This window comes from Pseudomonas sp. FA117 (genome assembly GCF_057370475.1).
The window spans coordinates 3110658-3226000 of the sequence record NZ_CM170675.1 but is presented as its reverse complement, the minus strand read 5'-3'; the positions used below and the strand labels follow the sequence as shown (position 1 = coordinate 3226000).

Sequence of the window (115343 nt, the reverse complement as noted above, 5' to 3'; positions counted from 1 at the left end):
AGGCCCAGTAGCTGGCGAACGGATTTGGGCAGTGTGACCTGCCCCTTCGAGGTCAACGTGGCGATTTCGTGGATGGCAGGCATGAGTGTTCTCCCGGATGAATTGATTTGATGGTAAGGAATTATCCTTACTTGGTCAATTTTGGGGTTACTGCTGGCTAAGCGTACATAGGGGGCTGTATGGACTGGAGACATGGCGCTGATGCCTTCAAGCAGCTTGCACACGTAGAGTCGACGGCTTCTAGCGCTGCTTGATTGAGGTCTTCACTGCCCCTGGTGTGCGGTTGTTCAGGAGGTTAACGAGGTTTCGGATACCAAGGGCGATTCAGGGTCATCGAATTCTGGATGCCTCACCTCGATGGAGATATCGAACACGACGTGGTCTTCCCGCTCTCGAGAGAAGTATTTAGGCTTGCGGTGTGTAGTGGTCAACTCATCCCGGACACGGTTTTGAGTTTTTCTTCAGCTTTTGCCGGAGCCAGTCCATTGTTGAACTGATGAGGTCGAATCCAGTTGTAGTGGCTCATCAGGTATTGGCCAATGTCTCGTTGAGCTTGCTGCCCGGTCGGGTAACCCGTGGTCGGTATCCACTCTGATTTCAAGCTGCGAAATACTCGCTCCATCGGTGCATTGACGCTCCTATGTCAACCAGCGCTCCTCGACTCGCTCAAGTCGGCCAAAATCAGTGGATATAGGCCTCGGATGATGTAGCGCTTCAGACATCTTTGTATTTCCTTGCACGACATCCCTTCGGCCGTTCTGCGCGCCACATACGCCTTGGTTCTCGGGTCACTGCGCATTCTTACCATCGCGATAGTCCATAGCGCATTGTTGGCGGATCGATCCCCCCCACGATTCAAGCGATGACGCACCGTTTTACCAGATGATGCGGGGAGCGGGTTAACACCACAGAGCGCAGCAAGAGCGGACTCACTTTTCAGTCGCTCAGGGTTATCCCCTGCAACGGAGATTAAAGTGGCCGCTGTCTGAGGGCCAACACCGAATTGACTACGAAGGCGATGTGCATACTGCTGCGTTAGCGAGTCCAGCGTGTCATCTAGCTCCTGCAACTCTGCCGCAAGGGCCTGCCAGCGTTTAGCCAGAAGTCTAAGCGATGTAGTCAGGGCGCTCAGGAATGGGGCGTGCCCCAGTGAGCCAATGTGTGCACAGTTGTCGACGCAAATCGCAGGTTTGACGTCCCAGAGCCGCTCTCTGATTTCTTGAGGAGCACTGACCAGCAGTGATCTGATCTGGTTGATAGCTTGTGTTTTAGCTTTCACCGCACTTCGGCGGACGACAGAAATCTCCCTCATTGCCTCGGCAGCGCCTGAATGGGTTTTAGCGATGGCAGTGGCGCTCCCCGCCAGCACCGAACGAGCTGCGCTTTCCGCATCGGTAGGGTCTGACTTTCCCTCCAATCTGCGCTTGCATCGATCAGGGCGGTTCACTTCAAAAACAGCAATGCCGTGTTCGCGAAGTACAAGTGCAAGCCCAGCGCCGTACGTACCAGTGCCTTCGACGCCAGCCCGCTGGAGCCACCCGAATGACCTTGCCCAAGTCAGCAACTTAAGGTAGCCGCGAGTCTGTGTATCTACAGCAAGAGTACCTAACAGCTGCCCATTCACGTTGATCAGGGCGCCAACATAGACATCCAGATGCGTATCCACACCTAGGATGACCTCAGTGAGTTTTGCAGTGTTCATGCGTAATACCTCTGAGTTTACGCACTACCGACCTTGGACGCAGGACAGGACTCTCGCGGTGCAGCACAAAGCTCCTATTAAGTCACAGACGCCAAGCCTGGCAGTGCCAGGGAACGTCAGCGATCAATCGACAGGTCAACACCAAGGCATCTAGCTAGCCAATCCCAGCACGAGTCAGATTGAGCTGACGCTCTTGAGCATAGTGAACTGAGAATCCCAGCAGTTGCCTCGGCGACTCATGCTCTGGCGCATGCGATAACGCCACAGTCTCTGGCGGAACAGACGGCTGCCATATTGCGAACCCTGGTCGGAGTGGAACAATAGTCCTTGAGGCTTTCCGCGCTGTTCGTAAGCCACCTCCAGCGCTTTGACTACAAGGTCTGCATCCGGCTTTTCTGATAAGGCCCAACCCACCACTCTGCGTGCATAGAGATCCAGGACAACTGCCAGATAGTGCCATTTGTCCTGTGCCCAGACATAGGTGATGTCGCCACACCAGACCTGATTTGGCGCGTCGACATCAAACGCCCGGTTCAAGATATTCGGAATATCTGGCCGCTCCACTGTTGCCTTTTTGTACGCAAGCGACCCTGGCTGCTTGCTGACCAACGCCAGCTCACGCATCAGCCTACGCACCTTGAACCGCCCGATTTTCTCACCCTCTTCTTGCATCATCATCTTGATACTACGGCTGCCGGGCGCACTTCGTCCGTGTGTGAACAGCTCATTCACTCGACTACGTAACCTCAGTCGCTCAACGTCCGGAGTTCGCTTTCTATGACGATGTGCGTAGTAACTAGAGCGAGTGACTTCAAACACTTCGCACAAGCAATCAACGGGCTCATGGTCGCTGAGCTGGCGGATCAGCGCGTACGCTCGAGATCTTCCGACATCAAGAGCGCGGTAGCCTTTTTTAGTATCGATTTCTCGCGTTCAAGTCGCGTGATTCGGGCTTCCAACTCTTGGATTTTTTGCTGCTCTGGCGTCAGCGCTTTGCTGGCCGGCGTGATGCCACCGCGCTCCTGTTGAAGCTGATTAACCCACCGACGCAGGGCCGATTCCACCAAGCCGAGCGAACGGGCCGCTTCGGCATGGCGGTAGCCTTGATCGAGAACCAGGCAGGCGGCTTCGCGCTTGAACTCAGGAGTAAAGGTACGACGTTGCTTGGTCATCAGACACCTCTCTATGGCGAGCATTCTCGCCTAAATGGGTGTCCGGGGTTAGCAGACCACTACACACATCATGACGAATTAGATCATGATGTCACGTCTGATTGGAGTGACTTGATTTAATTTACTAGCCTGAAAGCGGCCGGTTGAGTCAAGCAGGCATGTCCCTGATTGCCTTCAAGCGTGCTTCTACTGCCTCGAGGGTGTCGCCGCGCTTTTTAGCATCCGGAGCTTCTACTTCCGTGATCAGCCAGTCCACGGCCGCGCTCGGTTTCATCACGCCCAAATCCTTCCCGTCTCGGCTGCGAATAGCGATGGTGCCTTCTTCCTGCTCTTTGGTGCCAGCTATCAGGAGGAAAGGAATGCGCTGCAGTGTCTGTTCGCGAATCTTGTAGCCAATTTTTTCGTTGCGGGTGTCGGTCTCAACCCGCAGGCCTTTGCAGCGTAGTAGTGTGGCTATGTCTCGAACATAGTCAGCATGCTGTTGCGAAATAGAGCAGACGACCACCTGAATGGGGGAAAGCCAAGCTGGAAGTTTTCCAGCGTGATGTTCGAGCATGATGCCCGTGAAACGCTCAAGGGAGCCGAAGAGCGCGCGGTGCAGCATGACTGGACGCTTGTAAAGGCCATCTTCGTCAACGTATTCGATGCCGAATCGTTCAGGGAGGTTCATATCGACTTGAAGTGTGCCGCACTGCCAGTCCCGGCCAATCGCGTCGTGCAAAACGAACTCAAGTTTCGGCCCGTAGAACGCTCCTTCACCTGGATTGACATGGTAGTCGAGGCCCATTTCTTCTAAGGAACGGATCAGCGCTCCCTCGAGTTGATCCCAGGTTGCGTCACTGCCGATTCGGTTGGCGGGCCGAGTAGACAGCTTGATGCGCACCTCCTCGAAGCCAAGTTGGCGATAGATGTCCAGTACTAGACCCACGACGGATCGGCACTCTTCGTTCATCTGTTCAGGAGTGCAGAAAATATGCGCGTCGTCTTGGGTAAAGTGACGAACCCGCAGCAAACCGTGGAGAGAACCGGAGGGTTCATACCGATGGACTTTTCCGAATTCGCCCATGCGAATCGGCAAGTCGCGATAGCTCTTGAGACCGTGTCGATAGAGGAGTGTGCCACCTGGGCAGTTCATGGGTTTGAGCGCCAGGGCGTGACCATCCTCGGTTTCGGTGGTGAACATGTGATCGCGATAATTATGCCAGTGGCCCGATGTTTCCCAGAGGGCGCGATCCATGACATCTGGCGTGTTCACCTCGACATAGCCCGCATCATTCTGTCGACGACGCATGTAGGCGATGAGGGACTGAAAGACGGCCCATCCCCGCGGGTGCCAGAAAACCGACCCTGGCGCGTCATTCTCAAAATGGAAGAGATCGAGTTCCCTGCCAATCTTGCGATGGTCACGTTTCTCAGCCTCATCGAGACGAACAAGGTGCGCTGATAGCTGTTTTGCATCGGCCCAGGCAGTGCCGTAGATGCGCTGCAACTGCTCGTTTTTTGCGTCGCCGCGCCAGTAGGCGCCCGCCAGCTTTGTCAGCTTGAAGGCTTTCAAGAAGCGAATATTAGGTACATGTGGGCCGCGGCACATGTCCACGTATTCTTCGTGGAAATAGAGCCCTATTTCCTGGGTATCTGGCATGTCCTCGATCAGTCGAAGTTTGTAGTCCTCGTGACGTGACTTGAAGATCTGGATGGCCTCGTCGCGCGGCGCCATGCGCTTTATGACATCGTACTCTTTGACGACCAGTTCGCGCATGCGAGCTTCGATGGCTTCGAGGTCTGTCGGGGTGAACGGCCTTTCAAACGCTACATCGTAGTAAAAGCCCTCATTGATCACCGGGCCGATGACCATCTTGGCAGTGGGGTAAAGCTGCTTGAGCGCATGGCCCACCAGGTGCGCGCATGAGTGACGGATGATGCTCAAGCCGTCATCATCTCGAGCGGTAATTACCTGCAATTGAGCATCGTGATCAATCACGTCGCAGGCGTCTACCAAGCGGCCATCAACCCTCCCTGCCACTGTGCTGCGGGCCAAGCCGGCACCGATGGATGCTGCCACGTCGTGGATATTCACGGGATGATCGTAGGTAAGAATTGATCCATCTGGCAGCGTGATGGAAACAGGGGAGGGGTGGGCGTTATCTGACATTGTCACGGGCTTCTCGATCAAAAATACATGTGGACCGTCCGCTAAGGGCGCTCGGGTCATCCATTGGGTTGGCTGGTAGTTCTAGCTGCGAGCACGGCTACTCGCGCCGGGCATCGTGGGGGTTCACAACATCCCCGCAGAAGCACAGCGCATAACCCGCTTCGGATTCGTGCGCGATCACAGAGTGGAGCTGAACACCGGATTCACCGTTTTTCATCTCGGTGTTCTCCAGGGCGACTTCCAACAGGCCGAAGATCAGTCTCGTGAACTGCTCAGCACTGAGTTACACGGGGATGAGTGCCCACTGCCCTGAATGCTTGCGAACGGAGGCAATGTAATCAGGACCATCCTGTGACCAGATCGCGACGGCGTGATCGCAAGCGTCGATCAAGTCCAGAACATCATTTTTGAGCAGCCCGAAGTCGTGCACCATCTGGCCATGTTCAAGGGGATCGGGGTGCAGGAGCAGCTCGACCTTGTACGAGTGCCCATGAATCGAATGAGAGCAACGACGGGTGCTACAGCCTCGAAGGATGCGGGTGTTTTCAAACTTGAACAGCTTACGGATCAGCATGAGCCACCTTCTTCCTCGTTGCCTTTCGACGGTACGGGGTCAACTCCGCCGGCATGCAGTGGGTGGCAACGCAGGAGGCGGCGCAGCGTAAGCCAGCTGCCCATCAGCGCGCCATGAATCCGCAGAGCTTCTATTGAGTACTGGGAGCATGAAGGGTGAAATCGGCATCGATTCCCTAAGGCTGCGCTGATGAAGAGTTGGTAGCCGCGTACCAACGCAATCAAAATCGTGTTCGGCCCTGGTTTCATGTCACGCTCCTCTCGACTGGGCGCAGCTTGGAGCCTTCCGGGCTGTCTTCGATGCTGAAGCCAGCCTCTAGCAACTCGTCACGCAGAGCGTCTGCCCTGGCGAAGTCTCGCTCTTTACGTGCTTTGTTTCTTGCTTCGAGTAATGTCTCGAAATTCTGTCGATGACTCAGTTGTTGTTCCAAACGCGCTACTGGAGGGCTCAAGGCAGCGAGGGCGGCGTGGGGCTCTTGCTGTAGTAGACCAAGCAGTCCGGCGGATCTGATCAGCCTTGCTTTGGCAAGTGCCCGCATTTCATCTGTCACTGCCTGATCCAGCTGTGATCTAAGTACATGCAGCCGGGCCAGTGCTTTGGTCACACCCAAGTCATTCTTAAGGGAGTCCAGCACTTGGTCGTCTGGTGCCACATCGACAGGGGCGTTCAACGAGCTGACCTTCGACAGGGAGATATAGAACCGAATGAGCGTTTGAACGGCAGACTGCAGGCGCTGCGCATTCCAGTCCATCGGGCGACGGTAGTGGGTGAAAAGCAGTGCAAATCGTATTGCTTCACCAGGAGCCTGAGCTAGCAAGTCTCGTACTAGCAAAACGTTGCCCAATGATTTGGACATCTTCAGTCCATCCACGGTAACGAAGCTGTTGTGTACCCACATGCGGCAGTAGAGAGCGCCATTGGCGCAAGTACCCTGGGCAATCTCATTTTCGTGGTGAGGAAAAATAAGGTCTTGGCCTCCACCATGGATGTCGATTGTATGCCCCAGGTGTCGACCGATCATGGCGGAGCACTCAACATGCCATCCTGGTCTACCTCGTCCCCAAGGGCTGGTCCAGCCGGGCATTTCAGCGGTCGAAGGTTTCCAGAGAACGAAGTCCAGAGGGCTGCGCTTATAGGGGGCGACTTCGACCCGCGCTCCGGCCAGCATGTCCTTGGGTAAGCGCCCTGACAGTTGCCCATAGGCTGGGTAGGAGGGAACATGGAACAGCACATGCTGCTGCTCGACGTAGGCATGTCCGCGGTCGATGAGTCGTTTGATCAGCGCGATTATTTCTGGAACATGATCTGTAACGCGTGGTTGCAGATCGGGCGAGGCGATCCCAAGGGCCGCCATGTCTTCATGGTAGGCATCGATGAAGCGGCTGGTGATGTCCGCGATGGGAGAGCCTGACGCAGTTGCTGCTGCGTTGATCTTGTCGTCTACGTCCGTAAAGTTTCGCGCGTAAACGACTTCGTTGAATTCATGGCGCAGCACTCTGGCGAGGATGTCGAAGACAACTGCAGGTCTAGCATTGCCGATGTGTGCGTAGCTGTAGACGGTAGGGCCGCATACATACATGGTCACCCGGTCAGGCTGCTCGGTACGCAGTGCTTCTTTCTTTCGAGTGAGCGTGTTGTGCAGTTGGATAGTCGACGTCATGCGTTGGTGCCTTCGATATGCTCCGCTCGGAGAATGTAGATTCCCGGCAAGGTCATCAACACCTCTAGCCAGCACTCCAGAGCAAGCTCACTGATGGGGTTGTCGAAGCTGAAGCAGAATGTACGAATGCGGTCGCTGTGACCGTTCACGTCCTGTTGAGGTGCTCGCAAGCCTGCAGAGAGCAACCCTCGACTCATACTGTTTTCGGGTTGGAGTGCGACCCGGAATTTAGATACAGAGGTGGCCTTGTATGCGTGCTTGTTTAACCAGCCCAGCGCGCCAAGCGTCGGAGCGATGCCGGAAACGGAAACATCGGGAAGTACTGCACTCATGTTCTTTATCCGCAGGTTACTGGCTCTTCCAATCACGGGGCTCTTACAATTCAATTCCAGCCAGGAAGCGGGTTCTTAAGCTTCATCCAGCCTTTCGGGCCTTGAGCCATCTCATCGTCTGTGAGGAGACATGCATCAAAGCTGGCCCGCAGTGCAGGTTCATCCATGTCCATGCCGATCAGTACGAGCTCTTGTCGTGCGTCGCCCACGTCCTTGTCCCATTTAGCGCGAATGTCCTCGACGGCCTCGGTGTCCGTCGGCCAACGATCTTGCGGGATGGCGGCCCACCAATAGCCCGCTGGGCCATGTCTGACCATTGCGCCTGCTTGCGACCAGTTGCCGGCCATTGCCGGCTCGCTGGCGAGCCAGAAGTAGCCTTTGGAGCGCACGACGCCTGGCCATTCACGTCCAACCAATGTATGGAAACGCTCAGGGTGGAAAGGCCGGCGGGCGCGGTACACGAAGCTGTGAATCCCATACTCTTCCGTTTCAGCTGTATGGGACCCGCGTATTTCCTGCAGCCAGCCCGGGGCTCGTGAGGCCTCGTCGAAATCGAACAAGCCAGTATTGAGCACACGATCCAATGGGACCTTGCCAAACGTCGAGATCTCGATCTTCGCCCGAGGGTTCAGGCCATTAAGAATCGCGATGAGTTGCCGCCGATCGTCTTCACTCACCAGATCAATCTTGTTGAGAACGATCACATCGCAGAACTCGATCTGCTCAATCAGCAGATCTACCACGGTGCGTCCATCCTCCTCTCCCAGCGACTCACCCCGCGCCTGCAAGCTATCGCGCGAGCTGTAGTCCCGGAGGAAGTTGAACGAATCCACGACGGTAACCATGGTGTCGAGACGAGCTACCTCACCAAGGCTGCGCCCATCTTCACCTTCGAAGGTAAATGTCTCCGCCACTGGTAACGGTTCAGAAATACCGGTGGACTCAATGACCAACTGATCGAATCGCCCTTCCTTGGCGAGGCGATCCACCTCGACCAGGAGATCCTCCCGCAGCGTGCAGCAGATGCAGCCGTTGCTCATCTCAACTAACTTTTCATCCGTGCGTGACAGCTCGGCGCCTCCGTCTCGCACCAAGGAGGCATCGATGTTCACGTCACTCATGTCATTAACGATGACGGCGACGCGCCGGCCTTCGCGGTTGTTCAGAATGTGGTTGAGTAGCGTGGTTTTGCCTGCGCCTAAAAATCCGGACAAGACAGTGACGGGAAGCTTTTGGCCTTCACTCAGGTTCGATTTTGGGATGATCATCAGGGGCCTCACGGTATGATGTGGTGCAGGTTTACTACTCGTATTCGCTAGCCGTTAGATGTGTGTTCCAGCATGTAGCAGGCGGCACATTTTCCGTGCAGCTCCATGGTTGAGCTGCCCGGCGCAAACACGCTTTGCTTCGTCCAGGTACCCCGAACGCGAAGATTCCAGGCGATGAACCAGGCCGCGCTTGGCAAGTTTTCTAGGTGCCCGGTAAATCTGTGTGTGGGCCCCGCGTCGAACGTGAAGCTTCAGTCATTTCATGAATAATTGTTATGTTATAACGTAGCACAGTCGGTTGCGCCACAAAAAATGTCGCAAAGCATGCGCGAGCCCTGGACGGGCGCTGCCAGCTTCGCTGCCGCTGCAGGCATCCTGCGCCGGGTGAGTGTCAGTCAATCAGGAGGGGATCCCGGCTTTCCTCGGCAAGATTTTGCACGCTGAGTACCTGACGCCACTCAGGGGCACGCTGAGCGTGTTGCTAAAGCTGAATTTAGGAGAAAGCAAATTTGAAGATCATGAATGAGCCTTCACGGTGGCTTCTCGTACATAGCGTGCAGGGGAATTGCCGAGCGTCTTGCGGAACATGCTGATAAATGAGCTTACAGATTCGTACCCCAACGCCTCCGCAGTAGCCTGCACGGATGCACCTTCAGCCAACTCCTGAAGCGCGACAATAATTTGCCATTGCTTACGCCAGTGCCCAAAGGTGAGGCCGGTCTCTTTCTTGATCAGTCTGGCGAGCGAACGCTCGCTCATTGCAATTTTCTGCGCCCACTGGGCCATGGTGAGACGATTCGCGGGGTCTTCAGCCAACGCTTTGGCGATCAATCGAAGCTGTGGGCTTTTCGGCAGCGGGAGATAGAGCTCTTCGGCGGGTGCCTGCTCCAGAAGCTCCAACAAGACGCCTGCGATGCGGGCTTGTTGACCATCGGGAGGGTAGTCATTCGTGCGCTCCGAAAGGAAGAGGACCAATTCAAGAACCAAAGGATTGAGTGCCAAGGTGCAGCAGTGATCCGGCAGATTGGCTGCCCCGCGCTCGACGAACACCATGCAGATTTTGCCGTTAGCGGTGACCCTGTTGCTATGGGCCATGCCGCTTGGAATCCATACACCCAGCCCTGGCGGAACCATCCACAAACCATCCTCGACGGTGCAGACATTCGCGCCTTTGAACGCGATAACCAGTTGGCCTTTACGATGTGAATGAACGGGCACTTCGATATCGTGCTGCTGCGACTCCATCATGAGCACGACAGCCGGTTGAAGCATTGCATCGGGGTCTTCCGGACCCAGCAGGTAGGGCTCACGTTCGTGCTCAGCCATCACGCTTCCTGATTGTCCGAATTTGATTACTTATTGGCAGAATAGTTTATATCGGAAATTCAAGGCGAGATCTTATCATTGATCCCGTCGGAGCTAAACGCCCGGCTTTCGCATTCTCTCGTTATCAGGTGGCCATGATGCTCAGCGAGATCTCGATCGCCCACATCTACTTTCCTCCTTTTTTCATCTACCTGCTGGTTGCTGTGGTGCTTTACCTCGGAATTGAAAAGCTGACGCGCCGTTGGCTTGACCTGACCTGGCATCCCAGTCTCACGCGGTTCTTCGTTTCAATCGCTTTGATCTCCCTGCTGATACTCAAGCTTTGATGAGGCAACAATGAAACAGGCTGTACAACTTCTCAAACTCGCGACAACGCTGATCATTGGCCTGGCGGCGTTGTACTTCTGTTCAGCCCTTTGGAAAACCTACGTCCTCGCGCCTTGGACACGCGACGGGCGGGTCAGCGCTCAGGTCATTCGGATCGCACCAGAGGTTTCCGGGAACGTTGAACAGGTTCTTGTAAAAGACAACCAGCAAGTCAAAAAGGGCGAGCTGATCTACCGCATCGATGACCGAAACTATTCGCTTATCGTAGATCAGCGTTCAGCCGAGTTGACTGAAGCGCATGAGGTATTCCGTCAGCGTAGTGACGAACTGATCCGCCGGAGTCAGTTGATCGGCGCTGTCCCGAAGGAAGAAATTGAGAATGCGCAGCGCGCGCTTGCGATCGCAAAGGCGCGCTTGAGTAGTGCTCAGACCCAGTTTGCTCAGGCGCGGTTGAACCTTCAGCGCACGCAGTTGCGCGCTCCCGTCGATGGCTACATCACACAACTGCGACTGCAGCCAGGGGACTTTGCTGCAGAGGGCAGCACAAACTTGTTCATCGTCGACAGCGATAGCTTCTGGGTGACCGGCTATTTCGAGGAGACCAAGCTCGCCAACGTAGGTACAGGGGCCGCGGCCAAGATCCAGTTGATGGGATTCAAGCCGCTGCTGACCGGCCATGTCGCCAGTATTGGTCGAGGAATTTCGGACGAAAACGAGGTGCGCTCCGAGAATGGTCTACCTCAGGTCAGTCCAACGTTTAGCTGGATTCGATTGGCCCAACGGATTCCGGTTCGTATCGAAATCGATCAGGTACCCAGCGGCGTTGAGCTTGCGGCCGGTATGACGGCGAGCGTCGAGATCGACCAGCCTGGCACCGAACACTCCTGGCGTCTTATCAACTGGTTGAAGGATTACCTCTGATGCGTATTCGGGTACTGCGTGACGGGTTGGGCGCGCTTCCGGCACCGTTTACCGTGGCAACCTGCGCTTACGTCATGCGTAGTTGTGCTGCCGCGAGCCTAGCGCTAACAATGGGGTTCTTTCTGCAACTCGACGCTCCATTCTCAGCGGCCTCTACCACTTTGCTGCTGCTTAACCCGGTCCAAGGAGCTGTTTTGGGCAAAGGCCTGCACCGGATTGCTGGCACGCTGCTGGGGGCGATCGCGTCGTTTATCCTGATGGCACTCTTTTCACAGCAGATGATCCTACTGATTCTCGGAATTGGGGTATGGCTAGGTTTGTGCGTGGGGGCGATGACGTTGCTCAGGCACTATTTCGCTACTACCGCAGTGGTCGCCGGCTACACGGTGTGCCTGGCGTTGGGGCCGGCCATTGTCGAGCCGCAGCTCAGTTTCCAGCACATCGTCACCCGAGCCAGTGCGGTGGTGATAGGGGCAATGAGTCTGAGTCTGGTCACCGTGCTGTTCAGCCGTAAAACCGTGGAGCAGCGTGTCCGGGATGCGTTGCGTGCTCTGAGCGGCAGAGCACTGGATTTGATTGCGGACCAGTACTCGTGCGCTGGCGATGCACAGTTGCATCGTCAGCGCACAGCGCTAGCAGCCGAGGTCAGCCGAGTTGATGACCTGCTCGGGCTGGGCCGTGGGGAGTCGTGGGTCATCAGCGATAATTTGAGAGAGATCCGCTCAGGCTCCATCTATTTGCAGGCAGCATTGCTTGAGCATGAACTCCCTGGCGACGGCCAGGCACTAAAGTCCTCCGCTCGTATGGGGGCGGTTGCTGAACGGCTCCGAACCATCGCAACTGCGTTGCGCGAACAGCAGATATCGCTGAAGCTCGCGAGTGCGCAAGTGCGCGGCATCCGTGAGCAGATGATCGCATGCATCGATACATCCGAGTCCTTGGATGACCGCACGCTTCTTGCGCTGACACGGCAGCAAGAACGGTTAGGCGAAATGGGCCATGCTCTAGAAGGGTACTCTTTTCTGGAGCAGAAGGCTCAGCACAAGCATCGCCCATACCGCGTTCATCGCCACTACGGCGATGCCCTGCGCAACGGTCTGCGGGCGCTGTTGGCCACACTCATTGCTGGCGTCGTTTGGTTCTTCAGTGGTTGGGATCAAGGGCCGGTAATGCTTGGAGTGCTTGGTCCTTACGCGACATTGATCGCGGCAACGGCAACGCCTGTCAAAGGTACCGTCCACTTCTTGCGCGGAACCCTGTATGCCATCCCTGCGGCATTTGTATGCAAGTTTCTGATCATGCCCCAGATCAACGGTTTGCCTTTGCTTCTGGTCACTCTCGCGGTGTTCTGGTCGTTCGGCGTCCATGCGAGCACCATTGCCACCCGCGCATTCCAGGCCATCGCATACCTGATTGCGTTTAACACCCTCGTCAGTACTACGCTGGTCGCCCATTACGACTTTGCTGACTTCGCAAACCAATCCGTTGCATGGGTCGTAGCGCTCGCTATTTGCCTTCTTGCCTTTCAGCTTTTGCCTAAACGTCACGAGAAGAACGCCGAGGCCCTGGTGAGTGCGCTGCATAAAGAAACAGCGCTCCTGCTCGGCAAGCGCGATGGCGTCGACTATGGCCTCTGGGAGGCCCGTCAGCAGCATCGCATTGTCTCACTTGCCGCTTTGCCAGCAGAAATGCTGGCATCTCAGGGCTACGTTGAAGATGTCGGGAGGATCGCGCTTCAACTGGGTAGGGAGTTGAAACGAATCCAGCGAAGCCTGGCCGCTCTGGATCGGAAGTCCCGGCTCGCGCAGGCCATCGACACGGGATTGGCTCGTCTGGCTCATCATCACCGCAGCCCCGGCCACATGTCCCTACAGGCGCGTCGCACGGCGAATGCGCTGCGACGCATGGGCTTCCTCAAGGACGCATTGGTGTTCAATGATTTGTCCTGGCTGTTTGATCAGTACGCAAAGAGCGCCTCGCAGTCGTGAGGAGAGCAGCGACTCTGAGTGGCGTTCGCGCCTCTACGCCAAGGAGATGTGATGTGCCGAGCACAGGTCAGCGGCTGATGATCAACCCGTTATCGAGTTGGCAGAAAATCGCTATTTATAGTCATGATCTGAAATTTACACATCGTGTGTTTGGGATGAAACTAAGAGGGTCATACGTTATCCGCAACGCGCGCTAACGTTACAACCGCCATGGAGTCGACATGTATATCGAGATTCGTACGTATCGCTTGAAGGCGGGTGCCGTGCCTGCCTATTTAAAAATTATTGAAGAAGAATGTATTGAACTTCAGAAATCCTATCTTGGCGATTTGCTGGGTTACTACGCGTCAGAAATCGGGCCCATAAATCAGGTGGTCCATATCTGGCGTTATCCTTCACTGGATGATCGTCAGTGTAGGCGGGCGGCACTTGCCCAGGATCCGAAATGGCAAGCGCTTACACCCAGAGTGATGGCGTTGATTGAGGACATGGATACCAAGATCATGCGGCCGGCAAGGTTTTCGCCGGCGCTGAAAATACCCTGAGCAGGTCGTGCATGAGGTGGCGGTACCAGGCTGCTCATCATGAAGCTGCCATGGCCGTACAGCACCAGTTTGGATTTTCGATCGCAATAATTCCCTTGTTGATGAGTGACGGCCCAGCATTTCCGGACCGCCATGCGTCAAGAGAATCTCATGGGCGGTGGGGTGAACCCACCCGTCTCACGACTAATCAGTTCTGCTACGGCGATCGTCGTTTTGTCGTGACCATAGGGGCCGATAATCTGTACGCCGACGGGCAGACCTGCTGGCGTCAACCCTGCCGGCGCTACAGTTGCAGGCAGATAAGGAAGAGTCGCGAGGCCCGCCCAAAACAATTGATCGTTGTAATTCTGTGCCGAGCCGTCGACCTGGACAATTCGATCTACACGTGGGGTCTGTTGGTCATGGGGGAAGGCTGCAGTAGACGCCACGGGGCTAAGCACTACGTCGAACCGTTCAAAGAAATGCATCCACTTCCGGCTCAGAATCACGCGCTCCCGGTGAGCGTCGTACCAGTGCCGGTGGGACTGGGTCGCAAATCCGGCGTTCCACGCAGCGTAACTGTTGTCATTTCCGGAGAAGGTGGCCGCGAGATTCGCTGCAGTTGCCCAGTCGGCATCCGAAAGCAGTGCGCCGGTAGCCCCACGCAGCAGCTTCATGTAAAGAGTGTGGGCGCTTTTCGAGTCAGGGAATGGGCGGGCAGTCCAGTCCACGATGGCGCCGCGCTCTTCCAGGTTTCGAGCAACTGCAGCAACTCGATTGCGGACCTGCGAATCGACAGCGCACATCGGATCATCCAGCCAAACGGCTACCCGCAGACCCTCGGGACCCCTGCATCGCGCTGGCGGCAATGCAATGGACTGGTGAGGGGCAGTAGGTTCTGCCGCAGCCAGAATATCCATGGCCATCGCCAGATCCTGCGCTGAGCGTGCCATCGGACCACATACCAGCAGGTCGAGCGGAACATCGGCACGGCCCACGCCGTGGCCAGTCTGAGAAATGACTCCGTAGGTAGGCTTGTGTCCAAATACGCCGCAGTAATGAGCCGGATTGCGGATTGAGGCACCGATGTCGCTACCGAGTTCGAGTGGGGTCAGGCCGGCCGCCAGAGCGGCTGCCGCGCCTCCCGACGAGCCGCCCGGAGCGCATCGTAAGTCCCAAGGATTGCAGGTAGTCCCGTAGATCGGATTGAACGTCTGCCAGTCAGCCAGCATCGTGGGGACGTTGGTCTTTCCGAAGATAATGGCGCCGTGTTTCTTGAGCCTGGCCACGGCCACCGAGTCTTGCTCGGCGCCCTGGGTGATGAACGCAGGATCACCCCACGTGGTCATCATGCCCTTCACATCGAAACTCTCTTTGACGGTCATTGGCAAACCGTGAAGCGGGCCGATCACCTCACCCCGAGCCAGCGCGTTGTCCGCAGCGCGTGCTGCAGCGAACGCGCTCTCAGTACAGAGCGCAATCACTGCGTTAATCGTCGGGTTCAACGCTTCAACGCGATCGAGGTGGAAGTGTAAGGCCTCCACGCACGAGATCTTGCCCTCTCGTATCTCTTTGAGCCACCAATGAGCGGACTGGAAGGCGTTCTCATAAGGAACAGTTTCGTTACGCATAGATGCTCCACCTCGATGCACCACTTAGACGTTGCTCTTGATCATGCCGCCATCGACCTGGAAGCAAGCCCCGGTGATGTACGACGCTTGCTCAGAGGCGAGAAACGCAACCATGTTGCCCAGCTCTTCCGGACGACCAAGACGACCGATCGCGGTGTTGCGGGCCAATCCCTCAAGGCACTCTTCCAGCGTGCGGCCGCTCCTGTCGGCGATCTCCTGCTGCTTCTCACGGATGCGATCAGTCAAGTAGATCCCTGGTAGTACCAGGTTGGCGTTGACCCCATGCTTGGCCCACTCTTCCATCATGCTCTTGAAGTAGCCGGCGACGGCGGGGCGAATGCCGTTCGACAGATGCAGCATTGGAACCGGCTGCTTGATCGAACTCGACTGAATACTGATGATTCGGCCCCAGCCTTTGGAGTACATATGAGGCAGGCAGGCACGTACCAGGCGAATGGTGGAGAGGTGCAACAGCTTGAACGCGTCGAGCCATCGTTCGTCGTCGAGCTGATCGATCGGCAAGACGGGCGGGCCGCCGGTGTTGCATACCAGGATGTCGATAGGGCCAAGTTTGCCTACGGTGTGCTCGATCGCGCCGACGATGGCTTCTGTTTCGCCCAGGTCTGCGGAGACTGCGATCACGTCACTGCCGGATTCTGCGCTGAGTTCCCTCGCGGCTTTTTCAAGTAATTCAGTGTTGCGCGCACAGAGGGCAACTCTTACCCCTTCATGTGCCAACCGCGTAGCAGCGGCCAGACCAAGGCCCTTGCTCGCCCCGCCAATAAATGCAACTTTGCCCTTGATTCCCAGATCCATAAATCCTCCTAGATCATAGCGTGTTATTAGCAATCATTAACTTGGGTTTAAGCTTCTTCGCGATACAGCCCAAGCTTGCGAAGTGTCGGATCATCCGAGAGACAGAACAGGTAGGCATTGCTATCGGAAGTGCTCTCGTGGTGATGCTCACTCCACGACGGCACAACAAAGAAATCGCCCTTTTTCCAGTTGAATTGCTTGCGGTCAATCACAGTGAGGCCGCTACCTTCCACAACATGGAAAACCTTGTGACAGGTTTGGCGACGGGACTTGGTGCTCACATTGGGTCGAATCAGGTGGGCGCGGCAGGACAGCGTGGCGAACACTGATTGACCGTTGTAGGGGTTGATGTATTCCACACACACATCGTCGTAGGGATTGGTGTCACCTGCTTCAGCCATTGCATTGAGCAACGCGTAGGTGTCAGCCCAGCGGAAATGGATCATCGAACTTTTGTTCAGATCACGATCCAGATCAGTCGCTGGGCGAAGACCAGCGGTACCGTAGCGACGCTTGGTAGCGCCGGTGCGAGCGGTAGGCCTCATGTCGCCGGTATCGCTTTTGTATACCGCATCCAGGTAGCGCACGAGCCCCAGATCCAAACCGTCAAACCAGAATGCTGGCTCGTCTGAATCGTTGCCGTGACTATGCCAGTGCATGGCCGGCGTCAAAACCAGGTCGCCCGGGGACATGTCCACCCGATCGCCGTTGTCGTTGGTGTAGGCCTTGCCGGAAATGAAGAAGCGCAGCGCGATAATGGTGTGACGATGAGGTCGAGCCTTTTCACCTGGCATCAAGAGCTGTACCGAGACCGACATGGTGTTGGTAACGGTCTCATCCGGGATGCCCGGATTTTTCAGGCGTAGAAAGCGCCGTTCGGCACCCGCCAATCCATCAGGCAATTTCTCCTGAAAGTCGAGGGCCTTCCAAACCATGTCTTTGACTTCATTGAACTCCCAGTGGTACGGAACCACGTTGTCTTTCTTGGGAAGGACAATCGGCAAGTCGTCGATGGCCGCGAACGTTAGGCTCTTTTCAGTCAAGGCTGCACGGTAATCTTCAATGCTCTTAATATGCTCCGTCATTTCAAATAACCCTCAATAAACATATGGGTGGGACGGCAAACTTCGTGCACGTGAATGCACGCGCAAAAGCGTGTTCGCCGTTGAAAGCCGAGCGTTTAAATATCGAGAATCAGATGTGGGCCCGAGGCCCGGGAGCAGCAAATCATCATGGTCCTTTCGCGATCGTGCTGGTCCGCTGACTTCACGCTATCTCGGTGTATCACGTCACCGCTAAGTACCTTGCATTCACAAGCCCCGCAGATACCCTCCTCACAGGAGTAGTCGACGTCGAGGTCGTTCTGGATACAGAGGTCGAGAATGGTCTCGTCAGGCATAACGGTGAAGGTCTTACCGCTTCGCTTGAGCGTCACTTCAAACGATTTGGCCTCGCCCTCGGCGAGCGGTGCTACTGGTGCTGCCTGGAATCGTTCGATATGCACCAACCCCGGCTCGCGATCGGCTGTTGCTTCAAGAAACTCAGCCAGGAAGCCAGCAGGGCCACAGCAGTACAAATGAGCATCCATCGGGGCATTGTTTATGATGTCAGTAACGGTGAACTCGTTTTGACCTTTCTCATCAGCGATGTGAAGGGTTACATCATCATGGCAATACGGGGCACCGTACTGAACTACGTGCTCCAGCGCTCGTGACCAGTAGTCAAGATGGACGGGGGCACCCAGTCTCTTGCGCTCGTAGTACATGGACAGCAAGGGGGTGATCCCGATGCCGCCGGCCAGTAAGTAGATGAGATGTTCCGAATCGGTCATGGCGAAGTTATTTCGCGGTACCGAGGTTCGGTAGGTCTGCCCCACCACGCTTGCTGTGTGCCATTCGCGCGACGCTGCCGTCTCGATCGCCCGATTCTGAACGCCGATGCAGTACTCGTAAGGTTCCGCTCCTGAGTTGAGAAGCGAGTACTGCCGAGTGCCATGGCCTTCGATGTACAGATCGATGTGGCTGCCTGGCGTAACCGCCGGCAGGCATTCGCCCGTCGGTGACGCGAACGTGTAAAGGTTCACCGAGGGCGTTGCGTATTCGATACGCGTCAGCAACAGCGTGAGTTCCTTGGCAGCCATCAGATGACACCGTATTGAATGTTCATCGAACGCAGCCAACTGCGATATTTTTGTCCCATCAGATCGGTGCGATGATGCAGCTCATGGCGAAGTTCGGCGGGAATACGTTCTGGTCGCTGAGTTTCGACGATAAAAATATCTTGCGCGTACACCACGTCAGCACGTTTGACGACGGCTTCGGGGTCCGGCATCGGTTTAACGTTGAGTGCTGCGCACACCCGAACAATGCAATTCACCTCATCGATGGGTTGAGCCGTCAGCAGAGTGGCGAAGCGAGACGTTTGCCCTTCGATCTCGTGGCTGTCTGCGTCGAGGTCGACGATGCGTTTTGAGAAGTGCGCGATGAGCGGGCGTTTGATGGTCCAGGTGTAGTAGGACGCGACCGGGATACCCCGTACGTCCCCAGCAGGCTGTACGGAGCGGATCTCGGAAGTGCGCAGTCCGTCAGGACCTACCTCGACCGTATAGGGTGCGATAACGTCGGGTTTGGCTGCGATTGCATTAAGGTCTCCGTGTACGAACGGAAAGTGCGTGATGTCGCAAAAATTCTCGACTGCCCGATAACCGTTTGCCTTGAACACGTATGGACCGGACGGTACTTTCAGATAGTCGTCTTCATGCCACTCTGGAAATGAAGGAAGGTCATGAGGTGGATTGCCAAGCGTCACCCAGACCATCCCGTATTGCTCGCGCACTCTGTGCTTGATGGCCTGTGCCTTGCGCATTGGAGGATCGTTGGGGGCTGCCGGAATCAGCGTACAGGCACCTTCGGTGTTGTAATGCCAACCATGGTAGGGACAGACGACTTCATTGTTGCAGATGTGTCCTTTGGACAGGCGTGCGCCGCGGTGGATACATAGGTCTTCCCATACATGCGCGACACCGCCAGCGTCGCGCCAAGCCACCAGGTCACGACCCAGTAGCTTGACGGGGTGGAGTGTGCCTTGGGCGAAGTCGGAAGCGAAGCCGACAACGTGCCAATCATCTAGAAGAACTGGATCGGTGCACCCCTGATCAAGTGTCAGGGGAATCAAGGTCCTTGTTTGCTCTGTTGTGCTCATTATTGAACCTCAGGACGTTAAGTTGCGAGGCCAGTATATGAGCGGATCTGGGAAAATCGTTTAGAGAACCTGCCAATCAGGTGTCCTCATTCGCCATTTTTCTGAGATGGTCAGGAGGCGAGTATTTCTTTTAGGGAAAATCCGAGCAAGCCAGCCGTTCAGGGCCAAATCGCGTGAAAACGCCCAGCCGCACTGTTTTCTATGCGGACAGTGCCGTTTTTATTGATTTGGCCGGTCTTTTCGGCCCGTTTTGCCTTGCTACGGGCGCACCTACCCCAGACCCATCAGCCGCTTTCGCGTGATCCACAGGTTTGACAGCGCAAACAACGTGGTCAACTGAGCCGCATTTTTCATCAGACCGCGAAACCGGGTCTTCACATACCCGAACTGGCGCTTGATCACCCGAAATGGATGTTCGACCTTGGCTCGGGTCTGTGCTTTTACCCGCTCGATTTCGCGTTTGGTCTTGTAGATCAGGCTACGCTTGCCCCACTTCGTGCAGGTACTGCGCCGGACTGCGATCTGCCAAATCACCTTACGCCCGTCATGTTCTGATCCATCTCAGTCAGAAAGCGCTCACGATGTGTTTGCTTGCGTTTGCCGGCGTACTCAGCATCGGAAAAGCTCATCTGGCTCATGGGGCTGCCGTCCTGGGGAGGAGATGGGGTATTTCAGTACAGGTTGCCAAACCATGGAGTAGCTTGATTGGAGAATCCCTAGAAAACGCCCTCAACCGAGGCCGTTTCTGAGGAGGGGCGGCTACGCCGCAGCTCCCGCTTGCCGTTCGCTTTCAATTTCGCGAACGAGCGGCAACACATGCTTGCCGAAGTACTCGACTTCCTCCTGGAAATGCAGGAAGCCCGACAAGATCAAATCCACACCTACTGCCTTCAGTGCCACGATACGCTCGGCAATCTGTCGCGGCGTACCGATCAGGTTCGTCTTGAAGCCGTCGTTGTACTGCACGAGATCTTCAAACTTCGATTTGGCCCAGTTGCCCTCGCCTTCGGGGCTCGCCGATCCCGCGTTTTTAGCTTGCGCACCAAAGGCATTTACCGCCTCAGGATTGGCTTTATCGATAATTTCCTGCAGCACCGCACGCGCTTCCTCCTCTGTCTCCCGAGCAATTACGAAGGCGTTCACCCCAACCTTCACCGAATGGCCGTTAGCCGCCGCTTTGGCACGTATGTCATCGACCTGCGCCTTGATCCCTTCCACAGTGTTGCCATTGGTGAAATACCAGTCTGATACCCTGGATGCCATGTTGCGAGCAGCCCGTGAACTGCCACCCTGGAATATTTCGGGGTGCGGTTGCTGTAGCGGTTTCGGCTTGAGGGTGTAGTCGTGAAAGCGATAGAAGTCGCCATTGAACGAGAAGTTATCCTGCGTCCAGATTCCCTTGAGGGCTTGAATGAACTCTTCGGATCGGCGGTAGCGTTCATCGTGGTCGAGCCACGGCTCGCCGATCGCGTGGAACTCACCCTTGAACCAGCCCGAAACGACGTTGATGGCGATACGGCCATTGGTGAACTGGTCGATTGTTGCCAGTTGCTTTGCAGCAAGAGCAGGATTCCATGGCCCGGGGAGAATTGCAGCGATGACCTTGAGCTTGTCTGTCGCTGCCAACAGCGCATGGCTGATCGTCACCGAGTCGTGCTGGTACTCGGCTCCGTAGCCGGCAGTGAAGCGGATTTGCGACAGCGCGTAATCGAAACCGGCCTTCTCTGCCAGTTGCGCGAGCTTCCGGTTGTAATCGATATCCCAACTGGTGCGCTGCTCGATGTTGCTGACAACCAGGCCCCCGCTGACGTTAGGTACCCAATACGCAAACTTGATTGATTCAGTCATTGTCGTGCTCCTGATTTTCTGGTGTTCATGCCGCGCGGATAGCCGCGAGGCGGAAGAAGGGATTCAATGGAATTAGTGCGCGCTCGATACGCTCGACTTGCGCGTCGTCGGTCAATTGGTAGTCATCAAAAGACTCGAGGCTGGCGTATACGCCGAAAGGCAGCGTGTGGGCCTGGAAAAAACCGAACAGAGGACGGAGTTGGTGGTCGATGACCAGCGCGTGGCGATCACTGCCGCCGGTGGCTGCCAGCAATACCGGCACACCCTTGAGCGCCTCGTGATTCACCAAGTCAAAGAAGTGCTTGAACAGGCCCGTGTATGACGCGCGGTAGACCGGACTGCCAGCGATGATTAAGTCTGCGTTTTCGATGGCATGCAGGTGGATGGACAGCTCCGGGGCTGCCGAATCGCGCTCGAGGGTGCCCGTCAAAATGGAGGCAAGCTCAGCGATGCGCACCCAATGCACCTGGACCCTGTATGCCTGCATCAGTCGCTGAACTGTGATCTCCAACAAACTGTGCGTTCGAGAGGGAATCCGCAAACTGCCCGAGACAACCACAACGTTTATTTCAGCACTCATCACACCCTCACGTACTCGGCAAAAATCACATCGAGGGGGTGAAAGCAGCAAGCATGCCAACTTAGAGGTGCAATAAAATCAGATATTTAGTATGTTCATCAAGCACCGACGGTGTAGGAAGGGCAACAAGCTGCTGAACAACTGTTTCCCACGCAACAGCTACCAGACCAACCCCCAGCTCGACCCACGGGTTCCCAACCAACAGCTCCTCAACAAATTGATCTCGAGAAGACAACCGTTGACCCGTCATGAATGAATAAACCGCTGATTTTATTGAGAACTTAAAATCGGCATAAACTTTGCGAGGGGTGGTAACTTTTACCCGCTCGATTTCGCGTTTGGTCTTGTAGATCAGCTACGCTTGCCCAACTTCGTGTAGGTACTGCGCCGGGCTGAGATCTGCAAAATCACCTTACGCCAGTCATGTTCTTGATTCATCTCAGTCAGAAAGCGCTCACGACGTGTTTGCCTGCGTTTGCCGGCGTACTCAACATCGGAAAAACTCATCTGGCTCATGGGGCTGCCGTCGCTGCGGAGGAGATGGGTTATTTCAGCTCAGGCTGCCACACCATGGAGTGGCTTGATCGGAGAAACCTTAACGGATAGCTATCCAGTCGCCATCACGGAAATCTGCGGCTTTGGAGCAAGCGAAATGCGCGTCGACGTACTGGGAGGAAGAACCTTTGAACGGTAAGGGTGGGCATCGGCCCTTCCATCCGGACTGCAGCTGAGTGGTAAAAGCCTGGAGGCGAGCACCCGCCTTCAATCCGCTTCGGTCGCCTGCTTGGCTGACATGTATCGCCCCGGCGCCTGGCCCATATGTTTTCGAAACATTGTGATGAACGCGCTGGTTGACTCATAGCCCAGCGTCAGGGAAACAGACTGGACCGATTGGTTTTCAGCTAACAGGCGTAATGCGATGCTGATTTGCAATTGTTGCCGCCAACGGCTGAATGACATCCCGGTTTCACTTGCGACAAGCCGTTCAAAGCTGCGGACGGACATCAGAATTGACTCGGCCCACTGTCCGATGCTCTTTCTCTCTGCTGGCTGATGGAGTATGGCTTGGGCGACGCGACGCAGTTTGGGGTTGCTTGGCAAGATGAATGACACGTCGCTCGACGGAAGTTGGCGTAGCTGAGACAGCAGGAGCGTCACTGCATGTGGGTATGCGTCTTCCATCAGGTGCTCCTGCTTCGCGGCTGCCAGGAACTTGATCAGTTCCTCCACAAGCGGTGTCAGGGGCATCACACGACAGGTATCAGACAACCCTGCAGCAAGCTCAGGCTCTAGATACAGGTAATAGACATCGCTCAGATCCGAGAGGCGGCTGCCATGCAAGTGCTGACTGGGAACCCATAGCGCGTAATGAGCAGGAATGATCCACAAGCGGTCCTCCACATGGCAGCACGCCTCCCCACGGGTCGGAACGATGAGTTGAACCTGCCGGTGTCTGTGACGGCGCAGGGCCGGTGCGTTGATTTGGACATCCACATGCAGTACAGAGACTGGACTTTGGAAGGAGTCGGGGTTGAACGATTCCAGGCTCTTTGCCAAGTCGGTGTGTAGGGTGCTGGTCGAATGACCAGCGCAAAAAGGGGGCGTCAAGTTCTCCATCGAACAGGCACGAGAAGGCATGCTTACCTCGGCTACAGACGATTAAAGTTTTTATTCCTACATCTGGCTGCCATTGAGGTTATAGCAATGGTCTGGTGCACCGCAACGTTTGGGCCGGCTCAAGGCTTGATACAGCTTAAAGGTTTAAGCAGGCGCTCAGCGATAAGTGCCAGCTCGAGAGCCAGGTTGTATTTCGTCATGGAGCAACCTCCGGCGGATGAGGTGCCCAACTTTCGGGGGGCAGTTCACAGGCGCGTTGGAAATGATTGGAATGCCATGGACGGCTTTGGACTGGCTGGCGAATTAAGATTCTGAGTCTATAGGTGATTGCGGACCTTGATGGAAGTCAGTCACAAGCTATCCGGATCCCCAAAGAACATTTGGACAGGGCTCTAGGGCGGCGTTTCAATATCGAAAAATCATAAATGTACCCCCAAAAATACCCGCGATACCCCCAGCAGGATGCGCGATCGAGAACAGCGATTTCTGACAGCTGACGAGGTGGTGCATCCTGGACTTCAGTGTAGCGCCATGGCCGCGTGGTGCCCATGGCACTCACTCCGGATGAATGAGGGCACTCAGCCTTCAACCACCCGAGCCACCGCCACCTGTAGTGGTCAACTCATTCCGGACACAGTTTTGAGTTTTTCTTCAGCTTTTGCCGGAGCCAGCCCATCGTTGAATTGATGCGGGCGGATCCAGTTGTAATGGCTCATCAGGTATTGGCTGATGTCTCGTTGAGCTTGCTGCCCAGTCAGGTACCCGGTGGTCGGTATCCACTCCGATTTCAAGCTACGAAATACTCGCTCCATCGGCGCATTGACGCTCCTATGTCAACCAGCGCTCCTCGACTCGCTCAAGTCGGCCAAAATCAGTGGATATAGGCCTCGGATGATGTAGCGCTTCAGACATCTTTGTATTTCCTTGCACGACATCCCTTCGGCCGTTCTGCGCGCCACATACGCCTTGGTTCTCGGGTCACTGCGCATTCTTACCATCGCGATAGTCCATAGCGCATTGTTGGCGGATCGATCCCCCCCACGATTCAAGCGATGACGCACCGTTTTACCAGATGATGCGGGGAGCGGGTTAACACCACAGAGCGCAGCAAGAGCGGACTCACTTTTCAGTCGCTCAGGGTTATCCCCTGCAACGGAGATTAAAGTGGCCGCTGTCTGAGGGCCAACACCGAATTGACTACGAAGGCGATGTGCATACTGCTGCGTTAGCGAGTCCAGCGTGTCATCTAGCTCCTGCAACTCTGCCGCAAGGGCCTGCCAGCGTTTAGCCAGAAGTCTAAGCGATGTAGTCAGGGCGCTCAGGAATGGGGCGTGCCCCAGTGAGCCAATGTGTGCACAGTTGTCGACGCAAATCGCAGGTTTGACGTCCCAGAGCCGCTCTCTGATTTCTTGAGGAGCACTGACCAGCAGTGATCTGATCTGGTTGATAGCTTGTGTTTTAGCTTTCACCGCACTTCGGCGGACGACAGAAATCTCCCTCATTGCCTCGGCAGCGCCTGAATGGGTTTTAGCGATGGCAGTGGCGCTCCCCGCCAGCACCGAACGAGCTGCGCTTTCCGCATCGGTAGGGTCTGACTTTCCCTCCAATCTGCGCTTGCATCGATCAGGGCGGTTCACTTCAAAAACAGCAATGCCGTGTTCGCGAAGTACAAGTGCAAGCCCAGCGCCGTACGTACCAGTGCCTTCGACGCCAGCCCGCTGGAGCCACCCGAATGACCTTGCCCAAGTCAGCAACTTAAGGTAGCCGCGAGTCTGTGTATCTACAGCAAGAGTACCTAACAGCTGCCCATTCACGTTGATCAGGGCGCCAACATGGACATCCAGATGCGTATCCACACCTAGGATGACCTCAGTGAGTTTTGCAGTGTTCATGCGTAATACCTCTGAGTTTACGCACTACCGACCTTGGACGCAGGACAGGACTCTCGCGGTGCAGCACAAAGCTCCTATTAAGTCACAGACGCCAAGCCTGGCAGTGCCAGGGAACGTCAGCGATCAATCGACAGGTCAACACCAAGGCATCTAGCTAGCCAATCCCAGCACGAGTCAGATTGAGCTGACGCTCTTGAGCATAGTGAACTGAGAATCCCAGCAGTTGCCTCGCCGGCTCATGCTCTGGCGCATGCGGTAGCGCCACAGTCTCTGGCGGAACTGACGGCTGCCATATTGCGCCCCCTGGTCGGAGTGGAACAGTAGCCCTTGAGGTTTGCCACGTTGTTCGTAAGCCACGACCAGCGCCTTGACCACGAGGTCTGCTTCCGGCTTTTCTGATAGGGCCCAGCCCACCACTCAGCGAGTACGCTCGAGATCTTCCGACATCAAGAGCGCGGTAGCCTTTTTTAGTATTGATTTCTCGCGTTCAAGGCGCGTTATCCGAGCTTCGAGTTCTTGGATCTTTTGCTGCTCTGGCGTCAACGCTTTGCTGGCGGGCGTGATGCCTCCACGTTCCTGCTGAAGCTGGTTAACCCAACAGCGCAGGGCTGACTCGACCAAACCGAGCGAGCGGGCTGCTTCGGCATGACTGTAGCCTTGATCGAGCACCAGGCAGGCAGCTTCGCGTTTGAACTCAGGGGTAAAGGTACGACGTTGCTTGGTCATCAGACACCTCTCTGTGGCGAGCATTCTCGCCTAAATGGGTGTCCGGTTTCATTAGACCACTACACCAGCAACTGAACCTCCTTATCTCGACGCGCCTACGCCGACACTTGATTTAAGGCGCGCAAAAAACCACCCATCACTGGATGGGCGGGTTTGTAAGTTCACCTTAGGACTTAGCCCAACAGTTCATTGGCCACTTGATCAACGGCACCCTTGGTGATGTTCACAATCAAGTCCGCCTCAGCCTCGGTGAGAATCAATGGCGGGGCGAAGCCGAGGATGTCGCCATGGGGCATAGCCCGGGCGATCATGCCGTGCTCAAGGCAGGCCGCCGAGACTTTCGGGCCGACCTTCAAGGCCGCATCGAAGGGCGTGCGCTGTTCACGGTCGGCCATGAATTCGACGGCCACGAGCATGCCGTCGCCGCGCACTTCACCCACCAACGGATGACCCTCAAGGGTTTCGCGCATCCGGCGGTTGAGATAGGCACCCACCTTGTCGGCGTTGGCCGTGAGGTTTTCCCGCTCCAGGATGTCGAGGTTGGCCAGGGCCGCCGCCGCACAAATCGGATGCCCGGAGTAGGTCCAGCCATGCCCCATCGGCCCGTGGAACTCGGAGGCTTTCTCGATCACATCCCAGACTTTTTCGCCGACGATCACCGCCGAAAGCGGCGCATAGGCGCTGGTCAGGCCTTTGGCCGTGGTGATCAGGTCCGGACGCATGCCATAACGCTGGCTGCCCATCTTCGCCCCCAGGCGACCGAAGGCGCAGACCACTTCGTCGGCGATCAGCAGCACGTCGTATTTGTTCAGCACCGCCTGAATGGCCGCCCAATAGCCAGCCGGAGGAACGATGATGCCACCGGTGCCCATCAATGGCTCGCCGATGAACGCGGCCACAGTGTCCGGGCCTTCGGCCAGAATCATCTTTTCCAGCTCGTCGGCGCAATAACGCACGAAGGCCGCTTCATCCATGCCTGTGGGTGCCTTGCGATACCAGTGTGGGCACACGGTGTGCTTTATGCCCTCGGCCGGCAGGTCGAAATGCTGATGAAAGCTAGGCAGGCCGGTCAGGCTGCCGGTCATGATGCCCGAGCCGTGATAACCACGGTCACGAGAGATGATTTTCTTCTTCTGCGGCCGACCTCGCACGTTGTTGTAGTAACGCACCAGTTTGATCTGGGTTTCGTTGGCGTCGGAACCGGAGAGGCCGTAATAGACCTTTTTCATCCCTTCCGGCGCCCAGTCGATGATGCGGCTCGACAGTTCGATGATCGCCTCGGTCGAGTGGCCGACATAGGTGTGGTAGTACGCCAACTCCTTGGCCTGCTTGTAGATGGCGTCCGCCACTTCGCTGCGGCCGTAGCCGATGTTGACGCAATACAGGCCGGCAAAGGCGTCGATCAATTCGCGACCTTCGTGATCGCGGATGCGGATGCCCGAAGCGCCCGTGATGATGCGCCCCTTGAGCGCACCGCTGGCATGGTCGTGGGCGTGGGTGGAGGGGTGCATGAAGTGGGCACGGTCTTGTTCGAACAGCGGGTCGAATTCTTGGTTCATGGCTATCTCCTGGGAACGGGCTTTAGAACTGGCCTTGATGGTGCAAGCAAAAGTATTTGGTTTCGACAAAGGCTTCGAAGCCCTCGGTGCCGCCCTCACGGCCCAGCCCCGAGGCTTTCATGCCACCGAACGGGATCGGATGGCCGGTGAACTTGACGCCGTTGACCGCGACCATGGCGTGGTCGAGTCGACGGATCAGCGGATAGATCAGATCCAGGCGATTGGAGCAAATGTAGGCCGCCAGACCGTACTCGGTGTCGTTGGCCATCTCGATGGCCTGGTCGAGGGTGTCGAACGGCATCACCCCGGCAATCGGCGCGAAGTTCTCTTCACGGTAAATGCGCATTTGCGGCGTGACGTCGGCCAGCACTGTGGGCTGGTAGAACAGGCCGCCGAGGGCATGGGCTTCGCCACCCACCAGCCGTTGCGCACCCTGTTGCAACGCATCGGCCACGCGCTCGGCAGTCACATCGAAGGCGGCCTGGTGCATCAACGGACCCACCTCCACCTGTTGCTCCCGCTCGCCGATCATCGCCGGACCGACCCGTAGCTCACGCACGGCCTCGGCAAAGCGCTCGAGAAACGCCGGATAGACCGAACGCTCGACCATGATCCGGTTGGCGGCGCAGCAATCCTGGCCGGAAGTCTGGAACTTGGCGGCCACCGCGACTTTCACCGCCCGTTGCAGATCGGCATCGGCGCAGACAATGAATGGCGCGTTGCCCCCCAGTTCCAGCGAGACTTTCTTCACGTCATGAGCAGCCGCTTGCAAGACCAACTTGCCGACGCGGGTGGAACCGGTGAAGCTCACCGAGCGTACGCGGGTGTCCTGCACCAGGGTTTGCATGGCCATCTGTGGTTCACCCAGCACCACGTTGAAGACCCCGGCGGGGAACCCGGCCTCTTCCGCGAGTTGCGCCAGAGCGAATGCCGAGTAAGGGGTTTCGTGGGCCGGCTTGACGACCACGGTGCAACCGGCGGCCAATGCAGCCGCGGCTTTGCGGGTGATCATGGCCGAGGGGAAATTCCACGGTGTCAGCAGTGCACAAACGCCGACCGGTTCCTTGACCGTACCCAGATGAGCGCCGGGAATGTGGCTGGGAATGTTCTGTCCATAGAGGCGCCGGGCTTCTTCGGCGAACCACGGAATGAAGCTCGCGGCGTAGGCGATTTCACCCCGGGATTCGGCCAGGGACTTGCCCTGCTCCAGGCTGAGAATACGCGCCAGGTCTTCCTGATGTTCCAGGATCAACGCCGCCCAGCGCCGAAGAATCGCCCCGCGAGTCTCCAGGCTCTGCTCACGCCAGTCGGCAAATGCCCGGTGCGCGGCATCCACGGCGGCGGCGATCTGCGGTTGATCGAGCATCGGCACATGGCCGATCAGTTTCTGATCAGCCGGGTTGTGCACGGCGATGCTGTTGCCACTGTCGCTGTGCAACCAATGGCCATCGACGTAGCAGAGGGCTTTGAACAGCAGGGGATGTTTGTAGGTCATGGCATTCACTCCGAACCGTGTGCGTGGAGTTCATGCTAGGGCAGCGAGGAGTCGGGGAATTGCGGTTTGGAGGGGGGTGTGCAGGTGGTTTTTTCTGATTGAGCGGGGTCATTCGGAGGTTTTTGCGGCGGGCTACCCCCCATCCTGCCGGCCCGCTCGCACAGCTTGATCGGGGGTGTTGCAGGCTTCAGTAGTCCTGAGACAACTCCGCAGGCAAGGCGCCGGCCGTCTTGATGGTCTTGGTGACGATGTAGGTGAAGTACCGCTCGATCCCCAGGTCGTCGAGCAGCAACTGATCGATGAATCGCTGGTAGTGATCAATGTCAGGCGCCTGGATCATCGCCATGTAATCCACACCGCCACCGGTGGCGTAACAGAACGCCACTTCCGGCGCGTCGTTCATCCGCTGTTCGAAGCGGCGCATGTCCTGCGCGGTGTGTCGGGCCAGGGTGATTTCCACCAGCACTTGCTGGCTCTTGAACACCGCGCCCCAATCGATCTGCGCGCGGTAGCCCTTGATCAGGCCGAGAGTTTCGAGCTTGCGCACGCGCTCCCAGGCCGGGGTAACCGACAGGTTGATCGCCTCGGCCAGGCTCGACTTGGTGATACGCCCGTCGCCAGCGAGGATCCGCAGGATTTTCAGGTCATAGCGATCGAGTTTGTGCATGTGCCAAGAAGCTCCTGAGTGAATGGCAACCCCTGAGGAAATCAACCCAGTGGCAGCGAGGCTGCCACTGGGCGGGGACAGTGTATTACTCCAGTATGTCCGCGATCACGGCAAGGGTATCGCCACACTGCACCAACCCCGGAAAATGCCGCGCCGCCAGCAGGCCGCCGCGTGCAGCACGATACTCCACCGGGGCCACGCCGCTGCGGGTGGCGTCGTGGACCCGGGCGATGACTTCGCCCTTGTTCACGCTGTCGCCCAGGTCGCGACACATTTCCAGCAGGCCGTCATGTTCGCTGGCGATGAAGCAATCACCGTCCGGCATGTCGAGCATGACCGACGGCCCCCTCTGCACCTCGCCCTGAAGAATCCCCGCATGCACCAGCAAGTTACGCACGCCGCGCTCGGCAATCGCCACGCTGCGCGCGGTGGAGGAACCGCCACCGCCCAGTTCCGTGGTGACGAAGACCTTGCCCTGAGACTCGGCAGCCGTGTCGTACATCGCCCCGGCATCCAGCTCCAGCATCCGCATGCTGTATGGCGCACTGAACGCGAGCATGCCCGCCTCACATCGCGCCTGCTGCTGTTTGTCCGGCAGCACATGGCAGGCGGCGAATGGCAGAAAATCCAGGGTGCGCCCGCCGGAGTGAATGTCCAGCACGAAGTCCGCCAGAGGCAGCAAAGTGCGGGTGAAATAGTCGGCGATTTTCTCGGTCACCGTGCCGTCCGGCTTGCCGGGAAAACTGCGGTTGAGGTTGCCCCTGTCGATGGGCGACGTGCGTCGCCCGGCACGGAACGCCGGGGTGTTCATGAACGGAATGATGATGACCCGCCCGCTGACCTCGGCGGCCGCCAGGCCCTGAGCCAGCTTACTCAGGGCCACCGGACCTTCGTATTCGTCACCGTGGTTGCCACCGGTGAGCAGCGCCGTCGGACCCTCACCCCGCGCGATCACCGTGATCGGAATCATTACCGCGCCCCAGGCCGAATCATCCCGCGAATACGGCAACTTGAGAAACCCGTGCTGCACGCCTTCACGGCACAAATCCACCGTGGCGCTGATCGGGTTGGCAGGCAGATCGCTCATTGGCTCAATCCTTCACGAACAGTTGGCGTGGCACGTTGCACAGGGTTTCGACACCGGTGTCGGTGATCAGAATACTTTCGGTGATTTCCAGGCCCCAATCGTCCATCCACAGGCCCGGCATGAAGTGGAAGGTCATGCCCGGTTGCAACACGCTGGTGTCGCCAGGACGCAGGCTCATGGTGCGCTCGCCCCAATCCGGCGGATAACTGATACCGATCGGGTAGCCACAACGGCTGTCCTTGTGGATGCCGAATTTCTCCAGCACCTTGAAGAACGCTACGGCGATGTCACCGGTGGTGTTACCCGGCTTGGCCGCTTCCAGGCCGGCGGCGATGCCTTCGACCACGGCTTTCTCGCCCTCGAGAAAATGCTGCGGCGGCTTGCCCAGGAATACCGTGCGCGACAGCGGGCAGTGGTAACGCTTGTAGCAACCGGCAATCTCGAAGAAGGTCCCCGCGCCCTTTTCGAACGGCGAATCATCCCAGGTCAGGTGCGGCGCACTGGCGTCGGCACCGGTCGGCAACAAGGGCACGATGGCTGGGTAATCACCGCCATGGCCATCGGCACCCTGGATGCCGCTGCTGTAGATTTCGGCCACCAATTCGTTCTTGCGCAGGCCCGGTTCGATCCGTTCCAAGATCCGCTCGTGCATGTTTTCCACGATGCGTGCGGCAATGCGCATGTAGGCGATTTCCTGCGGCGACTTGACTGCCCGCTGCCAGTTCACCAGCCCGGCCGCATCGATCAGCCGGGCCTTGGGCAGATGTTTCTGCAACGACAGGAAGGCTGCGGCGCTGAAATAGTAGTTATCCATTTCGACGCCGATGGTCAGCGCGTCCCAACCACGGGCAGCGATCACTTCCCGCGACAGGTAGTCTATGGGATGCCGCTCCCGGGACTGCACGTAGATGTCCGGGTAACCGACGATGTTGTCCTGCTGCATGAAAACCGTACGCCTGGCGCCGTTGGCGTCCTGGCCGCGGCCGAACCAGACCGGCTCGCCATCCATCGCCAGCAGCACGCACTGGTGAACATAAAACGACCAACCGTCGTAGCCGGTCAGCCACGCCATGTTCGACGGATCGGTGACCAGCAACAGCTCGATGCCCTGGGCCTGCATGGCCACTCGCACCTTGGCCAGCCGCTGGGCGTATTCCTCCCGGCTGAACGGGAGATTGACGACTATCTGAGACATGCACCTGCCCTCTTGTAGATGAAGCGGGGTAAATGACGCGCGGACAAAAAAAACCTTAGCTGCCGAACTGGACGCCCGTGCCCGCCGAGCGCGCTCGCTCGAACGCGAGATTGGCCATGGCGGTATCCTGGGCGCCGGTACCGGTGAGGTCGCACAAGGTGACCTGCGAGGCGTCCGTGCGACCGGGACGTTGACCGGCCAGCACCTGGCCCAATTCGGCGAAGTTCGATTCGTCGCTGACGACGCCCGCCGCGAGGGCGTGATGCAACTCGCCGAGGATGCGGGTCTGGCTCAGTCGATCGGCCACGTAGCGATCGACCTGTGCCAGCACCTGTGGGGAGATTTCGTTCTTGTGCTCGGCATCCGAGCCCATGGCGGTGATGTGCAGACCGGGATGCAGATGGCGCACATCGATCAACGGCTCGCGACTTGGCGTGCAGGTGATGGCGATATCCACCTCGACCATGGCTTCGTCGAGGGTGGCGCAGGGCTTGACCGCCAGACCGGTGTCACGGGTCAACTCCACGCTGAAGGCCTGCGCCTTGGCCAAGTCGCGCGCCCACACCCGCACGTTGTCGATGGGGCGCACCAGGCGCAGGGCCTGCAACTGCAACGCAGCTTGCTCGCCAGCGCCGATCAGCGCCACGCTGCGGCTGTCCGATCGCGACAATGCTCGCGCCGCCACCGCCCCGGCAGCGGCCGTACGCACCGCCGTCAGGTAACCGTTATCCAGCAACAAGGCATCCAGCAGACCGGTGCGCGCCGACAACAGCATCATCATGCCGTTGAGGCTGGGCAGGCCGAGTTTCGGGTTGTCGAAAAAGCCCGGGCTGACCTTGATCGCAAAGCGCTCCAGCCCCGGCAGGTAGGCGGTCTTCACGTCCACTTCGCCGTTGTGCTCGGGGATGTCCAGACGCAGGATCGGTGGCATCGCCACGGCGGCGGTGGCCAGCAGCACGAAGGCCTGCTCGACGGCTTCGATACTGGGCAGATCAAGCGCCACACAGGCGCGCAGATCGGCTTCGCTCAACAGGGTGATTTCACTCATCAACGGGCGCTCCCATGACGTCGTTATTGTTCGGTTTCATGCCTCGGCTCCGGCAAGTACCCGCAGATGCTGATCGGTGTCGACGTTACGTCCGCTGATCACCACCACCACAGGGCCACGAGGCCCGATCAGGCCTTCGAGCAACGCGGCGATTCCCACAGCAGCCGCGCCTTCCAGCACCTGGCGCTCTTCGCGATAGGCGTGGCGGATGGCGTTGGCGATGGAGGTTTCGCTGAGCAAATGGAGGTGATCGCAGGTGTCGCGAGTCATGCTGAAGGTGTATTGGTTGTCCAGACCGATACCGCCGCCGAGGGAATCGGCCAGCGTCGGCAGCTCTTCGACTTCCAGCGGATGGCCGGCTGCCAGGCTGGCGTGCATCGCCGCGCCACGCTGCATGCTGATGCCGTGGGTGACGATCTGCGGGTTGGCGGTTTTCAGCGCCAGCGCCACGCCGGCGAACAGACCACCGCCGGACAACGGCACCAGGACCTGGGCGACGTCCGGTCGCTGCTCGAGGATCTCCAGCCCCAACGTGCCCTGGCCGGCGATGATCGCCGGATGATCGAACGGCGGCAGCAGGATCGCACCCTGCTCGGCGGCAAGGCGCTCGGCTTCGCGCTGGGCGTCATCCTGGGAGTTGCCGACGATGCATACGTGGGCCCCAAGATCGCGAATCGCCCGCACCTTGTTTGCCGGTACCCGTTGCGACAGGCAGATCGTCGCCTTCACGCCCTGGTGGGAAGCCGCGTAAGCCAATGCGCGACCGTGATTACCGGTCGACGCCGCCACAACACCTCGTTGTTTTTCTTCAGCACTGAGTTGCGCCACGGCATTGCTCGCACCGCGCAACTTGAAGCTGCCGGTGATCTGCTGAGACTCGAGCTTGAGGTAGACCGGCACGCCCAACAGCCGAGACAGGCTGGGCGAATGCTCCATGGGCGTGCGCCGCACCAGCGCTTCGATACGCTGGCGGGCGAGGTGGATATCGTTGAGCTGTGGCGTTGGCATGACCGCGTCCCGATAAGATATTGGGCGCAGTCTAAGAGGCCAGGATTGTCGCGCTGAATGTACTAGGTCAATTCAGGGCAACTTTTTTCGGCGTCTGTTTTCCCGCTCAAAAGTCATGGATACGTGGGTACTGACCAAAGATTTCACGCATGTTGATCAAGGCTTCACGCGCGTCCTCGTCGCTGCATTCGGCGCCAACACACACCCTCACCGCCCGTGCCCTGGGTGTGCCACGCACGGTGAACGGGTCAGGCGGCGTGACGGCAATATGCCGATGGCGCAGGGCCCGCACGAGGCTGTCGACCTCCCAATGCGGCGGGATACCAACCCAGGCATTCAAGGCATGGGGATGTTGGCCCAGCACGAACTCCCCCAGGTATTCGCTGACCATCGCCTGGCGCACCGAGAGCAACTGGCGCTGCAAGCGCAGCAGCGTGTCGGCGCGACCATCGCGAATCCAGCGCGTGGCAATCTCCGAGACCATCGGCGTGCCCATCCAGCTGTTGACCCGCAGGATGCTTTCGGTACGCAGTGCCAGGCGCTTGGGCATCACCAGATAACCCGCGCGCAAACCGGTCAGCACCGACTTGGTCATGCTGGTGCAGTAGAAGGACAGCTCCGGCAGGTAATGACTGATCGGCGGAGCGTGGCGTTCTTCGAGCAACGGGCCGTACACATCGTCCTCGATGATGTGCACGCCGAAGCGCCGGGCAATCTCGGCGATCTCCCGGCGGCGACTGTCCGGCATCAGCGTGGTGGTGGGGTTGTTCAGGTTCGGCGTGCACACCAGCGCAGTGATGCGCTCATTGCTGCACATGTCTTCGAAGTGCTCGGGATCGATGCCGTGGCGGTCCATTTCGAGCCCCTTGAGAGTGAACCCCAGCACTTGGGAATTGCCGATGACGCCGTGATCGGTTCTGCCTTCGCATAACACCACATCGTCGGGCCCGGCCAGTGAGGCCAGGGCGAGGAAGATCGCATGGGCCGCGCCGTTGGTGATCAGGATGTCGTCACGTTCAACCCGCAAGCCCAGGCGGCCGATCCATTGCATGGCCGCCTCGCGGTGGGACTCGAACCCGGCGATGGGGCGAAAGGCGTGAATCCACGGCTGATCTTCCTCGGTGCTGAGTTCCCGGCAGGTATCGCGCCAGACCTGGTCGTGCTCACGGGTATGGAGGATCCTTGCTATGGAAAAATCCACCAGCGCTCGCTCGGGGCTGTCGAGAATGTAAGTCGCGACCCGGTCGCTCATGCGCCGCGAAACAAAGCTGCCACGCCCTACTTCACAACGCACCAGGCCCTGGCGCTCAAGCTCCTTGTAGGCATTGGTCACGGTCTGCACGCTGATGCCCATGGCATCGGCCACATTGCGCTGCGCAGGCAGGCGTTGATCGTTGGCCAACAAGCCCTGTTCGATGTCGTCGGCAATCGCCTGAACCAGAATCTTGTATTTCGACTCGCCGCTGCGGGCGATTTCCAGTGCTGCTTTCCACTTGTCCATCGGCGTAGAACCCGCGTGTTCCCCAGTGTCGACAGCATCCCGCGAGAATCCGTGCAAAGCAATTGTCCTAGTGCAATGCAATGTCGTGTAGGGCTTTTGTATGCTCGTTCCAAGGTCGATGCCCGGACTTCTCGGCAAGCCCGAAAAATAAAACCAATCGATCTGTACGGCTGCAGTGCCCAAGCCCTGGTATCAGCTTTCGTGCGCTTTGCTCTTGTCACACTGCCTCCTAACACAGAGCCGTCATCGACGGGTCCACAAGAAACAGGAGATTTTATCGATGAGCAATTCCTTTCCCCGCAAGCCCTATGGTTTACGCCACCTGTTCGTGGCGTGCGCAATGTTCGGCCTCGCCGCCGGCGCCCACGCCGCCACGACGCTGGAAACCATCACCAAAAACAGCAAAATCCGGATCGGCTACGCCAACGAAACCCCGTTCGCCTTCACCGAAACCGACGGGCGGGTCACCGGTGAATCGCCGGAAATTGCCAAGGCCATCTTCGCCAAGATGGGCATCAAGCAGGTCGACGGCGTGTTGACCGAATGGGGCTCCCTGATCCCGGGCCTGCGTGCCGGGCGTTTCGATGTGATTGCCGCCGGTATGTACATCACCCCGGAACGCTGCAAACAGGTGATTTTCACCGACCCGCAATACCAACTGCCCGATGCGCTTCTGACCGCCAAAGGCAACCCGAAGAATCTCCACAGCTATGAAGACATCGTGAAGAATCCGGAGGTGAAACTGGCGATCATGGCCGGTACCGTTAACCTGAAATATGCCCGGGATTCCGGCGTGAAAGAGGCTCAGATCCTCCAGGTACCGGACACCACTGCCCAATTGCAAGCCGTGCGCGCCGGCCGCGCCGATGCCGCCGTGGGCACTCAGCTGACCATGAAGGGCCTGGCCGCCAAGGGCGGTGAAAAGGTCGAAGCGATCAGCGAGTTCAAGGACGATCCGTCACACACCGGCTACGGCGCCCTCGCCTTCCGCCCGGAAGATAAGGACCTGCGCGATGCGGTCAACGCCGAACTGAAAAAGTGGCTGGGCTCCGAAGAGCACCTCAAGGCGGTCGCGCCGTTCGGTTTCGACAAATCCAACGTGACAAGCAAAACGGCTGCAGAGCTCTGCGCTCAATAGTCGAAACAGGCATGGCGCTGGCATGGCGCGATGCCTATTTCCCTGTTTAATCGGAATGCTGAACCATGGGTGAGTTACTTCCGCTGTTGATACAGGGCGCCTGGGTCACTATCCAGGTGACGTTCTTCGGTTCGCTGCTCGCGATCGTCGCGGCCATTCTTGCGGCACTCGGGCGCATGTCGCCGTGGCGGCTGGTGAGCTGGTTTTCGGTCACCTACATCGAAGTGTTTCGCGGTACTTCGTTGCTGGTGCAACTGTTCTGGCTGTTTTTCGTGTTGCCGCTGCCGCCGTTCAACCTGGAGCTGAGCCCCTACGCCGTGGCGATTGTCGGACTAGGCCTGCACATCGGCGCTTACGGTGCGGAGGTGATGCGCGGTGCGATCAGCTCCGTGGCCAAGGGTCAATACGAAGCGGCGACCGCGTTGAACTTCAGTGCCTACAAGCGCTTTCGCCGGATCATTCTGCCCCAGGCGCTGCTGGCCGCGATTCCCCCCGGCACCAACCTGCTGATCGAGCTGCTGAAAAACACCTCGCTGGTGTCGCTGATTACCCTGTCCGACCTGAGCTTCCGCGCTCGGCAACTGGATCAGGCTACCTTCCAGACCCTGGAAATTTTCAGCCTGGCACTGGTGATGTATTTCATCCTCGCCCAGGCGATCAACCTCGGCATGCGCGCAATTGAGCGTCGCCTGGCACGTGGCCGGATGCGTGGAGGCCTGTCATGAATCTGTTCGACTGGACGTATGCCTGGCAGATCCTGCCCGATCTGCTGCGCGCCTCGCTCAACACCGTGGGCATTACCCTGATCGGCTTCCTCATCGCCATCGTGCTGGGGCTGTTTCTCGCCATCGGCCGGCGCAGCCGCCTGTACTGGCTGTCGTGGCCGATCGCCGGGACGATCGAGTTCATCCGCAGCACGCCGCTGTTGATCCAGGTGTATTTCCTCTACTACGTGCTGCCCAACTACGGTGTGAGCATGACCGCCATGCAAGTGGGGATCATCGGCATCGGCGTGCATTATGCCTGCTACATCGCCGAGGTTTACCGCGGTGGGCTGGACGCGGTGCCACGGGCGCAATGGGAAGCCGTCACCGCGCTGAACATCGCGCCGTACAGCGCCTACCGCAACATCATCCTGCCCCAGGCCCTGCGGCCGATTCTGCCGCCACTGGGCAACTATCTGGTGGCGATGCTCAAGGACACACCGGTGCTATCGGCCATTACCGTGGTGGAAATCATGCAGCAGGCCAAGAACATCGGCTCCGAGAACTTCCGATACCTGGAACCGATCACCATGGTCGGCCTGTTTTTCCTCGCCCTGAGCATCGCCCTGGCTTATCTGGTACGGCGCCTCGAACTGCGCCTGGAGCTACGCTAATGACTTCTCCACTCTCGACTTCCCATGACCTTTCCCGGCGCGGCAATCTGACACCGCTGCATTTGCAGGAGGCCACGGCCATGCATCAACCGAAGGCAGTCCAGCCGATCGTCAGCTTCCAGGATGTCACCAAGAGTTATGGCAGCTTCACGGTGCTCGACCACTTGAACCTGGATGTCACGCCGGGCGAGAAAGTCGCGATCATCGGCCCCAGCGGCTCGGGCAAATCCACGTTGTTGCGGGTGCTGATGACCCTGGAAGGCATCGATGCCGGGGTGATCCGCATCGAAGACGACCTGCTGACCCACATGCCCAACCGCAATGGCGTGCTGGTGCCGGCCAATGACCGGCATATCCGTCGCGTGCGCGGCAAGATCGGCATGGTGTTCCAGAGTTTCAACCTGTTTCCGCACATGACCGCGTTGCAGAACGTAATCGAGGCGCCGGTGCAGGTGCTGGGCATGAAGCCTGTCGAAGCCCGTGAGCGAGCAGCGGATCTGCTGGAGCTGGTGGGGCTGGGCAGCAAGCTGGGGCACTACCCTTCGCAGTTGTCCGGTGGACAGCAGCAGCGGGTCGCGATTGCGCGAGCTTTGGCGATGCGGCCGAAGGTCATGCTGTTCGACGAAGTGACTTCGGCGCTCGATCCTGAGTTGTGCGGTGAAGTGCTCAACGTGATCCGCAAGCTCGGCGCCGAGCACAACCTGACGATGCTGATGGTCACTCACCAGATGGGCTTCGCCCGGGAGTTCGCTGATCGCGTGTGCTTCTTCTACAAGGGGCAGATCCACGAACAGGGCACACCAGCGCAGGTCTTCGAGCATCCGCAACAGGAGCGTACGCGTGCGTTTCTCAGTGCGGTGGAAGAAGCTAACTAGTGTGGTTTTTCGCAGGTAACACTCGTATTTTGCTCTAGGCTTTCAGCATCAGAAATGCGGAGCAACGATATGAAAACTGGCCGACCTGCAGCTGCGATTGAGCTGAGCGACGAAAAACACCTCGATCTACTTCGTCGCTCCCGACGGCGTAACGGCCGTGCTGAATCGCGCATTCAGGCCGAAATGATCTTGGTGCGCACAGGTGGAAAGTCGGGTAACTTGATCGACCGCAGACTCGGCATCGGCGAACACACGGTGTCGCGTGGGCAAGCGCGATTCAGTCGGCTGCGACTCGATGGTTTAAATGACGAACATCATTCAGGCTGGCCTCGCAGCATTACCGATGAACAAATACAGGCCCTGGTCAATCAGGCACTGCAATCCAAACCCGAAGATGCCCGTCACTGGAGCACTCGCTCGATGAGTCAGGCAACCGGGATTTCTCCAGCCAGCGTCATGCGGATATGGCATGCCTTTGGCCTCAAGCCTCACCTGGAAAAGACGTTCAAGCTTTCGACCGACCCGCTGTTTGTCGACAAAGTCCACGACATTGTCGGGCTCTATCTCAACCCGCCTGATAGGGCTCTGGTGCTTTGTATCGACGAGAAATGCCAGATTCAGGCGCTCAACCGTACCCAGCCAAGCTTACCTCTTGCCCCGGCAAACCCATGACTCGTACCCACGACTACAAGCGCCACGAAACCACATCGTTGTTCGCGGCGCTGGATATCGCTACGGGCAAAGTCATTGGGAGATTGAGGCGCCGCCATCGAAGCACCGAATTTCTCGTATTCCTCAAAGAGCTGGACGCCAACGTACCAGAGGACATGCTAGTTCATCCGGTAACGGACAACTACGCGACACTTGAATCGCCCCTGGTTTCCTAGACACTCTCCAAGCTCAGGAAATAGCGTTTCTCATACTCTACTGGAGACAGCTGCATAGCACTGCTGTGTCGACGCTTGGGGTTATAGAACATCTCGATGTAATCGAAAATATCACTTCGGGCTTCGTCACGCGTTGCGTAGATCTTTCGTCGGATTCGCTCCCGCTTCAAAAGCTGGAAAAAACTCTCGGCTACGGCATTGTCGTGGCAGTTTCCCCGTCGGCTCATGCTGCTGATCACATTGTTGGCCTTCAGGAAGCTTTGCCAATCTGAGCTACTGAACTGACTGCCTTGGTCTGAGTGAATCATCACTTGCTGCTGTGGCTTGCGTCGCCACACGGCCATCAGCATGGCGTCGATGGCCAGGTCGCTGCTCATCCTGGGCTTCATTGACCAACCAATGACTTGGCGAGAGAACAGATCCAACACTACCGCCAGGTACAGCCACCCTTCATAGGTGCGGATGTAGGTGATATCGGTCACCCAGACCTTATTCGGCTCACCGATCTTGAACTGCCGGGCCAGATGGTTGGGCGATGCCACTGTTGGTTTTCCGCCATAAAACCCAGGACGACGGCGATAGCCCGTTTGCGAACGCAGCCCCTCTGCCTGCATCAAGCGACCGACTCGATTTCGCCCACAGATCTCTCCTAGCTCTCGCAGGTCATCGTGAATCTTGCGATAGCCATACACGCCGCCGCTTTCTAACCAGGCCTGCTTGATCAAGCCAAGCAGGCGCTGATCTTCTTTGGCTCGGGCAGATTGAGGCTTGGCCAACCAAGCGTAGTAGCCGCTGGGATGCACCTTGAAGGTTTGGCAAAGGCGACGCACTGAGTAATCCGTCGAGTGCTTGTTGATGAAGGCGTACTTCAGCCGCACTCCTTGGCAAAGTACGCGGCGGCCTTCTTTAAGATGTCTCGCTCTTCTGTCACCCGCTTGAGTTCAGCTCGCAGCTTGCGCAGTTCAGCCTGCTGATCATTGTCATGCTGACGCTGCTCTTGGGGCTTGCTGTAAACCTTGATCCAGGCGTAAAGGCTGTGCACGGACATACCCAGGCGCTGGGCGACCTCGGCGACAGGTTTGCCTTTTTCGGTCACTTGCTTGACCGCTTCGATCTTGAATTCTTCGGGGTAACGCTGACGACTCATGGCACCTCCTATTTGGGCCTCATTATGAGGCTTGGAGGTGTCTACGAAACCAGGGGCGATTCATAGTGACCATCGCCACGGATCACGGGCACCCGTACCAAGCTGCCGAAAACCAAGAACTTCGTGCCGATAATTACCTCAATGCTCCGCTGGAGGATCTCGGCAGATTCCTAGCCGCTCGGAAAGTGTGCTTGAGGCTGACGACTTCCTTTTTGGCCCAAAAGAATAGCGCCCTTGGGGGTATTTTTGAATTGATCGCGAATACACTCAAGTGCGGCAAGGGCGCCATTGAGCAGCTCGACAAGCATGCCGAACGACGATGTCCTGCTCGCCGTCATAGATGAGGGTGAGGGCTACCCTGATAATTACCTTAGGTTAACAGTTACTGGGCTTAGCATGCGATTGGCCAAAAGCTATTCTGCGTGTGCCATCCACCCTTGAGGCGACCACGAGCTGTGCGTCCACGAGCATCTCGTAGGCGGCGCGCACGGTGCAGGGCGATACGCTCAGTTGGGCTTCGAGGTCCAGCCAGGAGGGGAGGCGGGCGCCAGGCTTGAGTACCCCGGATTCGATCGCGGCACCGGTGCTGACGCGGATCTGCTCGGTCAAGGGTATTTTTGCAGCGCGGTCGATGCTGGCGTTGAACGACATGAGTATCTGGGCCTGAACGCGACGCGGTAGCCGCGTGCTACATGTAAAAAAGATATTTTTGGTTCTTTTTAATGTACTAGAGTAGGCTGAAACTGACGTTGTCATTCATTCCACGAGGAACTCTCGATGAAGCGTTTTTCGCTCACGGCTACCCTTTTTGCCGGCGTCCTGTTGGGTGCTTCGCTGACGGCCCAGGCGCATGGTGTTGGCGAGGTAGTGACGCCCAACTTCGAACATGCCATTCCCAACGTTCCGGGCAAATCGCTGGTGGCGGTCGAGGTGGACTATGCGCCGGGCGCACAGTCCCCTTCGCATGTGCACGCCCAATCGGCATTCATCTACGCCTATGTCGTATCGGGGGCCATCGAGTCCCAGGTCGATGATGGCCCCAAGCAGCTCTTCAAGGCCGGCGAAAGCTGGTACGAGAACCCCGGCGCGCGTCATACCGTGAGCCGCAATGCCAGCAAGACAGCGCCCGCGAAGCTGCTCGCGGTCTTCATTGTCGATAGTAACGACAAAGCCCTCACCACCCCTGTCGCACATGCCGAGGAGAAGTAAGATGACCAACCGACTCGATTACAACCAACTGGCACCGGGTGGGGCGAAAGCCCTGGGAGGGGTCTACGCGTATGTCATGCAGAGCGGCCTCGATGCAACGCTGGTGGAACTGGTCTACCTGCGCGTCTCGCAGATCAACAACTGCGCCTACTGCCTGGACATGCACACCCGCGACCTGATCAAGAAAGGCCAGAAGATCGAGAAGATCGCACTGGTCCAGGCCTGGGCAGAAGCGGGCGATCTGTTCGATGCGCGCGAACGGGCGGCACTTGCCTGGGCCGAGCAGGTCACGCGAGTGGCGCAGACCGGTGTGCCGGATGACGCCTATGAGGCCGCTCGCGGGGTGTTTGCCGAGCGTGAGCTGATCGACCTGACGATCGCCATCAGCCTGATGAACGCCTACAACCGTATGGCCATCAGTTTCCGCAACACACCCCAGGCTGTCGAGGAGTTGGCGCGATGAAAGTGTTGATTGCCGGGGCTACCGGTGCGGTGGGGGTTCCGCTGGTGCGGGCGTTGTGCACGGCAGGTCACGAAGTGACGGGGATCACTCGCGCCGGGACCGGTGTGGACACGCTGCGTGGCATCGGTGCCAAGCCTGTGGTGGCTGATGTGTTCGACGCGCAGGCGGTGCTTGAGGCCGTGCGCGACAGTGCACCCGATGTGATCATCGACCAACTGACCCTGCTGCCAGCCGATCCGGCGCAGCTCATCGAGTACATGCCCAGGGACACCCGGCTGCACGCGGTCGGCGGTGCCAATCTGCTGGCGGCTGCGCAAGCCTGTGGTGTTTCGCGCTACATCATTCAGTCTCGCGGCTTTTACCTGGATGCGCCCGAGGGCGAGTTGGCCGATGAAGGCGCGCCGCTGTACGTCAAGGCGCCGGGTGTTGTCGGCGAGAGCGCCCAGGCCTTTCAGCACTATGAGGACCAGGTGCTGGCCTCGACGGACCTGACTGGCGTCGTGCTGCGCTACGGGTTCTTCTATGGCCCAGGTACCTGGTATCACCCGGCTGGGGCTATCGCTGAGCAGGCAAGGAGAGGGGAGTCCCTCGTCATTGGTGCGGGCAATGGGGTCTGGTCGTTTGTGCACCTGGACGATGCTGTCGCGGCCACGGTAGCTGCGCTGGAAGTTGAGGGCGGCGTCTATAACCTGGTGGATGACGATCCGCTGCCAGTGTGCCAATGGCTGCCGGCATTCAACACTTGGGTCGGGGCCCCGGCTCCAGGTTCGATGACGACAGAACAGGCGTTGGCCAGTTTTGGCCAGGAGGCGTTGTTCTATCATGCGGCGATCCGCGGGGCGTCCAATGCCCGGGCCAAAGCACTGCTGGGATTCCGGCCTCGGCGCCTGCTCTGGCTCGAATGAGCGTGTGTAACGCCTTCAGACCTGCCACAGGCCAATGACCTTTATTGTCGTGATGACCTGTACTGATCAGTGCAGGAAAGATGTGCCTGTAATGTGGGAAATAACCGTTTCGAGGTGCTCGCGGCGGCTAAAAGTTCAGAAATAAGCGGATGAATTATCGTTTGGTCGATTTTCCGTTTACAAATTTTTTTCTGAAGACCAGGGTCGGTAGAAAATCAATCTACTGTCTTATGACAAAACGATACAGACACGAGCTTGACTCTTGCCAAGGTTGGCAGTTGATTACAAACCCTATGGTTTCAGATAGGCTTGCATTTTCTAGCGTCAAGAAATTTTCATAATCACTGCCACTGGTCTATGTCGACTGCAGATAAATAATCTTCGTGCCGGCTGTAAATGCCTAGTCTCGAAGTGCAAGGCACGCTGTAAATACGCATCAGAATCTATGGCGGCTTGCCCGGATTTAGTATGTGATGCGAAGGCATGCCATAAATGAATTAGTCAATAGCGTATAATCTGCAGGCTATGCCTGTTTTTTTAGCGATGACATAGGGGCTATATTACAATGAAAGAAGTAAATGCTTTTGTTTTTAGTTCTGATTATTCATCCGGCGCACTCAGATCGGGAGAATGGGGCAAGAAAGCGAAAGAAGCAATGCTGAGAAAAGAGTACATCATCGCCACGTCAGCGTTGATTTTCCTGGCGACTGGCTGCTTTCAAACGGTTGAAGCAGCAGCCTACCCTCCCGCTGGAAGCTGCGCTTCAGGGGGCGGGAATGTCCCGGTCGGTCAGGTCACAACAGGGCCGACTACCGTGGGCCCTGTGGATGGCTCCGGAACGTATTCAAATGTCGTGGGATGTAACGCCAGTGGTAATGGGCAATCGTCTGTTTCCGTTTTCGGTGCCTTTGCCCAAGCAACCGCGCAGGGGGGCGCCGCGTTTGGTTTTTCCTCATTGGCTGGCCGATGGGCGTCGGCGTATGGGTTGTCCAGCACCGCGACGGGTATCGGTAGCACAGCGTTAGGCTTCGGTGCTCAGGCACGCGGTATCAACACTGTCGCGATTGGTGGGGCGGGTGGTGATGGGACAACCGTGTTGACACCGGCCAACTCTACGATTGCTATAGGCGATGGCTCGACTGCCATTGGCAGCAATGGTCAACGAGGGGCTCAAGCCAATGCAGTCGATGCCATCGCAATCGGTGGCCAGTCTACCGTGGCGACGGGAGCAACCTCCGGCATCGCTCTTGGACGCGGCAGCTCTGCCACGGGAACCTACGGGGTGGCTGCCGGGGATGATGCCACCGCTGCCGCCAACGCAATCGCTGTCGGGCGAGGCGCCAAGGCGACGGGGACTGCCAGCATCAGTATCGGCCTGAGCAATACGGTCAGCGGCAATAATTCCGGCGCCATTGGTGACCCAAGCACAGTGTTGGGGGCTAACTCATATTCGTTGGCTAACAACAACACGATCGCGTCTAACAATGCCTTTGCACTGGGCAACAACATCACGATATCGACAGGGCTGGATGGCACGTTGTAGTGGGCGACAACTCCACGGTAGCCGCCTCGGCGCCCACCGCAAATGCCACGATCAATGGCGTGACGTACACCTTTGCAGGTGCGGCTCCAGCGGCCGGCGGAGTGCTCAGCGTCGGCGCTGCGGGCAATGAACGCCAGATCACCAATGTGGCGGCCGGTCAGGTCACGGGCACTAGCACCGATGCCGTCAACGGTAGCCAACTGTTCGCCACCAACACGGCGGTCAATAGCGTCGACACGACGGTCAACAACATTGTGAACGGTGCAGGCATCAAATACTTCCACGCTAACTCGACCCTTGCCGACAGCACCGCCACCGGCACCGACAGTGTGGCCGTCGGTCCGACCGCCAATGCTACGGCGACCAATGCCATGGCTCTGGGCAACGGCGCCACGGCAGGAACCGCGAACTCGGTGGCCTTGGGCAGCGGCGCAATCACCGCTGCGGCTAACGCCACCACCGGCGGCACGATCAATGGCACTGCCTTCGCCTATGCCGGCGGCGCACCGATTGGTGTCCTCAGCCTGGGATCGGCGGGCAATGAACGCCAGATCACCAATGTGGCGGCCGGTCAGGTCATCGGCACCAGCACCGATGCCGTCAACGGTAGCCAACTGTTCGCCACCAACACGGCGGTCAATAGCGTCGGCACGACGGTCAACAATATCGTGAACGGCGCAGGCATCAAGTACTTCCACGCTAACTCGACCTTGGCCGACAGCACCGCCACGGGCACCGACAGCGTGGCCATTGGTCCGCAATCGGTAGCAGGTAGCGCGCAATCCTTCGCGGCCGGCGCCGGTGCAGTGGCAAGCACCTCCGGTGGCGTGGCCTTGGGTAACTTGAGTAGCGTGCAAGTAGCGGGCGGTGTGGCGCTGGGTCAAGGCTCGATTTCGGACCGTGCCATCGCACCCACCACCGGCTTGATTCCAGTGGGCAATGGCGCCATTCGCTATGACACCACCGACGCGACCTTATTAGGTGCCGTGTCACTGGGTAAAACCGGCCAGTACCGTCAACTCACCAACGTAGCGGACGGTACCAGCTCCCAGGATGCCGTGACATTGCGCCAACTGACCGGCGCAATCGGCTCGATCAGCGCCACCGGCACCATGTACTTTCATGCTAACTCGACCAACCCGCAAGACTCTCTTTCCGTAGGGCAAGAGTCGATTGCCGTAGGCCCGGCCACCGTGGTCAACGGTGACAACGGTATCGGTATTGGTAACCAGGCCACCGTCGGCCAGGCAGCCCCTGGCGGCATCGCGATTGGTCGCGATACTCAGGTGCTGCTGGCCTCTGGCATTGCTATCGGTTCCGAGGCCCAGGCCCAGGGTGAACAGTCGCTGGCACTCGGTGCCGGTGCGGTGGCCAGTCAAGCCACCAGCATCGCGCTGGGTTCCAATTCGGTCACTGCGGTCGGCGCCGAGAGCGGCTACACCGCTTATGGCCTGACCGTGCCGCAGACTTCGGTCGGCGAATTGGGCATTGGCACCGCGTCGGGTAATCGCAAGATTACCGGCGTAGCCGCCGGCTCGGCGCCGACCAGCCTGACTCGGTGGCCAGTGGCGAGGACTCGGTGGCGATCGGCGGTAACGCCAGTGCTTCGGGTGCAGGGGCGGTGGCTTCGGGCAGCGGCGCGCAAGCTTCGGGCACAGCCTCCGTAGCTTCCGGCAACGGTGCCCAAGCATCCGGCGCCGGGGCAGTGGCGGTTGGTAATGGCGCCACGGCCAGCGCCGATGGCAGCGTAGCCATTGGCCAAGGCTCCAGCGATGGCGGCCGCGGCGCGGAGAACTACACCGGTAAATACTCCAACGCCAGCAACGCCAGTATGGGCACGGTTACGGTGGGCAATGCCGCCACGGGCCAGACCCGAACCCTCAGCAACGTTGCCGATGGCCGTCAGGCCACCGATGCGGTCAACGTGCGACAACTCGATGGCGCGGTAGCCGAGTCCAAGCAGTACACCGACGACTCGCTGAAAACCTTCAACAACATTAGCAACGTCACCGGCGCCATCACTGCTGTGGATAACCGTGTGACCCAGGTAGAAAGCAATGTCACCAAGGTACAGAACGGCACCGACGGCATGTTCCAAGTGAACAACACCAGCGCCGGCGCCAAACCTTCCGCTACCGGTTCCAATGCGGTGGCCGGCGGTGTCGGCTCGGTGGCTTCCGGCAACAACAGCGCAGCGGTCGGCACCAATGCCAAGGCCTCCGGAGCCAATTCGGTGGCCATGGGTAACGGCGCCAGCGCCACGGGGAGTAACAGCACGGCCCTGGGTGCAAACTCGGTGGCGGATCGTGATAACAGTGTCTCGGTCGGTGCCAAGGGCAGTGAACGGCAGATCACCAATGTGGCCGCAGCCACCCAGGGCACTGACGCGGTGAACTTCGATCAGCTCAATAAAAGCGTGTCGAATGTCACCAACAACGTTAACGCCTACACTGACCAGCGTTACTCCGAACTCAAGCTCGACCTGAAGAAACAGGACGACACCTTGAGCGCGGGCATCGCCGGCGCCATGGCCATGGCGAGCCTGCCACAACCCTACTCACCAGGAGCGAGCATGACGTCCATCGCAGCAGCCAACTATCGCGGACAATCAGCGCTGTCGTTTGGCGTGTCGAGAATCTCCGATAACGGTCGCTGGGTCAGTAAACTTCAGGCCACCACCAACACCCAGGGCGATGCGGGCATCGGCGTTGGCGTCGGCTACCAGTGGTAATTGAGCGCGTTATTTAGTACCTGACGAACAGGCTGCACCCGTGCAGCCTGTCTTTACCCACATCAGCGCAAGGCTAATGTCCTATGTCGTTGTTCAAAATGTCTGGATGGATCCTCCTCCTGGTGTTGCTGGCCAGCTGCGATAACAGCATTCACACCGTCGCTGCAAAAACCTCCCAAGGTGTCGCGCTGCCGGCTCTCCCGATTATTCAGGGTGCCGTCATGGCGCTGGTGCCCATGCCGGATGGTCAGCGCAATGAATTGATGATGAGCCAGGTCTGTGCATTGGCACGGGGCGAAAGCACTCAGCAGCAGGTCGTTCAAAACCTTTTGCAGCAAGGCATTGACCTGAGCCGGGTGCCTCAACAAGGCCACCCGCTGTCATTACTGGTTGATCCGGATATGTCACGACGCGCCACCGCGTGTGCGGCCTACCTCGCGACCTCAGTGATGATGCTGCCAAAAACCGCCGAGTTCATGGTGGAGGCAACAACCGCACCCGCTTCGGGCAAGAAAAAGCTGAACGTCGACCCGCAAAAACTTAACTATTTTCTCGGCGTACAATTGGCGGTCGCCAAGGCGGATGCTGATGTCTTCGCGCTGATGGCCAACCGATTGGAGAAGACTCCCGGCCTGACGTTGGAGCAATACACTCAGCAGGCCAAAACACAGTTCGCCGAAATCGCCCCCCTGTATCTACAACGGGTCAAGGACCTCTATGCACAAGGGCGGAATGTCCAGTACACGCTGGTTGAGTATTCCGATAGCGACTTCAAGTTCACCAGCAATAACGGCTATCTTTTTGAATTCGGATACGATGGGCTGAACCTGAGCTTGGGACACCTTGGTACGGCGCAGGTCATTTGCTGGGTAAACGTTATCTGCTCGATGTTGATTACTTTACTAATTTGGGTTCTACCCCATTTCCACGGACGTTTTGAAAAGGGCTGAAAACTTCAATTCTTGCCGGGCGACTCTACAACGCATTCTTGGATTATGGAACCGCTCGATGTAGTCGAATAGATCCACCCGCGCTTCATCACGAATTCTATACGATTGCTGGGCAACACGCTCGCGCCTGAGCTGGCCGAAGAAACCTTCACAGGCTGCGTTATCGCCACAGTACCCGACGGCACTCATACTGCGGATCAGCGTGTTGCGGGTTAAAAAAACGCTGATAGTCCGCACTGGTGAATTGACTGCCGCGATCGGAATGCAGAATCACTGACCAATCTCCCTGACGCTGCCAGGTTGCCATTTCCACCGCCCGGATCACCATCTGCCGATCCTGGCGATGCAGCATCGACCAGCCAATCACCAGTTTGCTGTACAGATCGAGTACCACGCACAGGAACAACTTGCCCTCCAAGGTGGCGATTTCCGTGATATCCGTAACCCATTTGCGTTCTGGCTTCAGGGCGCAGAAGTTGCGCTCCAGCAAATTTTTTCACCCCTCCTGGGCGGCCAGTGGTTGTTCGACCAAGACCGAGCTTCTTGCGACGTGGCCAGCCTTGAATTCGCTGCGCTGTCATCAGGCGAGCAACGCGGTTCAGACTGACGGTCTCGCCCTCATCGAGCAGATCCTCGCGCATACGCGGTGCACCGATTACGCCACGGCTGTCCTCATGAATCTCACGAATGCGCCTTACCAGGCGCGCATTCTCTTGAACACGTGGGCTTGGTTCGCGATCCTGCCAGTCGTAATAGTCGCTGGTGGATACGTTCAAGCCACGACACATCAGCCGTATTGGGTACTCGTTGCCGCAGCGCTGGATCACCGTGTACCGCTCGACGACTCCCTGGCAAAGTACGCTGCCGCGTCTCTTAAAAGATTTCGTTCCTTGGTCACGCGGGCTAGCTCACGATTGAGGCGGGCCAGTTCCTCATCTCGTGGGCTACCCGTCCCGGGAAAGGTTTTTTCTGTACCTGGCTGTGCCTCGCGAACTCAACGATTCAATAGGCTCGGAGCTACTCCGATTTCTTGAGCGATTTGGCGGCAACTGGCCTCTGAGCGACGTGCCAACGTGACAGCCTCCTGCTTGAACTCGGGACTGTGTTTTTTACGGTTGGACATGAACACTCCTTCGGCACGATGTGAGCTTACTCGAAAGTGTCCGTGTTAACGAGGTGAACCCGTGCTGCTGTATGTGCTTATGTAGAGCATTGCTTCAGGTATGAAAACCAGCAAGCCCTGCACCAGCAAGACTTGCTCGTTGTGGCAAAGTGGCATACTACAGATTCGCTACCTCGCCCGTGTGGGCGAGTGTCACGCGATGCGGGCCCATTTGCTCGGCATACTGCTGGACGACTTCCTGGGCCAGGCGCACGACCTGCTCCACCAGCCCAAGCTCGACCCCGCTGCGCCAGGTGGCGATGATATCCATCGCCGCTGGCTTGGGTACATTCTCCAGCAACGTCATCCTACCCTGCTCCAGCTCCTCGGGGACTAGCGAAGCGGGTAGGGCGCCAATGCCGAAGCCGTCTCGAATCAGCCGTGTCATGGCCGCTACCGAGTTCACGCAGTTGATGCGTGGATTGGCGATGTTGCTGGTGTGCAGCAGGTTGAGGATGTCCTGATGCGGCCGCGAATTCTTCGAGAAGGTCACCACACGCTCTCGAGTGAGATCCTCCAGTGAGTGGTAGGTACGGTGGTAGAGCGAGTTGGTGGAGACTATCCACTCCACCGGATAATGGGCCAGCGCCTGGTTGCGCAGGGTATCGCCGCGTACTACGTCCGTCTGGAATACGAGGTCTAGATAACCCTTGTGCAGTTGTTCATTGAGATTGCGCGCGGTGTCAGCGGTCAGCTCAATCTCCACGCCTGGATAGCGCTCCATCAACTGCGTCACGAGCAGACTCAGCCAGGTGTGGATCACCGAGTCCATCGCGCCCAGCCGTACCAAGCCCTTCACGTTGCCGACACTGCTGATCGACCGCTTCAATGCCTGCAGCGTATCTATCATGTGCTCGGCGTATTCGAGTACCCGCTGCCCTTCGGGCGTCAGGGTGACGCCTTTGGAATCCCTCAGGAACAGGCGTGCGCCCAACTCGTCTTCCAACGCTGCGATACGGCTGGAGATCGAGGCCTGGGTGCTGAACAGTTTCTCGGCGGTGAGACGGAAACTCTTCAGTCGGGCAACCCAGACGAAGGTTTCTAGAAAACGCATGTTCACGGGAAAAAGCCCTCCGGCGCCTGGCCGCTGTGTCGCATCCAAAGAAAAACGTTTTGGCGTGGGAATCAAGTGGTGCGCCAGACTCACGCATAAGGCGAGTGTGGGGGCAACGGAAAATTTTTATGGCATGCGGCTGGATTTTCTCATTGGACGGCAAAAGGCTACCTCCAAATAATCGCCTGCGGCCGGGAAACCAGCAAGCGAAAAACAATCACAAGAACAGTATCCGGAATGCGCCCAGCCAGGCAGGAAAACGTTCCTTGCCGCGCGTCCTGGAGCCAGGAGACCACATCGCATGACTCCCTTGAAGCGCCTCGCCGGCATATTGATCACCAGCAGCGCCTTGCCGGACCTCGCCCACGCTGACTTCTTCGCCGACAGCAAGGCCAGCCTGGATTTGCGCAATTTCTACTTCAACCGTGACTTCCGTAATGGGCCGCCAACCAGCCAGCGCGACAAGGCTGAGGAGTGGGCGCAAGGGTTCATGTTCCGCTTCGAGTCGGGTTTCACCCCGGGCACCATCGGTGTCGGTCTCGATGGGCTGGGCATGCTCGGAATGAAGCTTGACGGGGGCGATGGTACCGGCGGTACGGGGCTGCTCCCGGCTGATCTCGGTTCGGCCCATGGGCGTGGTTCGCAGGATGAGTACTCCAAACTCGGCCTGACTGCCAAGGCCAGGGTTGGCAAGTCGGTTGCGCGTATCGGCTCGCTCGCATTCCGCAGCCCAGTGGTGTCGAACAACGATACGCGGCTGCTGCCCGGTACCTTCCGCGGGGCAATGGCTACCTCGCAGGATGTCGACAACCTGACCCTGCAGGGCGGTAAGATCGACCGGATCAAGTTCAACAGCTCATCCGACTTCGTCGAGATGTCCGCCAACCGCATCGGTGGTACCAGCGATTCGTTCGTGTTTGCCGGCGGCGACTACCGGCTGACCCAGCAACTCACCACCAGCCTGCACTACGGAAACCTTGAAGACATCTACAAGCAATACTACGGCGGTTTGCAGTACCTGCTGCCGCTGGCCGACAAGCGTTCGCTCAAGCTCGACCTGCGCTACGCCCGCAGCACCAAGGATGGCAACTTCCGTGACCTAGACAACAAGGCGCTGGGCGCGATGGTGACCTACGCCGTGGCTGGTCACGCCTTTGGCGCTGCCTATCAGCGCATGGACGGCGACGACCCCTTCCCGTACATCGCCAACAGCGACCCGTACCTGGTCAACTTCGTGCAGATCAATGATTTCGGCAACACCCAGGAGCGCTCCTGGCAGGTGCGCTACGACTACGATTTTGCTTCCCTCGGTGTTTCGGGGCTGACCTTCATGACCCGCTATATCTCTGGCGACAACGTACTGGTCGGTAGCAGCAACTCGGGCAAGGAATGGGAGCGCAACATGGATATCAGCTACGTCATCCAGAGCGGCCCGTTGCGGAACGTTGGCATCAAGTTGCGCAACGCCACGGTGCGTTCGAATTTCGGCAACGACCTGGATGAGAACCGCCTGATCCTCAGCTACAGTCTGGTCCTCTGGTAGCGCGGACTCTGCCCGGCAAACGAACATGCCCGGGCTTTCCGGCGGGGATTCTCCTCGCCTGTCACGCTGCGTTCTCATGAGAAATCGACACGCTATGACCCTATCGATGAAGTTCAGCCAGAGGATCCTGTTGGCTGCCTCTGCGCTGATCATCCTCGCTTTCGTCGTGTTCGCGGGCTACAACGATTACCGCCAGTGCAACGAGATCCGCTACGAGGTCGAACACAGTCTGCACAACATTGGCGAGTTTGCTCGGCTGACGCCCAGCGCGCCGATCCCCGAAGACTCGACAATCATGAATTTCCGTCACCTGCCGGAGGACCACCAACTGGCGTCGGTGATTCTGGAAACCATCAACAATTACCTGCGAGACAAGGGCCTGTCGTTGCGTCAGGGCACCATCGTCGATGCCACCATCATCCACGCACCCAGCTCAGTCAAGAACAAGGAAGGCAAACCCGATCCTGAAATGCGCCAGACGAAAAAGGGTAATCAGTATTTTTTCGGCATGAAGGCGCATATCGGTGCCGATGCAGAGTCGGCCTGCTGCACCGCGTTCACGGCACAGCGGCGAATGTGGCTGATGTAACAGAGGTCTGTCACCTGGTGCGTGCCGATGAAAGCCGATGCGGGTTATACCGGCGTGGAGAAACGGCCGGAGCATGCGGGGCGGCCGGTGATCTGGCAGATTGCGGTTTGTCGTAGCACCTACAAGCACTTGAGCAAGCGCAGCGTGCCCTACAAAGCCAGACGCACGATCGAGAAGGTCAAAGTGCAGGTGTGAGCGAAGGTCGAACATCCGTTTCGGATTATCAAGCGCCAGTTCGGTTATGTACAGACCCGCTTCCGAGGCTTGGCCAAGAACGCGGCGCAATTGGCTACGCTGTTTACCCTGTCGAATCTGTGGATGGTGCGCCGGCAATTATTGCCTGGTGCGGGAGAGCTGCGTCCGTGAGGGCAGATAACCAAGGCGTTGCCTTGGGTATTCTATAATCAGCGGCTGAAAATCGGGCTTTCGGCATCCCCAAGCCGCCCATTTCCTCCTGATGAGTAACTTGGTCGGGGTTAGAGAGAAATGTTGTTATCTCCTCATGGTTATATGTTGGAGATGCATGTGTTTTTATGTTATGTTATTTTTTGTGCTTCCGACGGCGTGAAAGCATTCGGAAGATTTTATGGGTTAGTCAATGTAGCGTTCGATAGGTAAAGCCCGTCAGTGAAAGGCTGCGGCAGAAGATAAAGCGGCCCCCCGGTGTCAGGATAGTTGTCGCCTCGCCAGATTTACCTGAAACCAGACCCCGGGGGCTGAAAGAGAGCCGTTATGCCGTACTATTCCTCTGAGCGCAAAGCCGAACTGCTCAAGATGCTGGGTCCTCCACTCAACCTGACGATGGCCGAAGTCGCTAGGCGTGAGGGCGTTACTGAAATGTCGCTGTATACCTGGCGCAAACGAGCCAGTGCCGAAGGATGTGTGGTGGTGACCGATCCCAAACACCCGACCGAGAGCTGGTCGGCAGAAATGAGATTCGCAGCTGTGGCTGAATGTGCCAGCTTGTCCGAGATCGAGGTGGGTGAATACTGCCGTCGCAAAGGCTTGTATCCGGAGCAGATTGCTGCCTGGCGGCAAGCGTTCCTGAGTGGGATGGCCCCTCCAAAAGCGCAGCCCAAGGTTGATCGGGAGCAGGCCCGTCAGGATCAGAAACGTATTAAACAGCTCGAGCGCGAGCTGCGCCGCAAGGATAAGGCGCTGGCTGAAACAGCCGCGTTACTGGTGCTGCGAAAAAAGCTCAACGACTACTGGGGAGTAGACGACGAGGACAATTGACTGCTTTGCCGGAACGGCAACTGCTGGTGACTTGGTTGACTGAGGCGATTAATTCCGGAGCTCGGAAATTGACGGCATGTCAGGAAGTTGGCTTGACGCTCCGAACGTTGCAGCGCTGGACTCAAACGGAAGAAGTGGCGGCTGATGCACGCACAACTACAGTTCGCGCAACCCCACCAAACGCGCTGAGCGAGCACGAGCGACAAGCGATTCTCAACCTGTGCAACAGCGCTGAGTATGCTCACTTGCCACCTAGCCAGATCGTGCCGAGGCTGGCCGACAAGCAGCTCTACATAGGCTCGGAGTCGACCTTCTACCGGGTGCTTCGGGCTGCTGGACAGCGAGAACGCCGAGGGCGCGCTCAGCGCCCTGGGCGTCATGCCGAGCCGACAACGCATGCTGCCCGCGCACCTAACCGGGTGTGGTCGTGGGACATCACATACTTGCCATCTTCGGTGCGTGGAAAGTATTACTACCTGTACCTGATCGAAGACATCTACAGCCGCAAGACTGTGGGCTGGGAGGTACACGAGAACGAAGACGGCGCCAAAGCTGCAGTGTTGCTGCAGAGAAGTGTAATCAGCGAACAGTGCTTGAGAGAGCCGTTGGTGTTGCACTCGGACAACGGCACGCCGATGAAATCGGCCACTTTGCTGAGCAAGATGTACGAGCTGGGCATAACACCGTCCCGCGGCAGGCCGCGTGTCAGTAATGACAATCCATACTCGGAGGCACTTTTCAGAACACTGAAGTACTGCCCGCAATGGCCGACCAAGGGCTTCGAGACCTTGGATGCTGCACGATGCTGGGTGCGTGATTTTATCCGTTGGTACAACCACGAACACCGACACAGCCGAATCCGCTTCGTCACGCCAGCAGAGCGTCATCGAGGCCAGGACAGGCAAATCCTTGCCCTGCGCCACGAACTCTATGAGCGCGCTCGAAATAGGAATCCGGAGCGATGGTCAGGACGCACTCGCAACTGGGAGCCAATTGGTACCGTGCTTCTGAACCCTGATCGGGAACAACAGCACGTGAAGCAAGCCGCATAGTTGGATGGTTGACGCGACAACTACCTTGAAAAACGCCGCGGCAAACAAATAAGATGAAATGGCGCGCTGATTTAGACCGAAAGCTGTAGGCCAAGGTTTGGTTGGATATGTTATATGTTAAGTTTTATGATCGAGACTTTAACGGGGTTTTACCTTGTGTTAGTATGCGTGTGTAATGAAAGCCTCAGCTCTTGTAGCAATTTGGCTGGCGTATGCTTACTGTGGCTTTGCTTGAAGTCTCAGTTTGCTGTTGCCGGTTGAAGAGGTTGTGAGCTAGTGTTTGGCTGAGGATTTTTTATGGGGCGGGGTTTTAGCGCTGCACTAATTTTAGCATTTCTTGTATCTGGTTGTTCGATGCCTCCGGCGCCCCCAGCGGTACCATCGCAAGATGATCTTTTGAATAAGCCTAATGCTTGCTGGGGCGGGCGCACTGTTCCAGTTGGCAATCAGGTTTCTTTGGGTGTGATGTACAGCGAAAATACCCGAGTCAATCGAGCGTATCTGCGGCAGTATCAAGCCAGTGCAGGCACTGGTTTCGGTTATGGTCTATTAGTGCACGCGATTCGAGACGCATACATCGCCTCGTCAAACCCTGATTTGATGGTTGATTGGGTGAGTGCCTCCTTGCAAAGAAAATTCGGATCTGTCACCTTGTATCCAAATAAAGAAGCCCTAGTGGCGGCGGATCCCGATATGATAGTAATAATTGACGCCCGCAGCCAACTTATCACGCCTCGCAGCTCTAATGTCGAATCGACCGTTGCGGCATACTTTTATGATAAGAGCTTCAACTGTCTTGGAATTGTAGAAGGGCATGAGTCGAATGAATTAACCCCTCTATGGTTCGGGAATAAGCGCAGCGACGAAATTGTTGCCGATATTGTCGAGCAGCAGGACGTGCAGATCAAAGCATTACAGAAATTTGACCAGTCTCTTAATGGTTTTTTGGCTCGACAATCTGATGCGGTTTCAAGTTTCTGAGTTGCACATACTGTTCAAGGATGCGCTGAGTTTTGTCAATTATATTTTTCGCCCGCGGCACGGCAGTTTGGCTTGGTCGAATCAGCACTGCGCCGATGAGTTAATCAGCTTCGGCAGGAGCGCAGCGGCGTTACGCCGGCCAGCAAAGCGCTGACGCCAGAGCAGCAAAAAATCCAAGAGTTGGAAGCCCGGATCACGCGACTTGAACGCGAGAAATCGATACTAAAAAAGGCTACCGCGCTCTTGATGTCGGAAGATCTCGAGCGTACCCGCTGATTCGCCAGCTCAGCGACCATGAGCCCGTTGATTGCTTGTGCGAAGTGTTCGAAGTCACTCGCTCAAGTTACTACGCACATTGTCACAGAAGGCGAACTCCGGACGTTGAACGACTGCGGTTGCGCAGTCGAGTGAGTGAGTTGTTCACGCGATATCGAAGTGCGCCCGGCAGCCGTACCATCATGGCAATGATGCAAGAAGAGGGTGAGCAAATCGGGCGGTTCAAGGTACGCCGCCTGATGCGTGAGCTGGCGTTGATCGGCATGCAGCCAGGATCACATGCGTACAAAAAGGCCACAGTGGAGCGGCCAGATATTCCGAACACCTTGAACCGAGCGTTTGATGTCGACGCGCCAAATCAGGTCTGGTGTGGAGACATCACTTACGTCTGGGCACAGGGTAAATGGCACTATCTGGCAGTTGTCCTGGATCTTTATGCACGCAGAGTGGTGGGTTGGGCCTTATCAGAAAAGCCGGATGCAGAACTTGTAGTCAAAGCGCTGGAGGTGGCTTACGAACAGCGCGGAAAGCCTCAAGGACTATTGTTCCACTCCGACCAGGGTTCGCAATATGGCAGCCGTCTGTTTTGCCAGAGACTGTGGCGTTATCGCATGCGCCAGAGCATGAGTCGCCGAGGCAACTGCTGGGATTCTCAGTTCACTATGCTCAAGAGCGTCAGCTCAATCTGACTCGTGCTGGGATTGGCTAGCTAGATGCCTTGGTGTTGACCTGTCGATTGATCGCTGACGTTCCCTGGCACTGCCAGGCTTGGCGTCTGTGACTTAATAGGAGCTTTGTGCTGCACCGCGAGAGTCCTGTCCTGCGTCCAAGGTCGGTAGTGCGTAAACTCAGAGGTATTACGCATGAACACTGCAAAACTCACTGAGGTCATCCTAGGTGTGGATACGCATCTGGATGTCCATGTTGGCGCCCTGATCAACGTGAATGGGCAGCTGTTAGGTACTCTTGCTGTAGATACACAGACTCGCGGCTACCTTAAGTTGCTGACTTGGGCAAGGTCATTCGGGTGGCTCCAGCGGGCTGGCGTCGAAGGCACTGGTACGTACGGCGCTGGGCTTGCACTTGTACTTCGCGAACACGGCATTGCTGTTTTTGAAGTGAACCGCCCTGATCGATGCAAGCGCAGATTGGAGGGAAAGTCAGACCCTACCGATGCGGAAAGCGCAGCTCGTTCGGTGCTGGCGGGGAGCGCCACTGCCATCGCTAAAACCCATTCAGGCGCTGCCGAGGCAATGAGGGAGATTTCTGTCGTCCGCCGAAGTGCGGTGAAAGCTAAAACACAAGCTATCAACCAGATCAGATCACTGCTGGTCAGTGCTCCTCAAGAAATCAGAGAGCGGCTCTGGGACGTCAAACCTGCGATTTGCGTCGACAACTGTGCACACATTGGCTCACTGGGGCACGCCCCATTCCTGAGCGCCCTGACTACATCGCTTAGACTTCTGGCTAAACGCTGGCAGGCCCTTGCGGCAGAGTTGCAGGAGCTAGATGACACGCTGGACTCGCTAACGCAGCAGTATGCACATCGCCTTCGTAGTCAATTCGGTGTTGGCCCTCAGACAGCGGCCACTTTAATCTCCGTTGCAGGGGATAACCCTGAGCGACTGAAAAGTGAGTCCGCTCTTGCTGCGCTCTGTGGTGTTAACCCGCTCCCCGCATCATCTGGTAAAACGGTGCGTCATCGCTTGAATCGTGGGGGGGATCGATCCGCCAACAATGCGCTATGGACTATCGCGATGGTAAGAATGCGCAGTGACCCGAGAACCAAGGCGTATGTGGCGCGCAGAACGGCCGAAGGGATGTCGTGCAAGGAAATACAAAGATGTCTGAAGCGCTACATCATCCGAGGCCTATATCCACTGATTTTGGCCGACTTGAGCGAGTCGAGGAGCGCTGGTTGACATAGGAGCGTCAATGCACCGATGGAGCGAGTATTTCGCAGCTTGAAATCAGAGTGGATACCGACCACGGGTTACCCGACCGGGCAGCAAGCTCAACGAGACATTGGCCAATACCTGATGAGCCACTACAACTGGATTCGACCTCATCAGTTCAACAATGGACTGGCTCCGGCAAAAGCTGAAGAAAAACTCAAAACCGTGTCCGGGATGAGTTGACCACTACATTCTGATACGAAGTGGGACAAAACGAAATTAGTGAGAAAATAACGAATATGTTGAGACTTCGCATCCAATAGTCGCCGCGTTCACAGGTGAGCATCCGCTTTGGTGCCCTGGCCCTGTGCTCGCAGACTCGCTTGGCTCAGTGCCTGCTGGGCGTCGAACTGCGTTTATCGGCCATCGGCGATGACCGGGAGATGGCTATAGGAAATCCTCATGACTATGATGCCAATCTTTGAACGGCGTTAAGGTGTACTAGTGATAGGGAATATCTTCAACGTTTTCTCACGACGCAGGGGAAACCAGATAACGCCAAAAAAACTGCTCACTCAGCAGTTCCGTCAAAGGACGTTCATGCTCAATCGGGACGTTGGCCCGGGCATGGTCGAATCCCTAGAGTTTCTTCACGATCGGCTTTCCTACCTCCTAGGGCGCCAAAATCTCTCAGGAAAGAAAAATCTTGCCTACGCTGATGACGCTTTCGAGTTTTTGCATACCTGCAGCGCCCCCCCACTTTCTTGATGCCATTGAGTACCTGGTCCATCAGGGAGGATGACGTTACATAGGAGGCCAGCATGAGCTCGTAATTGATCGTTTAAACGAATTATTAAACGTAGATAATCTTCCCTACTTCGTCACCAAACCAGTATGGGAAACCACGGAAGAAATGTACCGAGGCTCCCTCACTCAATTCACCGGAATTCGTGAGCATGCGAAGGTCATTCCAAAGGAAAGCCAAGCTGTCCACGAGACGGCTATCGAGCCCGCTCTGAAGCTATTGCCTCAGCCTGCATTCCTCAATGCGAACTCCGAGTTCATGGCTGCTCTGGAAGACTTTCGGCATGGAAAATTCGGCGACTGCGTCACCAAGTGCAACAGTAGCTACGAAAGCGTCATGAAGGTGGCCTGCGGACAGAAAGGCTTCAGGTACTCCCAGGGAGACACAACCTCCAAACTCATTCGGACCATCATGCAAAAAACTGAGATGGATACTTTCTGGGAGCAGCCACTGATGACTGTCGGCACGCTTCGCAACAAACTGAGCACCTCGCATGATGCCGGTGAGGTGCAGAAGGTAGTACCAGAGCATGTGGCAAAGTACACCCTAAATATGACGGCCTCTGCGATCATCTTTTTACACGACCATGCTTACCGGGCCGCCCCCTGAAATCTTCAATTAGGCTTGCAGGGGTGAAAATGTGTCGTTTCGATACCAAACCTTTAATCGCGTCGACAGCTCCAGAAGACCAGGATGACCCTTGGTACAAAGGTGCCGAGCAGGCTGTTCAGTTCATGAGAGCAAACGCGGAATCAGACGAGATTGTGATTTACGTTTGCGCCCCATTCCGTTTCATCGTCGGGGCACTCGCCCCAACCAATAATGCCACTCCCCCCCGATGGTGACTCCTGTCGCTAACCAACCCGTTCTAAGGAGCAACACATGGACCAAGCTTTACTCGAAAAAATCATGGCTGCTACAGGTCTAGGCGGGCTTTGCATATGGGCCTTGCTTGTTTTCTACAAGGCGGTGGTAGGTGCAGAATTTATTTCAAAGCTTAAGAGGGTGTAGACAAAATAAAGTAAACTCCTTGCCTCTCGTCTACACAGTATTGAGTCATGTCTAAGACTGGACGCCCACCCGTAATTGCTGCAGAACATTACCCTCTGCTGACCAGGCTTGCTCATGCGCAGCCCTATTCCAGTCCGGCTGAATTGGCGCAAGCATTCAATTCTGAAACAGGTATCACCGCTCATCCCGACACCTTCGGAAAAAGCGTCGAAACTGGCCGGGATCATTCGTGTAAAGGAGAGAGCCAAAGGTAGCTTCCAACCTCCTGAGCCTCGTAAGTCGTATGGCTACAGCGAGGCACACCGTCGACAGTTGCCGGATCAACGCTACCCCAATTGCTTGACCGACGCTGAATGGACACTGGTCGCTGATTTGTTTGAAGTCTCGGGAGGTCGGGGCGTGCCGCCCCGTCACTCCCGGCGCACGCTCCTGGAGGCTTGCTGCTATGTCGTGCGTACGGGATGCTCGTGGCGAATCCTACCTCGCGAGTTTCCGCATTGGGACAATGTCTATAAAACCTTTCGACGGTGGAGCGCTCAAGGCAAGTTCGAGCAAATGCAGGATCGGCTTCGTGCTCAATGGCGAGAGTGGGTTGATCGTGATGAAAGGCCGTCAGCCGCTGTTCTGGACTCCCAGTCCACGCGTAGCTCTCCCTAAGGAGGTGAAAGTGGTTACGACGCAGGTAAAAAGGTAAAAGGGCGCAAGAGAAGTCTCGTCGTTGATACCTTAGGCCTGCTTTTGGCAGTGAGCATCAGTGCAGCCAGCGTGCAGGACCGAGACGCAGCGGACGACGCGGTGACGTCCTCAATGGGTAAGTACCCCTCCTTGAATACCCTGTTCGTCGACAGTGCTTACGCCGGAACGTGGGCTCAGCGCATGCAGCACATTCATACCGTCCAGGTTCAGGCCATACGAGGACCGAACAATCGTCGCACCGGGAAATGGCATTCAGGGCAAGGCGACCTGTTCACGGCAGCGCCAGCACCGAGTGGCTTTGTGGTGATGTCCAAACGCTGAGTAGTGGAGCGGACTCACGCCTGGAATGAGCGTGCGGTTGATCATGCACCACGATCGGTTGATGGATGTGAGTGCGGCATGGGTGTGGCTGGTCGAGGCTCGGATGCTTGCTCGTAGACTTACTACTTGATTTTGTCTACAGCCTCTTAAGGGCAAGGTTGTTACCTATGGACGCCATGCAGGCCCCAGTCTTGGATGGTTTTGGCACGCATCATATGTCCACGGGTATCAGGTTTTTTTGCGCAAAATGCCTTGTTATGTCCATGTTGGATTATGTGGAAATAGATAGTGTGCAAGAATACAAACCATCGAGTTCTTCGCAAATTCAGCAAGTGCTCCGGCGTAAAATTCCCGTTCAGTAGGTTTCAAAAAGGTCAGGTATATCGATTACAGCGTTCAGTCGTGCTTATAATTTCGAAGTGGCCAGTTTATAAAAACGGAGCATTAACTAAGGAGTTAGGAAGGGGGCGTTGGCGATGGTTTTAAAATCGCTGGGATGGCCGTCAGGACGCGAAGGCAAGGCTTTACGTTAGTGGAGCTGTTGGTTGTCCTGGTCATCATCGGATACTCGCCAGTATTGTGGGTCCCCACTTATTAGGCAATGTCACCAAGTCTGAAATCACCACAGCCAAGGCCCAATTGGACATCTTGACCTCTACAGTTTCTAGAGAGCCCTGGATGCTTCATGCTACTTGGTCGGGTAGCTTGTCTTATTTTCAGCATCTTCTACGACTTTTATTAACCCAGGATCAAAATAAGCTGTATTGAGCAAATACGCCCTGCCCATTAGTTTACCTTCGCCGTACCAAGGCATTCGGTTGAATTTCAGGTTCAGCCCATCATAGCCATATTCAAAAAGATAACCATTAGTGCTACGAAATTTAAAATCGGTGTCGGAATACTCGAGCAGAGTGAACGCTATATCCTGATGACTGCTGTAAAGCTCCTTAACTCGATCGAGATAGGCTGGGGAAAGGGCGGAAAACAGACTTCGCGCAAGTCGGCTGTATTGCTCCAGCGTCAGGCCGGGGAATTTTTCCAGTCGCGTAGCGATCAGCGCGAAGAAGTCTGCGTCAGCTTTTGCGACGGCCAGTTGCACACTTAGAAAGCGTTTGAGTTTCCTTGGGTCCATAACAAGTGCTGCGGGCTTCGTCGCCCCCCCCGCTTTGATTTCAGATTCGACCATGAATTCGTTAGTTTTTGGCAAGGTCATAGCGGAAGTCGCTATGTAGGCAGCACAGGCGGTTATTCTCTGAGGCAGGTCCTGATTTACCAGCAGTGACAGCTGGTGGCCTTGGAGTGGGACGTGGCTAAGGTCGATGCCTTTTTTAAGAAGTGTCTGGTTGACTTGTTCTTGTGAGCTTTCGCCACGAGCAAGGGCGCAGACCTGGCGCATCATAAGGTCATTTCGCTGCCCTGCCACGATAGGCACGAGGGCCAATACCGCACCCTGAATGATCGAAAGTGCTGGAACCGCCACACTCTGCGAGGTGATACTGTCAGACCGGTGGCTGAATACATCATCACAGCGGGCGAGCAGGATCAACGACAGAATCCAGCCGGAAGTATTGAGTAAGGACATGTTACTTGTCTCGGGTGGAATTTGTATAACCAGGCTGCTGGACGCAGCCTGGTTCTGAGGTTTAAGTAATGCTTTCGTGAACGCCGGAACTCCCTTTACCTACCACTGGTAGCCTACACCGACGCCAATCCCAGCATCCCCTTGCGTGTTGGTGGTGGCTTGCAGCTTTGACACCCAGCGACCGTTGTCTGAAATTCTCGAAACGCCAAACGACAGAGCCGATTGCCCGCGATAATTGGCTGCTGCGAGTGATGTCATGCTTGCGCCCGGCGCGTACGGCTGCGGGAGGCTCGCCATCGCCATGGCACCGGCAATCCCCGCACTTAAGGTATCGTCCTGTTTCTTCATATCCCGCTTGATCTCGGAGTAGCGCTGATCGGTATACGCGTTGGCGTTGTTGGTGATATTCGACACACTCTTGTTGAGTTGGTCGAAGTTCACCGCATCGGTCCCTTGAGTGGCAGCCGCCACGTTGGTTATCTGCCGCTCGCTGCCGGCCGTACCTAAAGAGATACTATTGTCACGATCAGCCACCGAATTTGCCCCTAAAGCCGTGCTGTTTTTGCCAGCGGCGTTGGCGCGGCTACCCAATGCGACCGAATTTTCTCCGGTAGCTTTGGCACCGGTTCCCACCGCTGCACTGTTGTTGCCAGAGGCCAACGAACCCGCACCGCCAGCCAACGCGTTGGTGCCGGTAGCGGACGGTTTTGCAGCGGCAGCGGTGTTGTTAACTTGAAACATGCCGTCGGTACCGTTCTGTACCTTGGAGACGTTGCTCTCCACTTGGGTAACACGGTTGTCCACGTTGGCGATGCTGTTGCCAATGTTATTGATGGAGTTGTTGACGTTCTGCAGCGAGTTATCCGTATATTGTTTGGACTCGGCCACAGCCCCGTCGAGTTGGCGCACGTTGACCGCGTCGGTAGGTGCTCGGCCATCAGCGACATTGCTGACAGTACGGGTTTCTCCGGTGGCTGCATTCCCCACCGAAATGGTGCCCACGCTGGCATTGCTGGCGTTCGAGTATTTCCCGGTGTAGTTCTCTTCGCCGCGGCCGTTATCGCTGGAGCCTTGGCCGATAGCCACACTGCCGTCGGCACTGGCGCTCGCACCATTGCCCAAAGCCACCGATCCGACACCGTATGCTAGCGCACCGTTCCCGGAAGCAACAGATGCATTTCCGGATGCCTGTGAGGCGTTACCCAGCGCGACTGAACCAACACCTGTGGCCCTGGAGCTGCCGCCGATGGCTACAGAGTCTGCGCCGCTGGCTACCGAATCTGCCTGTACGGAGCTGGTGTGGAAGTATTTAACGCCGCCGCCGTTGGTGATGCTGCTGATGTTGCCCTCAATGGTTGTCACACGTCCGCCGAGGTTCACTACATCCGCGGTGTTTTGAGCAACTTGATCACCAACAGCCGTCAGTTGCGCGACGTTCACTGCATCGTTGGGAGAAGAACCCGCCGCCACGCCGGTTATCTTGCGATTACCGAGGGTGGTACCAATCCCGAGTTCGCCGACCGACGCCTGCGGCGCGGTTAGGCCATAGGCAGTGTAAGAGTCCTGTGCACCGACAGTGGTAACAGAGCTAGATCCAAGCGCAACGCTCGATGCGTGATTGGCCACGGCACCAGCACCGAGGGCGATCGACTGTTCCCCCTGAGCCTCGGCTTCGGATCCAATAGCGATGCCGGAGGCCAACTGCACCTGCGTGTTACGACCGATAGCAATACCGCCAGCCGCGGCTTGGCCGACTGTGGCCTGGTTGCCGATGCCGATGCCATTGTCGCCGTTGACTACGGTTGCCGGCCCTACGGCGATCGCTTCCCGCCCCGCTGCAAGCGAGTCTTGCGGGTTAGACGAGTTGGCGTGGAAGTAAAGAGTACCAGTACTGCTTAGAGATCCAAGGGCACCGGTGAGTTGCCGCAAGGTCACAGCATCGTGGGCTTCCGTCGCGTCTGCTACGTTGGTAATTTGCCGGTATTCACCGTTTTTACCCACCGACACGGCACCCAACAGCGTTGCGTCGGAAGTGTCGTAGCGAATCGTGCCGCTACCAACCGGAATTTGGCCACTGGCGGGGGCGATTGCCCGATCCGACACCGAGTCTTGGCCCAATGCTACACCGCCCAACACTTGTACGCTGCTCTGGTTACCCAGAGCGACGCTGCCATCGGTCGCGGCAGCCGCACCGGCCCCTACTGCCAGGGATTGGGCACCGCCCGCCACTGATTGCGGACCAATTGCGAGGCTATTGAGGCCGTTTGCGGCGCTGTCGGCCAAGGTGGAATTAGCGTGGAAGTACTTAATACCAGCACCGTTATTGACAATGTTGTTCACCGAGGTCCCCACAGCGTTTACCGCTGTGTTGGTGGCAAAGAGCTGGCTGCCGTTGACGGCGTCGGTACTGGTACCCGTCACTTGACCAGCCGCAACGTTGGTGATTTGCCTTTCGTTACCCGCTGAGCCAAGGCTGAGTACACCTATCGGCGCGCCACCAGCGTAGGTGAAGGTGGTGCCGTTGATGGTGCCGCCCGTGGTGGCGTTCGCTGCTGTAGTAATTGCGTTGCTGCCCAAGGCTACGGAGTTGGCGGTGCTTGCTGTTGCACCATTACCCAGTGCCATAGCGTTGGTGGCTGTTGCAGTGGCGGCCGGGCCGACGGCAACACTGTCAGTACCACTGGCGGTGCTGTCGACCAAAGTCGAGTTAGCGTGGAAGTACTTAATACCAGCACCGTTATTGACAATGTTGTTCACCGAGGTCCCCACAGCGTTTACCGCTGTGTTGGTGGCGAACAGCTGGCTGCCGTTGACGGCGTCGGTACTGGTACCCGTCACTTGACCAGCCGCAACGTTGGTGATTTGCCTTTCGTTACCCGCTGAGCCAAGGCTGAGCACACCTATCGGCGCGCCACCAGCGTAGGTGAAGGTGGTGCCGTTGATGGTGCCGCCTGTGGTGGCGTTCGCTGCAGTAGTAATTGCGTTGCTGCCCAAGGCTACGGAGTTGGCGGTGCTTGCTGTTGCACCATTACCCAGTGCCATAGCGTTGGTGGCTGTTGCAGTGGCGGCCGGGCCGACGGCAACACTGTCAGTACCACTGGCGGTGCTGTCGACCAAAGTCGAGTTAGCGTGGAAGTACTTAATACCAGCACCGTTATTGACAATGTTGTTCACCGAGGTCCCCACAGCGTTTACCGCTGTGTTGGTGGCAAACAGCTGGCTGCCGTTGACGGCGTCGGTACTGGTACCCGTCACTTGACCAGCCGCAACGTTGATGATTTGCCGCTCCGCTCCAGCCGCGCCCACACTAAACACACTTACAGGGACACTACCAGCGAAGTTGTAGGATACACCGTTGATAGTTGTGTTAGCCGTGGGCGTAAATGCCGAAGCGGATGAATTATTACCGACCACTACGGCGCCAGACAGGCCTGCCGCGATAGTTATATTATTGCCGAGTGCAAATGCATTGTTGGCATTAATTGTATTGTTATTTCCCAACGAATAAGAGCCAGCTCCCGTAATTGTGGTTGGGTCACCGATAGCGCCCGAGTTGGCTCCGCTTACGGAGTTACCATTGCCGATACTAATTGCATTTATAGCTGAAGCTGTACTGCTGTTGCCAATTGCAATGGCATTTGCTTGGCTGGCTGACGCACCATTTCCTAACGCGGTACTGCCCACACCTGTTGCCGATGTGTTGTTTCCCAAAGCTGTGGCGTTATTCTGAGTTGCATTGGCTCGCGCGCCAAGCGCAATCGCAGAGATTCCAGTAGCATTACTCTGAGCACCAATAGCTACCGAGTCTGCACCGCTTGACTGAGCGCCTTTAACTGAGTTGCTTCCAATGGCAACAGAACCTTGCCCCGAGGCGGTCGTGGAGTTGGCTATGGACAGCGCAGTAGTACCGTCCCCCCCCGCAGATCCAATTGCAACCGAATTCAAAGCTGTAGCATTGCTACCAAAACCCAGGGCCGTGGCCCCAACCCCAGAGACTGTTTCTAGTCCAATTGAGCTGCCCCATTTACCCGCTAGACTGTTAAAACCTAAAGCTAGACCTCCAGCCCCTGTAACTGTAGCCAAAGCACCATAAACGGTAGCGGCAGTGCTATTTCCATTAGAGTTGCAGCCTGAAACCAAAGAATAGGTTCCATTATTATCAACGGGGCCGGCCGTAGTAGGCCCAGTAGTAACGCGCCCAACTACGAGGTTTCCCGGAGTACTTACGCAAGACCCACTTGGAACAATAACATTAGCCAAAACGCTTGGACTATCAATCAATACTGCTGCAGTAACTCCCGAGATAAGCAGCGAAATATTTTTAGCTGTGCGTAGTTTTTTTCTGGCAGATTTCGCCAGTTCAGACACTACAATCCACTGCTGACGACTCGCACACCAAGTAACACAATGAACTTTATTCAATTTAGCCAGTCCATGATGAGTGAGATGAGATCAAATCTTAGGGCCTGGACAGGCACATTTTAAACGTCTTGAAATTCTTTTAACTAATTTTGATGCGCCTCACAAATTCAATAAACTATCGTTGACTAACAAATATTTTCCATCTATGGATTCTCCGATCAAGTCAGCACAGGCTGACCTGACCTGTGTTGGAATAGCCCTCCCTTCAGCCACCCCAACAAGCCTTGCCCATGAGTCAGATGAGCTTTTCCAATTTCGAGTACGCCGGTAAGCGCAAGCAAACCCGTCGCGAGCGTTTCCTGGCCGAGATGGAGCAGGTAGTGCCGTGGAGCGGGTTGGTGGCATTGATCGAGCCGCATTACCCAAAGGTCGGCGGTGGCCGCAAGCCTTACCCACTGGAAACCATGCTGCGTGTTCACCTGCTGCAGAACTGGTTCTCGTTGAGCGATCCAGCCATGGAAGAGGCGCTGTACGAGATCACTTCGATGGGCCAGTTTGCTCGCCTGACGCTCAGCGCTCCGATCCCCGAAGACACGACGATCATGAATTTCCGGCACCTGCTGGAGAAGCACCAGTTGGCGGCGGGCATTCTGGAAACCATCAACAATTACCTGCGAGGCCAGGGCCTGTCGTTGCGACGCTAGGGTACCATTGTCGACGCCACCATCATCCACGCACCTAGTTCGACCAAGAACAAGGAAGGCAAGCGCGATCCTGAAATGCATCAAACGAAGAAGGGGAACCAGTACTTCTTCGGCATGAAGGCGCAAATCGGTGCCGATGCTGAGTCGGGCCTGGTGCATCACGTCCATGGCACCGCCGCGAACGTGGCCGACGTAACGGAAGTTGCCCATCTGCTGCATGGCGCAGAGCACGTAGTCTGTGCCGACGCGGGTTACACCGGCGTTGAGAAAAGGCCAGAGCATGAAGGACGGCCAGTGATCTGGAAGATTGCGGCTCGTCGTAGCACCTACAAGCACTTGAGCAAACGCAGCGTGCTCTACAAAGCCAAGCGCAAGATCGAAAAGGCCAAGGCGCAGGTGCGTGCGAAGGTGGAGTACCCGTTCCGGGTGATCAAACGCCAGTTCGGCTATGTCAAGACTCGTTTTCGGGGCTTGGCCAAGAACACGGCGCAACTGACCACGTTGTTTGCCCTATCGAATCTGTGGATGGTGCGCCGGCAATTACTGCCTGCTGCGGGATAGGTGCGCCCGTGAGGGCAGTAAACCAAGGCTGTGCGTTGGTTATCCAATAGTCAGCGACTGAAAATCGGGTTTTTCGGCATCCCCAAGCCGTCCATTTCCGGCTGATGGGCAACTTGTTCGGAGGGTCCTTAGAGGGTGTAGACAAAATAAATTAAACTGTCCGTCCCCTTGCCTGGACAGCCTTGAAGTCATGCCTCGAACCGGACGCCCGCCCGTAATCGCAGCGGAACATTACCCTCTGCTGACCAGACTCGCTCATGCCCAGCCCTATTCCAGCCAGGCCGAATTGGCGCAGGCGTTCCAGGCTGAAACGGGTATCATCGCTCATCCCGACACCTTTGCAAAAACGTTGAAACTGGCCGGGATCATTCGTGTAAAGGCGCGAGCCAAAGGTAGCTTCAAACCTCCCGAGTCTCGTAAATCTTACGGCTACACCGAGGCGCACCGGCGTCAGTTGCCGGAGCAACGCTACCCCAGTTGCCTGACAGACGCAGAATGGACACTGGTCGCTGATTTGTTTGAAGTCTCGGGAGGTCGTGGCGTGCCACCTCGCCACTCCCGGCGCACGCTTTTAGAGGCTTGCTGCTATGTTGTGCGCACGGGATGCTCATGGCGAATGCTGTCCCGTGAGTTTCCGCATTGGGACAATGTCTATAAGACCTTTCGACGCTGGAGCGCTCAGGGCAAGTTTGAGCAAATGCACGACCGGCTTCGGGCCCAATGGCGAGAGCGGGTGGATCGAGATGAAAAGCCGTCAGCCGCTGTTCTCGATTCCCAATCAACGCGTAGCTCTCCCCAAGGGGGTGAAAGTGGGTACGACGCCGGCAAAAAGGTAAAAGGGCGTAAGAGAAGCCTGGTCGTTGATACCCTGGGCCTGCTTTTGGCCGTGAGCATCAGTGCCGCCAGCGTGCAGGATCGAGATGCGGCGGACGACGCGGTGACGGCCTCGATGGGCAAGTACCCATCAGTAAATACGCTGTTCGTCGACAGTGCCTACGCCGGAAAGTGGGCTCAGCGCATGCAGCACATTCATGCGGTCCAGATTCAGGTCATACGAGGACCGAACAACCGTCGTACCGGGAAATGGCATTCAGAACAAGGCGAGCTGTTCACCGCAGCGCCGTCTCCAAGCGGTTTTGTGGTGATGCCCAAACGCTGGGTAGTGGAGCGGACTCACGCCTGGAATGAGCGCGCGAGGCGGTTGATCATGCACCATGATCGCTTGCTCGATGTAAGTGCGGCATGGGTATGGCTGGCTGAGGCTCGTATGTTGGCTCGTCGACTCACCACTTGATTTTGTCTACACCCTCTTAGAGGGGCGCCCAGGCTAGGCAGTATGGCAGCCGAGTTTCGTCAGCAGTTGTGACGTTACCGTGTCAGGCAGATCATGAGCCGCAGAGCTAATTGCCTGGACAATGCGCCCATGGAACGTTGTTCGCAGCCTGCAAACGGGGTGGGTGCCGAGTGTGGGCTGGCCAACAACCACGAAGACCGCCGCGAGGCGCTCGGCAAGGTCCAGGGCATGCTGTTCTTCCTCTGGTGTTTCGAGTGGATCGACCGCGACACCTTCGCGCGCTGCAGGTGGAAATCCTGCAGGCGGATAGTGATGGGACGTGCCGCTGCGAAACCAAGCGCGCCTGAACTCAAACCACCGCCGAGTAGGAGAAAAGGCAATGACCCTAACAGACTTGTTCCGAGATTTTGCTACGATCACCACTTTGGTTTATACCTACATTGCCTTTGGCCTCGCGCTAAATCCACGCTTATGGCATTGGGGAGCTTGGCTGATTCTCGGCTTCTCATGCGTGGTGCTGAGTTCTTTGTACCGGACGAAGAAAAAAGCAAAGTCTCGTTTGCGGACGAGCGATAACTAGGAAAAAAGCTATGCCAATGATTGATACTGATGACCTCAACCCCCTCAGTGATGCCGCTCAGAAGGCTTTTCAAGATTGGATCGAGGCAGGGCAAGCCCAGGCGCGTGAACGTGGCGACGTTGTTAGGGAAGAGCGCTGCGTGCTGCTCACATAAACGAAAAGATTTACAACCAGGCCGCACGAAATTTGGCGACACATGTGAATGCTGTTCTGGCCAAGCACCAGCTTGGATAGGCGACAGCCAGGTTCGGAGGTCGTATGTCCCAGAGCGATTGGCTGAGCCAACTTCTGAAAGTGATTACCGTCACCGGCCAGTTGGAGGTGCGTTGTTCCTTTGGTGCGCCGTGGCGTGTCAGTTGGGATAGATCCGCGGCGCACGAGATTCCCTATCACGTCGTGCTCAAGGGACGAGCGATTGTCGAGGACCTGGAGAAGGGAACCTGCAAAGAGCTCGTGGGTGGGGATCTCGTGCTTCTTCCCCATGGCGCGGCACACGTGCTGCATGATGGCAGTGGCGATGAAACCGCGACGGCCTCCATCCGGCATAGCGCCGCTGGATGGATGGTGAGTGAGAATCGAGGCCAGGGAGAACGCCTGGACATGTTGTGCGGTCATTTTTTCATCGCGCCACCTCATCACCGATTGATTCGAGATTACCTGCCGGTAGACTTGGTCGTTCGTGCCTTGGACGGGCCGTGTGCAGGCAACGGCCTTTCGGCGTCGAATCATCTGGCTGGGTTACTGACCCTGATGCGCATGGAAACCATCGAGGACAAGCCTGGCGCAGGAGCCATTCTCGACGCACTGACTTCTGCATTGTTTGCCTTGGCGCTTCGCGCTGGCAGTGAAGCTGAACACGCTCCGGTGGGCTTGTTGGCGCTTGCTGGACACCCTCGACTGGCCCCGGCTATTTCCGCCATGTTCTCCAACCCAGCGCACTCCTGGAGCCTGCCTGAGCTGGCAGGGCTGTGCAGCATGTCCCGCGCCACTTTCATGCGGCATTTCCAAGGCAAATTGGGACGGTCGGCCAACGAACTGTTGCTCGATATCCGCATGAGCCTGGCAGCAAATGAGCTGAAAAAACCTGCAGCGACGGCCGAGGCCGTAGCCGATTCGGTCGGCTATCGATCAGTGGCTGCGTTCCGGCGTGCATTCACGGACAGGCTGGGGATGACACCTGGACAATGGCGTCGGCAGGCATTCGATGAAAGCAGAGCTTCAACATCTCGGTAGCCGAAGTGTGGCGGGGGTTGCCCCGTTCGCGCCACTTCAGCACTAGCCGCAATAGGGGCTGGCGGAATCTTGATTGATCCTTTTGAGCATTTTCTTGAGCGAGTGCAGTCTCGAAAGGTATGTCGCGCAGGCCTAGAGTGGCGTCTCCCAATCGATGTACCTCTACGGAGACATACCATGACCAGAACCACCGTCCTCAAGCCCGAACACGTGCCGGCCGCATCCCAAGCCACGCTCGACACGTTCAGCAAGGGGCTGGGCTTCACCCCGAACATGATGGCGAGCTTTGCGCAAAGCCCGATTGCGTTTAACGCCTGGGCAACCTTGCTGGGCGCCTTGAGCAAGGCACTTGATGTGAAGACCCGTGACAGCATCGGCCTGACCGTGTCGGAGGTGAATGGCTGCAATTATTGCCTGGGTGTTCACAGCTTCACGGCCGAGCATCTGGCAAAGATGCCGGTCGATGAAATCATCCTGGCGCGCCAGGGCCATGCCAGCGATCCCAAGCGGGATGCCGCGGTTCAGTTCGCACGCAAAGTCATCGAGACCCGTGGCCAGGTCAACGATGGCGACCTGCAGATGGTTCGCGAGGCCGGTTATACGGATGCAAACATCATGGAAATCGTAGCGCTGGTGGCGATGTACTCGCTTACGAACTTCTTCAACAACGTATTCGATCCGGAAAAGGATTTCCCAGCCGTCACGCTGGCAGGCTCGATCTGAACGCAACGGCCGCGCCTCTGGTGACGCGGCCGTTCTCCATAGACGGGGGAGGTTATTCGCTTCTTGCGATTGTCCTGGACGCCTGGCGTTGGAACCCTGTTTTTGCCTGCTCGCTTGAATCTTCATCGACGAGGACCACCATGACCAACACTGTTATCGAAAACATCCTGAGCCGCAGTGCCGCCAAATACTACGACCCCGCCGCTACGCTGAGCGACGATCAGATCCGTGACCTGGTGCGTATCGGTACGTGTGCGCCAACCTCCTTCCATCTGCAGAACTGGCGCTTTATTGCCGTACGCACACCCGAGGCCAAGGCCCGCTTGCGCGCGATCGCATGGGATCAGCCCGCGGTCACCCAAGCTGCGGTTACCTTCGTTGTCATCGGTCAGTTGGCAGATGCCAGCACCATTCCTGATCGTCTGGCGCCGGTGGTAGAGGCGGGCATCATGCCGGCGCATCTTGTACCCGAATGGGAAGCGCCCGCGCGTAGCCTGTATGACGATCAACCCCAACGCCAGCGCGACGAGGCGGTACGTACCGCGACGTTCGGCAGTGCAGCGATGATCTATGCGGCCCGCTCACTGGGTTGGGGTTCGACGCCGATGATCGGTTTCGATGCCGAGGCTGTTCACCGCCAATTCGGCCTGGCGGGCAATGAGATTCCGGTGATGCTGCTGAGCGTTGGACCGGAACGCGCCGGCAATTGGCCGCAGAAGCCGCGTATGCCAGTCATCGAGGTATTGAGCTTCGCTTGATCCTCGATTCAATCGATTGCCAGGGCATCAAGGATGCCCGATCTTTTAAAGCCCCCGGCCGCCTCGCGCTGCCCGGGGCTTTGCCGTTACCCCGCGTCGCAGCTAGGCGCTCCATCGATCAAGCGCAGCAGGCCCAGGGGGTTCGCATTGTTCAGCGCGTCCAGCAGCAGCGCGTCCGGATAGTTCTGGTAGCAGACTGGGCGAAGGAAACGGTCGATCGCGAGTATGCCAACCGATGTTCCTCGGGCGTCAGAAGTCGCCGGATACGTCCCTTCGTGTACCATCGCGTCGTAGATCTCCACGCCAGTAGGATACCCGTTGAGCAGGAGGCGTCCGGCCTTTTGTTCCAGCAGCGGAACTAGGTTCGCGAACAAATCCAGGTCCTGAGCCTCGGCGATGAGCGTTGCGGTGAGTTGGCCGTGGGGCCCTTGCAATGCTCGCTCGAGCTCGATGGCGTCGGCCACTTCGACAACAACGAACACGGGCCCGAAAACCGCTTCTTGCAGCAGCGTGTCTCCCCCCGATCAACAACTCAGAATCTGCCTAGAACAGTTGCGGATGAGTATGTCGACCCCTTCCTCAGGAGCCCCTGCTAGATGATGGATCTCAGGGTGAGCATGCAGCGCTGCGATACCGCGCTCGTACCTGCGTAGGCTCCCGGCGTTGAGCATGGTCTGAGCGGCCTCGAGCCGCGAAGCGAGCGGAGGGTTGCTCTAGGAAGTTATCGAACGCGGCCGAGCGGGCGCCAAGTACCAGGCTTGGGTTGGTACAGAACTGGCCGCAGCCCAACATCACCAAGGCTGCCAGCTCGGTAGCTATGTGCTCGCCGCGTTTTTCCAGTGCAGTGGTCAGCACCACGACCGTATCAATGCTACTCACCGGCAAGATCGGGATCGGGCGAGGTCGCGAAGCGGCCAGGTCGCACAGCGCGCGTCCATATTTCATAGGGCCCGTGATGCTGATGGCCTGAATGGCCGGGTGCTTTACCAACCGCTTGCCGACACCCGCCCCGTAGATAACGTTGAAGACGCCTGCCGGCATGGCAGTATCGACAGCTGCACGGGTGATCTCGCAGGCAAAGACCTTTGCGGTGGCCTTAGCGCTTGATCCAAAGTGCCGGCCTCGGACGCCGGCGCTCGTTTCTGGTGTTAGTTCCAAAGGCTACAGCCGCAGCGGTGGCGCGGCACAGATAGGGTTCACCGATGAAATGTTGGATAGCAACATGCAGTAAGTACGGGAGCAAAGTTCATCTGGGGAGCGCCCTGATTCCTCGAAACCGGATCGAATCGAACGAGCGATCCGAGGCCAATTTGGCGCGCCAGGCCTGCCTCGCCATTCTGGAGCACGAGGCCATCGTTAAAGCCTTACTCACCCAGGAACCGGATGAAGATGATTCGCGACCGAGGGGTAGGACAGGAGCAAAAAGGGCCTTCTGCTGCGCAGGAGACCCTTGTCAAAAAACGAGATTTTATTTCTGCTCAAGTGCAGTCATCGATGTGCCAGCAATGAAAATCGAAGCGGCGAGCAGACCCAAGTCTTTCAGCAAGAACTGGCCTGGCACCACGGAAATCGCAGGGAAACCGAGGCTCGGTTCGAACACGCCTGGGGTGGTCAGCATGAATGAAAGCGTCGTGATGAACAGGCCTGCGGAGAGCAACCCGCCCAAGGCCGAGAACTTTGCAGAAAACACCCGGCCGGCAATGAGCAGGCCAATGGATACCTCCAGAACCCCCAGAAAGTTGGAGAAACCTTGGACGCTCATGAGGTTGTACACCCAGTACAGCAACGGGCTGTTGCTGACAAAGCCATGAATCCCATTTGCCTCGTAGCCTGTAAACTTCATGCCTCCAAACCAGAAGTAAATGATGGCCATGGCCACGTAGATACCTACAACGCCGGTGCGGGTGACATGCTGGCCCAGCCCTCTGTTCAGAATGCGGGTGGCGATGGAACGGTCAGTAGAGGTTTTCATGAGCGATCTCCAAGAAAGTGTGTTGCAAGGGCCTGCTTATCAGGGGGCGTACGGCCCACTTCCTTTCGAAGCAAGCAACGCCGTTTGAGTACAGGGTCATGATGCACCGGAGCGTCGTTATTTCGGGCGCAGATAGTCTAGAATTTGCTGCAGATCGTCCAGACCAGAGGTGCGCGAATCTATGGATCGTTTATCCAAGCTACTGGCGCTATACAGTGTGCGTGCCGAGCTGTACTACAGCGGAGGGTTTTGTGGCACCAGGCGATACACCGGCGCAGACCGCAAGGGGCATATGCATCTACTGCAGGGTGGGATAGTGGAATTATCGGTCGGGGGGCGCTCGAATGTACGGCTGACCGAACCGAGCCTGATTTTCATTCCTCGTCCCAACTGGCACCAGATATCCAGCACGCTGGCGGGTGAAGCCCGTTTGCAATGCGCATCCCTGGAGTTTGCAGGCGGTGTGGATAACCCGCTGACGGCAGCACTGCCCGACATGCTGGTTTTGCCACTGGCCGAGCTTCCTATGCTCTGGGACACGGTCAAATGGTTGTTCGCCGAGGCCGACGGCGATCACTGCGGTCGTCGCGCTACGCTGGATCGACTCTTCGAGCTGACCGTCATCCAGCTGTTGCGGCATCTGCTCGACCACCATCAGCTCGAGTCCGGAATGATGGCCGGCCTTGCTGATGCTCGCCTGTCTCGCTCATTGGTCAAGATTCATGAGACGCCTGAACATCCCTGGTCGATATCGGAATTGGCCGGCGAATCGAACATGTCGCGCGCGAGCTATGCTGCGCGCTTCAAGGCTGTAATCGGGCAGACGCCTGCCGATTATCTGCTGAGCTGGCGAATCAGCTTGGCCCAGAAACTGTTGCGGGAAGGAACCGCCATGGCGCTGGTCTCCGACCAGGTGGGGTATGAAAGCCCCTCTGCTCTGGCTCGCGCCTTCCGGCGCAAGACGGGGCTCAACCCTCGTGATTGGGTGAAGTCGATCGATGCAGCTGACGCGCACCCTGTTCGATAGTCGGCAGCGCGTATCAAAAGAATGGACGACAAAAAGCTCAATCCCCAGCACGATCAGGAACAGCAAGGTCAGAGAGCTGTGTGCGAAAGCGGTTCACTGACTAAGGAAAACAGCGCATACCCGTATATCAGCGCTTCTACGTCAAGACGAACGCGCCGCGATAGGTAGAGCAGCTGCTCGTGGATACACTAGGTGGCGACGGGCGCGGTCAGCAAGGTCGCATACCAGTACGACGCGATCATCAGCGCAGCAGCGTGACCAAGGGTGTTCGAAATCAGGCATCAAAGGGTAGCCCATGTTGTCAGATGAACCTTCCATCTCACAGGTTTCAATCACGAATGGTACGAAGTGTTCCATGGCCGCTCCTGTTGGCGATCCTGTCCATTCCTTCGCAGCTCTATGCTGGATGTTCGGCCAGTGGGTACAAGCGTAAGCAGCAGAGACTGCGCGCAGCAAGGGCCTTCGCCCATCGCTGCTAGCTGAGTCCGACGGCTGTCCACTAGTGTGGTGTTTCAGAAGTACCACTGAAAATCATTTGCCCAGCGCTCGCGCTGCACGAGCGACTGAGGCAAGGATGTCCTCGGCCTTCTTGTGCCACCGAAATGGTTTCGGGTTTTCGTTGTAGGTTTCCAGGTAGTGCTCGATCGACGCCTCCAGATACTTAACGCTGACATGTGCCTGCCGCTTGATCCACTTCTCGCTCAACGTTGAGAAAAACCGCTCAACCAGATTCAGCCAGGATGCCGAGGTAGGCGTGAAGTGGATGTTGTATCGCGGTCGCGCCGCAAACCACGCCCTGACCTTGTCGGTCTTGTGAGTCGCATAGTTGTCCATGATCAGAAGAACCGGCATATCGGCAGGCACTGACACATCGATCTCTCTCAGAAAAGCGAGAAACTCCGTGCTGCGGTGTTGGCGTTTGAGCCGGCCGATCACCTCACCGTGTAGTGGTCAACTCATCCCGGACACGGTTTTGAGTTTTTCTTCAGCTTTTGCCGGAGCCAGTCCATTGTTGAACTGATGAGGTCGAATCCAGTTGTAGTGGCTCATCAGGTATTGGCCAATGTCTCGTTGAGCTTGCTGCCCGGTCGGGTAACCCGTGGTCGGTATCCACTCTGATTTCAAGCTGCGAAATACTCGCTCCATCGGTGCATTGACGCTCCTATGTCAACCAGCGCTCCTCGACTCGCTCAAGTCGGCCAAAATCAGTGGATATAGGCCTCGGATGATGTAGCGCTTCAGACATCTTTGTATTTCCTTGCACGACATCCCTTCGGCCGTTCTGCGCGCCACATACGCCTTGGTTCTCGGGTCACTGCGCATTCTTACCATCGCGATAGTCCATAGCGCATTGTTGGCGGATCGATCCCCCCCACGATTCAAGCGATGACGCACCGTTTTACCAGATGATGCGGGGAGCGGGTTAACACCACAGAGCGCAGCAAGAGCGGACTCACTTTTCAGTCGCTCAGGGTTATCCCCTGCAACGGAGATTAAAGTGGCCGCTGTCTGAGGGCCAACACCGAATTGACTACGAAGGCGATGTGCATACTGCTGCGTTAGCGAGTCCAGCGTGTCATCTAGCTCCTGCAACTCTGCCGCAAGGGCCTGCCAGCGTTTAGCCAGAAGTCTAAGCGATGTAGTCAGGGCGCTCAGGAATGGGGCGTGCCCCAGTGAGCCAATGTGTGCACAGTTGTCGACGCAAATCGCAGGTTTGACGTCCCAGAGCCGCTCTCTGATTTCTTGAGGAGCACTGACCAGCAGTGATCTGATCTGGTTGATAGCTTGTGTTTTAGCTTTCACCGCACTTCGGCGGACGACAGAAATCTCCCTCATTGCCTCGGCAGCGCCTGAATGGGTTTTAGCGATGGCAGTGGCGCTCCCCGCCAGCACCGAACGAGCTGCGCTTTCCGCATCGGTAGGGTCTGACTTTCCCTCCAATCTGCGCTTGCATCGATCAGGGCGGTTCACTTCAAAAACAGCAATGCCGTGTTCGCGAAGTACAAGTGCAAGCCCAGCGCCGTACGTACCAGTGCCTTCGACGCCAGCCCGCTGGAGCCACCCGAATGACCTTGCCCAAGTCAGCAACTTAAGGTAGCCGCGAGTCTGTGTATCTACAGCAAGAGTACCTAACAGCTGCCCATTCACGTTGATCAGGGCGCCAACATGGACATCCAGATGCGTATCCACACCTAGGATGACCTCAGTGAGTTTTGCAGTGTTCATGCGTAATACCTCTGAGTTTACGCACTACCGACCTTGGACGCAGGACAGGACTCTCGCGGTGCAGCACAAAGCTCCTATTAAGTCACAGACGCCAAGCCTGGCAGTGCCAGGGAACGTCAGCGATCAATCGACAGGTCAACACCAAGGCATCTAGCTAGCCAATCCCAGCACGAGTCAGATTGAGCTGACGCTCTTGAGCATAGTGAACTGAGAATCCCAGCAGTTGCCTCGGCGACTCATGCTCTGGCGCATGCGATAACGCCACAGTCTCTGGCAAAACAGACGGCTGCCATATTGCGAACCCTGGTCGGAGTGGAACAATAGTCCTTGAGGCTTTCCGCGCTGTTCGTAAGCCACCTCCAGCGCTTTGACTACAAGTTCTGCATCCGGCTTTTCTGATAAGGCCCAACCCACCACTCTGCGTGCATAAAGATCCAGGACAACTGCCAGATAGTGCCATTTACCCTGTGCCCAGACGTAAGTGATGTCTCCACACCAGACCTGATTTGGCGCGTCGACATCAAACGCTCGGTTCAAGGTGTTCGGAATATCTGGCCGCTCCACTGTGGCCTTTTTGTACGCATGTGATCCTGGCTGCATGCCGATCAACGCCAGCTCACGCATCAGGCGGCGTACCTTGAACCGCCCGATTTGCTCACCCTCTTCTTGCATCATTGCCATGATGGTACGGCTGCCGGGCGCACTTCGATATCGCGTGAACAACTCACTCACTCGACTGCGCAACCGCAGTCGTTCAACGTCCGGAGTTCGCCTTCTGTGACAATGTGCGTAGTAACTTGAGCGAGTGACTTCGAACACTTCGCACAAGCAATCAACGGGCTCATGGTCGCTGAGCTGGCGAATCAGCGGGTACGCTCGAGATCTTCCGACATCAAGAGCGCGGTAGCCTTTTTTAGTATCGATTTCTCGCGTTCAAGTCGCGTGATCCGGGCTTCCAACTCTTGGATTTTTTGCTGCTCTGGCGTCAGCGCTTTGCTGGCCGGCGTGATGCCACCGCGCTCCTGTTGAAGCTGATTAACCCACCGACGCAGGGCCGATTCCACCAAGCCGAGCGAACGGGCCGCTTCGGCATGGCTGTAGCCTTGATCGAGCACCAGGCAGGCGGCTTCGCGCTTGAACTCAGGGGTAAAGGTACGACGTTGCTTGGTCATCAGACACCTCTCTGTGGCGAGCATTCTCGCCTAAATGGGTGTCCGGGGTTAGTAGACCACTACAGGTCCCCCATTTGGTCCCCCACTCGTAGCCAGGAAACAGGCGGAACTGGGCGGAAGCTAGAAGACTGCGGCAACATTCAAGTTACCCCAAATATGCTGTTCTAGAGCGGCCGGGCGTCGGGTTTTGGATGCCGGTGGTCGGGAGTGGAAACACACTTCGAATGACTACGCTTCCGCCACTAATTCTCATTAAAGCCCTGATAAGTCAGGGCTTTTTTGTGTCTGATCGGTTTTAGCCCATACCCCAGCCCATACTTTGGGCGTTGGCTCTGAATGGATTGCTTTGGATCTGGCCGATGAGTGGTCGGGGTGGGAGGACCACTTCTGCACCAAGGCATTGCGAGTGACAGTGCATCTCTGAGACAGCGTTGCGCAAGCGAGTGAGGTGCACCTTAAAGCCCCTGCATTCGTAAAGTCATGGCAGCTCGCCCCCAATGACGCTCGGGTGAACATACTGGCAGACTGCCAGATCTTCCGTATATGCTCCGACCACTGCATCACGCCTGATCCCACGTTCACGGAAATGGCACCGGCCTCAGCCAGGCTGCAATCGATGCGTAATTGCCGCCGAGGTGCTTGCCGGGGCGAGCGGCTCCTCTTGCCTAACAAGAAGGTTGCCCACATGGAGATCGCATGAGCTTTTTTTCGGACGAAGAAATACATTCACTCAGGATTACTCGGATGATCCTGCACGTGGTGGGCACTAAGAACTTCGAGGCACAGCCGGAGCGCGCCTTGGAGGAGGAAGCATTCTTTATCGGTAAAATTGTAGACATGGCTGCTGCGCCAGTGTTCATGTTTAAGGCTGTTTCTACGACCCGGAATGAAATTGAAGCCATTGCCACGGGGGCCACACCTTTCGTTGATGGCGCTCAGAGCATGGCTGCTAGCTTTAATCGGGCGCACGTCGGAGGCAGTGCCGATGGGGTATTGTTGATGTTCGAGCTTTCGGTCAAAGACCCTAACGTGAAGATCTACAGCCTGATCAAGTACGACTACAAGCTCGCTCTGGAGCAGAACGACGGTGCTCTAGGCAACACGCTGCGCCGGATTGTGAACGCTCTGGTAGACGAAAAAAAGGCTATCCAGAAGACCGCGCTCGTCCGTGTAATTGCTGGGGCTGCCGACAAAAATGTTTCGGCCACCGACCGCACGAAGCATGGCGTAGATCTGGCTGATTACTTCGCCGACTTCCTGTCGGTGACTAGGGACGTCTCGGACACGGAGCTCAGCGAACTTACTCGCAAAGTGCTTAAAGCTGCGCTCCAGGCCTGTATCGACCATCTGCCAGGCCAAGATGTGGCCAAAGCGTTGAAGAAAGCCCAAGCAAACCTCGGTACCCGCAAGCTGATTGATGAAGATGCGATTGTGGAGGCTGTAATGCTGGCTGCAGGTCATCCAAAAGATGAGAAAGTAGCCGGTCGCCTTGAGAAAGAAACCCGTACGCGTGTTAAAAAGAGCAAATTACATGAGCTCAGCTTTGAGCCTGATCGCAAGATCCTTCGGCAGCCGTACATGCGCAAGATCGTCACGACTGAGGGCGTCACCATTCTGTTTCCCGACCGAGCTGAAAACCCGAACGTCAAGGTGGTGGAGCTAAAAGGGGGCAAGAAGCAAATTATAGTGGATACAGATAGGGTCACGGAGGACAGCGTTGTCACACCAAAGCCTGGCCAGCCTACTTAACGACCTGTCACGTAAAGGTCAGGCGCTGATCACTGAGGGGAATACCACTCTCATTGTGTCTGACCTACCTGCTGATGCTGCTCGATCAATCGTTCAGGCCGCCTCCGCTGCTGCCTGGTCGACCACCATGTATGACAGCGCGGGTGGCGAAACCGAGGTCGAAGAGGGAGATGAGGCTTTCGGGCCGTTTCGCGCTGAGCTGGAGAAACCGCTTCCGCTGGAGCATGATCAGACTGCAGCCTTGTACGTGGCCACCGAGGCGGGCTTTAAAGCCTTCCTCAGCAACGGTCATTCCGCATCACGATGGTACGTTCTGGGCCTCCTGAAGCCCTTTAATTCACGGGCTCGCGCGTATAGCGACTGGGGTATAGCAGAGCCCTATGTTGAATCTCAAGCGACGAAATCGCCCCGGCTTTTGGTGAAGGAATCAGCTGACGTCCGCACCGTGCCTGAGGACGTTCGGCATTGGTTGCTCGCAGAGGGCCATGTGCTCGATGAAGCTGACCCATTGCACGCGGTCTGGGCAACCCAGGCCTCTGACGCCCTTAGCCGTTGTTTCGCGAACGAGATCGACGCGACTGGTAGCAAGCTCAGTTTCAAAGGGCCGCCCAAGCTCGATCTGACGCTTGCTGAAGCGGACGATGGCGCTGCGCAGATCACGCTGAATGATTTCAAGGCCGTACAGGATGCCGCCGTTTGGGTGTTCGATAACGCACGTGAAGCCGAGGTGAGGCACATCTTGCTGTCCGCTGAGATCGCTCGATCGGGTAGGGCGGACGGAGAGGCACTTCAGTACTTCAGAGACAACCTTGCTGCGGCTCTGGATTGCGCCAAGATCGCCTACCAGATGGCTGTCTCGGAGATCACCAAAGACACCCTCAAATCCCTGGGAGACCTTCGCAAGGCCGTCACGGAAGAAACCTCCAAAGCGACAGAGGCGACCCGCCAGGCGATTGCAGCGATCTCGACAGCGCTGACTGTGGGCTTGGGCTTGATCGTTGCGCGGCTCACGTTGCAGATCAACCCATACCTCATTTCACTCGTGATGGTGGTTGCATTCGGCTATACGACGTTGAGCGTGATGTCTGGCCGTAAATTCATCAACATTCAGCGACAGCTGCGCCAGGATTGGCAGTCGAAGCTGTATCGTTTCCTCTCGGAAGCGGAATTCAAGAAAATGGTGGGCGATCCTATTGAGCAGGCCGAGAGATTCTTTTACAGGGTCAGTTGCAAAGGTCTGACGATGCTCGGCGCTGCGGCGCTGGGGATCGCAGTCTTCGCCTTCGTTTACAACGCTCCATCTGCGGTAACACCGGCAGTCCTTACTCCAGCAACAGCTCCCACAAGCATGCAGCCACCAGCCAGCGAACTACCACCCCAACTGAAACCGGTGCCAGAACAGAGAACTCCAGCGAAGCCGCCAGAAAAAAAGAAGCCTCCCTCAGTGAGCTTTGACCGAGGAATCTTTGCCATGCGTATAGATGCGATAGTGCCGCGCAGTTTCGCGGGTACGTAGGGGGCAGCCTAGGCATCATGGCCGGCCAAATCCCGCCGGCATGAATGCCTCCAATCCCTTTTAATTCATCAGGTTCTGAAAATCGCCCAGATACATCGGTTGCTCGAAGCCGCTGAATCGTGGGAGCCACTCCGCATCCAGATCTGGATCAATTTCAAATCGATAGCTGGTTGTTGAGAATACAATCTGCGCATCATTTTGAGTGGCGATTAACTTCAGGCGTTTAAAGTAAGCGTCCAGGTCTTCTGAGTGGATTTCTTGTTGGCGTGGCGTGTCAAAGATTAGCGTGCGAAATGGCGAGCTTGGATCGGAAGTACAAATTTCAAACAGAGCGGCATGGAAGGCCAGGACTGTACGGGCTTTGGAGCTGCCTTTGATGATCCCAATTTTCTCTGTTCCGAGAACTGGCTTCAGGTCTGAGTCGATACGGATGTCTCTAGATATGTTTTTTGAGTTCAGAGTGTTAAGCCAGTCGGCCATTTTTTCGGCTAGGTTTCGCTTAAATCTTACCACTTCAAGCGATTGTTCTCGTTGTGGGCCTAGTGATTCCTGCTCCGTCAACGTTTTGTTGCGGCGGCTTTGAAGTTCAAGATGCGACTTTTCTTGCGCCTGGTATTTTTTGAGTTTGGTTTTTTCCAGTTCAAGCTCGAAAATTTCTGACGCAATTTTGCTGATCGCTTCGATAAACATTTCGATGCCAGCTTCGCGTTCTGCTAAGCCACGCTTTTCCGAAAGCTCAGAAATTTGACGTTCAATCCAGGTTTTTTGTGTGGCAATGGCCTCGGCCTGCTGTATGTTTGCAGTGCTGACCGTGTCGAGATCTTTTATTTGGTCGCGTAGGTAGAGCAGGCTCTTTCCATATGAGTCCGCGCTTACCAAGAACATCCCGCATGATGGGGTAGTACAAATTTCGCTGAAAGACATGAATGCACGGCGAGCTTCCTCATTCAAGTCTAGTGTTTCAATCTCGCTTTCGATTTCTTGTCTGATTTGTGCAGAGCTTTTTATTTTTGCTTCAAGCGCCAGTTGTTGGGTGGTCATGTCGCGATGTTGACGCCTCATCTCGGTGATAAGATGATCGAAGCTGTTAATGGTCTCGCTCTTGATGTCCTTGGTGGACTTCAGTTCATCGAGTCTTGACTTAAGTGCTGAAATCTCTCGGTCTGTATCAATCTCGTTTTTTTTGGTCGGAGAAAGATCTTGTCGAAGGCGATCAATAAGTTTTCGGCTATCATTGATTGTCTTGTCTAAGTATTCAAGTTCTTGTTTTAGAGCAATTGATTTCTTCGCACTATCGAACGAGCTTCTGGCTGGCAGTCCTACTGCCAGGCGAATCATTTCAGCGTACTGGCCCTTGATGAAGCTTTGGCGTGCAGGTACATAGTAGTCTGAGTATCCAGTATCTTGGTCAAGATAGAAAAGGGGCAGAATGGCTGAGAAATAAGGGATGGTGCTGGTGTTGCCGTTTGTGGTGAGTCTGTCATCACGAAGACCTAGCACTTTTAACATGAACCTGGAAAAGTCTTCTTCATTGTAAAATCGATTAATAGTTTTATCGGCGTCGCTTATGGTAAGATCAAACTTTTCACCAAGCCTTCTGCTGAATGATAAGGTCTGGCTATTGATGAGGACTTTAAGAGTGACTTTTGACGTGTTACGGACGACGTCCTCTCGGAACTGAACCTCTAGTCCTAGACAGAACATAATCGACTGAATGAGAGGGGTTTTTCCGCTTCCGTTTGGGGCGTAAAGCTGTGTCACTGCTCGGCCAAATACTAGCTCTTCGGAAGCCCAGCCTGCACCATGGCTTGGAGAAAACTGGAGGGATTCAAATTTCATCAAGCTTGGCCTCAATGTCACGTTCTTTACAAATGTTGCGGTACGATCGTTTTATAGTCAAAAGTGCTAAACAAAGCTGGCTCTCTTGGTTCAGTACTTTGTCAATGAATTTTTTGCCGGCATCACTTGTCTCGATCCGCGAGTTGCTCTTGTTTACGGACACTAGACCGGTATCTTCCAAGAAAGTGAGGGCTTTAACCGTTCTCACACGAAGGTTTGCAGACCAGCCAAGCTCTTGAGTTGAGCCTTTAAAGCTCGCAATGCTTTGCTCAAAGCAGGTACCTATAAGCATGCCTATGTCATCTCGTTTTGGTTTCGCACGGCTACCAGCTAACATTACGATGGTTAAAGCAATTAGCGGGATGTGAAAAAGCGTCTCGTTGCCCAATACGTCTCGGCAGGACCTGGAGGAGTAGGAAATTCGAAGGTGCTGCGATTCCGTCCGCGCGACCCTCATAACTTCTTGAAAATTCATAGCAGCTCTTCCTTGACCATATCAGATAATACCGCTCCGAATACCAGCCCGTCCTCTAGATCGGCCCGCCCAGATATGCTGCACAGCTCTGCTCTGAGATTTTCGACGGCGCTTGTGATGGTATCCATATCAACCCTACCGCTGGATAGCTTTTCTGCAAGTTCGCCGATCTTACTCTGCATTTTTAAAAGTGTGAACTCTTGTATGGAGTGACGGTTTACCCTATACCAAGCTTCCCAGTTAGATTTAAAGCCTGCAAAGCTGTTTATGGTGTCCTCTTTGAAGTTGTTGCGTTGTAGCATTCGCTGCAGAATGGATACGCTTTTTACCGCGTTAGGGTCGCCTCCAGACTTCAATAGATGATACGCGGATCGCGAAAGTGCAAGGATGTCCAAAAGGTCATCAACTGCAATGCTGGCCTTTTCATTCAGGATCTCCTCGGTGATCGTACCATCAAGCTGATATGAGGACTTGTCTTCAATACGGGAGAGGAGCTGAATGATGATTTTTTGAATTTCTTTGGGGTGGAGATTGATCTCGCTATATTTGTAGATTTTGCTGTGTGCGTTCGATAAGAATGAGTCGTCTTCTTCGTTGAGTATCTGCTTTCTGGGCTCTAGTGACAGATGGGACAAAAATCTTAGAATTTCTTTATCCGTTTTTCCAGATAGGCTGGGAATCAGGTTTTTTGTTTCGCTGATCAACGTTGGGGTAATTTTGCTGGATGAGATTCCCGAATTTGCATCTGCAATCAGGGCTTCTACCTCGTCGTCAAAGTTTACATTGGTACATATGACCACGGATAAGCAGGCATCCCCAAAGCTTTCAATGTGTAGCAGTAGTTTTCCTGCAAAACTATTTGCTAAGTCGTGCTCAGCATTTTTGGGTCTTTTTTTTATCCCGAATATTTCCAGGATGTTGTATAGGTGATTTTGTTTGGTCTTTGTTTTTACTTGAACGAATCGGTATCGAGTACCACTCTCGTCAACCAGCTTGACTACATAGTCCTCATGGAAGTCACAGAACACCCGGTCGACAGAACTGCTTTCCAAAAGCGCCAGGCATTCCAGGCTAGCTGCTCTGAATTGCGCTTTAAAGCGATGAATTGTATCTCGCCCGTTGAGCTCGCGGGCTTTCACGTCATGAAGTTTCATAGAGGCACTCAATAGCTCAGCGCTTTTCAGGAGCCGGACTGAGACGGTTAGCACTGGAAAGAGGCTGAGCGATGAACTCCCTCCCAGGTTGGCTAGGAAAGGAAAAGTCAACTTACAGGCGCCTGACTTGCGGCAAGGCCTACAGAGGCGTACTGCTAACGTATCAGCGTGTGCTGGTGAGCTGCGCGTTGAGGATAAGAAAAAAGGTGGCATGGAAGATCGCATCCGCTGCAATTGGCCCTGATACCCGGGCCTCGTCCGTTCTAAGCTCAAACATCATAAGTAGCAAAACGCTATCAGTAAACGTCTTCTTACCCCTTTCGAACCTTCACGCGGACGTATCCGGCGGCACCTCTAACTTGCTGCTAATGATTTAGGCTCAGAAACGGGTTGTCCGTAGGTGCCGGATCCTGCAGCAACTGAGCGCTTTGCAGGAGGTAGCCATTGAGGAGGGACTGTTTGCGTGGTCCTTTTACAGAGCACGACCAGATATTTTGCCCGTCTGGCCGCTTTACATGCATGCCCAGCTTCTCAAACTGACGTTGAATGCGCCGCCAAGGTTCTTCCTGGTCGCGTTGTTCAGGCTGCCCTGGATGCTCAGCAACGTAGCGTTGGAAAATGCCAGGCGTGACCAGGAAGAAAGTACCGTCCACGGTGTGGACCTTGGCCTTGCTATCGTTGACCACTAAGCGATGACTGTGAATAGCTTCGCGCAGCCACTCGAAAAAGGCTAATCCCGCGTCATCTTGGTGCGGCAAAATGGTACGCCGGAGGCTTTCCGCAGTTGGTTCAGCCTGGAGCTCTGTCGGCTCCTGCAGCATGTCCATCAATTCGTCGAGATAGTCGGACTCCTGACTCAGCGGCACAGCAGTGGGCTGTTTTTCTGCCGCTGAAATCTGTGGACTACCCAGGGCTGACTCCCCGGCTTCACCGGTCAATGGTGGGTCTACGGTCGGCTCAACAGTGCCACCGAAAAAATCCGGTCGGAGCTCATCGGCCCAAATCAGGCTCGGCTGCAGGCGGAGGAAGGTGAAGCGGTGCTGCCAGTCACCGTCCGTGACAGTGGCGTTCCAAACCGCTTTGCCTTCCGGTGTCGCTTCCACCAATCCATGTGACTGCAGCTCATCGAACAAGGCGATGTTGGAGGTTGGGATACCGTCCACAGCCTGGGCCAGTAGATGTGCGCGCAGTTTGTCGGTCGTGGTCTTGCTGACCAGCCATAGGTGGTCTTCGGTGAGCCAGCCGGCCGCGCCGGGCTGGTTGAGCTTAAACTCGTTCTTCACCAGATGGCGCAGTCCCGTTAGCAAGTGGTGCTGCAGGGAGTGCTTGGGCGCCTGTAAAGCCTTCGCAGGATTGCCACCGATGTTTTGCGCGGTGGAGACACGGTCAGCCTGCAGCACCAATTCCCCGAGGGTCCCAGCGTGCTCGTAGTGGTCGGCGAGCAGAAACAGCAATTGACTCCACAATTCGGGGTAATCGCTGAGCCAGTCGAGCAGGGCGGGCGATAGGATCTGCGTATAGAGCAACCCCGCCGCGGCACCGTGCAGCCTGTAATCGCGGCCTGGGTGGTAGCGGAAACGGTAGGGCTGGTTCAGCGGGCCGTGCCAGGGGTGCCAGCGTTCGGCATTCTGATACTCGACCTGCAGGTCTACGGCGATTTTGCCGATGTCATGGAGCAGGGCACCGTACGCGATCGCGGCGCTCCACGCGTCGGCCTGTGCGGCCTGGTCTTCCGGTGCTGCGCCACTGGGGAGGAGGTAGGACTGTCGTAGTTTCAGGCTGCACGCCACCAGCTCCAATCCGTGATCGAGCATGCCTCCGGGATAGGCGTGATGATGGCTTTCGCTCGCCGGGAGTTGCTGTACGTAGCTGACGTAGCGGCAGATGGGCTCTAGGTAGAGCTGATCAAATTGCGCTTCGGAGAGGGCCGTATACTGCCAGATACGTTCGAGCAGCCTTTTCCGGTGATCTACGTCGAGCAGAGATTCGGCCGACTGGGGGAGCAGGAAGCCCTCGGCGATGGGCGTGGGAGTGAGCTCTGCCAGCTCGCCTTTTCGAATTTTCAACCACCAGCGTTTCATCGTATGACCTGCTGTTCGTTCGGGAGGTCCTTTTGCCTTTTCGGATAGAGCTCTTACCCTTGCGCCCCCTTCCATTGCCGCCGTTACCCTTTACCGCCTTGGCCTTTTTCGCGCGTGTGATAATTCGAAGCCAGGTCCATCGGGATCGGCGGCCGCTCGGAATAGCGATCCCTTTGTTCAGGGCGTAGACTGCCGGCATGATTTCTAGAGCTGGGGCGCTGATGACGTTGAGTGATGCGGTATTGATCGTGTTATTGGCCGATCGGATTCATGGCACGGATACGGCCATCCGGTCAGCGGCCAAACGCTGTGCGAAAAAGCTGCCTCGCAGCCAGCGCGATATCGTGTTTAAGATCGGGAACAGCGCAAACCCGAGGCAACTTGTGGCGCACCTGTGTCAGCACTTGTCTGATTGAGTAAACAGGCGAGGTCGTTTAACCGGCGCTGTGCAAGAGCGCGTGCGCTTTAAGTAAACCCTCGGCTAAATCCGCAGTCTCAGTTATTATCCCAGCACTTGTCCCACACCTAGGAACATCATTCATGTCCAAACTTGCCGAGTTCAAAGCACTGGAAGCCCAACTGGCCGCGCAGCTGCAACAGCTGGATGCCATGAAAAACGACTCCGGTTTGAAGCAGGAAATCGAGTTTGAACAGAAACTCAAAGCGTTGCTGGAACAGTACGGCATGGGCCTGCGCCAGGTGATCAGCATTCTGGATCCGGCCAAGGGCTTGAGCGTACCGACCGCGAGTGCTTCCAGCAGCAGCCAGCGCAGGCCTCGCGAGGTGAAACGCTACAAGCATCCACAGAGCGGTGAGGTTGTGGAAACCAAGGGCGGCAACCACAAGATCCTCAAGCAGTGGAAGCAGGAGCATGGCTCGGACACCGTCGAGAGCTGGCTGCAGTAATCACTGGCGTCCTGACGGCGGCGGCTGCCGCGCAGCGGATAAAACAAAGGCCCCGGATAGGGGCCTTTTTGCTGGATGAGTAGAATCACGCGGTGAGACGAGCTGGCATATCAGTGGCTTGATCAGACTGCAAGGCCAACAGGTACTCAGAAGCTTCCCGAGCCTGACCACTGGCGCGGAAAATGGCTCGTTTGTCTTCCTTGAGTATCTTCAGCCAGCACGCCAGGTATTCCTCGTGACGCAACTCACCTGTGGTACCGGTGAGTGCGCAGAGAAACGCGGCGCCCATTTCTGCGACCAGCTCCTCGAAGGCATACGCCGTGGAGCCGAGTGCATGCCCGCCGGTGATACCTTCACGGTTCAGACGAGTACGGTGACCTGACCAGTGCGTCAGCTCGTGCAGAGCCGTTGCGTAGTAGCTGCCGACGTCTTCGAACTGCGCCTTTGTAGGTAGTTGGATCAGATCACGAATCGGCTGATAGAACGCGTCATCGCTGTAGCGATGCTCGATGCGCGCCCCGCTGGCGACCAGCAGTTGCTCTGCCGGCTCATGATCGATGAAGGTCGCGGGCTCAGTGTGCTCGGTGGAGGCTGGCTCCTCGTCAGGCAAGCCTTCGGTCTGCTCAATGTTGAACAGGCAGTGCGTGCGCAGGATCGCGAACTGCACCAATTTGATGTTGCCCTGTTCATCGCGAACGACCTGGCCATCCTCGTCATGCGCCTCCTTGCTCATCGGTTTATACAGTACCGCGAGGGTGGATTGCTCGCCCTTGCGCACATGGCCGCCAGCCTTGCGTGCCTGGTTGAAGGTCAGCCAGCGATCCTGGGTGAACCCTCGCAGGCGGGCCTCAGCCCACAAGAGTGGAACGTTGATGCCGGCGTAGGGGCGCCGGGTAATGGCGTTGATGGGGAATGGGGAGTCAGCGCTCGAACCTGCGGTAGTCCAAGGTTTGATCCAAGGGATTACGCCTTGGCTCAGGGCACTGACGATCTTGTTGGTGACGTCTAGGTAGATATCGGACATGGCGTTCTCCGGTCGTAAAGGGGGGAACGCTGCCCGGCCGGGAAGGGTTCCCGGTGGGGTAGAAGGGGTAGTGAAGGTGCTAACTGGGTCAGAGGACGGCGATGTCTACCGCGATCTCATCAGTCAGTCGGATGAGCAAAAAAGCCGGGCCGCTGCGTGGTGTGACCCGAGCCAGCTGAAGCGGCGGCAGATGGGCAACTGCTAAAGTGCCATGGCTCTGCCGGTCGAGCTGCAGTGCTATGGGACGACGCTGGGCGAGCGGTGCAGAAGTCAGTGCGCAATCGAGCAGGTCTGCCAAGCGCAGTGCGGACTGTCCAACCGGTTCCTCGTCTGTGGCAGGTTCAATGAACTGCCGCCAAACACCTGGGCTCAACACAATGGCAGTGGAGAGGTGGTTCATCCTGGACATGGTGGCCTCCGGTTAGCAGATTCCACGTCACCTTTTTGAGGTTTAGTGTGCATTTGCACGATCCGATCAACCTGTCGAGCAAGTAGCGTCCGTCCATTTAAACGCGCTTGAATGTGGGGTCAATCTCCGATCCTGACCTCATTTGAGCGGTGCTATCCAGGGCCTTCCAAGGAAGATTATCAGCCTGAAATTCCTGACCAGCGGCGTTCTCCAGTCAGTCTGAACGTAGTGCGAAATGCCTCCCGAGAGGTCCGCTAGGTGCCTCTCGGGAAGCGCGAAGTGCTTGCTTTTACTCTCAAGGTTTTCCCGCAGTATCAACCTCGGCGGCCAGGTACAGGTGGGTGGAGGTAGCCTCCACCACCAGCGAACCTGCAGTGCCGCGAAGGCTGGCGAGAACGGGATCATCGACGTCGAAGTACTCGGCAAAATCATCGCCGCCGAATTCATCGCGGGCGCGATTCCACCAGGTGTCGAAGTCGTCGACGGCAGGGTTGCAACCGGTGGCATAGGCCACGCGTTTACGCCCACCGCCATCCGGCTTGCTTTCGCCAACCTCTGACATGAGGTAGACGCCGTGGTCTTTGACCAATATGACTCTGCAACCGTTGATACCGGCCTCTGCTAACACGGCGTGAAGTTCAGTGCCTGTAAAACGCAGCATGATGAGATCCTCCAAAAGGTGCGGAGGAATGCCACCCAGGCGGGAGAATTCCCAGCACTGGAATGGATTGGATTGGGTGCGTCGAAGACGCGGGCTCAGAGAGCTATGGAGATTAGAAGGCGTTCATCACCGGGGAACGGCGACCATGCGAGCTGCCGAGCGCGAATCGCATTTGGGGATAACCATCACGTGCGTGACGTAGCCTCAAAGGTTATGGCTACCTGGGATGCTGGAAAACCAGCGATTGCACAACTGGTTTAACAAGCGAACTGACATGGCGTCAATGGTGCTATTCGTATGAGTTTCAGGTGCAGGTCTGCAGAGCGCCACTGGCGATAATCGGCGTGTTCCAGGTGATCAACGGTCATTGAAGTCAGCGGCACAGGAGTAAGCTAAAGCTTGGATCCAAATTAGCTGTAGCGGCTCAGCTTCGAGCGAAGTGACGGCTAGGGAGGTGATCAAATGTCGACTCTAGCTTCTTCCAGTTCCGGTCGGACCCGCATCGGCAAGTTTTTTATTTCCGCTGCGGTAGGAACCGGGCGAATGGTGCGCCGACTCGAAACGAGAGTTTTAGAATCCAGAATTCTGGCATCTGTCCCGCCCAAGTATCGCCTGGTTGGTATGCGACTGTTCAAGTTAGCGTTCGTCCTTGCAGTTGCGTCTGTCGCGCTTGTATTGGCGATGGGAATCGTTGCTCTGTGGATCATGGCGGCGCTGCCTATCAGTGCACCTGATAGCGATGAACCTGGAGTGCATGAGGTTAGTCACCCTCGACATCAGCATAAATATCCAGAGCTGTATGACGAATATGGGTCGCTAAGATAATGCCTCATTTAAATTTCTGGCCGCCGCTCATAATCTGTGAGGTGCCTCTTGCAGCTTGTGTCTGAGCGGCCTCTGTTCCACGAGTGAGAAGTGTTTGAATACCACTTCCAACGTTATATCCCGCCCAACTCATCGCACCAATAAAAAACATTGGTAACAACACAAACATCGCCCCCATCACGTACTCGATCACCTGCGCGGTAACCGTCCCATCCATGAATCCTGCTGTCGGCAACGACAACAGTGCCTGGTCTGTAGCGGAGACCTGGTTGTATAGCGTTTCCAGCATGCTCGAATCGATCCAGCGCGCAAGCTCCCACCAGAATGTCAGCATGTGGAGAGTGAACAGCGCGAACGTGATCGTCATGAGCGCCTTCAACTGGTAGGTGCTGATCAGCAGCACCAAGGGCAAGCTGATGATGGTGCCCATGATCAGGAAGGCCTGAACCATGGGTAAGGCTGCACGCAAGGCATTCATCGCTGGGAAGTTGCTGAAAGAACCCAGGGCCAGGCCGGTGTTGGTGGCCAGGTTGTTGAGCCCTTGCGTCAGTGAGCCGCCCCGGGCGCTGCTGCCATAGTCCTGGAACACCTGCCCGGGTGCCATGCTCAATGACTGTTGCCGCGGGCTCACCAGCTCTCGCAAGGTAGCGTCTTCGATCTCGGTGGTGGTGCGCCCAGTCAGCCAGCCCCGCAACTGCGACATCAGCGATGGATCGACCTCAGCCACCAAGCGATCACGTAATCCGATGGTGCCATCGCTCCACCACTGCTTGCAGGTGGGATAACCTGCACCGTTGTCGAGCTGGGGTAGCGAGGTATCTCTCGTCTCGTCGTATGGCCAATCGACCCTGGGCATTCGCGAGCGATCGGTATCGTAGTAGCCCGGTGTGTTGAGCAGGTAGGTCGAGCCAATCCAGGACGCGTCGTAGCTCTGGGATTCGTCCAGTTCGGGCCGATTGGTAAACAACCTCGAGCGGGAAAAGCCGTAGCAGTCTCGGGTGAAGTCGGCGACCTCCTGCAGCAGTACCTGGTCGTTGATCCGCGAGCTGTCGATCTCCATGCGCATCGCGCGGATGTCGGGTGCGCAGGGAATCGATGCGGTCGCGGCGGCGGTGATGCCCTTGCTCATGGCATGCACCAGGAACCACCACACCGGCACCTTCGCTGACTTCTCGCCAATGGTGTTGAAGGTTGTGCCCCAAGCCGTATCCGCGGGCTTGGCCATGGACACGCCACAGTGCTGGCTCGCCGCATCGTCAAAGCTCACGGAGGACAGGTTGAGCGGAAAGAACGGCATGCAGCCAAACAATATGACCACGTAGCTCATCCACAGCCGGTTCTCGACGCGAGGGATCGACAACAGCCCCTTGTTGCCTTCGTCGGCACCCTGTTGGCGTGCCGACAGCCATTCCTGCAGGATGATTGCACCGAAGGGCGCGGCGAACAGCCCGGTGTCCGCCAATGTGTTCCAGATGCCGTTATTGATGATCCAGGCCAGCAGCGAAAGGTAAAACTCGAGGTAGCTGTTGGTGCTCATGTTCATAGTTGCACCTCACACGCGAGACAGTTCGACCAGGATGATCGAGCTGAAGCCGATCAATCCCAGGCGCTTCAGCCGTTGTTGATCTGCAGGCGTGGGCCGCCTTCGCAACGCTGCGGCCCAACCGGCCAAAATCAGGGTGTACAAGAGCGCGCGCCAGCACGCGAAGTAGGGCGTTGTCCCTCGCGCAGGTTCGAGCCAATTCAACTGGGTCACGGACAGGTGCAGCGCCATCCCAGCAATCAGCAACATGCCCAGCATGGCGCCGAGGATCATCAGCACACGTGCGAGAGTGGGCCTTACCGAAAACGAGATCATGGCGTGCTCCTCTCCTGTTCGGCCCGGCGCAGTCGGTCCGGCGCCGGATCGCGCTGATCGATGCTACGCGAGGCGTCGGCACCGCCGGCGTGGCGATCGAGGACCAGGCTGGCGGTGTTGATGGCCAGCGCCTGACGTACCTGCAGCTCGGTTTGCAGCAGGCGCACCTCGCGTTCGAGGGTTTCGACGTTGCCTTTGAGGGCGCTGGTGGCGGGCTGCGCTGAGGCCACGTTGGGTTCATGGCTGCCGGCGAAGAGCGTGCGCTGTAACAGCATCGCTTTGTAAATCACACTGGAGAGCGCGGTCTCGCTGGCCAGGCGTCGGGCCAGCAAGTTCTGGTCGGGGTCGTCGCGTAGCCCCTCGATGACACCGCGGGAGACCTGCAACAACGGGCTGGAGACCTTGCCCAGGTTCTCTGGTGTCGGCTGCTCGGCGCCTGAAACCATGCGTTGCAAGCCTTCAAGGTTTGCCGTGTAGGTTTCCTGGATCAACGGCGACAGGCCGGTACCGGCGGTTACCCGCAGCGTCTCGCAGTCGTCGCAGGTCTGAACCTCGGTTTCCCCGAGCACTCGCGTCGCCCACTCGGTGGCTTCCTCGGGGCTCGACCACGCGTGGCAGATGGCGCCATTCTGGCAACCCGAGCCAAGTGCTGAACTGTCCTCGACCGCCCGGTTGTGCAGCAGGTTGTAGCCGGCTTTGACCACGTCCGACGTCACCCGGATGGGTTGCTGGCCGTTACCACCGGCTTTTCGCCCGCCGACCCAGCTGACGCCGTTGTTGCCGTTGTTCGATTCGGTGTCTTTCACTGCCGTCACGGCATCACCGCCGGATTGCTCGAGGTTGTGCTGCATCTCCTGGTTCTGCGCCAGCGCGCCCCACCCGGCCTGGTCGACCTTGTCAGCCATCTTCCCCGCCATCGCCTGGCAGGTGAGTTTGGAGCGGTCGAAGTCGATCCGGCCCTGCAGCACTCCGTTGCTCAACAGCTCATACAGCCCGGGGTTGGCGCGCTGGATGATCATCGCCGGCAGCGACATCACCGCCTGCGTAGCGTTCTGGATCACATTGCCCATGATCTGCTGGAAGCCTTGGGTGGCGCCGTTGAGCTGATTCTGCAGGGTGTTCGACAGGTTCATGTTTCCGCACATCATGTTGGCGCGCCAGGACATGCCCACGCCAAGGCCATTGGGGCGGTAGAGCGAGGAGGGCGCTCCTGCCGCCGAACCACCCCCTATGGTGTACATCACGCGGTCGTCCAGAACCTCGGCCTGGTCGCCGAGGTGGTAGCCGTTCTCGGCGGCATGCCCCACGGCATAGACGAGGAAGCACAGCAATCCGAGCGAGCAGGTCTTCATCATTGGCCTCCGTCAAAATCAATGCTGAACAAGAAGGTCTGGCCCATGCGCTGGCAGCAGCGATAGGGGCGCCACAGCGACCAGGCATAGGTGCCGTCGGCGCTCTGGATCGTTGGGCTGGGGAAGATGGCGCAGGTGTTCTGGATCACCGGGACGAGCAGCTGCCAGCGATGGTTGTTGACGTTGTTCTCCAGCACCGGCTGCGGGGGCCAGTAGCCGGGAGCGGGCATCGGCTGCAACGGCAGGTAGACATGCGGCTGGCCAGCGCGGGTGATGAAGTCGCTGGCGCGCTGGGCCATTACGGCAGCTGCCTTGAAATCGTCGGGCTGCACCAGAAAACCGTGGCGTGGGTAGACGCTACCCCACATGTCTCCGAGTGCCTGGTTGCCGATCTCGCGCATGCCCGGAACCAGTGCTTGCGGGTAGACAGATTCGGGAATGGCCTGGCGCCACGCCAGGGGGTCGAGCGTGCTGAGGTAATAGGGTGCAAACGGCACGGCACTCCTTGGGCAGGCATAGCCGAACGTATGCGCCAGGGCAGTAAGGGCAGCTCCGCCTGGGTGCCCGATGCCATCGACATTCTTGAACCGTGGCAGGTTATCGCGCTGCGGGGAAGGCGTGATCAGGTTGCCACCCCCTTGTGACGCTGGCGTCGGTGTCGACAGTGCCGATATCTCGCTCCAGGGGTTGGCGCCGGTGTCGGCGTAACTCGACACGACCAGCTCGGGAATGAAATGCCGGATCTTCGGCGAGGTTCGCACCGTGCAGCCGAACGGCGTGCATAGCAGCCAGTAGCAGATGCCGACGACCCGGTATTCCAGGCACTGCAGCGAAGTGACGGAGGCGATGATGGTCGGGGTGGTCAGTGCCAGGCACTGCTCGGTGGCGATGAGCAGAACCGCCGCAGTGAACGCACGACTTCGGCCTGCCTTCTTGGGTATCGGTGATCTGCAGCGGGTAGAAACGGTCACGTTCATGGGTACGCTCAGCAGGTGGCGGCCGTGTGCATCCGTGCGCCAAGTTTCAGCATCCCGGATCCGGCGCTGGAGGAGGGGAGACAAACTGAGTCCGGGTTGATCGGTTTCGTCTGGCGGCTGATTTAGCTGAGCGAGTCAGGCAGATAAGCGAAGAGTACAAATGTGCTCTTGTCGATTTTTGCTGAGTGAAAAGGCATGAACGACTCAGGCGGTATCGTTCACGACATCCCGCGAAGGCGATCAATGTCGGCCGCGACCTGCAGGGCGGCCTCCAGCTCGGACTGCTGGTGCTCTTCCATCAATCGCCAGCGCTGTGCTTTTTCCTCGGGCTCGGTCATGGCCAGAGCGAGGTACAGGCTCGGCGGCACTGCGCGGAACAGTGTCTCCAGGTTCTTCGACAGGACCACGCCCTCTGTGTACTTGCCCGAGGCCTTGCTCGCGGAGAGCAGCAGCGTCTTCTGAGCCGGCGTAAGTTTCTTGAAGCGAGCGATTTCCTCGATTTCCGCTGGTGGCATGTTCAGGCAGATCCACCACTCGATCATGTTGAGCATGGTCTGCGCCGCATCGGGGAAGTCGGCCAGGTTCTGCGTCGCCAGCCAGAACCAGGCCCCCAGCTTGCGCCACATCTTCGTGCCCTTGACCACAAAGGGCGCGAGCAGCGGGTTCTTGGTGATGATGTGGCCCTCGTCAGTGACCATGATGATCGGTCGCCCGAGGTACTGATCGCGCTCGGCAAGATTGTTCACCGTGTTCATCAAGCTGATGTAACTGATCGACATCTGCGCCTCGTAGCCCTCACGGGCATAGGTGGCGAGGTCGACAATCGTCACGTCGCTTTCCGGCCAGGGCGTGCCGGGCCGGTCGAACAGGGCACCCTCGAAGCCCTGGCAGAACAGGTCGATCGATTCGGCCATCTCTTGGGCGCGCTCCCGGCGTTTGTCAGGCAAATGGGCGTCGCTGGCGACCTGGCGCAGGGCATCGCGGACATGACGCGTCAGCACCTGCTGATCCGCAGCCGCACAGTACCTGGCAGCATCAAGGATGCACTCGCGAATCAGGCTGCGGTCTGCGCGGGTTAGCCGCGCATCTTCCTTCGCTTCACCCCCGGTGATCATTAACCGCGCGGTGATCTCCAATTCGCCCAGCACATCGCGCTGCTCATCACTGTCCGGCGCGGTTTCATCCAGGTCTTCGGTCGACAGGCTGGCCACCTGATCCGGGTGCTCGATCAGCCGGCGGGCATGGGCGAACGGCGCCAGGCTTACATCACTGCCGGGTTTGAGCTGCACCTTGTTGACGGACAAGCCGAGCGTGGCGAAGTAGTCGCCCTGCAGGCCAAAGGAGTTGCCCGCTTCGACGATGAACAGCCGAGGCCGGTACACGGCCATGACCTGCATCAGGATCGAAACCAAGGTGGCCGACTTGCCGGCGCCGGTCGGCCCGAACAGCAGCAGGTGGCCATTCATGGAGCGGTCGATACGGGACAATGGGTCAAACGACAGCGGTGCACCCCCACGGTTGAAGAACGTGATGCCCGGATTGCCGGTACCGATGCTGCGCCCCCAGAGGGGTAGTAGGTTGGCGATGTGCTGGGCGAACAACAGCCGGGTATACCAGTTGCGGGTGTCTCGTGACGGGTTGTAGACCATCGGCAGCCAGCGCAAGTAGCTGTTGCACGCCGCCACTTCGTCGCCCTCGCGCACCGGCTGCAGGCCGGCGCCGAGCAGTACATTGGCGGCCTGTTGTTCATCCGCACCGTGCAAGTACAACGCTAGCGTGCCGCGGTACAGCTTGTGCTGGCGCCCAATCAACGCGCGCGCTTCTTCCACGTCTTGGCGAGTCTGGGTGGAGGCGAGGTTCTCACCGATGGCTTTACGTGCCAAGCGGTTGAGCTGCTCCTCGAGCTCATCCTGGGGTGTGATCACCAGGGTCAGGCTCATCACCGACTGCTCGGGCAGTTGATCGAACAGGGCGTTCAACGCCTCACCTTTGCGCGTTTCGCCGGTCAGCTGGCCGATATGCGGCGGCCTGCGCAGCTTGTCGACCATCATCACCGCATGGGGCTGTTGATCGAAGTACCAGAGCCCCTGTTCGCTATCGGAGCGCGGCTCCTGGAAGAACAGCCGCTCGGCAAAATCGTGGTCGAATGGCAGCGACAGTTCCTCGCCGTCGTCCGTCTCCGGATAGGGCACGCGTCGATAGAACACTGCGGGGGATTCGCCGGTGAGGGCTGGAGACGGGTTGAACCAAGGCAGCAACCAGGTGTAGAAGTCGCGGCCGGTCAATCGTCGAGGGTTGACCCCGCAGGCCTGCAGCGAGGCCACCAGGCGGTCGCAGGTCCGACTCAGCAACTGAGCCGGGCTTTGCCCATCATCGTCACCCTGCTCCCCGAGCCAGCGGTAGACCACCAGTCGAATCCGTCGATTGCTGCCGCGCCACGGCAGGTGAGACACGACTTGGTCATCGAACAGCCCACCCGGTTTAGCAATGGCGTCGAGGTGACGCTGCATCGACGTGAAGAAGGCCTGGGTAAATGGTGTGCCGCGGGCGCGGGGCGCAATATAGCGCTCCAGGCGTTCGAGGTACGGGGCAAAGTCACTGTCGTCCTGGCAGAAGAACTGCACCACCCAAGGCGCTTGGTCGAGTTCATCGAAGCTGTCCTGCAACGCATCTTCCAGGGCGTCACGGGCCGCCATCAACCACTCGGGTTCACGACCCTCGGTACCGATCGGCTGCAGCTCGAACACCGCGCCCACCGAGCGGTTGTCGTCGAGCAGAAAGCATTGCTCGTCCTCGAGGTATTCGACCCAAGGCAGGTGATCGGCAAAGCTGGGGTTGTGCGCGTACTGGGTGGCCTCGTCGGCAAGCGTCGCGCGCCGGCGCTGTGCAGCGCGCCAGGGCTTCCAGCGTGGCGGGTCGCGACTTGCGTCATCGGCCATCACAGATCGTCCAGGCGTTCGCCGGGCAGCGCGTACTGGACCTTCTCGTACAGTGGAAACACGGTCGAGTAGCCTGGCACCGGGGTCTGCTGGGTACCGGCCAGGTGCGGGCACACGTACATGATCAGGTCCGGATTGGGCAGGCGCGGGAACTGGGCGCGGATCTCGTTGGCGGCGGTGCGCGTGTAAGCGCTTTGGTCGTTGATCAGGCGCTCAGGGTCGAGCACTGGACGGCGCAGTTCGCCACGCGCTTCCTGCAACTGCTGCTGGGAACCGATGGAGCCACCGCCATTCCAGATGTCCAGCATGGTTTGATCGCCATGGGGCAGCATTTCCTCCTTGCTGGTGGAGCAGCCGCTCAGGTGCAGGCCGAGCAGCAGACTAATCCAGATCCAGTACCGAAACGGATGGGCTTTCATGGTTCACTCTCCGGCCTTTCGGCTCATAGTCGATGCTGATCTCGTGATCCAGGTGCAGGGCCACCTTGGCCCCGGGCGGTACGTAGATGGCGGCGAAGGCTTCGCCGTAGAGCTTGTTGATCCATTCGCGGATGTCGCCAATGCCACCGCTGATAACTGAGTTCAGCGCGCTGTTGCCGCTGTTCTGAGTCAGGCCCAGGCTGCCGCCGGCCGAGTTGATAAACGAGGTATTGGTCTGCTCGCTGCCCAGGGCCGCGGCAAAGCCGGCCCCCGCTGCGGTGATCAGGCTCTGGCTGCCCAGGTATTGCTGGGCGTTGGAGCGGCGCTCGCCAGAAATGCAGGGAATGCCGTAGGGATCGGAGATATAGCCCAGCCCACCACGGATCTTCTCGATGTCCGAGGTCTGGGCGCTGCTGCGATTGCGGCTGACGACCTTCTGCGGCTGTGGCACCGTACGGACGGTCCCATCGCTGAAGACAAAGGTGATGGACTCGACCTGGCCGCGCACGCAGGACAACGTCCAGTCGCCGGCAGCGGTGCCGCTCATGACCGCGCCGACCACCTCCGGTAGGTCGATGCCGTTGGCGGTGAGGTTGTCCGGACCCACCAGCACCTTGAACGGATAGGGGTCGTTCACCGTGCCATCCACAGGAACCCGGCCAATCAGCGCGGTCATGGCGATCGAGCCCATCAGCGTCGAGTTCTCGGGGAGGGTGTAAACGGGTTTGGCGCCCTCGGCGCGGTCCTGAGCATTCTCCAAGTCACGCTCGCCTTTGGCGACGGCGCGCAAACGGTCCTGGCCACGATCAATGGCGTTGTTGTCCAGGTTGTGCAGGTCCTTGAACGTCGACGTCAGCGATGACAGCGGACCGCCAGCTTTGCTGGTGTTGTCCTGGCCGGCGCGCGCATTTGACGGCTCGATCCACTGCACTGCGTCAGGCGCCGATTGCGTACCCGAAAACTGTTGCTCGTCACCGGGCTCAAGACCAAAGCCTACGGGCACATCCGACTTCGCGGTCGGCTTGCTGGTGAGCTGGTCCTTGAGCCTGGACAGCAGGCCCTGAGTTTCGCGGTGCTGCTGTTCGGCCTTCTGCCGGGCCTCGTTGGCCTGCCGACGCTGTTCGGTGACCTGCTGGGTCACATTGCTCAACGTACTTTGGATGCGGCTGTCGATATTGCCCTCGCGCGTGCGCAGGCGGTTATTCTCGGTTTGCAGCGCATCATTGCCTTTCTTCAGCGTCTGCATCTCGCTGCGCATGGCTTTCACCTGGCCGATCAACGTGGCCACCGTGTCGCGCGGGGTGTCGCCCGCGATACCCAGGGCCTTGGCTTGTTCCGCGCTGAGCGTGGCCTGGTCCGGATCGCGAGCGGGCTGGCCGTCCGGCGTGGTCATCCAAGATTTGCCGATGATCAGCACGATGCCCAGCAGCACCCCGGGTACCAACCACTTAAGCAGGCTGTTAGCTTTCATGATCGGCAGCCTCCGGTTTTGGCGGGGGCAACAGCAGCGCGTGCTTCAGATCGCTTCCGCGGGTGACGAGGTAGGCTACGGTGGTGTCTTCAGGTGTGCCGGCGAGGCCAAGGTCTGCATGTTGGAACGTCGCGGCGTACAGCGTCGCCTGCAGATGACGCGGGTCCAGCGCGACCTTGCCGGGGCCGCGGTTCACGATCTTTACCGCCGTTACCCAGTAATCGCCGAGCCGCCACGCAGCAAGCGCCTTGATCGAAACCCGTTCGGTTGGCAGCAAGGTCCTGAGCGCGGCGGAGTCGCTCAGTGGCACACGCCGCACACCGGGCAATGGCGCCACCGTACGCAGAGGCGCATAGAGGTTCTGCGCGGCATAACGGGTCAGCACCACTGGTACCGGTGTCGCTACGGGTGCTGTATCACTTTCGGTCTCCGGGTCCGGCGCCGTAGCCCGGGTCACAATCTTGACCGGCTCCAACGCCTCGCTGCCCTCGAGCGCTTCGATGTCGATTAGGATGATGTCGCCTGACTTCACCGACTGCAGCTGCAGCCGGGTAGGGGGAATCGCTTCCGCAGCGCGCAGGTATACCGTCCCGCCGACCGACTGCACGCGCAGCTTGCTGGCGATCGCGCTGGGCAGCCCGACCCGAACATCTTCGTCCAGCATCAAGACCCGCTCCTGGTCTACCGTGAGCGGAACGGCCAGTGGCAGGCGGTCCCAGTATTTGACTTCGACGGCACTGGCGACTGAGCACCAGCCGGTGGCCATCACCAGAATCAGGATCAAGACACGCGTCATCACGCACCTCCCGGCAGCGTCAGCTTCTGCGGTGTGCCTTCGTAGCAGTCCAGGGCCAGGCCCCATTTGTTGCGCTCGGGGTCGACGTCGAAGCGCACCACTCGCAGCGGATAGCGCACCACCACGCGTTTCACCGGCTCCGCGGCGTAGTACTCATCGGCGTTGAGGTCGAGCTTGACCAGCCAGCTGTGCTTATCCAGCTGCTTCACGCGCAGGTCGGGGTCGTCGCTGTAGCCACGGCCGAGCACCTCGTAAACGCCGCGCACCCGGCCACGCAGTTCGCCGGCGGCCTTGCGATACTCGAAGTCACCGTCGAAGAACGTCTTGCACGCGGGCGTCAGGTAGGGCTGCAGAGCAAAAATGGCGCGGTGGTAGTCGACCTCACCGTCGGTGGGCCAGCGGTTGAGTTGGCCGAAGATGTACAGGGCGAAGGCGTAGATGTTCTCGGGTGGCACATCCCACCATTTACGCGTGCTACCGGAGCGCAGATCGGGTGGTACGTGAATGGTGAGCTCGGAGGGCGCGGCCTGCCAGCCGTACCAGAGCCCGCAGCACAGCAGTGCCAGGGTTGCCACTGCGAGGCGCAGGCTGAAAATATGCGCCTGCTGCGCATCCACCTTGTTGCGGAAGCGGCTCATGGCGTGGCCCTCACATGCCGACGCGTACGGCGCACGGTCCACGGCCCCGAATGCAGGATCAGTTGGTGCGAACCGATGCCCCAGTGCACCGCCAGGTGCCACTGCAAGCGGCGGTACAACCAGGTTTCGGGGCGGGCGCGCTTGGCCCGGCGCAGCAGCTTTCCGCCGCCGAGCAACACCAACGCCATGCACAAGAACATGCAGGAGGGGAGGGTGGCAATGGAGGCGGTGGCCACCGCCAGCGGTGCGCCGAGGATCACGCCTAGCGCGGCGCCTACCATCAATGCGACCCACATCTCGTCGTTGGTGAGGCCCCGCAGGACGGCCGGATCACGGTTGAGACGCTCCGGAAGGAAGGTCAGCGTGCCGTCAGGGAGGGTGGCAGGGGCGTCTGACATGGGGACCTCACAGAATCGTCGCGGCTTTGGTGAGGAACCACAGGATCACCACCACCAGCAGCGCGCCGACGCCGACCACGGCACCGAGGTCTTTCCAGGTCTTGCGCTGGTTCTGCACATCGGCGTAGACGGTGAGCGAATGCCAGGCCACGCCCAGGAAGGCGAGGGTGGCGATCAGCAGGCCGAGCAGGATCCCGCCATCGTAGGCGTAGTTCTTGATGGTATCGATCAGCCCCGAACCTTCACCCCGGGAGGGCGCTTCCATGGTCGGCAGGTCGGCCCTGGCGAACGTCGAGCTCAGCAAAACCAGACCGCCGAACAGGGCTTTTGAACAGGAATCTCGCAGCAGGAGAAGCGGGCGATGGCAATGGCGGGAGAGATTCATGGCAAGGCCTCCAATTTACGACAGCATGAAAAACATCAGCACGATCAGGGCTAGGGTCAGGCGCAGCGTGCTGCCGCCGAGCGCGCCAAAATTGAGGTTTCCGGCCGCCCAGCCGCGGTAACCGGTCCACAGGGCCCAGGTGCACCAGAGCAACGCAAGCACCAACACCGATGAGCGCCACAGCGCCGAGCTAAGCTGCGGGGTAAACCCGGCCACGGCAGAGAACGCGCTGAGTTGGGCGTCAGTCATGCTCATTTGAGGGGCTCGAGTGGGGGGCGTCAGAGCGATAATCACCAGCAAGTTCCACCAGATCTGCCGGCTGAGCACGTGAGGGCGATAGGTAGTTGCTGATACCGTGCCGGACGCGCTCCAAGTCTGCCGTTAACTTGAGGTAGTCGAAGCGATAACGAACTTGGTCAGTGTCGGTAGCGCTGTTGCGCGCACGATCAGCCAACAGCTCTAGGGCATCGATCTGCCGCTGCATCAGGCCGAAATCCGAGCGCTCGCGGACGTCCTTAGCGGCAGCCGTGAGGGCAACCAAGCAGACTATGAGTAAGGGGTAGGGGGAAGGCATCATGGCGAAATCCAGCTGAGTAACTGGTTTTCACCATGACCAGTTAGGCTGGCGGTGGCATGCGCTAAACGGAATGCAGAAGGTTCGGTTTTATAGAACCGGCAGGGCGGACGCTAGAAGGGGCAAGCTGCCTCACTCTGTAAAGGGCAGCTCCGTTTGCATCGCGCCTGTGTGCGTGGCCCTTGGCGCTTTGGCGGAGGCGCTCCGAAGTGCCCGAGCTGTTCTTCCGATCGTAAGTTCATCGCCCAGCTTGACCCGAAGACCTGGGATGCACCCATCTTGTTCCAGGTCCCTGATTTCATCTCGGAGCACCGCAATGAGCTGATTGGCTGACTGTCCAGTATGTTCGCACAAGGTCAACGTGAGGATTGCCAGCGGACTCAAGTTCAGCCGCACACTGAGCTGTTCCAGCTTGTCGAGGGTGATACTCGACCGACCAGCTTCTAATTTGGACAGGTAGGTGCGGCTGGTGGTGTCGGCGAATTCCCGCTGAGTGATATTTCGCATCCCGCGCATTGCTCGCAATACATTTGCAAACGACGACTTGAGCGTCATGAGGTCACCTGCGAGGCTTGGTCATTGAGCAGCATTGAAGTGCAAAATCATTGGAGTGAGTAGACATCCTATCTGGCCAAGCGGATGTTCGCCAAGCACCCGTCAACGATGATTAAACCTGTGTCAAGAGCACAGCAATGGTAACCGTATTGCCACCAATGCGGCCGCACTGGATTTCAGCTCAGTGCGATCAAGATTGCTGCGCAGCACCCATTTACAGGCGGCGACCGTTACTCAAAGATATTTTTTGAATGTAGTCGTTGTGATGGCAACCATGCATCCCAGCAGAGCCGCACAGGGAAGCAGCACCCAAATAGGATTGAGGGACCATGGCAGAGAGAGATAAACCATCCACGGGCTGATCGTCAGGGGTAGTAGGGTCCGCTTCGCTCGGTGGTAGACAAAGCTGCTCTCGCGATCGGCGCTGAATTTGCGAAGGTCGCGGCGCATTAAGCCATCGACAGCGCCTGTGATTACGGCGAGCAGGAAAAGGGGCATGGCTAGGGCAAGGACGGTGAGACGCACGACGAAAGTGAAAACGGTGAATAAGGCGGCCAATAGGTACTCCTGCATTACAACGTACGTCTGAGCGAACTGACCCTGCACCGACATTTCATGACTTAGGAGCTTCAGCTGAGTGTCGGATTGCGCCCAACCAGAGCGTACCACTACCCAGTCGTTTAGGAATTCGAGCACCTTTGCCGTCGCTTGTGCTGGTTCTTGCACAAGCAGCGAACTCCTGAAGTGATCGCTGAGCCATCCCAGCTCACTCAACCACATAGTATGGCTGTGATGCCAGCCCTGCTCGGGCCAGAACCACAGCATGCCCATGAACTCCAGTACGATGGAGAAGATCAGCGAAGCGAACAGCAGGCCGAGCAGCCGAAGACAAAGCTCGAGCGTGCCGAAGATTAGTCCAGGACGTCGTTGCGCAGGAGGTGTGCTAGCTGGAGTGGTCGGCATAGGGTCTCGGGGGCTTATGAGGCGTGTCTGCGCCCTGGCGGGGGAACTTCGGGATCGAAGTCGACCGTTGGCGCACCGCCGGCGCTGTTCCACCAATTCCCTGCATTGGCGTTGTAGGATTCGCGCATGCGCGCAGCCAGCGTCTGCAGATCCGCAGGCATCGCATCGTCGCTAGCTGGCTTCGGTAGCGGCATGCGCACCTTCCACAACTGTCCGCCCTCCTGGAACGAGAACATCTGGCCTTTGGGGAGGGCGATGATGTGCGCCGGTTCGATGAGCGGCACGGCGGTAGTGGTGACACGGTCCTGCGAGGAGGAGGTGAAGTCGGTATGGGCATCCGGATCGGCGGTATCTGTCGCGCCCGAGACCAGGGTGCGAGTCTGTACATTCACCTTGGGCAACTGGTCGGTCAGCAGTTCCGCCGTCGCGGTTTCCCGCACGCGCAGCATCTGCAGAGTGTTGAAGTTGCCAATCACCTGGCCGGCTTTGGCCCGGTTGCCGATACGCGCTTCGATGTCGCTCAAGGTCTGGGTGTAGGCCGTGACCTGGATGCCGGCACCGCCACCCTTGTTTATCAACGGGATGAACTCATCCCCCATCAGTTCGTTGAACTCGTCGGCGTGCAGGTTGATCGGCACTTTGTCCGCCGCGCTGGAGGAGCCTGGCAGGCCGTGGTCGATGCCGTGCTTGTAGATATGGCCGGCGACCGAGACCAGGTCCGCGAACATCGAGTTACCGACAGCGGCGGCCACCTCGGCATCGGACAGCGCGTCCAGGCCCACATAGACGATGCCGCGTTTGCGGATGACCTGTAGCCAGTCGAAGATCGGCCGCGGGTCGTCCAGGTCGGAATAGTTTGGGGCCAGCAGCTGCGCAGTTTTACCGCTGGTGAGCTTTTCCAGCAATGGCAGCAGCGACGCCACGATCTTGTCGAAGTAGGTGCGGTCGTAGCGCACGGCCGAGCGTAGGCCATCCATCACCGGGTCGAAGATGCGCTTGGCGGTCAGGTACTGCTCAATGGCAACGACGCGCTTTTCCCGGCCCACCATGTGCCGCGGGATGTTCTTCTCGTTCAGTCGGCCTTCGATCTGCACGATCGCTTCCCAGGCCTGTGGGTCATGACGGGCGAAGAAGTGCTGGGCGTACTCGATGAACAGCGCATCAATGTTCACCACGTGCCGTTGGATCTGCAAATAGTCGGGGCGCCGGCCGAGCTCGATCAGCGCCCGGGCGATGATGTTGACGAAGCGCCAGGCGAACTCGCGGAAAGCCGCCGAGTTGCCTTCGCCGCTCAGCTGTCCGGCGATGCGTGTGGCGACTTCCGAGATGCGGCCGAAGCGCCCTATGGCGTTGTAGCGTGCGGAGATCTCCGGCCAGCCCAGGTGGAACACGTAGAACTCGTGCTCACGGCCGGCGCGACGGGCCTCGACGTACATGCGCTTGAGCAGGTCGGCATCGCCTTTGGGGTCAAAGACGATGACCACTTCCTGGCTCGGTCGATGGATGTCCTGGGTGATGTACACCTCGGCCAGACGCGTCTTGCCGACCCGCGTGGTACCCAGCACCAAGGTGTGTCCGACCCTTTCGCCTAGCGGTAGGCACGCTTCCTGTTCTTTCGGCTCGACCCCATGCAGCAACGGCGAGCCACCCACCGGCGGTAATGGACGCACGGGATTGAACGGGCTATCCCAGGCAGTCAGTCGGGGCAGCAGCGAAAGCCCCGGCGGGGCCTTCTCCAGCAGGTGCTCCATCCGCCGCGCCCATTGGTGGGCAGCCGACTGGTTGACATACTTGGCCAGCGCCGGGTCCTGCGCTTCAAGCAACCGCTGGGTGTGCAGGCGGGTCCAACGAAAGCCCCGCCCCATGAACAGGCGCTTGCTGCTCACCGGAATCTGCCGGCTGGTCAGTGAGTAGCGCGGCAGGCGACGGATATTGCGCCGATAGCGCAGAACGATCCGCGCCTCATTGAGCCGCTTCAGGCCGAACGCGGTATAGGCCAGGGCCATGCCAGCCCCTACCTCAGGCGACAGTGCCACGGCCCAGGGTGAGTGCAGGCACAGAGCGCCGGCGCCGGCGCAGATACCCACGGTGTACAGTTCCACTGCCGGTCGCAGGAGAGATTCCATCGTATGCTCGCCCATCACGTGCCCTCACTGTTCCAGGCCGGTGGGCGTGATCAGCACCGGGTAGTGCTCCAGCTCCAATCGCTCGGCGATGTCGTCACCACTCACCGGCCAGATGTTCAGCCCGGGCGCTGCCGTCTGGATGCGACACAGGGCCTGAGCGTCGTCGACTTCGACCGCCAGTCCTTTGGCACCCAGGCCTTCCAGCGCCTTGGCGTGACGCGAAAGCCATTGCAGAGAGGCGGCGTCCTGCCCAACCAGGAACAGCGGTGTCATGCCGGGCAGGCTCAACGCTCTGAGCGGCACGGCGCCTGGCGAGAGCCGTGCGCTACGGACCGGCAATACCCAATTCAGCGTGGTGGGGTCGGGTAAGCTGCTGGGGTCAGCGATCGCTGCAAGTGACAGCCACGGGCAGAGGGTCAGGGCCACCAAGCGCAAACGGCTCATGGCAGTGACCGTCCTGATGCCGTCGCGACGGGCTCGACGCGTTGCCAGTGACGGCTGAATTGCCGGCGATAACGCGCGGCAGGGGGGCCACCCGCAGGCCGGTGATAGCGGCCGGCTGCCACAACCCAGTCACCGGTGTCGGCGTAGTGCGCGCGCAGCAGCTCGGCGGTGACGGCGAGGTTGGCCCGGGGATCAAGGGCATCGCAGGCGCTGGCATAGCGGTCCGGGTGATATCCCAGGTTCGTTTGTCCCAGCCCGACATCAATGCGCTTGGGATCGTAATGGCTGAGCGCATCTCTCAGCGCTACACACGCCTCGTCGCGTCGAGCAAAGCGCAGCGGTGACCCGGCAACATTCAGGGTCCAAGGCCAAGGCATGAGCTGCCCGCGCAGCGGCGTGCCACTTTCCTGCAGGGCAATGGCGAACAGTACCGAGGCGGGGATACCAGCGCGTGCGGCCGCCAATTGATACGCCGGCGGCGGCAAAATACCGGCGTGAGCGGCGGTGACGCCGACCATCGCCAGAACGAGAATCAGTCGATGCGCTGCCATTTTCCATCCACCTGCTGATAGCGGGCTGGTAGGGGGCGGCTGGCACCCAGGGCAAACCAGCGGCCGCGGTCATGGTTCAAGGTGACCTGTCCGCCGGAGACCTGGGCGGCGGTGATGCCTGCGTCCATGGCCCATTGGCGCAGGCGTGCATCGTTGCCTTGGCTGCCGACCAGGTATACATCCAGGCGCGCACCACCCTGTAGCCACTGCTGGAGGCCGTTCACGCAGGCAGCGCAGTGATCTTCCACGAAGATAGCCGTGCGGCTGTTGCCCGAGGAGTCCGCATCGTCGCTCATGCCCTGAACGGGCTGCTGGCCCGGAAACACCCGAGTCCAGGCAGCGGTGTAGGCCTTCTGGTAGGCCAGTTCACGCTCGGCGCGCTTGGCTTCCAGACGGACCTGCAGCTCGGCGTAGCGCTGCCGCTCCTGATCCGAGTCGGCCTCGACACCCAGGGTGGTGAGCGGGTCAAGTTGCGGCGACCAGTAATGGCGGGGGCCGGTCTGCAGGCGTTCAAAGGTGGCCCATTCGTCATCTGTCAGGCCCCAGGCCTTGGCCCGGTCCGTTGCGGATTTCTGCCGCTCCAGCGGCGTTTGCTCGCTGTACTGCGCGTTGGCGTCCACCTGGTTCGGGGCGCTCCATACCAGTCCGGAGAGCAGATATGCCGGCAGAAGAATAAGTGCGATCGCGGCGTGGCGAGCCATATCGATCTCCTCACGGCAAGGGCAGTATGCGATCGCCATGGCCAGGGACGTGGAACACGGCCTGGTCATCGCGAATCGCCCGCAGCTGCCACCCGTTCAAACTGTCGCCGGGTTGCAGCAGGTGCACGGTCGTCAGCGCATGTGCGCCGGCGGGCAGGGCGGCCACAAACCGAACGGCGCCGCGTGTCTCCACACCCTGGAGGGTGAAAGGCGGCTCCGGCGCTTTGGCCTTGGTCTTGCCATCGGTGGTTGGCGCGGGCGCGGTAGCGGGCGCCGGCCCGTCTGGGCGGGTCGTTAGTTTGGTGAGAGTCGCCTCAGCCGTGTCAACCCGCTGCTCGAGGCTGTTCAACTCAGCACTACTTGGACCAGGCGGCTTCGCTTGCAGCGCTCTGACTGAGGCAGCCAGCTCCTCGAGCTGCTGATCAAGCGCTGTTTGGGCGGTGGCATGTTGGTTTTGCGCGTCGCCCAGTGCCGCGATCTGCGGCTGCAGCGTCACGACCTTGCTGTTCAATGCATCGATATCGCGGCGCAGGGCGGGAGCAGGGTCGGCAGGTGCATCCCTTGCGGCGGCCTCAATCCCGGCCAGCTGCTGGTGATGGTTATAGGTCTCGGCGGCTAGCACGGCGGCCCCCAGGCACAGAGCCCCGAGCACCAGGGCCTGGAAGTGATGAACCTTCATGGTGCGGTCTCCAGTGTCGAGAAGGGTGGTTCGGGCGCCGGCAAGCGCAGGACGTAGCACACCGATCGGTCGATCGGGTCAATGTCGAGTTGCCAGGCCGGACCACCGATGACGGTCAACGCATCCAGCAGTGAGATCGGACCGAGGTCGTGGTGCACGGCTGGCAAGGGGCGGTGGAATAACTGCGCCACTCCAGCACTGTCCGGGCACAGTGAGTAGCCCGAGTGCTGCAGCACGTGACGCAGCGCCTCGCCGACGTTGGCGTGCAGGGCGGGGGCGATGTGCACGTTGATCAGTTGATACAGTGGCTGGCGCTGCTCCAACGTTGGCCGGGTGCTGGTCAAGGTGTAGCGGTCCTGACGCACCCAGGCGGGTACCTGAGGCTTAGACTTCGGCTGTGCGACCGGTGCTGGTGCTGGAGCAGCAGGTGGCGGCGCAGTAGGCGGCGTGCTGCAGCCCAGCAGCGCGGCGATCAGCCCAAACGTGAAGAGTGAGGGAATGTGCATGGCGGGGTCTCGACAAAATCTTGCCGACACCTTGGCGAAACGGCAGAGCCGGCCCTACCGAAAAACCGAACATGGCCGCCCAGGATTAGCTGGGCTGACTACAAAAAAGGCGCCCGGTAGGGCGCCATGGGTCATTCTTCGGGGAACAGGGGCAGCTCGGGTAATGGCGCTGCATCGGGGTCAAAGATCAGGATGCGGGTGTCAGCTTCACCCGCCAGCAACAGCAAACGCAGAAGTACCGGCGGCACGTGATCCGCGCGTAGCCGTGCACAGACCTCTTCGGCTGTGCAGTAGCTGCCACCTGCGGCGATATCCCTGATCCAGGGCGTCGAATACAGCTTGCAGCCCACGGCATTGTTGCTGCTCATCGCAAAGCATTCGAAGAAGCCCGACGGTGAGCGACATCAGGCGCACACCTGCAGAAACTCGAACTCCTCTGCAGGGAGATGGCCGGTGCTGATTTCCCAACTGCGGCTGTACTGCCCGGTGGCAAAGGAAAGCTGCTCGATCAAGCTGCGTGCGGCGTCTTCAGAAGGCAGGTCGCTGACGTGCTGCCGGTGGCCATGATGCAGCCCGGTAACCTGGTAGAGCACCTGGCTAACGGTGCCATCTGCAGGGCATACCATGCGCACGAACTCCGGCACGCTCTCGCCATCGGTGATCACCGCGAAGTCGTCGTCGAACACGCACGGCTTGAAGTTGATGCCGTCATCGGGCAAGTCGTAGAGAGCGGGGTGAAGCGAGCGGTAGCAAGGTGGGCAATCGTCGGCGTAGCTGATTTGTACCACGCGTTCGTAGCTCAGGTCCTGGAAACCGCGGAGGAAGGGATTGCAAGGAGAAGGGGTCATGATGGCGCTCCGAAAAAATGAGAAGGCCACCCTGTACCAGCGGTGACCCTCCAAGCAGGGGGGGTGTTCAGATCCAGCCGTATTCGGCCAGCGAGAGCGGTGTGCCTGCGCCCACGATGATGTGGTCCAGGACACGCACCTCAATCAAGGCCAAGACCTCGGTCAGGCGGGTGGTCAGTACACGGTCGGCCACACTCGGTTCCGAGCAGCCAGAAGGGTGGTTGTGACTGAAGATCACAGCGGCGGCGTTGTGCTCCAGCGCCTTGATCACCACCTCGCGGGGATACACGGGGGCGCCGTCGATGCTGCCGCTGAACAGTTCGTCAAAGCTCAGGACCCGATGCTGCGAGTCCAGGCAGAGCAGGGCGAAGACTTCGTGTTGGTAGGGTGCGAGCCGCAGCTTCAGATAGGCCGCCGCGTCAGCGGGCGTGATCAGCACTTCGCCGCGCTGGAAGTAGCGCCGATCGAGCAGATCCAACGCTTGGCTGATCAGCGCGTCCTCTTGAGCGCGGTGAGCGAGTACAGGATCAGGGGCGCTGACCAGATTCAAGGTAGTGTTCATGGCGAATCCCTCGTAGACGATGGAGCGCCCCCGGGGGACGGCCCCAGGTGGGTGAATGGATTGTTCAAAGCCGCGTGAAACGATGACGGCTGCCGTGCAGCGGGCTGTGGCAGCCTTCGCAGGGTTGGGTGGAAAATGCTTCAATGCCGAGGCCAGTGTATGGATCGAAATCGGCACTCAACGGCAGCAGGTTTTGCAAGGCAGTGCGCATGGATGCGATGCGCTGCTTGACCTCCGCTTCGCTGTAGTACAACGACAAGGCGCTGAAGTCTTCGTAGGCAACCGCCTGTAGGCAGTCCTCGCGCAGCCAGAAACTCTCCATGGCGACCTCCGGTGAGAGCACACAGGTGCTCGAGGGAGCACCTGTGTTGGTGGTCGACACGGTTTAGGCGGACTGACGTGCAGCGCTGGTTTTCCGCGATGCTGCGGCAGGGGCTGGGTGATGTTGCTCGTCATCGCCTTCGGCGACAGCGTCAGTTTCGTGCTCTTCTGCAGGTGTGTCAGCGGCTGCAGAGGACTCGGCACGGGCAGGTGCGCGGTAGCTGAACTGGCCATCAACCTTGATCCACTCGATGAAGATCAGTCGGCCTTTGAGGCTGGCGCCAGGTTGCCCCTTGCGTTCTCCTTTTTCGTAGAGGAAAGGATCGACCCAGATGTCGCCGATACGAAACGCGATCAGTACTTTCCGTTCCGCGCGGACGTCTTCCAGGTGCTCACGGATCAGCCGGTCGGCTTCACCGCTGGCGACCTTGCAGTCGAAGCGGGTGTATTCCACGTCGTCTGAGGCGCCGTGCAAGGCGGCGATGTCACAGGCCATGAAGGCCTGCCCACGCCGTACTGGCACTTCGCGCACGCGGTTCAGGTAACCAATGCCTTGGGTATGCAGGTTGAAGTAGGTGGTGGGGGCGTTGCTGCTCGAAGTAATCATGATGAATCTCCTGTTCAGTCACAAACGCGGGAGTTCACCAGCCCTGGCGGGAGGTGAGTCCGCAAGGGGAAGGTCGAGCAAACGATCAGTGGAAGGGCGCTCATCATCGAAAAGCTTCGATGACCGTGCGAGCTGCCGAGCGCTGATCGCACTGGGGGAAGAACCACCCGGATGGGCGTAGCCTTCAAGGTTCCGGCTACCTGGGTGCTGTCAACGACAGCGGTACGCAACCCATCTATAGGACGGGTCAACTGTGGCGTCAATCGGTGATGCATGGCGCTGAGGAAGACCGGCAGCGGGTGGTGCTCGATGGATTGTTACCGGGGAAAAAATAGCCCGACGGTCATCGGGCTAGGATCAGAAGGACCACCTTTGATTCGTTTCCGGACAGCCGAGTCATCGCAAACCTAGAGCTGTCGTTCCTCGCAATCAACCGACCCTTATCGTGGCCTGGGTCGGAACCAACTGGCACGCATCCGCGCACAAAAGGTGCCCAGTCTTTCGCCGGCGGGCACCGGGGCTGAGCATGGCCGCCGAGGCGGATGACCCCTGCGGCCTGGAGCAAGCCGCGCGGGTCATCCGCTTCAGTCAGACGCTGATTACGTGAAGTGGGCGTAGTGAACGCTGGAGAAGAAGGCTCCGAACTCAATGAGTCTGACCGAGCTGCCCGGAGCGAATCGGTCTGGGATCGCCAGGGGCGATGGGCAGTCCCACTACAGCAGCGCCCACGGTCGACGTCAAGCGTTGGCCCCACCGCTACTTGGATCTGACTGGGCGCTTGCTCGTTTTCACGGGCTTCGTGCCCTTGCAGTCTGGGTAGCGCGTGCACGACCAGAACTCTCCGGTCCGGCCTTTGCGCTGGCGCATGGCACTGCGGCACACCGGACAGCTTGGGCCCTTCGGGGCGGGCAGTGGCAGCGTGAGCGAGCGGTGGTTGTGCACCAGCTGAGTCAGCCATGCCGCCTGCTTGGCGAGGAAGGTCTCGACGCTAAGCTGGCCTGACTCGATACGTTCCAGCGCCTGCTCCCAGAGAGCTGTCAGCACAGGATCGGCGACCTCCCGTGGTACGGCCTCGATCAGCGTGTGCGCGGCGGCCGATGCCGCCAGGCTGCGTCTTTTTTTCTGCAGATACCCGTGATCAATCAAGCCCTGGATGATCGCCGCGCGGGTGGCTTCGGTACCAATGCCGATACTGTCCTTAAGCTTCTGCTTGAGACGCGGATCGTCCACATGGTTGGCAATGGTCTTCATCGCTTTGACCAGGGTGCCTTCGGTAAAAGCTTTCGGCGGTTGGGTCCGCTGAGCGGAGACAGTGGCCTCCAGCAGCGTGATGTCAGCGCCTTCGCGCAGCGTCGGCAGCGGTTGGCTGGGTTCTGGCCGGTCGCTATCACCGAGCTCGTCGATCACAGCTTTCCAGCCGCGTACCTGGATCTGCTTGCCGCGGGCGATCAGGCGGTCCTGACCCGCCTGCAGCAGTACCTGGCTTTTCAAGTATTCATGGTCGGGGAGGAATTGGGCCAGGTAGCGGGCGCGGATCAGCGAGTAGACGGTGCGCTCCTGCTCGGACAGCTGCGCCAGGTCGATGACCACAGCGGTGGGGATGATGCCGTGGTGGGCGGTGATCTTGGCCGTGTTCCAGGCGCGCGAACGTCGCGCTGGGTCAGCCGATTTTAACCACTGTGCCAAGGCCGGCGACGCGGCGGCGAGGGCATGCAGTACCTTGGGCACGTCATCCAGCATGCTCTCCGGCAGGAAGCCGCAGTCGGTTCGTGGGTAGGTCGTGGCCTTATGGTTCTCGTACAACGCCTGCGCAGCAGCCAGCGTTTCTTGAACGCCCAGACCAAGCTTGGCGGAACAGACTTCCTGCAGAGTGCCCAAGTCAAAGGGCAGGGGCGGACCTTCGCGGACGGCCTCGATCTCGACGCTGCTGACCTGCGCCGAGCCTCGGCGCTCCAGTCGTGCGGCAGCCTCCTGCGCTACGGTCTGGGTGAGGCAATGACCGCTGTCATCACACGCGTGCGCAGGGGGCTGCCAACGTGCGCGAAAGCGCGTGCCGTCGGCCTCCAATGTAGCTTCAACGGTCCAGAATGGTGTGGCGACAAAGCTGGCGATCGCCCGATCGCGCTCAACCACTAAGCGCAACGTCGGTGTCTGCACCCGTCCCACCGGCAGTATC

Annotated in this window: 98 protein-coding genes and 18 pseudogenes (2 of these 116 cut by a window edge); 37 read left to right on the top strand and 79 right to left on the bottom strand. The window is 57.9% G+C overall.

All coding sequences use genetic code 11. The features are described 5' to 3' along the window. The 11 genes and pseudogenes from AC1TXO_RS14875 to AC1TXO_RS14825 form a co-directional block, all read right to left on the bottom strand. Nucleotides 1-83, bottom strand: the beginning of a protein-coding gene (locus AC1TXO_RS14875; RefSeq protein WP_486402450.1) for a type II toxin-antitoxin system PrlF family antitoxin. The gene continues 235 nt to the left of window position 1, outside the view; 83 of the gene's 318 nt are visible here — the first part of the coding sequence; its start codon is at nt 81-83; its stop codon lies off the left edge, out of view. Nucleotides 84-427: 344 nt separating this feature from the next. Further along, nucleotides 428-631: pseudogene (locus AC1TXO_RS14870) on the bottom strand (integrase core domain-containing protein); the annotation flags it as partial. 12 nt (nt 632-643) lie between these two features. Next, the gene (locus tag AC1TXO_RS14865; protein WP_486402449.1) at nt 644-1702 is read right to left on the bottom strand and encodes an IS110 family RNA-guided transposase; all 1059 of its coding nucleotides are present in this window, start codon (nt 1700-1702) and stop codon (nt 644-646) included. 210 nt (nt 1703-1912) lie between these two features. Then, nucleotides 1913-2874: pseudogene (locus tag AC1TXO_RS14860) on the bottom strand (IS3 family transposase); the annotation flags it as partial. A 148-nt stretch (nt 2875-3022) separates the two neighbouring features. Beyond that, the gene (gene thrS, locus AC1TXO_RS14855) at nt 3023-5026 is read right to left on the bottom strand and encodes a threonine--tRNA ligase (RefSeq protein WP_486402448.1); all 2004 of its coding nucleotides are present in this window, start codon (nt 5024-5026) and stop codon (nt 3023-3025) included. Between the two features lie 283 nt (nt 5027-5309). Continuing rightward, a complete protein-coding gene (locus tag AC1TXO_RS14850) occupies nt 5310-5600 on the bottom strand; it encodes a 6-pyruvoyl trahydropterin synthase family protein (protein WP_486402447.1) in 291 nt (96 codons plus the stop codon). Beyond that, a complete protein-coding gene (gene yidD, locus AC1TXO_RS14845; RefSeq protein WP_486402446.1) occupies nt 5594-5848 on the bottom strand; it encodes a membrane protein insertion efficiency factor YidD in 255 nt (84 codons plus the stop codon). Before yidD ends, AC1TXO_RS14850 begins: the two co-directional genes overlap by 7 nt. Then, on the bottom strand, nt 5845-7260 hold the full coding sequence (gene cysS / locus AC1TXO_RS14840; protein WP_486402445.1) for a cysteine--tRNA ligase: 1416 nt from the start codon (nt 7258-7260) through the stop codon (nt 5845-5847). The genes yidD and cysS overlap by 4 nt, the downstream gene beginning before the upstream one ends. Continuing rightward, nucleotides 7257-7592, bottom strand: coding sequence for a hypothetical protein (locus AC1TXO_RS14835; RefSeq protein ID WP_486402444.1), 336 nt, complete (start codon nt 7590-7592; stop codon nt 7257-7259). Before AC1TXO_RS14835 ends, cysS begins: the two co-directional genes overlap by 4 nt. A 50-nt stretch (nt 7593-7642) precedes the next feature. Then, complete coding sequence (gene zigA, locus AC1TXO_RS14830) at nt 7643-8860, bottom strand: zinc metallochaperone GTPase ZigA (RefSeq protein ID WP_486402443.1); 1218 nt, start codon at nt 8858-8860, stop codon at nt 7643-7645. A gap of 516 nt (nt 8861-9376) precedes the next feature. After that, nucleotides 9377-10186 carry an AraC family transcriptional regulator gene (locus AC1TXO_RS14825; protein WP_486402442.1) on the bottom strand — a complete coding sequence of 270 codons (810 nt, stop codon included), beginning with the start codon at nt 10184-10186 and terminating at the stop codon, nt 9377-9379. Nucleotides 10187-10323: 137 nt separating this feature from the next. Here AC1TXO_RS14825 and AC1TXO_RS14820 point away from each other — a divergent pair, with 137 nt between their 5' ends. The 4 genes from AC1TXO_RS14820 (at nt 10324) to AC1TXO_RS14805 (ending at nt 13967) form a co-directional block, all read left to right on the top strand. Next, nucleotides 10324-10512, top strand: a complete 189-nt coding sequence (locus AC1TXO_RS14820) for a DUF1656 domain-containing protein (protein WP_486402441.1) — start codon at nt 10324-10326, stop codon at nt 10510-10512. 10 nt (nt 10513-10522) lie between these two features. After that, nucleotides 10523-11434, top strand: a complete 912-nt coding sequence (locus AC1TXO_RS14815; RefSeq protein WP_486402440.1) for an efflux RND transporter periplasmic adaptor subunit — start codon at nt 10523-10525, stop codon at nt 11432-11434. After that, complete coding sequence (locus tag AC1TXO_RS14810) at nt 11434-13422, top strand: FUSC family protein (protein WP_486402439.1); 1989 nt, start codon at nt 11434-11436, stop codon at nt 13420-13422. The genes AC1TXO_RS14815 and AC1TXO_RS14810 overlap by 1 nt, the downstream gene beginning before the upstream one ends. A gap of 221 nt (nt 13423-13643) precedes the next feature. Then, the gene (locus AC1TXO_RS14805) at nt 13644-13967 is read left to right on the top strand and encodes an NIPSNAP family protein (protein ID WP_486402438.1); all 324 of its coding nucleotides are present in this window, start codon (nt 13644-13646) and stop codon (nt 13965-13967) included. A gap of 137 nt (nt 13968-14104) precedes the next feature. Here the strand turns inward: AC1TXO_RS14805 and AC1TXO_RS14800 are convergent, their stop codons facing one another. From AC1TXO_RS14800 to ehuR, 21 genes and pseudogenes are all read right to left on the bottom strand, one after another. Then, entirely contained in the window at nt 14105-15577 is a 1473-nt protein-coding gene (locus tag AC1TXO_RS14800) for an amidase (protein WP_486402437.1), read from the bottom strand. Nucleotides 15578-15601: 24 nt separating this feature from the next. Further along, the gene (locus tag AC1TXO_RS14795; RefSeq protein WP_486402436.1) at nt 15602-16393 is read right to left on the bottom strand and encodes an SDR family oxidoreductase; all 792 of its coding nucleotides are present in this window, start codon (nt 16391-16393) and stop codon (nt 15602-15604) included. Between the two features lie 47 nt (nt 16394-16440). Beyond that, complete coding sequence (locus tag AC1TXO_RS14790; protein WP_486402435.1) at nt 16441-17478, bottom strand: cupin domain-containing protein; 1038 nt, start codon at nt 17476-17478, stop codon at nt 16441-16443. Between the two features lie 95 nt (nt 17479-17573). Continuing rightward, nucleotides 17574-18533, bottom strand: a complete 960-nt coding sequence (locus AC1TXO_RS14785) for a PDR/VanB family oxidoreductase (RefSeq protein WP_486402434.1) — start codon at nt 18531-18533, stop codon at nt 17574-17576. Beyond that, on the bottom strand, nt 18533-19594 hold the full coding sequence (locus AC1TXO_RS14780) for a Rieske 2Fe-2S domain-containing protein (RefSeq protein ID WP_486402433.1): 1062 nt from the start codon (nt 19592-19594) through the stop codon (nt 18533-18535). Before AC1TXO_RS14780 ends, AC1TXO_RS14785 begins: the two co-directional genes overlap by 1 nt. A 270-nt stretch (nt 19595-19864) precedes the next feature. Beyond that, nucleotides 19865-20146, bottom strand: a pseudogene (locus AC1TXO_RS14775) (transposase); the annotation flags it as partial. 207 nt (nt 20147-20353) lie between these two features. Next, complete coding sequence (gene sfnG, locus AC1TXO_RS14770) at nt 20354-21442, bottom strand: dimethylsulfone monooxygenase SfnG (protein WP_486402432.1); 1089 nt, start codon at nt 21440-21442, stop codon at nt 20354-20356. 25 nt (nt 21443-21467) lie between these two features. After that, nucleotides 21468-22022, bottom strand: coding sequence for an FMN reductase (gene msuE, locus AC1TXO_RS14765; RefSeq protein WP_486402431.1), 555 nt, complete (start codon nt 22020-22022; stop codon nt 21468-21470). A gap of 417 nt (nt 22023-22439) precedes the next feature. After that, nucleotides 22440-22538, bottom strand: a pseudogene (locus tag AC1TXO_RS14760) (IS5/IS1182 family transposase); the annotation flags it as partial. A 246-nt stretch (nt 22539-22784) separates the two neighbouring features. Continuing rightward, on the bottom strand, nt 22785-23660 hold the full coding sequence (locus AC1TXO_RS14755) for a helix-turn-helix transcriptional regulator (protein ID WP_486402430.1): 876 nt from the start codon (nt 23658-23660) through the stop codon (nt 22785-22787). A gap of 596 nt (nt 23661-24256) precedes the next feature. Then, nucleotides 24257-24460: pseudogene (locus AC1TXO_RS14750) on the bottom strand (integrase core domain-containing protein); the annotation flags it as partial. A 12-nt stretch (nt 24461-24472) separates the two neighbouring features. Further along, complete coding sequence (locus AC1TXO_RS14745) at nt 24473-25531, bottom strand: IS110 family RNA-guided transposase (protein WP_486402397.1); 1059 nt, start codon at nt 25529-25531, stop codon at nt 24473-24475. A gap of 210 nt (nt 25532-25741) precedes the next feature. Further along, nucleotides 25742-26257 (bottom strand): annotated as a pseudogene (locus tag AC1TXO_RS14740) (transposase); the annotation flags it as partial. A 173-nt stretch (nt 26258-26430) separates the two neighbouring features. Beyond that, the gene (locus AC1TXO_RS14735) at nt 26431-27816 is read right to left on the bottom strand and encodes an aminotransferase (protein ID WP_486402429.1); all 1386 of its coding nucleotides are present in this window, start codon (nt 27814-27816) and stop codon (nt 26431-26433) included. A gap of 22 nt (nt 27817-27838) precedes the next feature. Beyond that, entirely contained in the window at nt 27839-29311 is a 1473-nt protein-coding gene (locus tag AC1TXO_RS14730) for an NAD-dependent succinate-semialdehyde dehydrogenase (RefSeq protein WP_486402428.1), read from the bottom strand. 187 nt (nt 29312-29498) lie between these two features. Next, nucleotides 29499-29978, bottom strand: coding sequence for an Lrp/AsnC family transcriptional regulator (locus AC1TXO_RS14725; protein ID WP_065862861.1), 480 nt, complete (start codon nt 29976-29978; stop codon nt 29499-29501). Nucleotides 29979-30063: 85 nt separating this feature from the next. Beyond that, complete coding sequence (gene doeB / locus AC1TXO_RS14720; protein WP_486402427.1) at nt 30064-31065, bottom strand: N(2)-acetyl-L-2,4-diaminobutanoate deacetylase DoeB; 1002 nt, start codon at nt 31063-31065, stop codon at nt 30064-30066. A gap of 4 nt (nt 31066-31069) precedes the next feature. After that, nucleotides 31070-32260 (bottom strand): ectoine hydrolase DoeA, encoded by a 1191-nt coding sequence (gene doeA, locus AC1TXO_RS14715; protein ID WP_486402426.1) that lies wholly within the window; start codon nt 32258-32260, stop codon nt 31070-31072. Between the two features lie 55 nt (nt 32261-32315). Further along, nucleotides 32316-33308, bottom strand: coding sequence for an ectoine utilization protein EutC (gene eutC / locus AC1TXO_RS14710; RefSeq protein ID WP_486402425.1), 993 nt, complete (start codon nt 33306-33308; stop codon nt 32316-32318). A 36-nt stretch (nt 33309-33344) separates the two neighbouring features. Continuing rightward, complete coding sequence (gene eutB / locus AC1TXO_RS14705; protein ID WP_486402424.1) at nt 33345-34316, bottom strand: hydroxyectoine utilization dehydratase EutB; 972 nt, start codon at nt 34314-34316, stop codon at nt 33345-33347. A gap of 106 nt (nt 34317-34422) precedes the next feature. After that, the gene (ehuR, locus tag AC1TXO_RS14700) at nt 34423-35817 is read right to left on the bottom strand and encodes a MocR-like ectoine utilization transcription factor EhuR (protein ID WP_486402423.1); all 1395 of its coding nucleotides are present in this window, start codon (nt 35815-35817) and stop codon (nt 34423-34425) included. A 280-nt stretch (nt 35818-36097) separates the two neighbouring features. On the opposite strand from ehuR, the gene ehuB reads away from it, so the two are divergent. From ehuB to AC1TXO_RS14675, 5 genes and pseudogenes are all read left to right on the top strand, one after another. Then, nucleotides 36098-36955, top strand: a complete 858-nt coding sequence (gene ehuB, locus AC1TXO_RS14695) for an ectoine/hydroxyectoine ABC transporter substrate-binding protein EhuB (RefSeq protein WP_486402422.1) — start codon at nt 36098-36100, stop codon at nt 36953-36955. A 65-nt stretch (nt 36956-37020) separates the two neighbouring features. Next, nucleotides 37021-37680 carry an ectoine/hydroxyectoine ABC transporter permease subunit EhuC gene (ehuC, locus tag AC1TXO_RS14690; RefSeq protein WP_063544843.1) on the top strand — a complete coding sequence of 220 codons (660 nt, stop codon included), beginning with the start codon at nt 37021-37023 and terminating at the stop codon, nt 37678-37680. After that, nucleotides 37677-38333 (top strand): ectoine/hydroxyectoine ABC transporter permease subunit EhuD, encoded by a 657-nt coding sequence (gene ehuD / locus AC1TXO_RS14685; protein ID WP_065862854.1) that lies wholly within the window; start codon nt 37677-37679, stop codon nt 38331-38333. The genes ehuC and ehuD overlap by 4 nt, the downstream gene beginning before the upstream one ends. Nucleotides 38334-38413: 80 nt before the next feature. Next, complete coding sequence (gene ehuA / locus AC1TXO_RS14680; protein ID WP_486402421.1) at nt 38414-39208, top strand: ectoine/hydroxyectoine ABC transporter ATP-binding protein EhuA; 795 nt, start codon at nt 38414-38416, stop codon at nt 39206-39208. A gap of 69 nt (nt 39209-39277) precedes the next feature. Beyond that, nucleotides 39278-40071, top strand: a pseudogene (locus AC1TXO_RS14675) (IS630 family transposase); the annotation flags it as partial. Between the two features lie 20 nt (nt 40072-40091). Here the strand turns inward: AC1TXO_RS14675 and AC1TXO_RS14670 are convergent. Together AC1TXO_RS14670 and AC1TXO_RS14665 are read right to left on the bottom strand one after the other, a co-directional pair. Next, nucleotides 40092-41242, bottom strand: a protein-coding gene (locus AC1TXO_RS14670; protein WP_486402420.1) for an IS3 family transposase whose coding sequence is annotated in 2 segments (ribosomal slippage) — nt 40092-41008 and nt 41008-41242 — 1152 coding nt in all. Because the reading frame shifts where the segments join, the coding sequence is not laid out codon by codon here. 375 nt (nt 41243-41617) lie between these two features. Further along, nucleotides 41618-41893, bottom strand: a complete 276-nt coding sequence (locus AC1TXO_RS14665; RefSeq protein WP_486402419.1) for a GntR family transcriptional regulator — start codon at nt 41891-41893, stop codon at nt 41618-41620. Nucleotides 41894-42019: 126 nt separating this feature from the next. Between AC1TXO_RS14665 and AC1TXO_RS14660 the strand changes: the two genes are divergently transcribed. The 7 genes from AC1TXO_RS14660 to AC1TXO_RS14630 all read left to right on the top strand — a co-directional run bounded on the left by AC1TXO_RS14660 (nt 42020) and on the right by AC1TXO_RS14630 (nt 49043). After that, nucleotides 42020-42451 (top strand): cupin domain-containing protein, encoded by a 432-nt coding sequence (locus tag AC1TXO_RS14660; protein ID WP_486402418.1) that lies wholly within the window; start codon nt 42020-42022, stop codon nt 42449-42451. A gap of 1 nt (nt 42452) precedes the next feature. Then, nucleotides 42453-42914: a carboxymuconolactone decarboxylase family protein gene (locus AC1TXO_RS14655; RefSeq protein ID WP_486402417.1), complete on the top strand. Its 462-nt coding sequence runs from the start codon at nt 42453-42455 to the stop codon at nt 42912-42914. After that, complete coding sequence (locus AC1TXO_RS14650; RefSeq protein WP_486402416.1) at nt 42911-43819, top strand: NAD-dependent epimerase/dehydratase family protein; 909 nt, start codon at nt 42911-42913, stop codon at nt 43817-43819. The genes AC1TXO_RS14655 and AC1TXO_RS14650 overlap by 4 nt, the downstream gene beginning before the upstream one ends. Nucleotides 43820-44384: 565 nt before the next feature. Beyond that, on the top strand, nt 44385-45362 hold the full coding sequence (locus tag AC1TXO_RS14645; RefSeq protein ID WP_486402415.1) for a hypothetical protein: 978 nt from the start codon (nt 44385-44387) through the stop codon (nt 45360-45362). Next, on the top strand, nt 45362-47029 hold the full coding sequence (locus AC1TXO_RS14640) for a YadA family autotransporter adhesin (protein WP_486402414.1): 1668 nt from the start codon (nt 45362-45364) through the stop codon (nt 47027-47029). The genes AC1TXO_RS14645 and AC1TXO_RS14640 overlap by 1 nt, the downstream gene beginning before the upstream one ends. Next, nucleotides 46921-48093 carry a YadA family autotransporter adhesin gene (locus tag AC1TXO_RS14635; RefSeq protein WP_486402413.1) on the top strand — a complete coding sequence of 391 codons (1173 nt, stop codon included), beginning with the start codon at nt 46921-46923 and terminating at the stop codon, nt 48091-48093. Before AC1TXO_RS14640 ends, AC1TXO_RS14635 begins: the two co-directional genes overlap by 109 nt. Before the next feature lie 83 nt (nt 48094-48176). Then, nucleotides 48177-49043, top strand: coding sequence for a hypothetical protein (locus tag AC1TXO_RS14630; protein ID WP_486402412.1), 867 nt, complete (start codon nt 48177-48179; stop codon nt 49041-49043). Here AC1TXO_RS14630 and AC1TXO_RS14625 read toward each other — a convergent pair. Both AC1TXO_RS14625 and AC1TXO_RS14620 read right to left on the bottom strand, forming a co-directional pair. Then, nucleotides 49008-50166: pseudogene (locus AC1TXO_RS14625) on the bottom strand (IS3 family transposase). The gene AC1TXO_RS14630 and the pseudogene AC1TXO_RS14625 overlap by 36 nt on opposite strands. A 157-nt stretch (nt 50167-50323) precedes the next feature. Then, the gene (locus AC1TXO_RS14620) at nt 50324-51265 is read right to left on the bottom strand and encodes a LysR family transcriptional regulator (RefSeq protein ID WP_486402411.1); all 942 of its coding nucleotides are present in this window, start codon (nt 51263-51265) and stop codon (nt 50324-50326) included. Nucleotides 51266-51560: 295 nt separating this feature from the next. Between AC1TXO_RS14620 and AC1TXO_RS14615 the strand changes: the two genes are divergently transcribed. The 11 genes and pseudogenes from AC1TXO_RS14615 to AC1TXO_RS14565 all read left to right on the top strand — a co-directional run bounded on the left by AC1TXO_RS14615 (nt 51561) and on the right by AC1TXO_RS14565 (nt 62262). Then, nucleotides 51561-52802 carry an OprD family porin gene (locus AC1TXO_RS14615; protein WP_486402410.1) on the top strand — a complete coding sequence of 414 codons (1242 nt, stop codon included), beginning with the start codon at nt 51561-51563 and terminating at the stop codon, nt 52800-52802. A 274-nt stretch (nt 52803-53076) separates the two neighbouring features. Next, nucleotides 53077-53757: pseudogene (locus tag AC1TXO_RS14610) on the top strand (IS5 family transposase); the annotation flags it as partial. A 366-nt stretch (nt 53758-54123) separates the two neighbouring features. Further along, a protein-coding gene (locus AC1TXO_RS14605) for an IS3 family transposase (protein WP_486402409.1) occupies nt 54124-55679 on the top strand; the annotation gives its coding sequence in 2 pieces (ribosomal slippage) (nt 54124-54589 and nt 54589-55679; 1557 coding nt in all). 297 nt (nt 55680-55976) lie between these two features. Continuing rightward, nucleotides 55977-56660: an ATPase gene (locus AC1TXO_RS14600; RefSeq protein ID WP_486402408.1), complete on the top strand. Its 684-nt coding sequence runs from the start codon at nt 55977-55979 to the stop codon at nt 56658-56660. 54 nt (nt 56661-56714) lie between these two features. Beyond that, a pseudogene (locus AC1TXO_RS14595) lies at nt 56715-57589 on the top strand (IS3 family transposase); the annotation flags it as partial. 210 nt (nt 57590-57799) lie between these two features. Beyond that, nucleotides 57800-58858, top strand: a complete 1059-nt coding sequence (locus AC1TXO_RS14590) for an IS110 family RNA-guided transposase (RefSeq protein WP_486402397.1) — start codon at nt 57800-57802, stop codon at nt 58856-58858. A gap of 12 nt (nt 58859-58870) precedes the next feature. Then, a pseudogene (locus AC1TXO_RS14585) lies at nt 58871-59074 on the top strand (integrase core domain-containing protein); the annotation flags it as partial. A 670-nt stretch (nt 59075-59744) separates the two neighbouring features. After that, nucleotides 59745-60245 (top strand): DUF7014 domain-containing protein, encoded by a 501-nt coding sequence (locus AC1TXO_RS14580; protein WP_486402407.1) that lies wholly within the window; start codon nt 59745-59747, stop codon nt 60243-60245. A 273-nt stretch (nt 60246-60518) separates the two neighbouring features. After that, nucleotides 60519-60647 carry a hypothetical protein gene (locus tag AC1TXO_RS14575; RefSeq protein ID WP_486402406.1) on the top strand — a complete coding sequence of 43 codons (129 nt, stop codon included), beginning with the start codon at nt 60519-60521 and terminating at the stop codon, nt 60645-60647. A 47-nt stretch (nt 60648-60694) separates the two neighbouring features. Further along, a pseudogene (locus AC1TXO_RS14570) lies at nt 60695-61794 on the top strand (IS5 family transposase). Nucleotides 61795-62160: 366 nt separating this feature from the next. Beyond that, a complete protein-coding gene (locus AC1TXO_RS14565; RefSeq protein ID WP_486402405.1) occupies nt 62161-62262 on the top strand; it encodes a prepilin-type N-terminal cleavage/methylation domain-containing protein in 102 nt (33 codons plus the stop codon). Between the two features lie 90 nt (nt 62263-62352). Here the strand turns inward: AC1TXO_RS14565 and AC1TXO_RS14560 are convergent, their stop codons facing one another. From AC1TXO_RS14560 to AC1TXO_RS14550, 3 genes and pseudogenes are all read right to left on the bottom strand, one after another. Beyond that, nucleotides 62353-63246, bottom strand: coding sequence for a hypothetical protein (locus AC1TXO_RS14560; protein WP_486402404.1), 894 nt, complete (start codon nt 63244-63246; stop codon nt 62353-62355). 99 nt (nt 63247-63345) lie between these two features. Then, nucleotides 63346-66930 (bottom strand): YadA family autotransporter adhesin, encoded by a 3585-nt coding sequence (locus AC1TXO_RS14555; protein WP_486406845.1) that lies wholly within the window; start codon nt 66928-66930, stop codon nt 63346-63348. Between the two features lie 48 nt (nt 66931-66978). After that, nucleotides 66979-67614 (bottom strand): annotated as a pseudogene (locus AC1TXO_RS14550) (hypothetical protein); the annotation flags it as partial. Nucleotides 67615-67898: 284 nt separating this feature from the next. On the opposite strand from AC1TXO_RS14550, the pseudogene AC1TXO_RS14545 reads away from it, so the two are divergent. The 5 genes and pseudogenes from AC1TXO_RS14545 to AC1TXO_RS14525 all read left to right on the top strand — a co-directional run bounded on the left by AC1TXO_RS14545 (nt 67899) and on the right by AC1TXO_RS14525 (nt 73461). Then, a pseudogene (locus AC1TXO_RS14545) lies at nt 67899-68873 on the top strand (IS5 family transposase). 190 nt (nt 68874-69063) lie between these two features. Then, on the top strand, nt 69064-70167 hold the full coding sequence (locus AC1TXO_RS14540) for an IS5 family transposase (RefSeq protein WP_486402403.1): 1104 nt from the start codon (nt 69064-69066) through the stop codon (nt 70165-70167). Between the two features lie 838 nt (nt 70168-71005). Beyond that, nucleotides 71006-71980: an AraC family transcriptional regulator gene (locus AC1TXO_RS14535; protein ID WP_486402402.1), complete on the top strand. Its 975-nt coding sequence runs from the start codon at nt 71006-71008 to the stop codon at nt 71978-71980. A gap of 177 nt (nt 71981-72157) precedes the next feature. Then, nucleotides 72158-72703: a carboxymuconolactone decarboxylase family protein gene (locus tag AC1TXO_RS14530; RefSeq protein WP_486402401.1), complete on the top strand. Its 546-nt coding sequence runs from the start codon at nt 72158-72160 to the stop codon at nt 72701-72703. A gap of 140 nt (nt 72704-72843) precedes the next feature. Next, the gene (locus AC1TXO_RS14525; RefSeq protein ID WP_486402400.1) at nt 72844-73461 is read left to right on the top strand and encodes a nitroreductase family protein; all 618 of its coding nucleotides are present in this window, start codon (nt 72844-72846) and stop codon (nt 73459-73461) included. Nucleotides 73462-73547: 86 nt separating this feature from the next. Here the strand turns inward: AC1TXO_RS14525 and AC1TXO_RS14520 are convergent. Together AC1TXO_RS14520 and AC1TXO_RS14515 are read right to left on the bottom strand one after the other, a co-directional pair. Continuing rightward, nucleotides 73548-74568: pseudogene (locus AC1TXO_RS14520) on the bottom strand (aldehyde dehydrogenase family protein); the annotation flags it as partial. 361 nt (nt 74569-74929) lie between these two features. Next, the gene (locus tag AC1TXO_RS14515) at nt 74930-75433 is read right to left on the bottom strand and encodes a YkgB family protein (protein WP_486402399.1); all 504 of its coding nucleotides are present in this window, start codon (nt 75431-75433) and stop codon (nt 74930-74932) included. 181 nt (nt 75434-75614) lie between these two features. On the opposite strand from AC1TXO_RS14515, the gene AC1TXO_RS14510 reads away from it, so the two are divergent. Then, nucleotides 75615-76460: an AraC family transcriptional regulator gene (locus AC1TXO_RS14510; RefSeq protein ID WP_486402398.1), complete on the top strand. Its 846-nt coding sequence runs from the start codon at nt 75615-75617 to the stop codon at nt 76458-76460. Nucleotides 76461-76991: 531 nt separating this feature from the next. Here AC1TXO_RS14510 and AC1TXO_RS14505 read toward each other — a convergent pair. From AC1TXO_RS14505 to AC1TXO_RS14490, 4 genes and pseudogenes are all read right to left on the bottom strand, one after another. Beyond that, a pseudogene (locus tag AC1TXO_RS14505) lies at nt 76992-77402 on the bottom strand (transposase); the annotation flags it as partial. A 9-nt stretch (nt 77403-77411) separates the two neighbouring features. Then, nucleotides 77412-77615 (bottom strand): annotated as a pseudogene (locus AC1TXO_RS14500) (integrase core domain-containing protein); the annotation flags it as partial. Between the two features lie 12 nt (nt 77616-77627). Next, nucleotides 77628-78686 carry an IS110 family RNA-guided transposase gene (locus AC1TXO_RS14495; protein ID WP_486402397.1) on the bottom strand — a complete coding sequence of 353 codons (1059 nt, stop codon included), beginning with the start codon at nt 78684-78686 and terminating at the stop codon, nt 77628-77630. Nucleotides 78687-78896: 210 nt separating this feature from the next. Continuing rightward, nucleotides 78897-79858: pseudogene (locus AC1TXO_RS14490) on the bottom strand (IS3 family transposase); the annotation flags it as partial. 744 nt (nt 79859-80602) lie between these two features. On the opposite strand from AC1TXO_RS14490, the gene AC1TXO_RS14485 reads away from it, so the two are divergent. Further along, nucleotides 80603-81607, top strand: a complete 1005-nt coding sequence (locus tag AC1TXO_RS14485; RefSeq protein ID WP_486402396.1) for a hypothetical protein — start codon at nt 80603-80605, stop codon at nt 81605-81607. Further along, nucleotides 81576-83123 (top strand): hypothetical protein, encoded by a 1548-nt coding sequence (locus tag AC1TXO_RS14480; protein ID WP_486402395.1) that lies wholly within the window; start codon nt 81576-81578, stop codon nt 83121-83123. Before AC1TXO_RS14485 ends, AC1TXO_RS14480 begins: the two co-directional genes overlap by 32 nt. Nucleotides 83124-83183: 60 nt before the next feature. On the opposite strand, the gene AC1TXO_RS14475 is transcribed toward AC1TXO_RS14480, so the two are convergent. The 4 genes from AC1TXO_RS14475 to mobH all read right to left on the bottom strand — a co-directional run bounded on the left by AC1TXO_RS14475 (nt 83184) and on the right by mobH (nt 88672). Further along, a complete protein-coding gene (locus tag AC1TXO_RS14475) occupies nt 83184-84962 on the bottom strand; it encodes a hypothetical protein (protein ID WP_486402394.1) in 1779 nt (592 codons plus the stop codon). Continuing rightward, nucleotides 84952-85437 (bottom strand): hypothetical protein, encoded by a 486-nt coding sequence (locus AC1TXO_RS14470; RefSeq protein ID WP_486402393.1) that lies wholly within the window; start codon nt 85435-85437, stop codon nt 84952-84954. The genes AC1TXO_RS14475 and AC1TXO_RS14470 overlap by 11 nt, the downstream gene beginning before the upstream one ends. Continuing rightward, the gene (locus tag AC1TXO_RS14465) at nt 85434-86591 is read right to left on the bottom strand and encodes a dsDNA nuclease domain-containing protein (protein WP_486402392.1); all 1158 of its coding nucleotides are present in this window, start codon (nt 86589-86591) and stop codon (nt 85434-85436) included. The genes AC1TXO_RS14470 and AC1TXO_RS14465 overlap by 4 nt, the downstream gene beginning before the upstream one ends. A gap of 365 nt (nt 86592-86956) precedes the next feature. After that, complete coding sequence (gene mobH, locus AC1TXO_RS14460) at nt 86957-88672, bottom strand: MobH family relaxase (RefSeq protein ID WP_486402391.1); 1716 nt, start codon at nt 88670-88672, stop codon at nt 86957-86959. Between the two features lie 221 nt (nt 88673-88893). On the opposite strand from mobH, the gene AC1TXO_RS14455 reads away from it, so the two are divergent. Together AC1TXO_RS14455 and AC1TXO_RS14450 are read left to right on the top strand one after the other, a co-directional pair. Further along, the gene (locus AC1TXO_RS14455; RefSeq protein ID WP_130905569.1) at nt 88894-89088 is read left to right on the top strand and encodes a DUF7740 domain-containing protein; all 195 of its coding nucleotides are present in this window, start codon (nt 88894-88896) and stop codon (nt 89086-89088) included. A gap of 124 nt (nt 89089-89212) precedes the next feature. Next, complete coding sequence (locus tag AC1TXO_RS14450) at nt 89213-89578, top strand: histone-like nucleoid-structuring protein, MvaT/MvaU family (RefSeq protein ID WP_486402390.1); 366 nt, start codon at nt 89213-89215, stop codon at nt 89576-89578. An 85-nt stretch (nt 89579-89663) separates the two neighbouring features. On the opposite strand, the gene AC1TXO_RS14445 is transcribed toward AC1TXO_RS14450, so the two are convergent. The 30 genes from AC1TXO_RS14445 to AC1TXO_RS14300 form a co-directional block, all read right to left on the bottom strand. Further along, the gene (locus tag AC1TXO_RS14445; protein WP_486402389.1) at nt 89664-90602 is read right to left on the bottom strand and encodes an ArdC family protein; all 939 of its coding nucleotides are present in this window, start codon (nt 90600-90602) and stop codon (nt 89664-89666) included. An 88-nt stretch (nt 90603-90690) separates the two neighbouring features. Beyond that, nucleotides 90691-91011 (bottom strand): hypothetical protein, encoded by a 321-nt coding sequence (locus AC1TXO_RS14440; protein WP_486402388.1) that lies wholly within the window; start codon nt 91009-91011, stop codon nt 90691-90693. 295 nt (nt 91012-91306) lie between these two features. Further along, on the bottom strand, nt 91307-91672 hold the full coding sequence (locus AC1TXO_RS14435) for a DUF3085 domain-containing protein (protein WP_486402387.1): 366 nt from the start codon (nt 91670-91672) through the stop codon (nt 91307-91309). Nucleotides 91673-92501: 829 nt separating this feature from the next. Continuing rightward, nucleotides 92502-94040: a conjugal transfer protein TraG N-terminal domain-containing protein gene (locus AC1TXO_RS14430; protein ID WP_486402386.1), complete on the bottom strand. Its 1539-nt coding sequence runs from the start codon at nt 94038-94040 to the stop codon at nt 92502-92504. Between the two features lie 9 nt (nt 94041-94049). After that, on the bottom strand, nt 94050-94355 hold the full coding sequence (locus tag AC1TXO_RS14425) for a hypothetical protein (RefSeq protein ID WP_486402385.1): 306 nt from the start codon (nt 94353-94355) through the stop codon (nt 94050-94052). Continuing rightward, entirely contained in the window at nt 94352-95707 is a 1356-nt protein-coding gene (locus tag AC1TXO_RS14420) for an integrating conjugative element protein (protein ID WP_486406844.1), read from the bottom strand. Before AC1TXO_RS14420 ends, AC1TXO_RS14425 begins: the two co-directional genes overlap by 4 nt. Beyond that, entirely contained in the window at nt 95707-96684 is a 978-nt protein-coding gene (locus tag AC1TXO_RS14415) for a TIGR03756 family integrating conjugative element protein (protein WP_486402384.1), read from the bottom strand. Before AC1TXO_RS14415 ends, AC1TXO_RS14420 begins: the two co-directional genes overlap by 1 nt. 218 nt (nt 96685-96902) lie before the next feature. Next, nucleotides 96903-99623: a conjugative transfer ATPase gene (locus AC1TXO_RS14410; RefSeq protein ID WP_486402383.1), complete on the bottom strand. Its 2721-nt coding sequence runs from the start codon at nt 99621-99623 to the stop codon at nt 96903-96905. After that, entirely contained in the window at nt 99623-100042 is a 420-nt protein-coding gene (locus AC1TXO_RS14405; RefSeq protein ID WP_486402382.1) for a TIGR03751 family conjugal transfer lipoprotein, read from the bottom strand. The genes AC1TXO_RS14410 and AC1TXO_RS14405 overlap by 1 nt, the downstream gene beginning before the upstream one ends. Beyond that, nucleotides 100005-101513 carry a TIGR03752 family integrating conjugative element protein gene (locus AC1TXO_RS14400; protein WP_486402381.1) on the bottom strand — a complete coding sequence of 503 codons (1509 nt, stop codon included), beginning with the start codon at nt 101511-101513 and terminating at the stop codon, nt 100005-100007. The genes AC1TXO_RS14405 and AC1TXO_RS14400 overlap by 38 nt, the downstream gene beginning before the upstream one ends. Beyond that, entirely contained in the window at nt 101503-102309 is an 807-nt protein-coding gene (locus AC1TXO_RS14395; RefSeq protein WP_486402380.1) for a TIGR03749 family integrating conjugative element protein, read from the bottom strand. Before AC1TXO_RS14395 ends, AC1TXO_RS14400 begins: the two co-directional genes overlap by 11 nt. Next, complete coding sequence (locus AC1TXO_RS14390) at nt 102309-102947, bottom strand: PFL_4703 family integrating conjugative element protein (RefSeq protein ID WP_486402379.1); 639 nt, start codon at nt 102945-102947, stop codon at nt 102309-102311. Before AC1TXO_RS14390 ends, AC1TXO_RS14395 begins: the two co-directional genes overlap by 1 nt. Further along, entirely contained in the window at nt 102944-103345 is a 402-nt protein-coding gene (locus AC1TXO_RS14385; RefSeq protein ID WP_486402378.1) for a TIGR03750 family conjugal transfer protein, read from the bottom strand. The genes AC1TXO_RS14390 and AC1TXO_RS14385 overlap by 4 nt, the downstream gene beginning before the upstream one ends. A 7-nt stretch (nt 103346-103352) precedes the next feature. Beyond that, nucleotides 103353-103730, bottom strand: a complete 378-nt coding sequence (locus tag AC1TXO_RS14380) for a TIGR03745 family integrating conjugative element membrane protein (protein WP_486402377.1) — start codon at nt 103728-103730, stop codon at nt 103353-103355. A 15-nt stretch (nt 103731-103745) separates the two neighbouring features. After that, a complete protein-coding gene (locus AC1TXO_RS14375) occupies nt 103746-103985 on the bottom strand; it encodes a TIGR03758 family integrating conjugative element protein (RefSeq protein ID WP_486402376.1) in 240 nt (79 codons plus the stop codon). Then, complete coding sequence (locus AC1TXO_RS14370; protein WP_486402375.1) at nt 103972-104307, bottom strand: integrative conjugative element protein, RAQPRD family; 336 nt, start codon at nt 104305-104307, stop codon at nt 103972-103974. The genes AC1TXO_RS14375 and AC1TXO_RS14370 overlap by 14 nt, the downstream gene beginning before the upstream one ends. A gap of 129 nt (nt 104308-104436) precedes the next feature. Further along, on the bottom strand, nt 104437-104859 hold the full coding sequence (locus AC1TXO_RS14365) for a helix-turn-helix domain-containing protein (RefSeq protein WP_486402374.1): 423 nt from the start codon (nt 104857-104859) through the stop codon (nt 104437-104439). A 234-nt stretch (nt 104860-105093) separates the two neighbouring features. Beyond that, a complete protein-coding gene (locus tag AC1TXO_RS14360; protein ID WP_486402373.1) occupies nt 105094-105822 on the bottom strand; it encodes a TIGR03747 family integrating conjugative element membrane protein in 729 nt (242 codons plus the stop codon). A 14-nt stretch (nt 105823-105836) separates the two neighbouring features. After that, entirely contained in the window at nt 105837-107963 is a 2127-nt protein-coding gene (gene traD / locus AC1TXO_RS14355; protein WP_486402372.1) for a type IV conjugative transfer system coupling protein TraD, read from the bottom strand. A 9-nt stretch (nt 107964-107972) separates the two neighbouring features. Further along, nucleotides 107973-108392: an integrating conjugative element protein gene (locus AC1TXO_RS14350; RefSeq protein WP_486402371.1), complete on the bottom strand. Its 420-nt coding sequence runs from the start codon at nt 108390-108392 to the stop codon at nt 107973-107975. Continuing rightward, nucleotides 108389-108943, bottom strand: a complete 555-nt coding sequence (locus AC1TXO_RS14345) for a lysozyme family protein (protein WP_486402370.1) — start codon at nt 108941-108943, stop codon at nt 108389-108391. The genes AC1TXO_RS14350 and AC1TXO_RS14345 overlap by 4 nt, the downstream gene beginning before the upstream one ends. Next, nucleotides 108925-109644, bottom strand: a complete 720-nt coding sequence (locus AC1TXO_RS14340) for a TIGR03759 family integrating conjugative element protein (protein ID WP_486402369.1) — start codon at nt 109642-109644, stop codon at nt 108925-108927. Before AC1TXO_RS14340 ends, AC1TXO_RS14345 begins: the two co-directional genes overlap by 19 nt. 10 nt (nt 109645-109654) lie before the next feature. After that, entirely contained in the window at nt 109655-110323 is a 669-nt protein-coding gene (locus tag AC1TXO_RS14335) for a hypothetical protein (RefSeq protein ID WP_486402368.1), read from the bottom strand. Beyond that, entirely contained in the window at nt 110320-110688 is a 369-nt protein-coding gene (gene pilL2 / locus AC1TXO_RS14330) for a PFGI-1 class ICE element type IV pilus protein PilL2 (RefSeq protein WP_486402367.1), read from the bottom strand. Before pilL2 ends, AC1TXO_RS14335 begins: the two co-directional genes overlap by 4 nt. A 272-nt stretch (nt 110689-110960) precedes the next feature. Then, nucleotides 110961-111197 carry a DUF5983 family protein gene (locus AC1TXO_RS14325; RefSeq protein WP_486402366.1) on the bottom strand — a complete coding sequence of 79 codons (237 nt, stop codon included), beginning with the start codon at nt 111195-111197 and terminating at the stop codon, nt 110961-110963. 36 nt (nt 111198-111233) lie between these two features. Then, nucleotides 111234-111677, bottom strand: coding sequence for a hypothetical protein (locus tag AC1TXO_RS14320; RefSeq protein ID WP_486402365.1), 444 nt, complete (start codon nt 111675-111677; stop codon nt 111234-111236). A 67-nt stretch (nt 111678-111744) separates the two neighbouring features. Further along, nucleotides 111745-112239, bottom strand: coding sequence for a JAB domain-containing protein (locus tag AC1TXO_RS14315; protein WP_486402364.1), 495 nt, complete (start codon nt 112237-112239; stop codon nt 111745-111747). A gap of 64 nt (nt 112240-112303) precedes the next feature. Beyond that, nucleotides 112304-112561 carry a hypothetical protein gene (locus AC1TXO_RS14310; RefSeq protein WP_486402363.1) on the bottom strand — a complete coding sequence of 86 codons (258 nt, stop codon included), beginning with the start codon at nt 112559-112561 and terminating at the stop codon, nt 112304-112306. A gap of 63 nt (nt 112562-112624) precedes the next feature. Beyond that, the gene (locus AC1TXO_RS14305; RefSeq protein ID WP_486402362.1) at nt 112625-113167 is read right to left on the bottom strand and encodes an STY4534 family ICE replication protein; all 543 of its coding nucleotides are present in this window, start codon (nt 113165-113167) and stop codon (nt 112625-112627) included. 756 nt (nt 113168-113923) lie between these two features. Next, nucleotides 113924-115343 carry the 3' portion of a DNA topoisomerase III gene (locus tag AC1TXO_RS14300; RefSeq protein ID WP_486402361.1) on the bottom strand. 554 nt of this gene lie beyond the right edge of the window, so 1420 of the gene's 1974 nt are visible here — the last part of the coding sequence; its start codon lies beyond the right edge, outside the window; the stop codon is at nt 113924-113926.

Bases quoted from the DNA above. Each gene is read 5' to 3' on its own strand.
- AC1TXO_RS14865 (WP_486402449.1), bottom strand. From the start codon at position 1,702: ATGAACACTGCAAAACTCACTGAGGTCATCCTAGGTGTGGATACGCAT.
- thrS (WP_486402448.1), bottom strand. From the start codon at position 5,026: ATGTCAGATAACGCCCACCCCTCCCCTGTTTCCATCACGCTGCCAGAT.
- AC1TXO_RS14850 (WP_486402447.1), bottom strand. From the start codon at position 5,600: ATGCTGATCCGTAAGCTGTTCAAGTTTGAAAACACCCGCATCCTTCGA.
- yidD (WP_486402446.1), bottom strand. From the start codon at position 5,848: ATGAAACCAGGGCCGAACACGATTTTGATTGCGTTGGTACGCGGCTAC.
- cysS (WP_486402445.1), bottom strand. From the start codon at position 7,260: ATGACGTCGACTATCCAACTGCACAACACGCTCACTCGAAAGAAAGAA.
- AC1TXO_RS14835 (WP_486402444.1), bottom strand. From the start codon at position 7,592: ATGAGTGCAGTACTTCCCGATGTTTCCGTTTCCGGCATCGCTCCGACG.
- zigA (WP_486402443.1), bottom strand. From the start codon at position 8,860: ATGATCATCCCAAAATCGAACCTGAGTGAAGGCCAAAAGCTTCCCGTC.
- AC1TXO_RS14825 (WP_486402442.1), bottom strand. From the start codon at position 10,186: ATGGCTGAGCACGAACGTGAGCCCTACCTGCTGGGTCCGGAAGACCCC.
- AC1TXO_RS14820 (WP_486402441.1), top strand. From the start codon at position 10,324: ATGCTCAGCGAGATCTCGATCGCCCACATCTACTTTCCTCCTTTTTTC.
- AC1TXO_RS14815 (WP_486402440.1), top strand. From the start codon at position 10,523: ATGAAACAGGCTGTACAACTTCTCAAACTCGCGACAACGCTGATCATT.
- AC1TXO_RS14810 (WP_486402439.1), top strand. From the start codon at position 11,434: ATGCGTATTCGGGTACTGCGTGACGGGTTGGGCGCGCTTCCGGCACCG.
- AC1TXO_RS14805 (WP_486402438.1), top strand. From the start codon at position 13,644: ATGTATATCGAGATTCGTACGTATCGCTTGAAGGCGGGTGCCGTGCCT.
- AC1TXO_RS14800 (WP_486402437.1), bottom strand. From the start codon at position 15,577: ATGCGTAACGAAACTGTTCCTTATGAGAACGCCTTCCAGTCCGCTCAT.
- AC1TXO_RS14795 (WP_486402436.1), bottom strand. From the start codon at position 16,393: ATGGATCTGGGAATCAAGGGCAAAGTTGCATTTATTGGCGGGGCGAGC.
- AC1TXO_RS14790 (WP_486402435.1), bottom strand. From the start codon at position 17,478: ATGACGGAGCATATTAAGAGCATTGAAGATTACCGTGCAGCCTTGACT.
- AC1TXO_RS14785 (WP_486402434.1), bottom strand. From the start codon at position 18,533: ATGGCTGCCAAGGAACTCACGCTGTTGCTGACGCGTATCGAATACGCA.
- AC1TXO_RS14780 (WP_486402433.1), bottom strand. From the start codon at position 19,594: ATGAGCACAACAGAGCAAACAAGGACCTTGATTCCCCTGACACTTGAT.
- sfnG (WP_486402432.1), bottom strand. From the start codon at position 21,442: ATGACTGAATCAATCAAGTTTGCGTATTGGGTACCTAACGTCAGCGGG.
- msuE (WP_486402431.1), bottom strand. From the start codon at position 22,022: ATGAGTGCTGAAATAAACGTTGTGGTTGTCTCGGGCAGTTTGCGGATT.
- AC1TXO_RS14755 (WP_486402430.1), bottom strand. From the start codon at position 23,660: ATGCCTTCTCGTGCCTGTTCGATGGAGAACTTGACGCCCCCTTTTTGC.
- AC1TXO_RS14745 (WP_486402397.1), bottom strand. From the start codon at position 25,531: ATGAACACTGCAAAACTCACTGAGGTCATCCTAGGTGTGGATACGCAT.
- AC1TXO_RS14735 (WP_486402429.1), bottom strand. From the start codon at position 27,816: ATGAACCAAGAATTCGACCCGCTGTTCGAACAAGACCGTGCCCACTTC.
- AC1TXO_RS14730 (WP_486402428.1), bottom strand. From the start codon at position 29,311: ATGACCTACAAACATCCCCTGCTGTTCAAAGCCCTCTGCTACGTCGAT.
- AC1TXO_RS14725 (WP_065862861.1), bottom strand. From the start codon at position 29,978: ATGCACAAACTCGATCGCTATGACCTGAAAATCCTGCGGATCCTCGCT.
- doeB (WP_486402427.1), bottom strand. From the start codon at position 31,065: ATGAGCGATCTGCCTGCCAACCCGATCAGCGCCACGGTGGATTTGTGC.
- doeA (WP_486402426.1), bottom strand. From the start codon at position 32,260: ATGTCTCAGATAGTCGTCAATCTCCCGTTCAGCCGGGAGGAATACGCC.
- eutC (WP_486402425.1), bottom strand. From the start codon at position 33,308: ATGAGTGAAATCACCCTGTTGAGCGAAGCCGATCTGCGCGCCTGTGTG.
- eutB (WP_486402424.1), bottom strand. From the start codon at position 34,316: ATGCCAACGCCACAGCTCAACGATATCCACCTCGCCCGCCAGCGTATC.
- ehuR (WP_486402423.1), bottom strand. From the start codon at position 35,817: ATGGACAAGTGGAAAGCAGCACTGGAAATCGCCCGCAGCGGCGAGTCG.
- ehuB (WP_486402422.1), top strand. From the start codon at position 36,098: ATGAGCAATTCCTTTCCCCGCAAGCCCTATGGTTTACGCCACCTGTTC.
- ehuC (WP_063544843.1), top strand. From the start codon at position 37,021: ATGGGTGAGTTACTTCCGCTGTTGATACAGGGCGCCTGGGTCACTATC.
- ehuD (WP_065862854.1), top strand. From the start codon at position 37,677: ATGAATCTGTTCGACTGGACGTATGCCTGGCAGATCCTGCCCGATCTG.
- ehuA (WP_486402421.1), top strand. From the start codon at position 38,414: ATGCATCAACCGAAGGCAGTCCAGCCGATCGTCAGCTTCCAGGATGTC.
- AC1TXO_RS14665 (WP_486402419.1), bottom strand. From the start codon at position 41,893: ATGTCGTTCAACGCCAGCATCGACCGCGCTGCAAAAATACCCTTGACC.
- AC1TXO_RS14660 (WP_486402418.1), top strand. From the start codon at position 42,020: ATGAAGCGTTTTTCGCTCACGGCTACCCTTTTTGCCGGCGTCCTGTTG.
- AC1TXO_RS14655 (WP_486402417.1), top strand. From the start codon at position 42,453: ATGACCAACCGACTCGATTACAACCAACTGGCACCGGGTGGGGCGAAA.
- AC1TXO_RS14650 (WP_486402416.1), top strand. From the start codon at position 42,911: ATGAAAGTGTTGATTGCCGGGGCTACCGGTGCGGTGGGGGTTCCGCTG.
- AC1TXO_RS14645 (WP_486402415.1), top strand. From the start codon at position 44,385: ATGAAAGAAGTAAATGCTTTTGTTTTTAGTTCTGATTATTCATCCGGC.
- AC1TXO_RS14630 (WP_486402412.1), top strand. From the start codon at position 48,177: ATGTCGTTGTTCAAAATGTCTGGATGGATCCTCCTCCTGGTGTTGCTG.
- AC1TXO_RS14615 (WP_486402410.1), top strand. From the start codon at position 51,561: ATGACTCCCTTGAAGCGCCTCGCCGGCATATTGATCACCAGCAGCGCC.
- AC1TXO_RS14600 (WP_486402408.1), top strand. From the start codon at position 55,977: ATGGGGCGGGGTTTTAGCGCTGCACTAATTTTAGCATTTCTTGTATCT.
- AC1TXO_RS14590 (WP_486402397.1), top strand. From the start codon at position 57,800: ATGAACACTGCAAAACTCACTGAGGTCATCCTAGGTGTGGATACGCAT.
- AC1TXO_RS14580 (WP_486402407.1), top strand. From the start codon at position 59,745: ATGTACCGAGGCTCCCTCACTCAATTCACCGGAATTCGTGAGCATGCG.
- AC1TXO_RS14575 (WP_486402406.1), top strand. From the start codon at position 60,519: ATGGACCAAGCTTTACTCGAAAAAATCATGGCTGCTACAGGTCTAGGC.
- AC1TXO_RS14565 (WP_486402405.1), top strand. From the start codon at position 62,161: ATGGCCGTCAGGACGCGAAGGCAAGGCTTTACGTTAGTGGAGCTGTTG.
- AC1TXO_RS14560 (WP_486402404.1), bottom strand. From the start codon at position 63,246: ATGTCCTTACTCAATACTTCCGGCTGGATTCTGTCGTTGATCCTGCTC.
- AC1TXO_RS14540 (WP_486402403.1), top strand. From the start codon at position 69,064: ATGCCTCGAACCGGACGCCCGCCCGTAATCGCAGCGGAACATTACCCT.
- AC1TXO_RS14535 (WP_486402402.1), top strand. From the start codon at position 71,006: ATGTCCCAGAGCGATTGGCTGAGCCAACTTCTGAAAGTGATTACCGTC.
- AC1TXO_RS14530 (WP_486402401.1), top strand. From the start codon at position 72,158: ATGACCAGAACCACCGTCCTCAAGCCCGAACACGTGCCGGCCGCATCC.
- AC1TXO_RS14525 (WP_486402400.1), top strand. From the start codon at position 72,844: ATGACCAACACTGTTATCGAAAACATCCTGAGCCGCAGTGCCGCCAAA.
- AC1TXO_RS14515 (WP_486402399.1), bottom strand. From the start codon at position 75,433: ATGAAAACCTCTACTGACCGTTCCATCGCCACCCGCATTCTGAACAGA.
- AC1TXO_RS14510 (WP_486402398.1), top strand. From the start codon at position 75,615: ATGGATCGTTTATCCAAGCTACTGGCGCTATACAGTGTGCGTGCCGAG.
- AC1TXO_RS14495 (WP_486402397.1), bottom strand. From the start codon at position 78,686: ATGAACACTGCAAAACTCACTGAGGTCATCCTAGGTGTGGATACGCAT.
- AC1TXO_RS14485 (WP_486402396.1), top strand. From the start codon at position 80,603: ATGATCCTGCACGTGGTGGGCACTAAGAACTTCGAGGCACAGCCGGAG.
- AC1TXO_RS14475 (WP_486402394.1), bottom strand. From the start codon at position 84,962: ATGAAATTTGAATCCCTCCAGTTTTCTCCAAGCCATGGTGCAGGCTGG.
- AC1TXO_RS14470 (WP_486402393.1), bottom strand. From the start codon at position 85,437: ATGAATTTTCAAGAAGTTATGAGGGTCGCGCGGACGGAATCGCAGCAC.
- AC1TXO_RS14465 (WP_486402392.1), bottom strand. From the start codon at position 86,591: ATGAAACTTCATGACGTGAAAGCCCGCGAGCTCAACGGGCGAGATACA.
- mobH (WP_486402391.1), bottom strand. From the start codon at position 88,672: ATGAAACGCTGGTGGTTGAAAATTCGAAAAGGCGAGCTGGCAGAGCTC.
- AC1TXO_RS14455 (WP_130905569.1), top strand. From the start codon at position 88,894: ATGACGTTGAGTGATGCGGTATTGATCGTGTTATTGGCCGATCGGATT.
- AC1TXO_RS14450 (WP_486402390.1), top strand. From the start codon at position 89,213: ATGTCCAAACTTGCCGAGTTCAAAGCACTGGAAGCCCAACTGGCCGCG.
- AC1TXO_RS14445 (WP_486402389.1), bottom strand. From the start codon at position 90,602: ATGTCCGATATCTACCTAGACGTCACCAACAAGATCGTCAGTGCCCTG.
- AC1TXO_RS14440 (WP_486402388.1), bottom strand. From the start codon at position 91,011: ATGTCCAGGATGAACCACCTCTCCACTGCCATTGTGTTGAGCCCAGGT.
- AC1TXO_RS14435 (WP_486402387.1), bottom strand. From the start codon at position 91,672: ATGCTGCGTTTTACAGGCACTGAACTTCACGCCGTGTTAGCAGAGGCC.
- AC1TXO_RS14430 (WP_486402386.1), bottom strand. From the start codon at position 94,040: ATGAACATGAGCACCAACAGCTACCTCGAGTTTTACCTTTCGCTGCTG.
- AC1TXO_RS14425 (WP_486402385.1), bottom strand. From the start codon at position 94,355: ATGATCTCGTTTTCGGTAAGGCCCACTCTCGCACGTGTGCTGATGATC.
- AC1TXO_RS14420 (WP_486406844.1), bottom strand. From the start codon at position 95,707: ATGAAGACCTGCTCGCTCGGATTGCTGTGCTTCCTCGTCTATGCCGTG.
- AC1TXO_RS14415 (WP_486402384.1), bottom strand. From the start codon at position 96,684: ATGAACGTGACCGTTTCTACCCGCTGCAGATCACCGATACCCAAGAAG.
- AC1TXO_RS14410 (WP_486402383.1), bottom strand. From the start codon at position 99,623: ATGGCCGATGACGCAAGTCGCGACCCGCCACGCTGGAAGCCCTGGCGC.
- AC1TXO_RS14405 (WP_486402382.1), bottom strand. From the start codon at position 100,042: ATGAAAGCCCATCCGTTTCGGTACTGGATCTGGATTAGTCTGCTGCTC.
- AC1TXO_RS14400 (WP_486402381.1), bottom strand. From the start codon at position 101,513: ATGAAAGCTAACAGCCTGCTTAAGTGGTTGGTACCCGGGGTGCTGCTG.
- AC1TXO_RS14395 (WP_486402380.1), bottom strand. From the start codon at position 102,309: ATGACGCGTGTCTTGATCCTGATTCTGGTGATGGCCACCGGCTGGTGC.
- AC1TXO_RS14390 (WP_486402379.1), bottom strand. From the start codon at position 102,947: ATGAGCCGCTTCCGCAACAAGGTGGATGCGCAGCAGGCGCATATTTTC.
- AC1TXO_RS14385 (WP_486402378.1), bottom strand. From the start codon at position 103,345: ATGTCAGACGCCCCTGCCACCCTCCCTGACGGCACGCTGACCTTCCTT.
- AC1TXO_RS14380 (WP_486402377.1), bottom strand. From the start codon at position 103,730: ATGAATCTCTCCCGCCATTGCCATCGCCCGCTTCTCCTGCTGCGAGAT.
- AC1TXO_RS14375 (WP_486402376.1), bottom strand. From the start codon at position 103,985: ATGAGCATGACTGACGCCCAACTCAGCGCGTTCTCTGCCGTGGCCGGG.
- AC1TXO_RS14370 (WP_486402375.1), bottom strand. From the start codon at position 104,307: ATGATGCCTTCCCCCTACCCCTTACTCATAGTCTGCTTGGTTGCCCTC.
- AC1TXO_RS14365 (WP_486402374.1), bottom strand. From the start codon at position 104,859: ATGACGCTCAAGTCGTCGTTTGCAAATGTATTGCGAGCAATGCGCGGG.
- AC1TXO_RS14360 (WP_486402373.1), bottom strand. From the start codon at position 105,822: ATGCCGACCACTCCAGCTAGCACACCTCCTGCGCAACGACGTCCTGGA.
- traD (WP_486402372.1), bottom strand. From the start codon at position 107,963: ATGGGCGAGCATACGATGGAATCTCTCCTGCGACCGGCAGTGGAACTG.
- AC1TXO_RS14350 (WP_486402371.1), bottom strand. From the start codon at position 108,392: ATGAGCCGTTTGCGCTTGGTGGCCCTGACCCTCTGCCCGTGGCTGTCA.
- AC1TXO_RS14345 (WP_486402370.1), bottom strand. From the start codon at position 108,943: ATGGCAGCGCATCGACTGATTCTCGTTCTGGCGATGGTCGGCGTCACC.
- AC1TXO_RS14340 (WP_486402369.1), bottom strand. From the start codon at position 109,644: ATGGCTCGCCACGCCGCGATCGCACTTATTCTTCTGCCGGCATATCTG.
- AC1TXO_RS14335 (WP_486402368.1), bottom strand. From the start codon at position 110,323: ATGAAGGTTCATCACTTCCAGGCCCTGGTGCTCGGGGCTCTGTGCCTG.
- AC1TXO_RS14325 (WP_486402366.1), bottom strand. From the start codon at position 111,197: ATGAGCAGCAACAATGCCGTGGGCTGCAAGCTGTATTCGACGCCCTGG.
- AC1TXO_RS14320 (WP_486402365.1), bottom strand. From the start codon at position 111,677: ATGACCCCTTCTCCTTGCAATCCCTTCCTCCGCGGTTTCCAGGACCTG.
- AC1TXO_RS14315 (WP_486402364.1), bottom strand. From the start codon at position 112,239: ATGAACACTACCTTGAATCTGGTCAGCGCCCCTGATCCTGTACTCGCT.
- AC1TXO_RS14310 (WP_486402363.1), bottom strand. From the start codon at position 112,561: ATGGAGAGTTTCTGGCTGCGCGAGGACTGCCTACAGGCGGTTGCCTAC.
- AC1TXO_RS14305 (WP_486402362.1), bottom strand. From the start codon at position 113,167: ATGATTACTTCGAGCAGCAACGCCCCCACCACCTACTTCAACCTGCAT.